The organism is Bordetella genomosp. 7 (assembly GCF_002261265.1).
GTDB lineage: Bacteria > Pseudomonadota > Gammaproteobacteria > Burkholderiales > Burkholderiaceae_B > Bordetella_A.
Genome location: NZ_NEVK01000008.1, coordinates 681,293 through 778,384 on the forward strand (window position 1 = coordinate 681,293; position 97,092 = coordinate 778,384).

Genomic DNA, 97,092 nt, shown 5'->3' on the forward strand with positions numbered 1-97,092 from the left:
CCAGCAATTCGCCATGGCGCATCACGCCGACCCGGTCGCACATCTGCCGGATCACCGGCAGGTCGTGGCTGATGAACAGCATGGTCAGGCCCAGTTGCTCTTGAAGGTCTTTGAGCAGATTGAGAATCTGCGCCTGGATCGAAACGTCGAGCGCCGAAGTGGGTTCATCGCAGATCAGGAAACGCGGGCGCGTGGCCAGGGCGCGCGCGATGCAGATACGCTGGCGCTGGCCGCCCGAGAACTCGTGCGGATATCGTTGCGCGGCGGCCGCGCCCAGCCCGACGATGTCGAGCAGGTCGGTCACGATCTGGCGCGTTTCGCTTTCGCTGGCCGCCAGCCTGTGAAAGCGGATGGGCTCGGCCACGATGTCCAGCACGCGCATGCGCGGATTGAGCGACGAGAATGGGTCCTGGAACACCATCTGGATCTGGCGCCTGAAGGCGTTCAGGCGCTTTTCGTCTTTCAGGCCGGTAAGGTTGGTGCCGTTGAAGGCCACCGAACCGCTGCTGGGCGTATACAGGCCCGCGATCAGGCGGGCGACGGTGGACTTGCCCGAACCCGATTCGCCTACCAGGCCGAAAACCTCGCCCTGGGCGATGGACAGGTTGACGCCTTTAACCGCGTCCAGCGTACGGCGGTTGCGGGCGAGGAACGCATTCTTCAGCACGAAGCGCATGCCCAGGTCTTGCGTCTGCACCAGAGGCCCGGCGGCGTCCTGGCCGAAATCGCGTCGCTGGCCCAGCCAGTGCGTCGTGATGTCCAGCGGCCTGGCGGGCGTTTTCACGTCTTCGATATAGGTCACCAGCGGAAAGCGCCGCAGCTTTACGTCGGGGCGCGGCACGGCCGAGATCAGGCTGCGCGTATAGGGATGGTCGGGGTCGCCGAGAATTTTGCCGGTGGGCCCCTGCTCGACCAGCTTGCCTCGGTACAGCACCGCCACGCGGTCGGTCACGTCGGCGATCACGCCCATGTCGTGCGTGATGATGATCATCCCCACCTGCTTTTCTTTGCAGAGCTTGCGCAGCAGCTCGAGAATCTGCGCCTGGATGGAAACATCGAGCGCCGTGGTGGGCTCGTCTGCAATGATGACCTCGGGCTCGCAGCACAGCGCCAGCGCAATGACGACACGCTGCCGCATGCCGCCCGAGAACTGGTGCGGATACTGCTTGACGCGCAGTTCCGGTTCGTCGATGCCCACCTGGCGCAACAGTTCTACGGCGCGCTGCCGGGCTTGCGCCTCGTTCAGGTCCAGGTGCACCAGCATCGTTTCCACCAGCTGGTTTTCTACTGTCTGCAAGGGGTCCAGCGATGTCAGTGGATCCTGGAAGATCATGCCGATGCGGCGTCCGCGGACCTTGCGCTTTTCCCATTCGGGCAGCGCGTCGATGCGCTTGCCGTCCAGGTGGACTTCGCCGCCGGCTAGCCGCCCCGGGAACTCCAGCAAGCCCATGACGGCGTTGCCTATCGTGGATTTGCCGGCGCCCGATTCGCCTACGACGCCCAGGATCTCGCCGCGATCGAGCGATAGCGTGACGCCGTCCACCGCGACCAGGCTGCCGCGGCGGCTGGCGAATTCGATGCGCATTTTTTCAATGTCGAGCAATGCCATGGCGCGTCCCTCAGCGCAGCTTGGGGTTGAGCGCGTCGCGCAGCCAGTCGCCCAGCAGGTTCACAGACAGCACCAGCGCGACCAGGGCGATGCCCGGGAAAATCGAAATCCACCACATGCCCGAGAACAGGTAGCTGTTGCCGATGCGGATCAGCGTGCCCAGCGAAGGCGCGGTGGGCGGCACGCCCACGCCCAGGAAGGACAGTGTGGCTTCGGTGATGATGGCAATGGCCAGGTGGATGGTGGCGATCACCAGCACCGGGCCCATGACGTTGGGCAGGATGTGTCGCCGCAGTATGGTGAACGGCCTGATGCCGATCAGCTTGGCGGCCTGCACGTATTCTTTGTTGCGTTCCACCAGCGTGGAGCCGCGCACGGTGCGCGCGTACTGCACCCAGCCGGAAATGCCGATCGCGAAGATCAGCACATACAGGGCCAGGTCGTCGTGCATATCGCGCGGCAGCAGGCCGCGCGCGATGCCGTCGATCAGCAGCGCCACCAGAATCGCCGGAAACGACAGCTGCACATCGGCAATGCGCATGATGACGCTGTCGACGCGCCCGCCTACATAGCCGCTGATCAGCCCCAGCGATACGCCCAGCAGCATCGAGAACAGCACGGACGCGAACCCCACGAACAACGATACGCGCGAGCCGTACAGAATGGCCGACAGTATGTCGCGGCCCTGGTCATCCGTGCCGAGCAGGAAGTCGGCATTGCCGTCGACGTGCCACACCGGCGGCGTGTTGGCATCCATGATGTTCAACGACGCCAGATCGAAGGGGTTGTGGGGCGCCACGATGGGGGCGCACAGGGCGCCGGCCAGCATGACCAGCGTGACGATGGCCGAGATCACCGCGCTGGGTGTGCGCCGGAAGCTGTACCAAAGGTCGCTGTCGGCCGCGCGCGCGAACCACGGAGCTATGCGGGCAGTCATAAGAAATCCTTCACTTGCTCTGCACGCGCAGGCGCGGGTCGACCACCACATACAGGATGTCGACGATAAGGTTGATCACAACGAAAAAGAATGCGGTCAGCACAAGGTATGCAGCCATGACCGGAATATCGACGGTGCTGATGGCCTGGATGAACAGCAGGCCCATGCCGGGCCACTGGAACACGGTTTCGGTGATGATCGCAAACGCGATGATCGAGCCCAGCTGCAGGCCGGTAATGGTGATGACGGGCACCAGCGTGTTCTTCAAGGCATGCCGGAAATTGATCAGCCTTTCGGGCAGGCCGCGGGCGCGGGCAAACTTGATGAAATCGGACCGCAGGATTTCCAGCATTTCGGCGCGCACCAGGCGCATGATCAGGGTCATCTGGAAAAGCGCCAGCGTGATCGCCGGCAAGATCAGCGCCGCAAGTCCGGATGGTGTGAGCAGCCCGGTGGTCCAGCCGCCGATGGAAATGACTTCGCCCCGCCCGAAACTGGGCAGCCAGCGCAGCTGCACGCTGAACACCAGGATCAACAGGATGCCGATCAGAAAGGTGGGCAGAGAAATGCCGGCCAGCGACAACGCCATGAAGGCGCGCGACAGTACGCCACGACGCTTCAGGGCCGTATAAATGCCCATTGGAATGCCGAATGCCAGCGCCATCAGCGCCGATACAAACGACAGTTCCAGCGTGGCGGGCAGGCGCTGCTTGATCAAGTCGCTGACGGGCTGGCGCTGGCGGTACGACACGCCGAAATTGCCTTCGGCCGCGTTGCGCACGAAGCGCGCGTACTGCACGATGAACGGGTCGTTGAGCCCCAGGCTCTCGCGCAGCTGGGCGCGCTGCGCTTCGGTTGTATCCTGCCCCACCATACTGACGATGGGGTCGCCCACATAGCGGAACATGCCGAATGCGATCAGCGCGACGGTCAGCATGACCAGCACCGATTGCAGCAGGCGTTGCCCGATGAATCCAAGCATGGTTCAGTATCCTGGTGGAGGCCCGGCCACCATGCGGGCCGGACATGATTGCGTCAGCCGTGCATGCCCGCGCCCGGAGCCGCGCGGGCATGCAACGGATGAGGATCAGACGGCACGCGGCGACACCGGACTTGCCGGCCCGCCGGGGTGAACGTCATGAAAGGAAGCGCGCAGCGCTTCCTGCTCCGGGATGCGCAGCCGCATCAGGGCATGACAACGTGGCGCAGGTCCAGCACGTCATCGGCGCGCTGCACGACTTGCAGGTTGTCTTTGATGCCCCACGACATGGGTTGCTGGTGCAATGGCAGGTAGCCGTAGTCGTTGCGTACGATCTCGAAGGCTTCCTTGATCATCGCGTTGCGCTTGGCCTGGTCGGTTTCCACGCCGATCTTCGCGGTAAGTTCGTCGACCTTCGGATTGCAATAGCCGCCCAGGTTGAACTGCCCCGCTGCGGTCTTGCTGTCGCGGCACGCGGCCAGATTCAACAGCACGTTGTGCGCGTCGGTCGAGCTTGGCGTCCAGCCCAGCATGTACATGCTGGTGTCGTTGCCCGCCTGCAGCAGGATCTTGCCGAAGTACTTGGACTTGGTCTGCGCCAGCAGATTGATCTTGATGCCTACGCGCGCCAGCATGCCCGCAACCGCCTGGCAGATCTTCTCGTCATTGACATAGCGGTCGTTGGGGCAGTCGAGCGTCACGGTAAAGCCGTCGGGATAGCCTGCGTCGGCCAGCAGCTTCTTGGCGCGGGCGGGGTCGGGCTTGTAGGGCGTGCCGTAGGAATCGTCATAGCCGTTGACCGAGGTGGCAACCAGCGAACCCAGCGGCTTGGCCGCGTCGCGCATGATCTTCTTGTTGATGGCCTCGATGTCCACCGCCAGCACCACGGCCTCGCGCACGCGGGCGTCCTTGAACGGATTCTTGCCCTTGATGTTCGAAAACAGCAGTTCGTCGCGATGCTGGTCCATGCCGATGAAAATGGCGCGCGCTTCGGGCTCGGTAAGCGGCTTTACGCCGGGCGCGTCTTCCAGGCGCTGCCAGTCCTGCACCGGCACCGGCTGCACGATGTCCATCTCGCCCGAGATCAGCGCCGCCACGCGGGTGGCTTCCTGCGAGATGGGCTGGAACACGACTTCATCGACATTGGTCTTGATGTTCTTGTCCCAGTATCCGTCGAAACGCTTGAGCACGGTTTTGACATCGGGCTGCCGCTCGGCCAGCATGAACGGGCCGGTGCCGTTGGCATGCAGATTGGCGTAGTTGCCCTGGTTGTCGCCCTTGACGTTGGTGGCCTCGGTGGTGTTGTTCTTCTCTGACCATGATTTGCTCATGATGTACAGGAAAGTCCACTCGCGCGGCAGAATGGGGTTGGGCGTCGGCGTGGTGACTTCGATGGTGTGGTCGTCGATTTTCTTGATATCGGACGCCTTGGCGCCATAGCCCTTCATGTCCGACCCGGGCGTCAGGCTGCGCTTCCACGAGAAGATCACATCGTCGGCCGTAAAGGGCGATCCGTCATGGAACTTCACGCCCTTGCGCAGCTTGAACACCCATTTGGTGGGCTCGGTGTTTTCCCAGCTTTCTGCCAGCAGCGGCGTCAGCTTCATGTCGCCGTCGTAGCCCGCCAGCGTTTCGTAGATATTGCCCTGGAAGCCCAGCGTGAACGTCTCGTTCAGGGCCATGGGGTCCATGGACGTGGCATCGCCCTGGTAGGCCCAGCGCAGCGTCTTGGCGTGCGCCGTGCCAACCAGCATGACACCGCATACCGCCAATGCCAGCGCCGATTTCTTGATGAATGGTGTGATACGCATAGCCCTTCTTGCTCCGTGTAGTGCGCGGGATCGCGCGACAGAAGTGACAGGGCCCCCGCCCCTTTTCTTTTGGACCAGGCCGGGGGCTCGGCGTGCTGCTTACGACAATGCGAGGTGTTGCGGCTGACGGCGCGTGATCGCGCGCGCTTGTGCGAGCGCGGGGGTAGCGGTCATTGCAGCGGACTTCGGATTCACGATTGGCCGACCTCGGTAATTCTCGTTGGGGCGGATGACCGTCCCAATGTAGATCGAATCTTATAGAGGCAGTGATTTAAGCGTCAATCGTTTTGACTTGGGGTTAGTACTTGGTTGCGGGCGGTGAAAAACACTGCCGGAAAGCAATGTAGGACGCGTCTTACGAACCTTGGGCGCCGGCGGCAGGCTGGCCTTCAGGCACATCGTCGGCCAGGATACGGGCCAGTTCGGCGACCACATGCTTGCGCCGCTCGTCGTCTTCGTAGCCCTTGGCCAGGGCCGACCATTGCGGACGGCTGCGGGCTTCGCGCAGGGGCTCGGGCAGGCGGCCCGACCGCCACTGGGCGTCGGCCGGCTGGCCCAGGCGCAGCGGATCGCGCGCAGCGTGGCCGCGGCGTTCCAGGGCATGGACGAGCTGACGTTGCCGCAGGGCAAGCAGGCGCAGCACCGCGTCATCGACCGTGATCTCGCGGTAGCCGCGCAACCTGCCCAGGATGCGCCCCCCGAAGCGCTCTACCCCTTGCCATAACCCGCCCGCGGCTGCGCCGATCAGCATGCCGGTGCCCAGGCTCAGCCCGGCGCTGAACAGGTCGACCGCCGCGCCCGCCATGGCGCCGGCGGCCATGCCGGTGCCCAGCTGTATGCCCATGTCTTTCAGGGCCTGTGGATGGAACAGGTCCATGCCCCAGCGCGTGCCTTCGAGCGGCAGTGTGTCGTCTGCATAATCGCTGCGGCGGAAGTTATACAGCGCGAGCAGCGCATCGACGCAGGCCTGCTCGCGCTTGCGGACCTGGTCGCGCAGCGTGGCGGCGTGGGCCTGCAGCGCCGCGTCGTCGGCGGGGCTTGCCAGCCGAAGCGCGGCCACATCGACCAGCAGGTCGGCGGCCAGCACCCAGGCGGCCAGGCTGCGTTCCCGGCGCTGGCGCGCCAGTTCATCGGCAAGGCGGTTCAGCGTGGCCGCATGGCGATCCAGCAGCACGGCGAGCTTGGCGTACAACTGCCGGTCGCCGTCCAGCGGCGGCGCCACGGTGTCGAATTCCAGGGCCGCATGCAGGCCGAGCCGCGCCATGGCGTCGCGCCATTCATCGGCCCGGTGGCCGGGCGTGTTGACGAAATTCAGAACCGGCAGCAGCGGCCGTCCGCAGGCGGCCAGCAGCGCGAGTTCGTCGCGGTGCTTGCTCAACACGGGATCGCGCGCGTCGATGACGTACAGTGCGGCATCGCACTCGAGCATCTTGGCCAGCACACGCGCTTCTTGTTCGTAGCGGCGATGCGCCTCGGGCGAATCCAGGAAGCGGCGTATGCGCGCCGGCCCGTCGCTGCGCGTGCCAGGCTCGTCCAGGCGTTCCAGGTATTCGAGCAGCGCGATGCTGTCTTCCATGCCGGGTGTGTCGAACCATTCGAGCGCGGGCCTGCCATCGAGCTGCAGCCGCGCGCCTTCAACGTGGCGGGTGGTGCCGGGGCTGTCGGCGACTTCTCCGAACCTGCCGTCTCGCGTCAGCGTGCGCAACAGCGAGGTTTTGCCGGTGTTCGTGTGCCCGACGACGGCGACTCGGAGCATGGCGTCAGTCATGGCCTGTCTCCAGCCAGCGCAACGGTTCGTCAGTGTCGCGCACGATGGCTTGCGATGTCATGCCCGAGGCGGCCAGGCGATCGCGCCACACGTCCAGGCGCGCTTGGACGGCCGGCGGCAATGCGCTGGCGGCGGTGTACAGCCAGACTCGCGTCTGCCCGGCTTTTCCGGACAGCGCGGCGATAAGGTTGAGCGTGCCGCGGTCGGGAGTCTGGCGGGCGTCGCAGGCGATCAGCAGCCGCCGCGCGCCCGCGTGCGCCAACGCGTCAAGCAGGCGGTTGCGCTGTTCGCGGCTATCGAGATTGCCCGCGTCCTGCACGCCGGGCGGCAAGCCGACGGGCGGCCATGGAACGTCGGCCGGCAGTTCCAGCCCCACCAGCACCGGCATGTCTGCCAGATTGCCGATATTGCCGGCGGCCACGCGCGGCTGATGCAGCGGATCGGCCGGACGGTCGATACCGGTGGACTGCACGGGCGGCACCAGACGGTCTCGCAGGGCGGCGTAGCCGGGCAGCGCGGCGTCGATGCGCAGGCCGCGCCGGGCCTGGCGCAGGCGCAGCAGGCACAGCGTGCAGGCCACCAGGCGCGGCAATACGCCATAGATGGCAATCACGCCAATCAACCATATCGACCATTGCGCCTGCGCCACGGCGGGCAACACCTGGGTGTTGTCGCTGGCGCGCACGACATCGGCCGAGGGCATGGCAAAGCCAAACTGCGCCGGCAGCCAGCCCAATGCCCGCGTCAGGAAAATAAAGGCGTCGGGCTGCAGCAGCGTGGTGGCCCATACGAACCGATAGCTTGCGGTAGACAACAGCGCCAGCAGGGTGATCAGGGCCGCGGCCAGCGCGGCCAGCCACAGCCCATGGCTGATGGCGCCGAACAGCCAGCGCCGGGCCCCCGCCCGGCCAAGCAGGTTCAGCAGCGCCTGGGGCACCAGCGCGGCGTCCGGGCCGCGCGCCAGCTTGCGGGTGGCCCACAGCCACAGCCGGCCCAGCCCGGTGGCGCCGCCGGGCGGCAGCAGGAACGAGGCCAGCCACAGCACCAGGGTCAGCAGATGGATGCCCAGCAACGCCCCCAGGGCCCACAGTACATTGACGGGACGGCTTCCATCGCCGAGCGCGCCGGCCGCCGAGGCCACGCCCGCGATGACGGCGGCCGCCAGCAGGCCCAGCAGGCTGTATACCGCCCCTTGCCGCCAGCGTGCTGCCAGGCCGTCGTGCCCTTCGCGCTGCGCCAGCAGGCGCGCCCGCATCAGGATGCGGGTTTCAAGCGTGCCGGGCGCGTTGCGGGCCTGCCGCACCGCGTCGGCGTCTTCCAGCGGGCCCCAGTGTTCTTCGCGCAGGCGGATGATCTCTGCCAGCCAGTGGGCCCGCCACGCCTGGGCTTGCCTGGACACCGGCGCGGCGCCAGGTGCTGGGGTCGCCATTCAGCCGGCGTGACGCGAATCGGCGGGCGGCGTGCCGAACCAGTCCTGCAGCTTGCGGCTGGCCTGCTGCTTGACGTCGTCGTTGATGTAGAAGGCCACCGTGGCCAGCGCCGCAGTCATGACGCTGAGGTCGTCGGTATAGCCCACCAGGGGGGCCAGGTCCGGAATGGCGTCCAGCGGCAGCACGAAGTAGCCCAGGGCGCCATAAATGACACGCCGCGCCCATTTGGGCGTGCCCGGGTTCTGTACGGCGTAGTACAGCCAGAGGGCTTTTTCCACGACCTGACGGCCTGCGGCCGACGCATGGCGTGTCGCCTTGCGCCAGAAGCGGTTGTCGGAATAGGCCTGTTCGTGGAAGGGAGTGGCTATTGGCATGGTACGTCGGGCGCAACGCCCGGTATGTCACGGTCAATGGCCCATTGTAGACCCCCCGGGGCCGGATGCGGGACTAGCGTCCGGGCCGGTGGGCAGCGCGGTACTGCCCCGGGGTGGCCCCCACGGCGTGCGCAAAGGCTCGGCTCAGGTGGCTGGCGTTACCGAAGCCGCATGCCTGGGCAATGCCGGCCAGGTCGTCGCTGCTGGTGGCCAGCAGCAGGCGGGCGCGGGCCAGGCGGCGGCCCAGCACCCATGAGTGCGGCGGCTCGCCGAACGAGGCATGGAACATGCGCGCGAAATGATAGGTGGACAGCGCCGCCACACCCGCCAGCACGTCCAGCGTCAGGGGCTCGGCCAGGTGGCTATCGATGTAGTCGCGCACGCGGCGCCGCACCGCCGGGGCCAAGCCGCCGCGGGCAGCCGTGGCGCTGGCGGCCCGCCCGGTGTTCTGGTCCAGCAGGTGATGCAGCACGCTTTCGGCGGCGCTGCTGGCTGCCAGCCGCTGTGCCGGCACGTTCCAGTCGGTGGCAAGCAGCGCACGGCAGGCCTGCGCGAGCGACGGGTCGCGTATGTAGGTGCGATCGTGCAGTTCGAGTTCGCGCGGCTCGCGGTCCAGCCGCATCACTGCCTCGCGCGCCAGCCGCTGCGGCGCTATGTACAGGTGCAGGAAGCGCACCTCTTCGTTCATGCTCCAGCGTGAATGGTGCTGGTCGGGCAGCACGCAGAACTTGCCCGCGCCGCCGTGGCGGTCGCGGTGCCCCAGCCGGAAACAGGTGTCGCCGCCCTGCAAATACAGCGAAAGCGTGTGGTGCCCGGGCGCGTCGTAGTCGATGAGGGCCCGGCCGGCGCGCTGGTCGCGGTTCCATTGGGCCGCCGCCAGGCCGGCGCCCAGCGAGGCGGCGCGCACGAGCTGCACCCGCGCGTTGCGCAGCGTGTGGAACAGGGCGAAGTCGGCGGGCGCCGAGGCGGTCTGGCTCATGGCGTCTTTATCGTACGCCAGCTTGGCGCGTGTGTGCGCGCGCCCGCGCGCCGCTTCTTCAAAAACCGCAAGAACCGGCAATCGCGCCGTGGCGCTCGCGTCTAGACTGCGCACGAGGCCGGCCATTTTTACTGCCGCAAAGCTATCGTGAACCTGTTTCTCTACCTGCTTACCGTACTGATCTGGGGCAGCACCTGGATCGCCATCAAGCTGCAGCTGGGCGTGGTGGCCATACCCGTGTCGGTGTTCTACCGGTTCGCGCTGGCCTCGGTGCTGATGCTGGCCGGGCTGATCCTGCTGGGGCGGCTGCAGCGCCTGGACCGGCGCGGCCACCTGCTGTGCCTGGGGCAAGGTCTGTGCCTGTTCTGCCTGAACTTCCTGTGTTTCTATAGCGCCACCGTATGGATCTCCAGCGGCCTGGTGTCCGTGGTGTTTTCGGCGTCGACGATCTGGAACGCGCTGAACGCGCGCCTGTGGTTCGGCACCCGCATCACGTCGCGCGTGGTGCTGGGCGGCGTATTCGGCCTGGCGGGCCTGCTGTTGCTGTTCTGGCCGGAAGTGGCCGGCCAGCAGGCCAGCCACGAAACCCTGCTGGGCCTGGGGCTGGCGTTGCTGGGCACACTGTGCTTTTCCACCGGCAACATGCTGTCGTCGGCGCAGCAGCGTGCGGGAATCGGCCCTCTTACGGGCAATGCCTACAGTATGTTGTACGGGTCGCTGGTGCTGCTGGCCGGTTGTGTCATCACGGGCCAGCCTTTCGATTTCGACCCGTCGCCCACGTATGTAGGCGCCCTGCTGTACCTGTCGCTGTTCGGTTCTATCGTGGCGTTCACCGCCTACCTGACCCTGGTCGGGCGCCTGGGCCCTGCACGCGCCGGCTATTGCACCGTGCTGTTCCCGGTGGTGGCGCTGAGCATTTCCAGCGTGGCCGAAGGCTACCAGTGGACGCTCGCGGCAGCGGCCGGGCTGGCGCTGGTCATGTTGGGCAACGTGCTGGTGTTTGCGCGGGCAGGCGCCAGGCGGGGCGCGGCCACCGCCGCGATGCCGCGCCCGCGTTGAGCATGGCACTGCCGCCGGGGCCACGGGCGCCGGCGCCCGAACCGGCGCGCTACACTTGCCGCCGGTTACCCGAGACCCCGCCATGCCCTTCGTGCCCGCCGAAATCAGCCATGTATTCGCCGCCGTGCTGGTGGTTACCAGCTTTCTTACGTCGGCCCTGACCGCGGCGATGGGACTGGGCGGTGGCGTTGCCATGCTGGCGGTGCTGAGCCTGGGGTTGCCGGTGACCAGCGTCCTGCCTGTGCACGGCGTCGTGCAAATGGGTTCGAACGGTGGGCGCGTCATCATCCAGCGCCGCCACTTGGTGCTGCCGGTGCTGCTGTGGTTTTCGCTGGGCAGCATCGTGGGCATTGCACTGGGCGCATCGGTGGTGGTGAATATTCCCGACGCATTGGCCAAGTGGCTGCTGGCCTTGTTCATCCTATGGTCGGTATACCGCAAAAAGCCTGACGCCCGGGCGCAACGCCACGGCAAGCCTTATTTTGTCGTGGGCGGCGCGATTTCCAGCTTCGGCTCGATGCTGGTGGGCGCCACCGGCCCGTTCGTGGCCGCGTTGCTGGCTGGCACCGGCCTGGTCAAGCAGCCCCTGGTCGCCACGCATGCGGCGTGCATGGTGATCCAGCATGGCCTGAAGATCCTGGCATTCGGTACGCTGGGCTTTGCCTATGCCCAGTGGGCGCCGCTGATCGCCGCCATGATCGCCAGCGGCGTGGCCGGAACCTGGGTGGGCACGCGCCTGCTCGACAACCTGCCTGAATCCACCTTCCGGCTGGGCTTCAAGATCGTGATGACAGTGGTCAGCGTGCACATGATCTGGCAGACGCTGTAGGCGCGCTTTGCCCAGCGGGCGGAGTGGCCTGCTCCGTTGTCGTATACGCCGCAAGTGGCGGCTGGCGGGGATCTGTACCTGATGCGGGCTTGGTATAGTGACCCTTCTCTCATGATTGCGGCGGGGCGGTCCACGATGGCTTACGATCCGGGTATTCAGGAGTACGTTGAGCGCGCGCGCGGGGCATTGGGCAATATGGCCGACCTGGGTGCGCTGACGCTGACGCAACGGCGCCTGCGAGCCGATCGCGCCGCCGCGTTGGTCAACGAACCTTACCCCGCGTGGCTGGAAGTCAGCGATACATATATCGTATTGCCGGGCCGAGAATTGCTTGTGCGGGTGTATCGCCCCCGCTCGCAGCTGCCGCTGCCGGCAATCGTATTCCTGCATGGCGGTAGTTTCATGGCGGGCAGTCCGCAGGGGCACGACTTCATCACCGCCAGCCTGGCATGCAATACCGGCGCCCAGGTGATCAGCGTGCACTATCGGCGCGCGCCCGAAAACCCATATCCCGCACCCACTGAAGATTCCTACGAAGCCTTGTGCTGGGCGGCTCGCGAAGCCGACCTGCTGGGTATCGACCCTCACCGCATCGCGGTAGCAGGCGATAGCGCGGGCGGCAATCTCGCGGCGGCGTGCGCCTTGTTGGCGCGTGACCGCAACGGCCCCAGGCTGCGGATGCAAGCCCTGGTTTATCCGACGCTGGACGCCGATTTCGATACCCCCAGCTATCTGAACAATACCAACGACGCCTTTCTTACCCGCGACGCAATGAAGGCGTCGTTTGCAGCTTTCCTGCCGTCGGCAGGGGCGTACACCGATGGCTACGCCCTGCCGATGCGCGCAGCCAGCCATGCCGCGCTTGCGCCGGCCTACTTGCTGCTGGCTGACCACGACCCACTGCTGGACGATGGCATCCGCTATGCAGAGAAATTACGTGCGGCGCACGTTCCGGTGCAGTTGCGCGTGGGCAAAGGCATGATCCACGGATTCATGCGCGCGCGCCGGTTCAGCGACGCGGTAGAAGCCGAGTTTCAGCTGCTGTGCGCCGCCCTGCGCAGCGCGCTGGATCTGCCCGAGCCTCCAGGGCGCTGGTAACGCGCGAGCGCCGGGCGCCGGGCGCTTGGCGCGTGTGGGTGTGCCGCCGCACCGGCCCCCGGGGAATGCTGCCCGGTGAATTTTCAATCGAGTCGTAGACGGCCCAGTTCCGGCGAGATGCGGTCTGCAAACGCCAGCATCGCTTCGGCGACTTCGGTGATCTTCTGTTCGTTCATGGTGTAGCTGAAATTCGCCGCAGTCAGCACCAGGGCCAGCGGGCCTTGCTGCGAGAAGATCGGAACGGCGATCTGCGTCAGCCCGCTGCGCCGGTTCCCCTGGTCGAGCGCAAAGCCGCGGGCTCGCGTGGCGAGCATGCGTTCCCGATATTCCTCGAAACTGGGCCGACGGAACCATTCAGTATGTTCGAACTCTTGCTCGATGAACTCGTCCTGGGCGCCTGAGAACGCAGCCATGACCAGGCCCGACGCGCCGGAAAATCGGCGAGAGCGGCGGCCTACGCTGAAGTAGCTGTCGACCCGGAAACCGCCGCCCACGAAATCCAGCAGCACCAGGTCATAGCTTTTCTCGACCTTTGCCAAGGCCACGGTGACGCCGACGCGCTCAGCCAGTGAGAACATTTCGGGCCTGATGACATCCAGCAGCCCGCTGGTGCGCAACACGCCATGCGCCAGTTCGAGCATCATGACGCCGATGCTGTAGGTCTGGTCGAGCTCGTTGTAAGCCACCATGCCTTCACGTTGGAAGGTGCGCAGAATATTGAAAGCGGTACCGCGGTGCAGGCCGGTCTGCCTGGCGACTTCGCTGGCCCGCAGGGGGCGTTGCGCGTGATGCAGGGCGCGCAATACGGCCAGTCCGGAAATAATCGCGCCTACCGGTTTGCCTACCGTGCGGCCGGATGTGTCTTCCGGCCCTGCCTCGGCGACGCGCTCCGGCAGGGTTACGCTCTCGACTTCGTGCTTTGTAGCCAAAATGAATTCATCCCTCAGGATGGCGTGTCGCGCCACGCCAAGTATTTCGTCTTTTCCAGAGAACCAGCGTACTCCAGGCGGGACTCATAATACCTTAGGCCTATCCCCCGTCGCGAGGCGAATCCGTAGGCGCGGGCGTTATCACGGGCGCAGCGGCGCCCCGGCCGTGGCGCCGCCGTCCACGGGGATCGCCGTGCCGGTAATGAAGCTCGCCTGCGGGGAACACAGGAATGCGATGGCCTCTACGACGTCCTTCTCGGTGCAGATACGCCCCATCGGGGTGGTGGCTGTAAGCTGGAACGCTCCGTGCGAGGCATCTGCCCGCAGCTTTTCCGTCAGCGGCGTCTTGAGCATGCTGGGACACACGCAGTTGACGCGGATCTGGCGGGCTGCGAGCTCCAGGGCCAATGTGCGGGCAAGGAATTGCATTGCGACCTTCGACGCGGCATAGGCTCCGTTGCCGGCCTTTGGGCGTAGCCCCGACGACGAGGACACGCCGACGATAGCGCCTCCGTGTGGTGCAAAATGCGCAAGCCCGGCCTGGGTGCAGTGCCAGAATCCCTTGGCGTTTACGTCGAATGTCAGGTCGTAGGCGGCTTCGGTCATGTCGGCAAGCGTGGCGGGCAGCAGCACCCCTGCGGTATATATCAGCGCGTCGATATGCCCATGCCGTGCCGCCCCGCCCGCGAATGCGTGATCTACGCTGGCGCGGTTCCGTACGTCAGCGGCTAGCGCCAGCGCGCGGCCGCCGGCGCTGGTCAGGGCGTGTTCAACCTGCTGCAGTTTCGTGGCGTCGACGTCGATAATCGTGGCGGCGGCGCCTTGCGCCACGAAATGGCGTGCAGCTTCCAGGCCGATGCCCGACGCACCGCCGACTACGAGCACGTGGCGCGCGTTCATAGACAGTTCCTTCAGGAAAGTTGTGCAGCCAGGCAGGTAGCCTTTTGCAGATGGAACCCGCGGTACCCGTGTGCCGCTACGTCTTCGCAGACCTTGATGTATGCGGGCATGCCGCCCACATAAGGCATGAACACGCGCGGCTTGCCGGGAATATTGGCGCCCACGTACCATGAATTGGTCGCCCGCGGGAACAGCGTGCCGTTGGCCACGTCGTTGACGTGCTGCACCCAATCATCCTCGGCCTGGGCGGTGGGTTCGATGGTAGCTATGTCGTGTTGGTCGAGATACACCAGGCAGCCGGCAATCCATTCAATGTGCTGTTCGATCGCCGTAACCATGTTGGCCTTTACCGACGGGCTGCCGGGGCCGGTAAGCACAAACAGGTTCGGAAAGCCATGTACCATCAAGCCCAGGTAGTTGGCCGGGCCAGATGCCCATTTGTCGCGCAGGCGGACGCCGTCCCGGCCGGTTATCAGTATTTCGCTGAGCGCGCCGGTCATGGCGTCAAACCCGGTGGCGAAGGCGATGATGTCCACCACATACTCGGCATCGGTGGTGCGCACGCCGCGCTCCGTGATTTCCGTGATAGGCGTGCGGCGGGCGTCCACCAGGGCCACATTGGCGCGATTAAACGTCTCGTAGTAGTCCGTGTCCACACAGAGGCGCCGGGACCCGATGGGATGATCGCGCGGCGTGAGAATCTCACGCTTGAGCGGATCTTTCACAATGGCGTGTATCTTGGCGCGCACGAATGACGCCAGCGTCTCGTTTGCTGCTTCGTTACGCATCAGGTCGGTAAATGCGCCCATCATCCGAGCGCTGCCGCCCTTTTGCCACAGTTGCTCATACACACGCAGACGCTCTTGCTCGGATAGATCAAGCGCAGACATGACCGGTATCGGCACGCGCGACATCCCGGAATTCTGCAGGCGCGCCGCCTTGCGCAGGGCGGGATAGTTCGCCTTCTGCTGCCGTTCTTCTTCAGGCGGCATGGGGTAATTGCGCGCCGGCACGCTGAAATTCGCCGTGCGCTGGAAGACGGTAACCATACTTGCGTGCGGCGCGATCTTGGGCAGCATCTGCACACCCGTCGCCCCGGTTCCGATCAGGGCGACACGCTTGCCGGCGAAATCCACGCCTGCTTTCGGCCAGCGGGCCGAATGGTGCCATTCGCCCTTGAAGCGCTCGACACCCTTGATATCCGGGATCCGCGGCGCTGACAGGTTGCCGCTCGCCATAATGCAATAACGCGCCCGAACCCACGGCCCACGATCAGTTTGCACGGTCCAGCTGCCACCCGTGGCGTCGTAGTGCATGGCCGTTACCCGCGTTTCAAAACGGATATGGGGCCGCAGTTCAAACCGGTCGGCGACGTGGTTAAGGTAGGCCAATATCTCCGGCTGTTCGGCGTAGCGGTGGGACCAGCACCATTCTTGTTGGAGTTCGTCGGAGAACGAGTAGGAATAGTCCAGGCTTTCGACATCGCATCGGGCGCCGGGATAACGGTTCCAGTACCAGGTGCCGCCTACGCCGTCAGCAGCTTCGATACATCTGACGCGCAGCCCGAGGGCCCGCATCCGGTAGATGGCGTAAAGGCCGCCGAACCCCGCACCCACGACTAGAACGTCGACAGATTCGTGCGGAGCTGAACCGGTGGGCATAACCGGGTGGTCGTGGGGCATGTCTTCTCCTGATATCAGGGTCGCGTTCCGACTGATGGCTCCCACACATGGCGCGGAGTATTGGACGCCGGAACGCCTGGATGACGTTCCGGTAATGGTAGTTGACACATCTAGTGTTTGCAATAGATTCTTATCGTTCGCGATAGAAAACAGATGGCCAGCGCTTCTTGGGCGGTGGTGCCGATATTTCCCGCACAGTCGGCGTGGTCCCTCGTGAAGACCGGAAAAATACTCGATTACGCAGTTGAATACGTCTTATATAGAAGACAAATATTCTCTTTGCATATATGTTGTTCTTTTGTATAGTGGGCTCACGGCCTCAATTACGTCGCGCACAAGGCGGATGGGGTTGCCTGCCACCCTGAGGAGGGAATCAAAATGAAAATCCTAACCAGCCTGTCAGTAGGTATCTGGTCAGCGTTGCTGTTGCTCAGTCCCGCCGCACACGCCAGCGACTTTCCTACGCGCCCTGTCACCTTCATCGTGGGATACGCGCCGGGCGGCGGCACCGACATCGTGGCGCGCAGTGTTGCAGACGTGCTGTCACGCAAATGGGGCCAGCAAGTCATCGTCAGGAACCGCCCGGGGGGTACCGGCGTACTGGGCATCAGAGATCTGAAAAGCGCACCGCCCGACGGCTATACCTTGGGCATCTGGACCGATTCCGATATCGGCAATGCGGCAGTTCGGGACGATCTGGATTACGACCTGGTAAAAGACTTCGACCACATCAGCCAACTGGCGGCAGGCGGCACCGTGCTGGTGGTGAACCCCAAGGTGCCAGCGACCACATTCAGTGAGTTCGTGTCATACGCCAAGCAGCACCCGAGCAAATTGAACTTCGCAGTGGTGTCGGGCGGGGGCATGCACCTGGACAGTCTGCGCATCGAACGAGCGGCGGGGATCAAGAATGCCATCATCGGCTACCCGGGCACCGGCCCCGCCCTTACCGATGTGGTGGCCGGCCACAGCGATGTGCTGGTGCTCCCGCTGGGCGCGGCCCTGCCGTTTATCAAAAGCAGCGGGGTGCGCGTTCTCGCGGTAGGGTCGGCCCAACGCTGGCCGGGTCTACCAGACGTACAGACGTTATCCGAAGGCATCCCGGGCCTGGAGAGCACATTCTTCTACGGGGTGGTTGCGCCCAAGGGTATGCCCGAGTCACTCAAGGCCGAAATCAATGCCGCAGTGCAAGAGGCGCTGAAAGATCCCGCGTTGGGAACGAAGTTCGAGTCGATGGGATTCATTCCCACCGGGAACTCGCCCAGTGAGTTTACGCAGGTGATAGCCACAAAGCTGAACGCATCGCGGATTGCCGCCGAACAAACGGGGCTGAAACAAAGCCTGCAGCAGCAGAAGAAATAGGCCGCGGCCCGCGACGAAGCAGTGGTGCCGGTGAAAGGAATCGAACCCTCGACCTTCTCATTACAAGTGAGCTGCTCTACCAACTGAGCTACACCGGCGGATGCGCCGCCGGAAGAACCCGGCGGGCGAAAGGACAGTATTGTAAAGAAAAAAGCGGGCGTGCCGCGCCGCGCCGACTATTTGACGATAGTCAGGTGCGGACGCTTGGACTCGCCGTCGCCGCCATCCGAGGGGGTGTCGGGCGGCGAGTCGGCGCCGGCGCCGTGGTCGGGCGCATCGGCGCTGCTTTCGTCGCGCTGAGGCGGCTCGTAGGGCTGGACTTCGAAGCCCATGCCGGCGCCGGTTTCGCGTGCATAGATGGCGCTGACCGCGGACACCGGCACCGACACGTTTTCGGTAACGCCGCTGAAGCGGGCCTGGAATTCGATGAATTCGTTGCCCAGCACCAGCTTGTTGGTGGCCAGCGTGCCCACGTTGAGCGTGATCTGGCCGTCGCGTACATGGGCTAGCGGCACCAGCGTGTGCTCGTCGACCTGCACGGTGATGTACGGCGTGTAGCCGTTATCGGTGCACCATTCGTGCAGTGCTCGCAGCAGATACGGTTTGGTGGAAGTTTCACCCATATGCACAACCTTTGGCGCTTAGCGACGCATGACTTTTTCGGACGGCGTGAGCGCTTCGATGTACGCAGGACGCGAGAAGATGCGTTCGGCATACTTTTGCAGCGGTGCGGCGTTCTTGGGCAGCTCGATGCCGTAGTGGTCCAGGCGCCACAGCAGCGGGGCCACGGCGACGTCCAGCATGGAGAACTCTTCGCCCAGCATGTACTTGTTCTTCAAGAGCAGCGGGGCCAGCTGGGCCAGGCGGTCGCGGATGCTCTGGCGCGCGGTGGCGAGCTTCTTTTCGTCGGGCTTGGCGCTGCGGTCTTCCAGCGTGGAGACGTGGACGAAAAGCTCTTTTTCGAAGTTGTACAGGAACAGGCGGGTGCGCGCACGCATCACCGGGTCGGCGGGCATCAATTGCGGATGCGGGAAGCGCTCATCGATGTATTCGTTGATGATGTTCGACTCGTACAGTACGAGATCGCGCTCGACCAGGATGGGCACCTGACCGTACGGATTCATTACCGAGATATCTTCCGGCTTGTTGTACAGGTCGATATCGCGGATTTCGAAGTCCATGCCTTTTTCGAACAACACAAAGCGGCAGCGTTGCGAAAAGGGGCAGGTGGTTCCGGAATAGAGCACCATCATGGCGGTAAGTCCTTGTATGAAAAGCGAAAGGCCAGCGCTGCTAATCTAGCAAACGCTGGCCCCGATTGCCAGGGTGGAACAGACGTGCCGCCCTATCGGGTTGGTGTTGCCGCCCCGGGGGGCGGCAACCTGGCAGGGCGGATTAATCAGCGCACGTGTTTCCAGAAAGAGGCGTTCAGGCGCCAGGCGACGACCAGGAACAGGCCCAGGAACAGCAACACCCACACGCCCAGTTGCTTGCGGAACTGTTGCTGGGGCTCTGCCATCCAGGCCAGGAACGCCGTGAGGTCGGCTACGTCGTTGTCGTAGGCGGCAGCCTGCGCCGGGTCGAGGCTCTTGAACTTGGCTTCGACCGACGCGTGGCCGCGGTAGTTGGCGACCGGTTCGGCCTTGACGGTGGCATAGCCCTGGGCGTCGTAGGTGGTGGTGACGCGTTCCCAGCTGCGGGCGCCATCTTTTTCGACCTGGTGCATGGCCACGGTGGTGAGTTCACGCGGGCCCTGGTCTTGCCACATTACGTGCGGCATGCCGACGCTGGGGAACACAAGGTTGTTCCAGCCCGTGGGAACGGCCGTGTCGCGGTAGAACGTGCGCAGGTACGTATAGATGTAGTCGGCGCCCGTGGGGCCGGCGTTGATCGACTTGGCGCGCGCGATGACGGACAGGTCGGGCGGCACGGTACCGAACCAGCGCTTGGCGTCGGCCGGCTGCATGGCGATGGTCATCAGGTCGCCGACTTTCTGGCCGGTGAACAGCAGGTTGTCGCGGATCTGTTCGTCGGTCAGGCCGATGTCCTGCAGCTTGTTGTAGCGCATGGCCGATGCGCTATGACAGTTCAGGCAGTGGTTGACGAACAGCTTCGCGCCGTTTTGCAGGGCGGCGATGTCGTTGATGCGGTCGGGCGCCTTGTCCAGGGGGTAGCCGCTTTCGGCGGCGTACGTGGCCGTACATGCAAGCGTGAATGCGACGGCACCAATCAGCTTCTTGATCATGGTCATTCCGTTATGGGTACGTGGCTCAATGGGCATGGAACGTTACGCGGTCGGGGACCGGCTTGAACGTACCCAGGCGGCTCCAGACGGGCATCAGGAAGAAGAAGCCCAGATAGATCAGCGTACCGACCTGCGACATGAGGTTGTACACGTCCGTGGGCGCCTGCGTGCCCAGGAAGCCCAGCACCAGGAAGTTGACGATGAAGATGCCGTAGAGCCACTTGTGCCACGTGGGACGATAGCGGATCGACTTGACGGGCGAATGGTCGAGCCAGGGCAGGAAGAACAGGATGACCACCGCGCCGCCCATGGCCACCACGCCCCAGAACTTGGCGTCGATGACGCGCAGCAGGACGGCGGTGATGATCAGCACGCCGGGAATGGCGATGCGCAGGAAGCCCTTCAGGTTGCTCTTGACCAGCAGCGCGATGGCGCCGATGACTGCGGCGCCGGCCAGCACCCAGGTGAACTCGGCGGTGGTGGCACGCAGCATGGAGTAGAACGGCGTGAAGTACCACACCGGCGCGATGTGCGGCGGCGTCTTGAGCGGGTCGGCCGGAATGAAGTTGTTGTATTCCAGGAAGTACCCGCCCATTTCGGGGGCGAAGAACACGATGGCCGCGAAGACGATCAGGAAGCCCGCCACGCCCACGATGTCGTGCACCGTGTAGAACGGATGGAACGGGATGCCGTCGGCGGGGTTGCCGCGCTTGTCTTTGGGGCCTTGCTTGATTTCGACGCCGTCGGGGTTGTTGGAACCGACTTCGTGCAGCGCCACGATGTGCGCGACCACCAGGCCGATCAGCACCAGCGGAATGGCGATGACGTGGAAGGCAAAGAAGCGGTTGAGCGTGGCATCGGATACGACGTAGTCGCCGCGGATCCAGATGGACAGCTCGGGGCCGATGAAGGGGATGGCCGAGAACAGGTTGACGATGACCTGGGCGCCCCAGTACGACATCTGGCCCCAGGGCAGCAGGTAGCCGAAGAACGCTTCGCCCATCAGGCACAGGAAAATGGCCACGCCGAAGATCCAGACCAGTTCGCGGGGCTTGCGGTACGAGCCGTAGAACAGCCCGCGCAGCATGTGCAGGTAGACCACCACGAAGAACATGGACGCGCCGGTGGAGTGCATGTAGCGCACCAGCCAGCCCCACGGCACTTCACGCATGATGTACTCGACCGACAGGAACGCGCGTTCGGCGTCGGGCTTGTAGTGCATGACGAGGAAGATGCCGGTGACGATCTGGATCACCAGCACCAGCAGCGCCAGGGAGCCGAAAAAGTACCAGAAATTGAAATTCTTGGGTGCGTAGTACTCGGACAGGTGCGCCTTCCAGGTGGAGGTCACCGGAAAGCGCCGGTCCAGCCAGCCCAAGAGGCCTGTTGTCTCGACGGTTTTTTCGCCAGCCATCATGGCTCCTTCTAATACGAAGCGTTTTTTGCTTAGGTCGGGGGAAAGGTGACGCGGTGCGCGCGTCAGGCCTTGTTGTCTTCGTCAACCCCGACGATGATGCGGGTGTCGCTCAGGTATTGGTACGGCGGAACTTCGAGGTTGTCGGGCGCGGGCTTGTTTTTGTACACGCGACCGGCGAGGTCGAAGGTGGAGCCGTGGCAGGGGCAGAAGAAGCCGCCTTCCCAGGACGCCGGCAGGCCAGGGCCGGGGCCGGCTTCGAAGTCAGCGGTGGGCGAGCAGCCCAGATGGGTGCAGATGCCCACGCAAACGAACAGGTCGGGCTTGCGCGACCGGAATTCGTTCTTGGCGTATTCGGGGGTATAGCCGGGGCGGTCGGAATTGGGATCGGCCACGTAGGGGTCCTGTTCCTTGATGCCCGCCAGCTGTTCTTCCGAGCGACGCATGATCCAGACCGGTTTGCCGCGCCATTCGACCGTGCGCATCTGGCCGGGGGCCAGGTCGGCGACCTCGACTTCGACCGGGGCCCCGGCGGCACGCGCCTTTTCAGATGGGGCGAAGGTGCTAACAAACGGAACGGCGGTCGCCACACCGGCGACACCGCCTACCGCACAGGCGGTGGTTACCCAGAAACGGCGCGAAGGATCTGGCGGGAGGTTGGGATCAACCGCACCGTCTTCGTCATGCACCAGCGTATCCTGACTCATCTTCCTATCCTTGTTGATGCGCCCGCACTCCCGTAGCATCAGGCTTGCTGCATCCGATTTGCGGAGATATGTAACAACATAGCAACCGCGTATTATAGCGCCCTGCCCATCATTGACGAACGACGTAAGGAGCACTCATGAGCAAAGCATCAGGTTTCCTCAAGGAATTCCGCGATTTCGCTGTCAAAGGCAACGCTATGGATCTCGCGGTTGGCGTGATCATCGGCGCGGCGTTCGGCAAGATCGTGGATTCGGTTGTGAAAGACCTCATCATGCCCGTGGTGAACTTCATTCTGGGCGGTTCGGTCGATTTTTCCAACAAGTTCCTGGTGCTGTCCATGCCCGACGGCTATACGGGCCCCATGACCTACGCCGACCTTACCGCGGCCGGCGCGACGGTGCTGGCATGGGGTAATTTCCTTACCATTCTTATCAATTTCATCCTTCTGGCGTTGGTGGTGTTCATCATCGTCAAGGCCGTGAACTCGGCCCGCCGCAAGGAAGAAGCGGCGCCGGCGGCGCCCGCGGCCCCGCCCGAAGACCTGGTGGTGCTGCGCGAAATCCGCGACCTGCTCAGGAAGTAACCGGGGCCGGCGCGCGCGGCGCGGGCCCTATACCGGGTTGTCGATGTCGACGAATTCGACGCGTATGCCGAATTGCCGAGCGATGGCTTCGCCCAGGGCCCGCACGCCATAGCGTTCGGTGGCGTGGTGGCCGGCACCGATGAAGGCCGTGCCGGTTTCCCGGGCCAGGTGCACGGTGGGCTCGGATGCTTCGCCCGTAATGTAGGCGTCTGCGCCGGCGTGGACGGCATCGTCCAGCATGCCCTGGGCGGCGCCGGTGCACCAGGCGATGCGCTTGAGCGCCCGGTCCGGCTCGCCAATGACCAGCGGCGCGCGCCCCAGGCGCTGTTGCACGCGCTGCGACAGCGCCTGCAGGTCCGGCAGGCCCGGCGCGGTGCCCAGCCAGATCAGGTTGTCCGGGCCGCAGGTCAGCGGCGCGCCGGTGGTGTCGCAATCGGGCATCAGGCCAAGCACGCGCGCCAGCTGCGCGTTGTTGCCCCACTGGGGATGCGCGTCCAGCGGCAGGTGGTAGGCGAAAAGATTCAGGTCGTGGTGCAGCGCCAGCGCCAGCCGGGTGCGCCGGGGGCCGCGCACGCGCGGATCTTCGTTCTTCCAGAACCAGCCGTGGTGCACCAGCACGGCATCGGCGCCGCGTTGGATGGCTGCGCGCAGCAGGGCCTCGGACGCGGTAACGCCGGTGATAATGTGGCCTACGCGTGGCTTGCCTTCTACTTGCAGGCCGTTGGGACAGTAATCCTTGAATCGCGAGGCTTGCAGCGAGGCGTCAAGCCAGTCCGCCAGCTCGCGGGTGTCGATTGTTTTCATTGCCTACCTTGTCAGGATCATGCGTCGCTATTGGCTGATATTTGCTCAGACCGTCACGGTGTGTCTGGCCATTTTATTCGTGGTGACCACGTTGCGCCCCGACTGGCTGCGGCTTTCGGAGCCGGCCACGCCTGCGCCCGCCGCGCCGCCGCGCACGCAGGCCCTGCCCGGTGCGGCATCTTATGCGGCGGCCGTCGCGAAAGCGGCGCCCGCGGTTGTCAACGTGTTCACGTCCAAGCACGTCAATGTTCCACTGGTGCCGTTGCCGGACGACCCGATGCTGCGGCAGTTGTTCGGCCAGGTGCCGGGCCTGAGCCGGCGCGAATCATCCACGAGCCTGGGTTCGGGCGTGATCGTCAGCGACCAGGGCTACGTGCTGACCAACTATCACGTGGTCGAGGCGGCCGATGCCATCGAAGTGGCGCTGGCCGATGGGCGGCGCGGCGCGGCAAGACTGGTGGGGGCCGATCCGGATACCGACCTGGCCGTCCTGAAGCTGGACTTGCGGCCGCTGCCCGTGGCCGCCTTGGGCCCCGACCGCAGCCTGCGAGTGGGCGATGTGGTCCTGGCCATAGGCAATCCGTTCGGCGTGGGCCAGACCACCACCCAGGGCATCGTTTCGGCGCTGGGGCGCAACGGCCTGGGCATCAATACCTACGAGAACTTCATACAGACCGACGCGGCGATCAACCCGGGCAATTCCGGCGGTGCGCTGATCGATGCCGACGGGAACCTGGTGGGCATCAATACGGCGATTTATTCGGAATCGGGCGGATCGCTGGGTATCGGGTTCGCGATTCCCATCGACGCGGCGCGCAAAGTCATGGACGACATCATCAAGACCGGCTCGGTGCGCCGCGGCTGGCTGGGCGTCGAGCCGCAGGACATCACTCCTGAACTGGCGCGGGCCTTCGGCTTGCCCGCCGATACGCAAGGTGTGGTGATCGCAGGCGTGTTGCGCGACGGCCCCGCCGGCAAGGCGGGCCTGCGCGTGGGCGACATCGTGCAGCGGGTCAATGGCACGCCGGTACGCGATACGGTGGCAATGCTGAGGCTGATCGCCAGCCTGACGCCCGGCGAGAAGGCCACCTTGGAACTGCTGCGTGGCGGCCGGAAGCGCGAGCTGGATGTGGCGGTGGGCACACGCCCGGTACGGCCCCGCTAGCGTTGGCGGCCTGCCGCGCCCCGCGTGCTTGCGGGGCCCGCGCCTTGGGCGATGAGCCGCACCACGGCCAGTACTTTCTTGCGCGCATCGACCGGCAGGGTTTCGACCAGGGCCTGCAGTTCGGCACTGTAGCCATCGGCGTTGTCGTGGGGCGCCGGGCGAGCGGCCAGCGCGGCGACGTTGACGCCGTCGGCCAGCCACGGCACCGTGGTGCCGAGTGCGGCGGCCAGGCGTTGCAGCGTATGGCGGGTGGGCGCATAGGTGTCATCGCGCGTCAGGATGCGATGAATGGACGATTGCGGCACCCCCGAGATGCGCGCGAGCTGGTTCTGGCTTTTGATGCCACGCCCCTGCATTTGGGCGCGCAGGCGCTGTGCGAGTGTCATGCCGGAAAATGTACCGACCGCCATGACGGGCCGGCAAGGCCGGCGCCGCAGGTTTATTGCGTTTGATCACGGTCCGGCGCGAAGCCGGCCCGGGTATCAGCGCGACTGGGTAAGGTCGGCCGCCGTGTCTTCGGAATCGTCTTCGGTGTTGCGGGGGGTGACCATGCGCGCGCAGATGAGCCCGACTTCATACAGCAGGCAAAGCGGCACGGCCAGCATGAACTGGCTGACGACGTCGGGCGGCGTGACAATGGCGGCGATGACGAACGCGCCCACCACGACATAGCCCCGCGCGGCGCGCAGTTTCTGCAGTTCGACGATGCCTGTCTTGACCAGCAGCACCACCGCGACCGGCACTTCGAATGTAATGCCGAACGCCATGAACATGGTCATGACGAAGCTGAGATAGGCTTCGATGTCGGGCGCGGGCGTGATGGATTGCGGCGCGAAGGTCGCAATGAAATGGAACACCGTGCGAAAAACGAAGAAGTAGCAGAACGCCATGCCCAGCATGAACAGCAACGTGCTGGATACGATTAGCGGCATGGCCAGGCGTTTTTCGTGCCGGTACAGGCCTGGCGCCACGAAGGCCCAGGCCTGGTATAGCACCACCGGCAGCGCTACGACGAAGGCGGCCATCAGGGTGACTTTTACCGGCACCATGAAGGGCGTGATGACGCCGGTGGCGATCATGCGCGTGCCTTCGGGCAGAGATGCCAGCATGGGCTGGGCCAGCACGTCGTAGATGGCCGACGCGCCGGGGTAGATGAACAGCACCACGAAGACGGCAATGACCGCCAGGACGGCCTTCATGAGGCGGCTGCGCAGTTCGACCAGGTGCGAGATGAAGGTTTCTTGTGGCTGTTCCTGGTCCAGCCCGTCTTGCTTGGCTTGCTGGGTCACGGCGTGGTACCGGTTTTCGGTTGGTCGGCAGGGGCCGGGCTGCCCGCTGCAGGGTCTGGGAGCCGGTCGGGGGCAGAGCTTGGCGCGGGTGCCGCGGTGTCGACCGCCGCGGTGCCGACCGCCGCGGTGTCGACCGCCGCGGGCGAGGCCGGGGGTTCGCCGGCCACCGCTTGCCTGGCTTCGCGGGCTGTGTCGTTCAGGCCGCTGCGCAGCGAACTCTCGGTGTCGCGCAGCGAGCTTTGCATGCTGTCGGCGGCTTCGTCCATTTCAGACTTGAACTTGCGCAGTTCGTCGAGTTCGATTTCGCGCTGGATGTCGCTTTTGACGTCGCTGACGTAACGTTGCGCGCGGCCGAGCAGGTGCCCTACGGTGCGCGCAACCTTCGGCAGCCGTTCGGGCCCGATGACGATCAGCGCAATGACGCCGATCACCATCAGTTCAGTGAAACTGACATCAAACATGCGACATCTGCTCGCTCAAGAGGACAGGGAAGCCGGCCCGCGGGGCCTGGCTTCCGGGGTACAGGGGATGCAGGGAGATCAGGAGTTGGTCTTTTCTTTGGCCTGCACGTCGATCGTGTCGTCGGCGGCCTTCTGCTGCGTGACCTGCTCTGCCGGTTTGTCGGTGTTGGCGTCTTTCATGCCTTCTTTGAAGCCTTTGACGGCGCCGCCGAGATCGCTGCCGATGTTGCGCAGCTTTTTGGTGCCGAATACGAGGGCAACGATGACCAGGACGATCAACCAATGCCAGATGCTGAAGCTACCCATGATGACGGTTCTCCGTGATTATGCGTTGGGAGCCATGCGCCCTTTCCAGGGTCGCTGACCGCCTATGATATGGAAATGCAGGTGGGGGACTTCCTGGCCGCCATCGACGCCGGAATTGGCCATGAGGCGGAACCCCCCTTCCGGGCCCGGACGGCAGCCGTTGTCGGCTGCCAGGCGCGTAGCCAGGGTAACCATTCTACCCAACCAGCCGGCGTCGTCGGGGCCGATGTCCTGCAGGGATACGACGTGGCGCCGCGGGATGAGCAGCAAGTGCACGGGGGCGGCGGGGTTGATGTCGTGGAAGGCCACGAACTCGTCGTCTTCGTGGACCTTCTTGGAAGGGATCTCGCCGCGGGCGATTTTGCAGAAGATACAGTTGTCGCTCATAGGATTCCGTGCTCAGGAGGCGGGGCGCCGTGCTTTTTCTTCAAGGCCTGACAAGCCTTCGCGGCGCGCCAGTTCGGCCAGCACGTCTTCGGGCCGCAGGTTGTAGTGAGTCAGGGTGACCAGGCAATGAAACCAGAGGTCGGCGGTTTCATTGACGATGCGATCGGGCAGGCCGTCTTTGGCGGCCATGACCAGTTCCGTGGCCTCTTCGCCGATTTTTTTCAGGAAGGCGTCGGGCCCCTTGGCCAGCAGCTTGGCCGTATAAGAGGTTTGCGGATCGCCGCCGCGGTCGGGGCGGCGGGATTCCAGGGTGTCGGCGATGCGCGCCAGCACGTCGGTGGACAGGGAGCTGGTCATTTGTAGATCTGTTCCGGATCTTTCAGGACTGGGTCGACGGTGACCCACGCGGCGCTGTCGACGGGGCCTTCCAGCCTGCGGAAGAAGCAGCTGGCGCGCCCGGTGTGGCAGGCGATGCCGCCTTCTTGGTGCACCTTGAGCAGGATGACGTCGCCATCGCAGTCCAGGCGCAGATCGTGCACGGCCTGGACGTGTCCGGATTCCTCGCCTTTGCGCCACAGGCGCTGGCGCGAACGCGACCAGTACACGGCGCGAGCCGTGGCCGCGGTTTCGGCCAGGGCTTCGCGGTTCATCCAGGCCACCATCAGAATCTGCCCGCTTTGGGCGTCCTGGGCGATGGCGGGAATCAGGCCTTGCTCGTCGAAAACGACGTCGGCCATCCAGGCGGGCTCGGTATTCATGGGAACAGTCTAATCCAGTCTGACAGCAATGCCTTGCGCGGCCATGAACTCTTTGCATTCGCGCACGGTGTGCTGGCCGAAATGGAAGATGCTGGCCGCCAGCACGGCGCTGGCGCGTCCGGTGGTGACGCCGTCGGCCAGGTGCTGCAGGCTGCCCACGCCGCCGGAGGCGATGACGGGCACCGGCACGGCGTCGGCCACGGCGCGGGTGAGTTCAAGGTCGAAGCCGGACTTGGTGCCGTCGCGGTCCATGCTGGTAAGCAGGATTTCGCCGGCGCCGTAGGCGGCCATGCGGGCGGCCCATTCGACGGCGTCCAGCCCCGTGGGCTTGCGTCCGCCATGGGTGAAGACTTCCCAGCGTGCGGGCTCGCCGGGTGCAGAGACGCGCCTTGCATCGATGGCCACCACGATGCATTGCGACCCGTGGTAATCGGCGGCGCTGCGCACGAGTTCGGGGTTGGCCACGGCGGCGCTGTTGATGCTGATTTTGTCTGCGCCGGCATTGAGCAGGCGCTGGATGTCGGCCACCTGGCGCACGCCGCCGCCCACGGTCAGCGGAATGAACACCTGCGAGGCCACCTGTTCGATGATGGGCAGGATCAGGTCGCGGCCGTCGCTGGTGGCCGTGATGTCAAGGAAGGTCAGTTCATCGGCGCCCTGCTCGTCGTAGCGGCGCGCGATTTCCACCGGGTCGCCCGCGTCGGCCAGGTTTACGAAATTGACGCCCTTGACCACGCGTCCGGCGGTCACGTCCAGGCACGGGATAATGCGCCGGGTGAGCGCGCTGGGCGCGCCCTGCGCCATGGCGGAGCTGTTCATGAGCCGAGTTCGTCCGCGCGAGCCTGCGCCTGCTGGAAGTCGAGCGTGCCTTCGTAGATGCTGCGGCCCAGGATGGCGCCTTCGACGCCTTCTTCTTCGACGGCGCACAAGGCTTCGATATCCTGGATGCCGGCAATGCCCCCGGATGCGAAGACGGGGATGCGGACGTGCTGGGCCAGGCGCACGGTGGCGTCGACGTTGACGCCCGACAGCATGCCGTCGCGGCTGATGTCGGTGTAGATGATGGCCTCGCAGCCGTAGTCTTCGAACTTCTTGGCCAGGTCGAGCACGTCGTGGCGCGTGAGCTTGCTCCAGCCATCGGTGGCGATCTTGCCGTCACGCGCGTCCAGGCCCACGATGATGCTGCCGGGGAAGGCGCCGCAGGCGTCATGCAGGAAGCCCGGGTTCTTTACCGCGGCCGTGCCGATGATGACATACGAAATGCCGGCGTCGAGGTAGGCCTCGATCGTGTCCAGGTCGCGGATGCCGCCGCCGATCTGGACCGGGATCTCGTCGCCGACGGCATCGAGGATCGCCTTGATGGTGGCGTCGTTTTTGGGCTTGCCCGCCACGGCGCCATTCAGGTCGACCAGATGCAGGCGGCGCGCGCCCAGGTCGAGCCAGTGTGTGGCCATGGCGGCGGGGTCTTCAGAGAATACCGTTGCCTCGTCGAGGTCTCCCTGGCGCAGGCGTACGCAGCGCCCGTCTTTGAGATCGATGGCGGGGATCAGCAGCATGGTGGATATCGAGCGTTGAAAAATTGGTTGAAAGGGCCGGCCGAAGCTCGTACGGAGCGGCTATGGGTTCCAGTCTACAAAATTGCGGTACAGCCGCAAACCGTGGGCCGCGCTTTTCTCGGGATGGAACTGCACGGCGAAAATGTTCTCGGCGGCCACGGCGCACGTAAATGTAACGCCGTAGTCGGACTCGCCGACCGTCAGCGCGGGATCGGCGGGCGCGGCATAGTAACTGTGCACGAAATAGAAATGCGTATGGTCGGGGATGCCCGCCCATAGCGCATGAGAGCGCGTCTGGCGGACCTGGTTCCACCCCATGTGCGGCACCTTGAGCCGTTCGGCCGCGTCGGGCCCGGCGGTGGCGCCGGCGTACTGCGGCCCGGCAAAGCGGCGCACCGTGCCCGGAAACAGGGCCAGGCACGGGGTCTGGCCTTCTTCGCTGGACTCGAACAGCATTTGTTCGCCCACGCATACGCCCAGCAGGGGCTTGGCGCGGGCTGCGCGCACCACGGCTTCGCGCAGGCCCGATTCGTTCAGGGTGCGCATGCAGTCGGCCATGGCGCCCTGGCCGGGAAAAACGACGCGGTCGGCGGCATCGATGTCGGCCGCGCGGTTGCAGATACGGATGTCGGCGTCGGGCGCGGCGTAGCGCAGCGCCCGCGCCACGGAATGGAAGTTGCCCATTCCGTAGTCGACGATGGCAATGGTAGTCACAGTGTGTGCCTGGCGGATGGGTAGGCTGGCGCCGAGGGAAATACCTTAGAGGACGCCCTTGGTGGACGGCACCGTGGCGCCCATGCGGGGGTCGACTTCGAGCGCCATGCGCAGGGCGCGCCCGAAGGCCTTGAACACGGTTTCGCACTGGTGGTGCGCATTGAAGCCGCGCAGGTTGTCGATGTGCAGCGTGACGAGGGCGTGATTGACGAACCCCTGGAAGAATTCGCGGGTAAGGTCGACGTCGAAGTCGCCGATGCGCGCGCGGGTGAACGGAATGTGATATTCCAGCCCGGGCCGTCCGGAGAAGTCGATGACCACGCGCGACAGGGCTTCGTCCAGCGGCACGTAGGCGTGCCCATAGCGGCGCAGGCCCGCCTTGGTGCCCACCGCCTTGGCCACGGCCATGCCCAGGGTGATGCCGACGTCTTCGACGGTGTGGTGCGCATCGATGTGCAGATCGCCGTCGGCCTTGATGTCGAGATCGATAAGCCCGTGCCTGGCGATCTGGTCGAGCATGTGGTCGAGGAACGGCACGCCGGTGTCGAGCGATTGCTTGCCGGTGCCGTCGAGATTGACGGCCACGCGGATGCGCGTTTCGTTGGTGTTGCGGGTAATTTCGGCGGTACGCATAAAGGGGCGAGCCTAAATTTAGCTGAGGATATCTTGCAGGGCGTCGAGCACTGCGCGGTTTTCGTCCGGGGTGCCGACCGAGATGCGCAGGCAGTCGGCCAGCAGCGGGTGGGCGTCCGAAAAGTTCTTTACCAGTATTTTGCGCGTTTTCAGGGCAAGATGCACGGCGTTGCCGCCCGGCTTGCCGGAAAAGCGCGCAAGTACGAAGTTGCCGGCGCTGGGGTAGGCGGTGACGTTCGGCAGCGCGGCCAGGCCTGACGCCAGGGCGGCGCGGCCGGCCCGCAGGTGCGCAGCCTGCTCGTCCAGCACCGCCTTGTGGCGCAGCACGGTGCGCAGCGCCGCCTGGGTCAGTACATTGATGTTGTAGGGCGGCCGGACCTTGTCGATTTGAGAGATCCAGGCGGGGTCGCCGGCCAGGTAGCCGAACCGCAGGCCGGCCAGCCCGATCTTGGAAACGGTGCGCAGCACCACGGCCTGCGGCAAGTGCGGCAGGCGGGGCATCCAGGTGTGGCCCGCGAAGGCCTGGTACGCCTCGTCCAGCACGACCAGGCCGGGAGCGGCATCCACGATGGCCTGCACCGCGGCGTCGGGCCACAGGCCCCCGGTGGGGTTGTTGGGCAGGGCCAGGAACACCACCTTGGGGCGGTGCTGGTCGATGGCCCGCAGCATGGCGGGCAGGTCCAGCTGCAGGTCGGCCGTCAGGGGCACGCCGACGAAGCGCGCATGGTCAAAACGGGCGGCCATGTCGAAGTAGACGAACGACGGCCAGGGCGACAGCACCGTGTCGCCGGGCTGGCAACAGGACTGCACGATCAGGTGGATGAGCTCGTCCGAGCCGTTGCCGAACAGCAGGCCCGACTGCGCGGGGATGTCGAACGCCTGGCGCAGCGCGAGCGTCAGCTCGCCGTTGTCCGCCGCGGGATACCGATTGAGCGCGGTGTCGCGCAACGCGCGGGCAATATCGTCGCGCACCGCATCCGGCAACGGATAAGGGCATTCCATGGCGTCGAGCTTGATGCCCTGGGACGCCGACGGCACGGGGTACGCCGTCATGGCGCGGATGTCCGGCCGGACGGTCGCGGCGATGCGCTTATCCAGGGCATCGCCCGTGGCGGGCCGCAGGCCGGCGTCGCGCGCGCCCGGCCCGGGCGCGGCGGCCGTGCGGGCGCCGTTCACGGCGGGTCGAGCCGGTACTGCGCGCTGGCCGCGTGCGCGTGCAGGCCTTCGCCCAGCGCAAGTTCGGCGGCGATGCGGCCCAGGGTTTGCGCGCCCTGCCGCGATACCTGGATCAGGCTCGACCGCTTCTGGAAGTCATAAACACCCAGCGGCGACGAAAAACGCGCGGTGCGCGACGTGGGCAGCACGTGGTTGGGGCCCGCGCAGTAGTCGCCCAGCGATTCGGAGCTAAACCGGCCCATGAAGATCGCGCCTGCGTGCCGGATGCGGGCTGTCCAGTATTCGGGCTGTTCGGTAGAGATTTCCAGGTGTTCGGGGGCGATATCGTTGGCAATCGCGCAGGCTTCTTCCAGGTCGCGCACCAGGATCAGGGCGCCGCGGTTGGCCAGGCTGACGCGCAGGATATCGGCCCGCGGCATGGTGGGCAGCAGGCGGGCGATGGACGCCTCGACCTCATCGATGAAGGCGGCATCCGGGCATAACAGTATGGATTGGGCCAGTTCGTCGTGTTCGGCCTGCGAGAACAGGTCCATGGCGATCCAGTCGGCCGGTGTCTTGCCGTCGCAGATGACCAGGATCTCGCTGGGGCCGGCGATCATGTCGATGCCCACGGTGCCGAACACGCGGCGCTTGGCCGCGGCCACGTAGGCGTTGCCCGGCCCGACGATCTTGTCGACCGCGGGAACGGTGGCGGTGCCATAGGCCAGTGCGCCGACGGCCTGCGCGCCCCCTATGGCGAACGCGCGGTCAACGCCGGCGATGGCGGCCGCGGCCAGCACGATGGGGTTGCGCGCGCCGTCGGGCGTGGGGGTGACCATGACGAGTTCGCCGACGCCGGCGACTTTGGCCGGAATCGCGTTCATCAGCACCGACGAGGGATAGGCCGCCTTGCCGCCCGGCACGTACAGGCCCACGCGGTCCAGCGGGGTGACTTGCTGGCCCAGCAGGTTGCCTTCGGGGTCGGTGTAGGTCCAGGTCTCGGCACGCTGGCGCTCGTGATAGGCGCGCACGCGGTCGGCGGCCGCTTCCAGCGCATTGCGCTGCGCGGCCGGCAGTGCCGCCAGGGCTGCGTGCCATTCCGATCTGGGAATTTCCAGTTCGGCGGCGGTGGCGGCGGCCACGCGGTCAAAGCGCTGGGTGTATTCCAGCAGCGCGGCATCGCCACGGCCGCGCACGTCGGCCAGGATGCCGGCGGCGGCGCGGTCGATGGATTCGTCTTCGGAGGCTTCGAAGGCCAGCAGTCTGGACAGCGCGGAGGAAAAATCCGGCTGGCGGGAATCAAGGCGGTTGATCAGGGCGGCCATGGCGTTACGGAAAAACAGGAAGATGCGTCCGGGGCGGCGCTGTTGCGGGCAGCCGCCACCGCGGGCAAAACCATAGTGTAGCGGGCGCCGGGGCAGGCGCCGCCGTGTCAGCCGGCCGCCCCTGCCTGTGCGGCGCGCCGGAATGTGTCGAGTAAAGGCTGCAGCCGGTCGCCGCGTGTCTTGAGAGAGGCCTGGTTGACGATCAGGCGCGACGAGATCGGCATGATGTCTTCCACGGCGACCAGGTCATTGGCGCGCAGGGTTCCGCCCGTTGACACCAGGTCGACGATACAGTCTGCAAGACCGACCAGCGGCGCGAGCTCCATCGAGCCGTACAGCTTGATGATGTCGACGTACACGCCCTTGGCGGCGAAATGTTCGCGCGCCGCGCGCACATACTTGGTGGCCACGCGCAGCCGGGCTCCCTGGTGCACGGCCGCTTCGTAGTCAAAGCCCTTGCGAACCGCCACGCACAGGCGGCACTTGGCGATGTCGAGATCGATGGGCTGGTACAGGCTGCCCGGGTATTGCGCCGCGTGTTCGTGCAGCACGTCTTTGCCGGCGATGCCGAGGTCGGCGGCGCCGTACTGCACATAGGTGGGTACGTCGGAGGCGCGCACGATGATCAGGCGCAGGCCGGGGTCGCTGGTGGGCAGGATCAGCTTGCGGGAGCTTTCGGGATTCTCGGCCACGTGCACGCCCGCCTGGGCCAGCAGCGGCAGGGTTTCTTCGAAAATGCGGCCCTTGGACAGTGCAAGGGTGATGGGGGCGGCGGAGAGGGAGCTCATGCGGATTCCTTGCCGCTCAGGCGCTGGATATCGGCGCCCAGGGCGCGCAGCTTGACTTCCATTTTGTCGTAGCCGCGGTCGAGGTGGTAAATGCGGTCGATGACGGTCTGGCCGTCGGCGGCCAGGCCGGCAATGACCAGGCTGGCCGATGCCCGCAGGTCGGTGGCCATGACGGCCGCGCCCGAAAGGCGAGGCACGCCGCGCACGACGGCCGTATGGCCGTCGATGTCGATGTCGGCGCCCATGCGGCGCAGTTCCTGCACGTGCATGTAGCGGTTCTCGAAGATGGTTTCCACGATGACGGACGCGCCGTCGGCGACCGTGTCGAGCGCCATCAGCTGGGCCTGCATGTCGGTGGCGAAGCCGGGGTATTCGTGGGTGCGGAAATCAACGGGGCGGGGCCGGCCCTGCATGGCGCCGCGCACCCAGTCGGGCCCGGTTTCAATGGTAAGCCCCGCATCGATGAGCTTGTCGAGCGTGGCGCCCATGATGGCCGGGTCGGCGTTGCGCAGGGTGATGTCGCCGCCGGCGGCGCCCACTGCGCACAGGAACGTGCCGGCCTCGATGCGGTCGGAGATGACGCGGTGCTCGGCGCCATGCAGGCGGTCCACGCCGTCGATGACGATGCGATCGGTGCCGTGGCCCTGGATGCGGGCGCCCATCTTGATGAGCAGCTCGGCCAGGTCGACGACTTCGGGTTCGCGCGCGGCGTTTTCGAGCACGGTCTGGCCTTCGGCCAGCACCGCGGCCATCAGCAGGTTCTCGGTGCCGGTGACGGTAACCATGTCGGTGCGGATCGAGGCGCCCTTCAGGCGTTTGGCACGCGCGACCACGAAGCCGTGTTCGATGCTGATTTCGGCGCCCAGCGCCGCCATGCCCCGGATGTGCTGGTCGACGGGGCGCTGGCCGATGCTGCACCCGCCCGGCAGGCTGACGCGGGCCTGTCCGAAGCGTGCCAGCAGCGGGCCTAGCACCAGGATGGACGCGCGCATGGTCTTGACGAGTTCATACGGCGCTTCCAGATTGTCGACCTGGTTGGCCTGCAGCGTGACGATGCCGTCGGCGCCGCGTTCGGCCCGCACGCCCATGCGGGCCAGCAGGCGCAGCATGGTGGATGTATCGTTCAGGTCGGGTACGTTGGCCAGCACCACGGGGTCGGCCGACAGCAGCCCCGCGCATAGTATGGGCAACGCCGAATTCTTGGCGCCCGAGATCGTGACTTCGCCGTGCAGCGGCGAGCCGCCAGTGATGCGTAGTTTGTCCATGGTTTCAGCTGCCTGCCTGGGCGTATTCGTCGGGCGTAAGGGTACGCATGGACAATGCATGGATTTCAGCCTTCATGCGGTCGCCCAGCGCGGCATAGACCATCTGGTGCCGCGCGATGAGGCGCTTGCCTTCGAAGGCGGGGCTGACGATGACCGCATCGAAGTGCGAGCCGTCGCCCTGCACGTCCAGGTGTTCGCAAGGCAGACCGTCGGCGATATATTGGCGGACCTGCTCGGGGGTAGGTAGCATGGACGTCAGTTCCTGAGTTTGTAGCCGCTGGCCAGCAGGCGCAGCGTGACGAACGAAAGCACGATGAACACCCCGGATACCACTGCCAGGCTGCGCCATGGCGACACGTCCGATATGGCGAAAAAGCCGTAGCGGAAGCCGTCGATAGTGTAGAAGATGGGGTTCCAGTGCGATACCGCCTGCCAGAACGGCGGCAGCGTATGAATGGAATAGAACACGCCTGACAGAAAAGTGGCCGGCATGATCAGGAAATTCTGGAACACGGCCAGGTGGTCGAATTTTTCGGACCACAGGCCGGCTATCAGGCCCAGCGCCCCCATGATGCCGCAGGCCAGCATGGCGAACACCACGACCCATCCCGGGTGGGCGGGCGGCAAGGACGTAAAGCACACGGCAACCAGCCATACACAGGCGCCCACCGCCAGCCCGCGCGCGACCGCCGCCAGCAAGTAGGCCGAGAATATTTCGCGGTGCGACAGGGGCGGCAGCAGCACGAACACCAGGTTGCCGGTGATGCGGCTCTGGATCAGCGATGAAGACGGGTTGGCGAAGGCATTCTGCAGCATGCTCATCATCATCAGCCCGGGGATCAGGAACGACGTGTATGGCACCGATCCGTACACCATGACGCGACCTTCGAGCACCTGGGCGAATACCAGCAGGTAAAGCAAGGCGGTGACCACCGGCGCGGCAATGGTCTGGAAGGCGACTTTCCAGAAGCGCAGCAGCTCTTTGCGCAGCAGCGTCGGAAACCCCGAGCCGGTGTCCAGGCGGGGTTGCAGCAGCGGCTTGGCGGCGGGGGTAAGCGGCGCCGTCACGTTGCGGCCTCTTCGGGAGCGAGTTCGGCCACGGCGCTGTCGTCGTGGCGCATGATGCGCACGAATGCGTCTTCGAGGTCGACGCCGCCCACCCGCGCCAGCAGCGCCTGGGTGGTGTCCAGCGCCACGATGCGCCCGCCCTTGAGCATGGCGATGCGGCCGCACAGCGCTTCGGCTTCTTCCAGGTAATGGGTGGTCAGCATGATGGTGTGCCCGGCCTTGTTCAGCCGTGAAATGAATTCCCAAAGCGTGCGGCGCAGGTCGACGTCAACGCCCGCGGTGGGTTCGTCCAGCACAATGACGGGAGGCCGGTGCACCAGCGCCTGGGCGACCAGTACGCGGCGTTTCATGCCGCCCGACAGGGCGCGCATGTTGGCGTCGGCCTTGTCGGCCAGCCCCAGGTTGAACAGGATTTCGTCGATCCAGTCGTCGTTCTTGCGCAGGCCGAAATAACCCGACTGGATGCGCAGCGTCTCGCGCACGGAAAAAAACGGGTCGTAGACCAGTTCCTGGGGCACTACCCCCAGGGCCCGGCGGGCAGCCTTGTATTCGGTGGTGACGTCGTAGCCGCACACGCTGGCGCGCCCGCTGGTGGCGCGCGCCAGGCCGGCCAGGATGGAGATCAGGGTGGTTTTGCCGGCGCCGTTGGGGCCCAGCAGCCCGAAGAACTCACCCGGCTCGATGGTAAGGCTGACATCGTTCAAGGCCTGGAAGCCGGGGCCGGCGTGATGTCCAAGCAGCCTTTTCCAGCCGGGCGAGCGCGGAGAATAGATCTTGGATACGTGGTCGAGGCTAACGGCAGACATGGCGGCGGCACAGCTCTGGCTAGAGCGAATCGCCCATTATAAATGGGGCCGGCGGCGGCCTGTGCCCGCGCCGGCCGTCGCCAGGGGTTACTGGTTGCGCTGGTTCAGCGCGGTGATCAAGCCGTCGATGCCGGACTGGTTGATCTGCTGGGCGAACTGGTTGCGATAGTTCTGGATCAGCCAGATGCCTTCGACGTTAAGGTCGTAGATGCGCCAGCCTGCCTTGGGGTCTTTTTCGAGCCGATAGTCCACGCCCACCGGCTGCCCGTTGGCCTGGGTGATCAGGCTGCGCACCACCACGTCGTCGGCGTTGGGGTCGCCGCGAAACGGCAGCAGCTTGATGTTGGTGGCGTTCGTCACGTTGGTGAGCGCGCCGCTGTAGGTGCGGATGAGCGTGCCGCGGAATGCGTCGGCCAGCGCATTTTGCTGCTCGGGCGTGGCCTGGCGCCAGTAGCGGCCGGCGGCCAGCTGGGTGGTTTTGCGGAAGTTGACGTACGGCAGTATGTACTTGTCGACCGCTGCGTTGACCCGGGCCAGGTCGCCCGAGCGCAGCTGGCTGTCGGCTTTGAGCGCGGCCAGGGCTTCGTTGGCGGCATCCAGCACGAATTTGTCCGGGGCGCCGTGCGGATCGGGCGTGTCGGCGTGGGCGACAGCGGCCGTCAGGGCCAGCATGCCGGACAGAAACAGGCGTTGCAGCAAAGCAAAGGCAGAAAACCGCATGGGTACTCCTGGTTGGCTGCGCGCCCGTTACGGCTTGGGCGCGGGAGCGGCCGATCCGGCCGGAACCGCCGCGGAGTCATCCGCGGCGTCGTCGCTGTAGTCGGGCACACTGTAGTCGGGCACGTTGGCCTCGCTCGAGGCTGTGCCGCGCACCATGGCGGCCCGGCGCTGCAGGTAGGCGTCTCGCACGAAGCTGTACGGGTCCAGCGCGACGCGGTCTACCGTATCGGTGGTGTCGAGCAGGCTCGCGCGGGTGTCGACCACCTTCAGGCCCCACAGCGAATTGCGGACCGGTACGTTTTCGATGGAGCCTACGCTGGTGTAGGTATACATGCCGCCCTGCCAGTCGCCCACCAGGCCGACGCCGTCGCGCACGCTGCTGGGGCCGAAGAAGGGCAATACCAGGTACGGCCCCTGGCCCAGCCCCCAAACGCCCAGGGTCGTGCCGAAGTCGTTGGGGATCTTGCGCGCGCCATTGGCCGACGCCACGTCGAAGCAGCCCCCCACGCCCATGGTGGTGTTGAACAGGAACCGGCCCAGCGAGTTGACGAAATCGTGTCCGCGGCCCTGGAGGAAGCTGTTGGTGGCGCCCCACAGGTCGCCCACGTTACTGAAAATATTGTGGATGCAGCTGCGCACTGGCTGCGGCGTGACATACGTGTAGGCCTGCGCCACGGGCTTGAGCACGGCGCGGTCGACCGTATCGTTGAACTTGTACACGCCGCGGTTGAAGCCTTCCCAGGGATCGCGAGGATCGGGGTTGCCGGGGGCGGCACAGCCAGCGGTCAGGGCACATACGGCCAGGGCGGAGGCAACGCGGACGTAATTGGACATGGTCATGATCGGAAAAGGCCCCGTACAAGGTTCGGGTCGGTTTTCGGCGTGCCGCCGGGCATGTCCGGCGGCGCAGAGCGGCAATTATCTATGGCCTGGGCCGAAAATGCTTCAATTTTCGGGCTTCGAGCCTTGTTTCTCGGCCGTGCCATACAGGAACTGGCTGATCAGTTGCTCCAGCACGACAGCGCTTTGCGTGTAGCGGATCTTGCCGCCGTCGGCCAGGTTTTCTTCTTCGGCGCCCGGCGACAGGCCCACGTACTGTTCGCCCAGCAGGCCGGAGGTCAGGATAGAAGCGGACGAATCTTTCGGGAATTCGTAGCCTTCTTCGAGGTTGAGCGTCACCACCGCCTGGAACACCTTGTCGTCGAAGCTGATGTTGCCGACACGGCCCACCACCACGCCGGCGCTCTTGACCGGGGCGCGGGCCTTCAGGCCGCCGATATTGTCAAAATTGGCAGTAAGGGTATAGGTGGGCGCAAATGAGAAGCTGCTGAGGTTACCCGCGCGCAACGCCAGGAAAACCAGCGCCGCCGCGCCCAGCAGCACAAACAGCCCAACCCAGAAATCGGTTTTTTCGCGTGACATGATGAATCCGTATCAATTGCCAAACATCAGGGCGGTAAGTAGGAAATCGAGCCCCAGCACGGCCAGGGAACCCATGACGACAGTACGGGTGGTGGCCCGCGCCACGCCCTCGGGGGTGGGCCGGGCCTGCCAGCCTTCATACAGTGCCACCAGGGTGACGGTAACGCCGAAAACCAGGCTCTTGAGCACGCCGTTGGCCACGTCGTCCCAGACGTCGACGCCGCTTTGCATCTGCGACCAGAATGCCCCGGCGTCCACGCCGATGAGCAGCACGCCCACCACCCAGCCGCCCAGGATGCCCACCATGGAGAACACCGCGGCCAGTACGGGCATGGCGATAATGCCGCCCCAGAACCGCGGCACCAGTACGCGCCGCATCGGGTCGACGGCCATGACTTCCATCGCGGCCAGTTGCTCGCCCGCCTTCATCAGGCCGATTTCAGCGGTGAGCGAAGTGCCGGCCCGCCCGGCGAACAGCAGGGCAGTGACCACCGGGCCGAGCTCGCGCACCAGCGACAGCGCCACCAGCAGCCCCAGGGCTTCTTCAGAACCGTAACGGTTCAGCGTGTAGTACCCCTGCAGCCCCAGCACAAAGCCGACAAACATGCCGGATACGACGATGATCAGCAATGAATAGTTGCCGATGAAATGCACTTGCTGCGATACCAGGCGGGGACGCGACACCGCGATACCGCTGCGCGCCAGCAGGGCGCCCAGGAATCGCGTGAAGAACCCGATGCCTTCGACCTGCGCGCGCACCCGGCGACCCAGCGCGCTGACGGCTTGTAGTGGCCCCATCATGGTTTGCGCCCTTCTTGTTTGGCCAGCCAGGCCTGGAAGGCCGGCGTGTCGGGGTACTGGAACGCCACCGGGCCGTCGGGCTCGCCGCGCAGAAACTGCCTGACGTAGGGGTCCGTAGAGCTTGACAGCGTCTGGGGCGTGCCGGCTGCCACCAGACGCCCCCGACCGACCAGATAGACTTGGTCGGCGATGGCGAAAGATTCCTGCACATCATGCGTGATAAGCACCGATGCGCACTGCAGGCGGTCGGACAGGTCGCGGATCAGGCGCGCGGTGATGCCCATGGAAATGGGGTCGAGCCCGGCGAACGGCTCGTCGTACAGGATGAGTTCGGGTTCGAGCACGACGGCGCGCGCCAGCGCCACGCGCCGCGCCATGCCGCCAGAGATTTCCGCCACGCGCAGGTGCGCGGCCGCCCGCAGGCCCACCGCGTCGAGCTTGTCGAGCACCCGGGCGGTGAGCTCGGGTTCGGCAAGGCGGGTGTGCTCGCGCAGGGGAAACGCCACGTTTTCGAAGACGTTCAGGTCCGTAAACAGGGCGCCTTGCTGAAAAAGCACGCCCATGCGCTTGCGCAGGGCCTGTACGCCCGCCGTGCCGGCCTGCCCGATATCGGTGCCGAACACGCGCACCCGGCCGCGCAGCGCTTTCAGTTGGCCCGTGGCCGCGCGCAGCAAAGTGGTCTTGCCCGAGCCCGACCCCCCCATGACGGCCACCACCTGCCCCGGCTTGACGGCCATGTCGATGTCTTGCAATACCGTGAAGTCGCCATAGCCAAGCGCGACCCCATCGAGTGACAGGGCAAGGTCCGGACTGCTGGGAGTAAGTTCGGGCATAGGCAATGGAAAGTGGGGCCCGGGCGGCGTGGGCGCCCCGGCGTCGCAAACATTGTAACGTGGCCTTGCGCGGGCGGTTCAGGCCGGCATCTGCCCGGCTACTGGAGCGTTATGTTGCCCTGTTTGATGACTTTTGCCCATTTTTCGGTTTCGCTGGCTATAAACGCCGCGAATTCCGCGGGCGTGCCGCCGCCGGCCTGGCTGCCCGTGTCGGCGATGGCTTTCCGCACTTCCGGGTCTTGCAAGATCCGGTTGAATTCGGCGTTGAGCCGGTCGATGATGGGCGCTGGCGTGCCGGCGGGGGCGACGATGCCCTGCCAGTTATACGACTCGAAGCCCGGCAGCCCGGATTCGGCCATGGTGGGTACGTCGGGCAGCACGTCCAGGCGCTTGCTCGCCGTAACGGCAATGGGGTGTATCTTTTTGCCGTGGATGGCGGGCAGCGCCGAATAGCCCATTTCGAACATCATTGAGATGTGGCCGCCCATCAGGTCGGTGGCGGCCAGGCTGCCGCCCTTGTAAGGCACGTGCACGATGTCGATGCCGGCCTGTTCGCGGAACATTTCGCCCGACAGGTGGTGGGCGCCGCCCACGCCCGACGAGCCGAACGTCAGTTTGCCGGGCTCTTTCTTGGCCAGATCCACCAATTCTTGCAGGTTCTTGACGGGCAGCGAGTTGTTGACGCTGAGCACCAGCGGGCTGTTCTCGATCAGTATCACCGGCGCCAGGTCTTGGCGCGCATCGTAGGGAATCGAGGGCATCAGGGTGGGGTTGACCGCCATGGGCGCCAGATTGCCGGTGCCGATGGTGTAGCCGTCGGGTGCGGCCTTGGCGATCAGGTTGGTGCCGACGACGCCCCCTGCTCCGGCCTTGTTCTCGACGACTACCGTCTGCTTCAGAGAATCGGCCAGCTTGCGGGCCAGCAACCGCACGCGGGTGTCGGCAAAGCCGCCGGGGGCGTACGGCACGATCAGGGTAATGGGCTTGGACGGCCAGCCGGCGGTGTCCTGGGCCGGGGCGGGCAGGCTTGCGGCCAGGGCGGTGGCAGCCAGCACGCTGGCCAGAAGCGGACGAAATGCTCGCATGCGCGGTACTCCTGTTGATGTTGCGCGTTTTGCGGCAATTATGCCCGTTCGGGCCGTGGCGCGGGCCGGTCGGCCCGCCGGCCTGGCGCCTCAGCGCCCGCTAGAACCGATATCCCACGCCCACGGTGGCGACCCAGGGGTCGATACGCGCGGTGCCGATGCGTTGCCCGTTGAGCTTGACCTTGGACGAGATGTCGATATAGCGCAGGTCGGCGTTGAGGAACCAGCGGTCGTTCAGCTTGATGTCCATGCCGACCTGCCCCGCCAGGCCCCAGGAATCGCCCAGTTTCAGGTCCGAACCATCCAGGGCGCCGCGCGCCTTCGTATCGAAGAAGTGGGTGTAGTTCACACCGATACCCACGTACGGTTGCACCTGGCTGTCGGGCAGAAAGTGCCATTGCAGGCTCAAGGTGGGTGGCAGGTGCTTGGTGGTGGCGATCTTGCCCAGCCCGGCGCTGCCGTCGATATCGTGCTGGAAGGGCCACGCGCCGAGCAGTTCGACGCCTATGTTGCGGGTGGCCATGTAAGTCACGCTGAAGCTGGGCCGCACGCTGTTGCCGACATCGAGCTTGACGCTGCCGTCCAGCACGGTGCCGTTGACGGACTTGGGGCGCACCTGCGTGGCGCCGACCTTCAGCAACCAATCGCCCGCTTCATGGGCTTGCGTCGGGGCGCCGATCAGGGTGGCGGCGCACAGCGCCGCGGCCAGGGGGATACGTATTGACATGAAACTCTCCGTAAGTCTGCCGTTGGTTCCGGCAGCGGGAAGGTTCTCAGGCCGGCGCCAGACGCGGCTTGATCCATGTCAGTAGTAGGGTTATTCGGGGCGCGTCGTTGCGAAAGGGAAACGGCCGGCAAAAACAAGGGCCTGGCGCACGGTTGCGCGCCAGGCCCATCAGGTTCGCTGCCCGCTCAGCGAGGCAGTTCGCTGGCGCCCATCAGGTATTCATCGACGGCGCGAGCGCATTGCCGGCCCTCGCGAATGGCCCAGACCACCAGCGACTGGCCCCGCCGCATGTCGCCGGCGGCGAAGACCTTGTCGACGCTGGTGCGGTAGTCATCGGTATTGGCTCGCACGTTGCCCCGCCCGTCGCGGTCGACGCCAAAGGCGTCCAGCACGTTCTGCACGGGCGACACGAACCCCATGGCCAGCAGCACCAGGTCGGCCTTGATCTCGAATTCCGAACCTTCGACCTCGCGCATCTTCATCTGGCCGGTGGCTTCGTCCTTGAACCATTCGACCCGGGCGCCCACCAGCGCTTCGACCTTGCCGTTGCTGCCCTTGAGCAGCTTGGTGGTGACTGCCCAGTCGCGCTCGCAGCCTTCTTCGTGCGAAGACGAGGTGCGCAGCTTCAGGGGCCAGTACGGCCACACCAGCGGCTTGTCTTCGGATTCGGGCGGCTGGGGCATCAGCTCGAACTGGGTAACCGAAGCGGCGCCGTGGCGGTTGCTGGTGCCCACGCAGTCCGAGCCGGTGTCGCCGCCGCCGATCACGACCACATGCTTGCCCTTGGCCAGTGTCTGGTTGGTCAGGCGGTCGCCGGCCACGGCCTTGTTCTGCTGGCGCAGGAAGTCCATGGCGAAATACACGCCCTCGAGTTCGCGGCCGGGTACCGGCAGGTCGCGCGGGGTTTCCGCGCCGCCGCTCATGACCACGGCGTCGAACTCGGCCAGCAAGGCATCGGGCGTGCGCACCGTCAAGCCATCGGCCACGGGGTCCGACGGGTTGCCGACATAGGTAGATGGCAGGAACTCCACGCCCTCGGCTTCCATCTGGGCAATGCGGCGGTCGATAAGCGATTTTTCCAGCTTGAAGTCGGGGATGCCGTAGCGCATCAGGCCGCCGATGCGGTCGCTCTTGTCCAACACCGTAACCGAATGGCCGGCGCGCGCCAGCTGCTGCGCGCACGCCAGGCCGGCTGGCCCCGAGCCCACCACGGCCACTTTCTTGCCAGTCTTGCGCACCGGCACCTGCGGCACGACCCAGCCCTCGGCCCACCCCTTGTCGATGATGGCGTGCTCAATGGACTTGATGCCGACCGCGTCGCTGTTGATGTTGAGCGTACAGGCGGCCTCGCAGGGCGCCGGGCAGATCCGGCCGGTAAATTCCGGGAAGTTGTTGGTGGAATGCAGGACGTCCAGCGCGCGCCGCCATTCCTGCCGGTACACCAGGTCGTTCCAGTCGGGGATGATGTTGTTGACCGGGCATCCGTTGTTGCAGAACGGAATGCCGCAGTCCATGCACCGGGCGGCCTGCTGCCGGGACTGTTCGTCGTTCAGGCGCACCACGAACTCGCGCCAGTGCTTCAGGCGCTTCTGCGGGGCTTCGGCGGCTTCCTTGAGCCGCTGGAATTCCATAAAACCAGTGATTTTTCCCATGGTAGATCCTCAGGCGGCCAGTTGTTCCGGGCTGGCCGCACGCCACATTTCGCCCAGTGCGCGGCGGTATTCGGTGGGCATGACCTTGATGAATTTGCCGCGCGAGGCTTCCCAGTCGCCCAGGATTTCGCGGGCGCGGAAGCTGCCGGTATAGCGGAAGTGGTCTTCGATGAGCCGGCGCAGGATGGCTTCGTCGGTATCGCGCTCGCCGCCGCGCTGGACGCTGTGCCAGTGCTCGCGGTCGTTCTGCGCCAGTTGCTCGGCGTGCGGCGCAACAGGTTCGAGCTCGACCATGGCCAGGTTGCAGCGTTGCCTGAAGCTGCGGTCCGGGTCCCATACGTAGGCGACGCCGCCCGACATGCCGGCGGCGAAGTTGCGGCCGGTGCTGCCCAGCACCACCACGGTGCCGCCGGTCATGTATTCGCAACCGTGGTCGCCGGTGCCTTCGACCACGGCGGCCGCCCCCGAGTTGCGCACCGCAAAACGCTCGCCGGCCACGCCGTTGAAGAACGCTTCGCCCGCCAGCGCGCCATACAGCACGGTGTTGCCGACGATGATGTGGTCGGGCCCGAACCCGCGGAAGTCATTGGGCGAGCGCACGATGATGCGGCCGCCCGACAGGCCCTTGCCGACGTAGTCGTTGCCTTCGCCTACCAGGTCCAGTGTGATGCCGTGCGCCAGGAAGGCGCCGAAGCTCTGGCCGGCCGTGCCGTTGCACTGGATGTGGATGGTGTCGTCGGGCAGGCCTTCGTGGCCGTAGCGCGCCGCGACGGCGCCCGACAGCATCGCGCCGACGGTGCGGTTGCGGTTGCGCACGGGCGTGATGAACGAGACCTTTTCGCCGCGTTCGAGCGCGGGCTTGCTGCGTTCGATAAACAGATGGTCCAGCGCGCCGGCCAGGCCGTGGTCTTGCGCTTCGGTCTGGCGTCGTTCGGTGTCGATCTGCGGTTGGTAGAACACGCGCGAGAAATCCAGGCCCCGGGCCTTCCAGTGTTCGACGCTTTCGCGCACGTCCAGCAGGTCGGCGCGGCCGATCAGGTCGTCGAACTTGCGGATGCCCAGCTGGGCCATGATTTCGCGCACTTCTTCGGCGATGAAGAAGAAAAAGTTCACCACGTGCTCGGGCTTGCCCTGGAACTTGCGGCGCAGCACCGGATCCTGAGTGGCCACGCCCACCGGGCAGGTGTTCAGGTGGCACTTGCGCATCATGATGCAGCCTTCTACCACCAGCGGCGCGGTTGCAAAGCCGAACTCGTCGGCGCCAAGCAGCGCCGCGATCACGACGTCGCGGCCGGTTTTCATCTGTCCATCGGCCTGCACGCGGATGCGGCTGCGCAGGCGGTTGAGCACCAGGGTCTGCTGCGTTTCGGCCAGGCCCAGTTCCCAGGGCGTGCCTACATGCTTGATCGACGACACGGGCGATGCACCGGTGCCGCCGTCGTGGCCGGCGATCACGACATGGTCGGCCTTGGCCTTGGCCACGCCGGCCGCCACGGTGCCCACCCCCACTTCGGACACGAGCTTGACCGAGATCGACGCCTTGCTGTTGACGTTTTTCAGATCGTGAATAAGCTGCGCCAGGTCTTCGATGGAATAGATGTCGTGGTGCGGCGGCGGCGAGATCAGGCCCACGCCCGGCACCGAATAGCGCAGCTTGGCGATGTAGTCCGATACCTTGTGGCCAGGCAGCTGGCCGCCTTCGCCGGGCTTGGCGCCCTGCGCCATCTTGATCTGGATCTGGTCGGCGCTTGCCAGGTATTCGGCCGTGACGCCGAAGCGGCCCGAGGCGACCTGCTTGATGCGCGAACGCAGCGAGTCGCCGGCCTTCAGCGGCACATCGGATTCGATGCGGTCTGCGCCCAGGATGGACGCCAGGGTGTCGCCATCTTTGATGGTGCTTTTGTGTTCGCGCATTTCGGCGCGGTAGCGCAATTCGTCTTCGCCGCCTTCGCCGGTATTCGACTTGCCGCCGATGCGGTTCATGGCCACCGCCAGCACGGTGTGGGCTTCGGTGGAAATGGAGCCCAGCGACATGGCGCCGGTAGCGAAGCGCTTGACGATTTCCTTGGCCGGCTCGACTTCGTCCAGCGCAATGGCGCGCGTGGGGTCGAAGCGGAACTGGAACAGCCCGCGCAGCGTCATGTGGCGGCGGCTCTGGTCGTTGATGATCTGCGCGTACTCTTTGTACGTGCGATAGTTATTGGCGCGCGAGGCGTGCTGCAGCTTGGCGATGGAGTCGGGCGTCCACATGTGCTCTTCGCCGCGCACCCGGAAAGCGTATTCGCCGCCTGCGTCCAGGTCGTTGGCCAGCACGGGGTCGGTGCTGAACGCGGCACGGTGCAGGCGCAGCGCTTCTTCGGCCACCTCGAAAATGCCGATGCCTTCGACGTTGGAAGCCGTGCCGGTAAAGTACTTGTCGACCAGCGCTTTCTGCAGGCCGACAGCTTCGAAGATCTGCGCACCGGTATACGACATGTAGGTCGAGATGCCCATTTTGGACATGACCTTGTTCAGCCCCTTGCCGATGGCCTTGATGAAGTTCTTGGTCGCCTTTTCGGGGTCGGGCATGCGCGACAGCGAGTCCAGCGCCAGGTACGGGTGGATGGCTTCGGCGCCGTATCCGCCCAGCAGCGCAAAATGATGGACTTCCCGGGCCGAGCCCGTTTCCACGACCAGGCCGGTGGCCGTGCGCAGGCCGGCGCGGATCAGGTGCTGGTGTACGGCCGAAGTGGCCAGCAGCGCCGGGATGGCCACGCGTTCGGAATCGACCAGGCGGTCGGACACAATAAGAATGTTGTACCCGCTTTGCACCGCGTCGACGGCGCGGGCGCACAGCGCCGCCACGCGGGCTTCGATACCTTCGGAGCCCCAGGCAACCGGGTAGGTGATGTCGAGTTCGTAGCTGCGGAACTTCTTGCCGGTAACCTGCTCGATGTCGCGAATCTGCGCCATCGCGGCGAAATCCAGCACGGGCTGCGAGACTTCCAGGCGCAGCGGCGGGTTGACGTTGTTGATGTCCAGCAGGTTGGGCTTGGGCCCGATGAACGACACCAGCGACATCACCATCTGTTCGCGGATGGGGTCGATGGGCGGGTTGGTTACCTGGGCGAACAGCTGGCGGAAGTAGCTGTAGAACGGCTTGGCGCGGTTTGACAATACGGCCAGGGGCGCGTCGTTGCCCATCGAGCCCACCACTTCTTCGCCAGAGGCGGCCATGGGTTCCAGAATGTACTTGTAGTCTTCCTGGGTCCAGCCGAACGCCTGCTGGCGATCCAGCAGCGACACGGGCGACTGCGTGGCCGGCGTCGTCTGGCGCGGCGCGGGCAGCGATTCCAGCTTGATCTGCAGGCGCTCGATCCATTGACGGTACGGGCGGCTGTTGGCCAGCTGCAGCTTGATTTCGGCATCGTCGATGATCCTGCCCTGCTCCAGGTCGATGAGGAACATCTTGCCGGGCTGCAGGCGCCACTTCTTGACGATGCGGTTTTCGGGTATGGACAGCGTGCCGGCCTCGGACGCCAGGATGACCATGTCGTCATCGGTGATCAGGTAGCGGGCGGGACGCAGGCCGTTGCGATCCAGGGTGGCGCCGATCTGGCGGCCGTCGGTGAAGGCCACGGCGGCCGGACCGTCCCAGGGTTCCATCATGGCCGCGTGATATTCATAAAAGGCGCGGCGGCTCTCGTCCATTTGCGTGTGCTGTTCCCACGCTTCGGGAATCATCATCATCATGGCGTGGGCCAGCGAATAGCCGGAATTCACCAGCAGTTCGAGACAGTTGTCGAACGTCGCGGTGTCGGACTGCCCTTCGTAGACGATCGGGTACAGTTTTTTCAGGTCGTCGCCCAGCACGGCCGACTGCATCATGCCTTCGCGGGCGCGCAGCCAGTTGAAGTTGCCCTTGACGGTGTTGATTTCGCCGTTGTGGGCGATCATGCGGTACGGGTGGGCCAGCGGCCAGGCCGGGAAGGTGTTGGTGGAGAACCGCTGGTGCACCAGCGCCAGCGCCGAGATCGTGCGAGGGTCCGCCAGGTCGCGGTAGTAGCGGCCGACCTGGTCGGCCAGCAGCAGGCCCTTGTAGACCACGGTACGCACCGAGGCTGACGGCACGAAGTATTCCTTGCCGTGCGCCAGGCGCATGGCCTGGATGGCATGGCTGGCGGTCTTGCGGATCACATACAGCTTGCGTTCGAGTGCGTCGGGCACCATGACGTCCGCGCCGCGTCCGATGAACAGCTGGCGGATGACGGGCTCGACCGAGCGCACGGTGGGCGACATGGGCATGTCTACGTCGACGGGCACGTCGCGCCAGCCCAGCACGGTCTGGCCTTCGGCGCGCACGGCGCGCTCGAGCTCTTGTTCACAGGCCAGGCGCGAGGCGGTTTCTTTCGGCAGAAACACCATCGCCACGCCATACTCGCCGGGCGGCGGCAGGGTGATGCCCTGCTGGCTCATTTCATCGCGGTACAGCGCGTCCGGAATCTGGATAAGAATGCCCGCGCCGTCGCCCATGAGCTTGTCGGCGCCCACCGCTCCCCGGTGGTCCAGGTTCTCGAGGATCTTCAGGCCCTGTTGAATGATGGCGTGGCTCTTGCGCCCTTTGATATGGGCGACAAAGCCGACGCCGCAGGCATCGTGTTCGTGGGTGGGGCTGTACAAGCCCTGGGCCGCCGGCATGCCGATGCGGGTGGCATCGATCGGGGTTTCAACCGGGCGACAGGAAGGATCGAGAGGACGTGTAGACATGGCGCGCTCCGCAGGGGCCTGCGTGGATGTTGCAGTGCAAGAACATGACGATACTGCGGCACGCGATGGTTCGCAATGAAAATTTACGGGGTGCGTCCCTTAATAAAAATGGAGAATTCGATGATCATTAAATATGGGGCCGGATTAAAATTCTTTAAAAATCAACGATATTTCAGATGGCGAATGCAGCCAGGCTCGGCATGCGGGCCGTATCGGGTGGGCAAAAGGGTGTTGCGTCACCAAATAAATGTGGTGGCGCCGCGACTTGGTGTTGCCGATAGGCGGGCGATGGCGGCGGTCAGGCAGTGTCGCCGGGGGTGTCGTGCGCGGCCGGGGCGGGTGTCTTGCGGGGACGGCCGCGTTGGCCCGGCGCCACGCGGCGGCTCGCCGTATGTGCCAGGCTGGCGATGAAGTCCGGCCCGCCCAATGCCCACTGGCCCGATACAGCCTGGTCGATACGTTGGCTTTGGTCCCGCGACAGGCCTTCCTGAAGGCGATGCCGGTAATTGGCCTGGCGATCGAAAGGCGTGTTGCCGCATGCCCAGTAGTCGGCGTGGTCGGATTGCCAGGGCGAAGGTGGCGTGGCGGGGGTGGTATTGCCCGTGTGACTGCCGGCCGACGACCATGGCCAGGAATCCGGATCGTGTGCGATGCCGCTGCGCACGGGGTAGGTTTCCAGCCAGACCAGCGCCGGCAATACCCATGCGCCCGGTTCCACCAGCGCCGAGCGGTAGCGGCCGGCGAACACGCGCCCGCCGCGCAGCCGGGCCGCCAGGTTGCGGCCCAGGGTCTGCATCAGGCGTGGCAGGCCTTCTTCATCGGCCGGCGTGGCCAGCAACAGGATGCGGTCGTTGGCCAGCACCCAGCCATGCACGGCGACGCGATGCCGCTGGGCAGAATCGCCCAGCCAGGAGGCAAGCTGGTTCAGTACGTCTTGCGGCGTGGGCTGCGATGGCGCGGCCAACGGCTGGACGAAGTTGGCCTGCACCAGCTGGGGCAGCCCGGGGGCGTACAAACGGGGCAGACGGGCCATAAGGGTAAAAGGCGTGCGCGGCCGAAAGAACGTTAAGGGCGATCAACTATATATAAATAGTGCCATAACCGTCGAGGGGTCAAGCCACAAGAGTGGCACGCTTGCAGGGCGGGCATGCCCACCGCGCTCATGCAGGTTAACATCGGGCGTTGAAATGCCATAGCCGCAGATATTTCTTGAACAGGAGCACGCATGAAGACCAAAGCAGCCGTCGCCTGGAAAGCCGGAGCCCCGCTGACCATCGAAGAGGTCGATCTTGAAGGCCCGCGTGCTGGCGAAGTACTGATCGAAGTCAAGGCCACGGGCATCTGCCATACCGATTACTACACCCTTTCAGGGGCCGACCCCGAAGGCATCTTTCCGGCCATCCTGGGCCACGAAGGGGCGGGCGTAGTGGTCGATGTGGGCGCCGGAGTTACGTCCCTGAAAAAGGGAGACCATGTCATTCCCCTATACACACCGGAATGCCGGCAGTGCAAGTTCTGCCTGTCCCGCAAGACCAATCTTTGCCAGGCGATCCGCGCCACCCAGGGCAAGGGGCTGATGCCCGATTCGACGTCCCGCTTTTCGCTTGGCGGCAAGCCGCTGTTTCACTACATGGGGACATCGACCTTCGCCAACCACATCGTGGTGCCGGAGATCGCCGTGGCCAAGGTGCGCGAAGACGCGCCCTTCGACAAGATCTGCTACATCGGCTGCGGCGTGACCACCGGCGTGGGCGCGGTGGTGTACACGGCCAAGGTCGAGGCGGGCGCCAACGTGGTGGTATTCGGCCTGGGCGGCATCGGCCTGAACGTGATCCAGGGCGCCAAGATGGTTGGCGCCGACAAGATCATCGGCGTGGATGTGAACCCGCAGCGCGAAGCCATGGCACGCAAGTTCGGCATGACGCACTTCGTCAACCCCAAGGAAGTCGAGAACGTCGTCGACCACATCATCCAATTGACCGACGGCGGCGCCGATTACTCGTTCGAGTGCATCGGCAATACCGAAGTCATGCGCCAGGCCCTGGAATGCTGTCACAAAGGGTGGGGCCAGTCCGTGATCATCGGCGTGGCCGAGGCCGGCGCCGAAATCAGCACGCGCCCCTTCCAGCTGGTCACGGGCCGTGAATGGAAGGGCTCGGCCTTCGGTGGCGCCAGGGGCCGCACCGACGTGCCCAAGATTGTCGACTGGTACATGGAAGGCAAGATCAACATCGACGACCTGATCACCCACACGTTGCCGCTTGAGCGCATCAACGAGGGCTTCGACCTGATGAAGCGCGGCGAGTCGATTCGCTCGGTGGTGCTTTACTAAGGCGGCGCCGCCGCCCTGCCCGGCGTCTGCCCGGCAGGGCGGCCACGGTTTACAAGAGGTACTACATGGCAGAACTGGAACTGATTTCGCAGCATCGTTGTTTCGGTGGGTGGCAACGCTACTACCGGCATGCGTCGGCGCAGATCGGCCTGCCGATGCGGTTCTCGGTGTTCCTGCCCGCCCAGGCCGAGCAGGAGCGGGTGCCGGTGCTGTTCTACCTGGCCGGGCTGACCTGCACCGAAGAAACGTTCATGATCAAGGGCGGCGCCCAGCGGCTGGCCGCCGAGCACGGATTCATGCTGGTCGCGCCGGACACCAGCCCGCGTGGCGCGGGCATTCCCGGCGAAGACCAGGACTGGGACTTCGGCACCGGCGCGGGGTTTTACCTGGACGCCACCGCAGAGCCCTGGCGCACCCATTACCGCATGGAAAGCTATGTGGCCGACGAGCTGTACGGCATCGTGACCGCCCAACTGCCTGGCGACGCCGGGCGCACGGGTATTTTCGGCCACTCGATGGGCGGCCACGGCGCCTTGGTGCTGGCGTTGCGCCATCCGGATAAATTCAGATCGGTATCCGCGTTCGCGCCCATCGCCGCGCCCACGCGTTGCCCCTGGGGGCGCAAGGCTTTCGGCGGCTACCTGGGGCCGGACACCCAGGCCTGGAAACAGTACGACGCCAGCGAACTCATGGCCCGAGCCGAACGCCCGCTCTTTCCGCAGGGCATTTTGATCGACCAGGGGCTGGCCGACTCGTTCCTGGCCGAGCAGCTGTATCCGGAAGCCTTCGAGCTGGCCTGCCAGAAGGCTGGCCAGCCGCTGACGCTGCGCCGCCATGCCGACTACGACCATGGCTACTACTTTATATCCACGTTTATGCAGGACCATCTGCGTTTTCACGCCGACCAACTTATATAGGGCACGGCGGCCCCAGGCCGCTCGACCCGCCGGGACTCCCACGTGATCAACGGCTTTGCCCCTTTTGTCTGGATGGCCCTGGCGGCGCTGCTGGTGTCGGTGCCGGGCATGGTGCTGTTGTTCGGGCGGGGCGGCCCGCGGGACGCCCATGGACGGCGCATGTTCCGCCTGCGCCCGGTTCGGCGGCTGTTTGGCGCATTGCTGCTCGCATTGGCGGTCGTGTCGGCCCTGCTGGCGCTGACGCTGACGCAGTTTCTGCGGCTGACTACCGACACGCCGGTGGCGCGGGTGCAGATCCACGAGCAGGCCCCAGGCCGGTTTCTGCTTACCGCGCATGCGCCGCCGGATGCCGCCGCGCGCGAATACCCGCTGGCCGGCGACCAGTGGCAGATCGATGGCAAGGTGGTGCGCTGGCGCCTGCCCGCGCTGCTGGCCGGCGTGCCGCCCCTGTATGCGTTCGACCGGATCTCGGGGCGCTACCGCGACATTGAACGCGAACGCAGCGAGCCGCGCACCGTACACGCACTGCACGACTGGCCCGTACCGGACCTGGCCGCGCTGAAGCGCGTGTTTCCCAACTGGCTGCCCTTCATTGACGTCGAATACGGCAGCGCGGCCTATATGCCCATGATAGACGGCGCGCGCTACCAGGTCTTCATGGACCCACGCGGCGCGATTGTCATCCGGCCCGACGGGCAGGCTACCGAAGATGCCCTGCGGCAGGCCGGGTGGTAGCCTGCCCGCCCGCGCCCGGCCCGTTGCGGCGTTGCGCGCTATTCGTCGTCGAAATCGCCCGCGCCCAATTTGATCGTGCCGTCGGCCGGCACCCATTGGGTTTTCTTGGCCAGCGTCCGGATCTGGTCTTCGGCGGCATCGAAGGCCCGCAGTAATTCGCTGCCGGTGCCGTCGGTTGCCCCAAAATAGCGCCTCAGGGCGTCTCCGGAAATTTCAAAGGGGCGAGTCACCCCGTCAGTTTCCAGTTCAAATACCACATCGTCACCCTGCACCCGGGCATTGGTGGCTTTGGCAAATGCACTCATGCGACCTCCTGACATAGGCGGGGAACCAGGCCCCGGGCCCTGTGCCCGGCAAACCGCGTGCCGCCCCACGCATTCCTTCCTGGGCGCGGAGCGCACGGCGAGCGTCCGGACGGGATCGAGCCTTGCTGGCCGGTACCATAGCCGCTTGGCTTGCAGAGGATGAATTTATTGGGGACGCACCAGATCGGCCCGAAACAGCCGGAACTCTGATGTATGTCAGCTGTCCAATTAGCACTCACAACACGAGAGTGCTAACATCAAATCCTTGTATAGTCGCCCGTCAATTTCCTGGAGACCGCCAACATGAAACAACCCAGCAGTTCGTTGGCCCTGTCCGGCAACGCCCTGGCGTTGGCCATCGCCAATCCAGGCTCGCTTGGCACTATCGAAGCCTATATCTCGGCCGTCAATCGCCTGCCGGTGCTGACGGCCGAACGCGAAACCGAACTGGGCCGCCGCCTGCGCGACCACGACGATCTGGATGCCGCCCGCGAGCTGGTGCTGTCGCACCTGCGGCTGGTCGTTTCGGTGGCGCGCCAATACCTGGGCTATGGCCTGCCCCACGCCGACCTCATCCAGGAAGGCAACGTGGGCCTGATGAAGGCCGTCAAGCGTTTCGACCCCGAGCGCGGGGTGCGCCTGGTGTCGTTCGCCGTGCACTGGATCAAGGCCGAAATCCACGAGTTCATCATCCGCAACTGGCGCATGGTGAAGGTGGCAACCACCAAGGCCCAGCGCAAGCTGTTTTTCAACCTGCGCAGCATGCGCCCCGATGGCCAGACACTCGACCCCGAACAGGTCGACCGCATCGCCGAAGAATTGAACGTGCGGCGCGAAGATGTCAGCGAAATGGAAGTCCGTCTGTCCGGGCGCGATCTGTCGCTTGAAAAGCAAGACGACGACGAAGAAGGCTACGCTCCCATCTCGTATCTGTCGGACGAAGGCCGCCAGGAACCCACGCGCGTGCTCGATCGCCGCGAACACGACGAACTGCAGGGCGCCGGCCTGGCGCATGCATTGCAAGCGCTTGATGCGCGCTCGCGACGCATCATCGAAGCGCGCTGGCTGCAAGACGACGGTGGCACGACGCTGCAAGAGCTGGCCGACGAATTCGGCGTGTCGGCCGAGCGCATCCGCCAGATTGAATCCGCGGCCTTGAAAAAGATGCGCGGCGCGCTGGCGCCCGCCTGATCTTCCTTGCGCCGCGCGAAGATACAAGTTGATTCAAATTCGCGCGGCGTGATCTTCCATGGCGGGAACCTTAAGCCTCCCGGCAAGCCTAAATGCATGTAGACCGCGTTACCGGTTTCCGGTTTGGCAGTCTTGCGTCCGTTTCGGCTTCTCCTCTTTCCCCTCCCCATGAAACGGATGCTTGTCAGGGGCACCTCGCATATCGGTGCCCCTTTTTTTTGCGCGCAAACCGCGCGTATCCGATATGCCGGCGTGGCTGCCGTTTATGCCAGGTTGAGCGCTGCCCGGCGCAATTGCTGCCAGGCGCCTGGGTCCAGGCGCCGCACGCCCGTGGCGAGCGAGCCGTCGCGATACAGCTTCAGCCACCGGTAGCCGGGGGGCGCGTCGTCCAGCACGTGCTGCCCTTCGCGTATGGCGAACTGGAAACACGTGGACGGGCTGGCCAGCATGCGCAGATGGTGCCGGCGCCGATCAAAGGCCTGGTGAACGTGCCCCCACAACAGTACGCGCGTGCGAGGCAATGCGGCCAGGCGCTGAAAAAGCTCGGCGGCATTGTCCACCATCATGGTGTCGTGCCACTTGCTGTCCATCTGCACGGGATTGTGATGCAGCGCCACCAGGATGTGGCGGTCGCCCGCCAGCGCGACCGCGCGCTCGAGTAAATCGAACTGCGCGTCATCGATATGCCCCGCATCGGAGCCCGACACCGTGGAATCAAGCAGAATGATGCGCCAGGCGCCTATGTCGGTGACGGGCTGGGTCCACAGCCCCAGGCTGTGGCGCAGCGTGAGCGGATTGTCGTGGTTGCCGGGCAGGCAGCGTACCGGCCAGTCGTTCTGTTCGAGCAGTTCTCGCAGGCGCTGGTACGAGGCGGGGGAACCATCCTGAGACAGGTCGCCGGTGGCCAGCAGCAGGTCGGGCCGGTGCCCGTTGGCGCGCACCAGGTCCAGCACCGCGCGCAGGCTGGCGTCGGTGTTGACCTGGCACATGATGCTGTCTGGCTCGGCCAGCAGATGGGTGTCAGTAATCTGCACCAATAAGGTAGGCGCGTCGGCGCGGCCGGCGCTGGAAGTCGAGGCCGGCAAAAGGCTCTCCCCTGCGTGTTCGGAACGTCAGTACCTTACCCAAAAAGCATGGGCGTCGGGTACGGCTGGCCTGGCGAGGCGTAACGAAACGTGGAAGCCGCGCAGGCTGCACGGATAAAAAACGCTATTCTTGCGATACCTCATGTATGTGCATTTTCCGACGCGTTCATGGATATCGGTCTGATCGTATTCGGCCTGTCCGGCCTGTTGACGCTGGTGTGTTTTATGCCGCCGCTGGCCGGTCGCGTCAAGCTTCCCTATTCAGTCCTGCTGGCCATCGTGGGCTGTCTGCTGGGCGTCCTGGTGCATGTGCACGGGTGGGCGCCGCCCATGCTGGGCGATCTGCTGGATACGATCGAATACTTCGAGATTTCGTCGGAAACCTTCCTGATGGTGTTCCTGCCGGTGCTGCTGTTCGAAACCGCGCTGGCCATGAACGTACGGCGGCTGCTCGACGACATCGGGCCTATCTTGATGATGGCCGTCGTGGCCGTGGTGGTGTGCACGGTGGTGGTGGGTTTTGCGGTCAGCGCCGTGTCGTCGCACGGGCTGGTCGTCTGCCTGCTGCTGGGCGCCATCGTCGCCACCACCGATCCGGTTGCCGTGGTGGGCATCTTCCGCGAGGTAGGCGCGCCCCGGCGCCTGACCACGCTGGTCGAAGGCGAAAGCCTGTTCAACGACGCCGCTTCCATCGCGCTGTATTCCGTGCTGCTGGCCGTGCTGGGCGGCCAGGGCACACTGAGCGTAAGCGGGGTATTCAACGACTTTGTCTATCACTTCGTGGGCGGCGGGCTGGCGGGTTTTGTGATGGGCCGCGGCGCGTGCTTCCTGTTTGCATGGCTGCGGGGGTTTCCCACGGCCGAGATCACGCTGACACTGACGCTGGCCTACCTGTCATTCTTTATCTCTGAGCACTATCTGGGCGTGTCGGGCGTGGTGGCTACGGTCATTGCCGGGTTGGTGGTGGGGTCCACGGGGCGTACCCGCATGTCGCCCATTACCTTCGAACACCTGGCGAGCTCCTGGGGGCAATTCGGCTTCTGGGCCAACTCGCTGATCTTCCTGTTTGCGGCCATGCTGGTGCCCAAGTTGATGGCGGCGGCCGAACCGGAAGAACTGCTGATGGTGGCCGTCGTGTTTGTGGTGACGCTGGCGGCGCGCGCCATTGTGGTGTTCGGGCTGTTGCCTTTGCTGGGGCTCACGCCGCTGGGCACCAAAGTCAGCACGCCGTACAAGACGGTGATGCTGTGGGGGGGATTGCGGGGCGCGGTGTCGCTGGCCTTGGCCCTGGCGGTCACCGAGCAGGACGCAGTGCCGGAAGCCGCGCGCCAGTTCATCGCCGTGGTGACAACGGGCTATGTATTGTCGACCTTGTTCATCAACGGCATGACCCTGCGTCCGCTGATCCGCGTGCTGGGCCTGAATCAGCTGTCGCCCATCGAGCGCGCCATCCGCAACCAGGCGCTGGTGGTGGCGCTGGAAGATCTGCAGGGCAAGACCTCGGAACTGGCCAAGACCGACCACATCAGCCCCGAGGTCGGCGAGCGCATCCACGCGGTGTTCGATGCCAGCCTTACCAGCGTGCACGACGGGCAGATCGCCCAGATGACCGACGAGCAGCGCGTGGCCGTGGGGCTGACCATCATGGCGCAGCGCGAGCAAGAGCTGTTTTTCGACATTCTCAAGGCGCAGATCGTTGACTGGCGCATGGCCGAGGCCTTGCTGGCGCGCTCCGAGCGCCTGGAAGATGCGGTGCGCAATCGGGGCCTGGCGGGCTTTCAGCAGGGTATCGAGGCCGACATCCGGTATTCCAGGGGGTTTCGCCTGGCGTTGCGCATGCACTATATGTTCGGGCTTCAGGGCTGGCTGGCGCACGAATTGGCGCTGCGCTTTGCCAATCTGATGACCAAGCGTTCGGTGGCGCAGCGCCTGATCGTCTTTGCGCGCGAGCAGATCGGGCCATTGCTCGGCCAGGCGGCTGCCGATCAGATTATTGCCACGCACCAGCGGCGCCTGGACCTGATCGAACATGCGCTGCAGGCACTGAACCTGCAATACCCGTCGTACGCGCTGTGGCTGCAGGAAAGCTACCTGGGCCGCACGGCGCGCGAACTCGAGCGCATCCGTTATCAAGACATGCTCGACCAATCGCTGATCAGCGGCGAAGTCTACGCAGACCTGATGAAGCAGTTGAAGGACCGCTGGCGGCATATCGAGCGGCATCCGCCCCTGGATATGGAGCTGGGGGCGGCGGAGCTGATTACCCGTGTGCCGCTGTTCGAAGGGTTGAGCCCCGATTCGTTGCGCGCCATCAGCCGGTTGCTGCGCCCGCGCCTGGCGCTACCCGACCAGCCGGTGTTGACACATGGGCGGCATGGGCAGGAAATGTGTTTCGTTGCATCCGGCGCCGTGTCCGTGCATTTGCCCGATGGCACTACGGTAGAGCTGGGTAGCGGCGAATTCATCGGCGAGCTGGCCCTGCTGGGAAAGCAGCAGGTCAATCCGGACGTGCACTCGCTGGGATACAGCAAGCTGCTGATGCTGTCGTTGCGCGATTTCGAGGCGTTGCTGGCACGGGATGCCGACCTGCGCGAACGCATCCAGGCCGTGGCCAGGCAACGCTTGCGCGCCATTGAAGTATGGGAGCAGTTTTCGCGGGGCGGCGCGGCCGCGCCGCCCGGTCCGGCGGGCGAACTGCCCGGGCCCGCGCCGGCGGATGCCTGAACGCAAAGGCGCGCCCGGCCCGGCAGGCGCCGGGCGGCGCGCGTGATGATGCTCAGGGCGACTTGATATCGAGCACCTTGATGGTCATCACGACCACGGCGCCGGGCGGCACCACGCCGGGAACGCCGTCTTGGCCGTAGACCTGGTCGCCCGGTATGTGTACGCGGGCCGAGCCGCCCACCCCCAGCTTCTTTACTATGGCCTGGAACAGGGGCGGCAGATCGCCCACCGCGCTGCTGGCCTTTTCGGCGTCGGCCAGCACTTCGCCCGTGCCCAGTGCTTCGGTAAGCTCGAACAGCACCTGGCTTCGCGCGTGCGCCGTTGGCGGCTTGCCGGGGTCGATAACCCGGTAGACCGCTCCTTCGGATGTCTTGACCGCGCCTTTTTCCTTGGCGGCTTTTTCGAGCAGGCCGGCGCTTTCTTTTTGGTTCTTCGACAGCATGGCCTTGCCGAGCGACTGGTCGATGCGGGCCAGTTCCGCTGCGATCGCATCTTGCGCAAGCTGCAGGCGGTTGTGGATCTTGTCGTGGAACCCCTGGGTGAACGCGCGCACGTCCAGTTTCATGCCGACCGAGCGGAATTTTTCGGTTTCTTGCGGCACGCTGTCTCCGTACCAGGCGCCCACCGCATAGCTTGCCTTGACGTCCTGGGAGGCGCCTTTGCCCATTACAAAGGCGGGGCCTGCCGTGGCGGCCTTGGGGGTCGCCTCGGCCTGCGGATCGGCAAGCCTGCCTTTCAGGGCGGCGAGTTCGGCCGCGGCCCGGTCTCGTTCAGCCGCCAGGGCGGCGCTTTTCTGTTGGTGCGCGCGTTCGCTGTCGGCCAGCGAAGCGACCTGCGCCCGCAGTGTGGCGAGTTCGGCCGCCGCGGTACCGACCGCCGCGGCACCGACCGCCGCGGTGTCGACCGCCGCGCCATCGGCATGGCTTGCGGGCTGCGCCTGCAATTGTTCGATGCGTTGCGCCAGCAGGGCATTTTGGCGTAGCGCTTCGTCCAGCTGCTGTATCAGTTTGGCGGATTGGGCGGTGTCGCACTGAGGCGGCGTGGCCTCGCACGTTTCGGGCGGCGTGGCTAAGGTATGGACGGGCAGGCTGGTTGCGGCGCCGTCCACGATCTGTTCGGTGATGAGCCTGTCCAGCAACTGCAGGCCGGCCGACGGCTGCGGCTGGGCTGCGGCCCGGCCGGCGCCAGCCAGCCATAGTGCGCAGCAGAACGCGGCGCCAAGATGCTTGTTCATAGCGTGCTCAGGGCGTCAACGCGATTCATCATGTTGGAGTAAACGGCGTTCTTGATGCGTACGCAAACCAGCGAAAGCGCCTTGTTGATTTCGGTAAGCATGACTTCGGAAGAACTGCCGTCGACCAGGGGCTCGTTGTCTTTATAGACGCCGTAGCCGTCGTTGATGGTCTGGAACTGCTGTCGGTAGAGTTCGTAGGCAGCCGGATCAAGCTTTCGCAGTGCCGCGAATTCCTGGTAACACCGTTCTTCGCGCGCGGTCTTGTCGGCCTTTTGCGTGGTGACGGCAGACGGGCCGGCGCCACAGGCTGAAAGCAGCATGGCCATCGACAGAACGGCCATGGCAGCAGGAGTTATGCGCATAAATTCCTCGTACCTGACTTGAATGTTGCTGAAGTGCGGGCATTGTCGAGGCTTTCATTGCGCGGGCGTTGCCGCTATTTCTGAAACGCGAAAAGGTTTGATGCCGGACAGACAACCGTGCGAAGCCGGCTTGCACGCGGCGTGAGCCGGATCAGGTGGTTTCGCGCTGCACCAGCTCAAAGCCCAGGTCTACGTGCCGTTGAGCCAGGGGTTGCCCGTCGAGCTGTTGCAGCAACAACGAGGCGGCCGTCAGGCCGATTTCATAGCGCGGGGTGGCAATGGTGGATAGCGGCGGAGTCGTCCAGGCAGTGCCGGCGAAATCATGAAAACCCACGATGCCCATGGACCGCGGCACCGCCACGCCGCGCCGGGCGCACTGGAATACAGCGCCCTGGGCAAGATCGTCGTTGCAGAAGAACAGCCCGTCGCAATCCGGATGGCGGTCGAGGATACGGTCCAGCAGTTCGGCGCCCAGCGCAATGGATGACTTCTGCGGCGTCATGAGTTCAAGTGCCGGATCGTGCAGCCCGGCTTCGCGCAATGCATGGCGCGCGCCGTCGCAGCGCCGCAGCGAGCGCGGGTCGAGCTGCGCGCCCACGATGCCGATGCGGCGATACCCGCGTTCGAGCAGATGGCGGCATGCGGCCAGGCCGGAATCGAACTGCGAGAAGCCCACGCTGAGCTCGGCCGAATCGGAAGGCAGGGTTTCAATCGTGTGCACCGTCGGCATGCCGGCGGTGCGCAACAACTGCCATACCCCGGGCGTATGGTCGACGCCGGTCAGGATGACGCCGTCGGGAGAATGCTGCAAATAAGTGCGCAGCTGCGCTTCTTCCGAGTCCAGCGAATAGCCCGTAACCCCCACCAGCAGGTGGTAGCCCTGGGCGTCCAGGGTTTCTTTGATGCCGGTGATGATGTCCAGGAACACCACGTTCGTCAGCGACGGCACAAGCGCCACCACAATGCGGGAACGGGACGACGCCAGCGCGCTGGCTGCATGGTTGGGCACGTAGCCCAGCTCGTGGCAGATCTGCAGCACCCGTTCGCGTACCGCCGGCGCCACCTTGTGGGGCGCGCGCAAGGCGCGCGACACCGTAATGGCGCTGACCCCCGCGTGCCGCGCCACCTGCTGCATGGTGACCCGGCCGCCGCGGGTGCTGCGGGGCTTGCGTGCCGACATGTGAATATCCGTTTACAGAAAGGGCGTAGTCTGCCCCAAGGGGTTTACAGTGGCCAGATGTTAGCGCTAACATCGCACGCTGTTTGAAAAAAATCAACTGGAGACAAATCATGAAGCCTGCTCCCCAGCAGCGCCCGCCCCAAGGCGCCCGCGGATGGCCGGCACGCGCGGCCGATGCCTGCAGCCGGCTTCAGACCTGGCTGATGGTGGCCTGTCTGGCAGTCATGGTGGTGCTGCTGTTCGGCAACGTTGCGCTGCGCTACCTGTTCAATTCCGGCATCAACGCATCCGACGAATTGTCGCGGCTGGCGTTCGTGTGGCTGATCTTCCTGGGGGCGGTGCTGGCGATGCGTGATCACCAGCACATCGGCGTCACCATGCTGGTGCAGCGCTTCGGCCGGCGCGCGCGCAGGCTGGTCCATGTCGTGTGCCAGTTGCTGACGCTGTGGGTGTTGTGGCTGATGGCCGAAGGCGGCTGGGCGCAGACGCTCATCGGCACCGGAACGCGCCTGCCGGTAACCGGCCTGCCCCTGGCCGTGTTCGATGCAGCCGTGCTGTATGCGGCCGTGGCCATGGGCCTGCTGGTCATCGTAGACCTGGTCCGCGTGCTTGCGGGCGGCGATCCGCCGCTGGATGCCGCCGCCGAAGATACGACCGTGTAAGCGCCACCTCGACTTCTATTCCATACATCATGATTCTCACCCTATTCCTGGTGGTGCTGCTGGGGCTGATCGCCCTGGGCATGCCGATCGCGTTCGCGTTGCTGCTCAGCGCGGTCGCCTTGATGTTTCAGTTGAACTTCTTCGATTCGCAGATCATTGCGCAGAACATGCTTTCGGGCGCCAACAGTTTCACGCTGATGGCCGTGCCCCTGTTCATGCTGGCGGGCGAAATCATGAACGCCGGCGGTATATCGCGCCGCATCGTGCATCTGGCCAGCATGTTCGTCGGCCATATCCGTGGCGGGTTGGGCTATGTGGCCATTTTCGCCAGCGTGTTGCTGGCCGCGCTGTCGGGCTCGGCCGTGGCCGATGCCGCCGCGCTGGGCACGCTGCTGATCCCCATGCTGCGCAACCAGGGCTACAGCGCCGAACAGGCCTCGGGGCTGATCGCGGCGGGCGGCATCGTGGCGCCCATCATTCCCCCGTCGATTTCCTTCATTATTTTCGGCGTGGCAACCAACGTCTCCATCACCAAGCTGTTCTTCGCCGGCATCGCGCCCGGGCTGATGATGGGGCTGACCCTGGTGGCGGTCTGGAGCTGGGTGGCGCGCCGCCAGGGCGCGTTGGCGCCCGCCCCCAGGCAACCCTGGGGCGTGCGGTTGCGGGCCCTGCGCGAGGCGATATGGGCGCTGATGCTGCCTGTCATCATCATCGGCGGGTTGCGAGGCGGCATATTCACGCCCACCGAAGCGGCCGTGGTGGCGGCGGTGTACGCATTGCTGGTCAGCCTGTTCGTCTATCGCGAGATCACGGTGCGCGACCTGGGCCCCCTGTTTGCCAGCGCTGCGCGCACCACGGCAGTGGTGATGTTCCTGGTGGCCGCCGCGATGGTGTCGTCGTACATGATCACGCTGGCCGACATGCCGCAGGACCTGATCAATCTGCTGGCGCCCGTACTCGACCAGCCCAAGCTGCTGATGTTCTGCCTGATGGTGCTGCTGACCCTGGTGGGCACCGTCATGGACCTGACGCCCACTATCCTGATCCTGGCGCCCGTGCTGATGCCGGTGATCACCAAGGCCGGCATCGACCCGATCTACTTCGGCGTCATGTTTGTCATGGTGGGTTGCGTGGGCCTCCTGACCCCGCCGGTAGGCACGGTGTTGAACGTGGTCTGCGGCGTGGCGCGCATCAATATGGAGACCATCTGCAAAGGTGTCTGGCGTTATGTGGCCGCGTACACGGCCTTGATTATGATTTTGGTGATCTTCCCGGAGCTGATCACCGTACCCGCGCGCTGGCTGTACTGAACGGCACTGACCGCTGCCGGCGCAATTCAGCAAACCAAGGAGGAGCACATGTTCAAGACTTTCAAACACACTTTGTTGTCCCTGGCCGTGGCGGTATCGTGCACGGCGGCCGGGGCGGCCGCGGCGCAGGATATCAAGCCGCGGCTGATCCGCTTCGGCTACGGCCTGAATGACGACAGCGTGCAGGGCCGCGCGGCGCGCTTCCTGGCCGAAGAAGTGACCAAGCTCAGCGACGGAAAAATGAAGATGCGCACGTTCGGCTCGGCCAGCCTGGGGTCCGACGAGCAAATGCAGAACGCGCTGGTCGGCGGGGTACAGGAAATGATGGTCGGCTCCACCGCGCCGCTGGCCACCATGGTGAAGGAATTCGGCGTGTTCGACCTGCCGTTCCTGTTCAACAGCGACAAGGAGGCCGACGCCGTGCTCGACGGCCCGCTGGGCCAGCGCCTGCTGGAAATGCTGGAAGCCAAGGGCCTGGTGGGCCTGGTGTACTGGGAGAACGGCTTTCGCAACCTGACCAATTCCAAGCACCCCGTGGTCAAGGCCGAAGACCTGCAAGGCATCAAGCTGCGCGTGATGCAGAACCAGGTGGCCCTGGGCGTGTTCAATGCCCTGGGCGCCAACGCCGTGCCCATGCCGTTCTCTGAACTGTTTACCGCGCTGGAAACCCGCACGGTCGACGGTCAGGAGAACCCGGTTACCACCATCCAGAGCAGCAAGTTCTACGAGGTACAACCCTTCCTGACCATCACGCGGCATGTGTACACGCCGTGGGTGGTGCTGGCATCGAAAAAGTGGTGGGATACGCTGACGCCGGACGAACAGGAACTCATCCGCAAGGCCGCCGCCGCATCGCGTGACTTCGAACGCAAAGACAGCCGTGCCGATTCCGAAAAGGCCATGGCGACGCTCAAGCAGAACGGCATGAAGATCAACGTGGTGTCCGAGGCCGAAGTGGCGCGCATGCGCGAGAAAGTGCAGCCGGTGGTCGACAAGTACACGCAGGAACTCGGCCCCGAGCTGGTCAAGGAACTGCAGGACGAAATCCAGAAGGCGCGCGGCCAGTAACTGCAGAGCGTTCCAGCGCCGGGCCCGCGTGGGCCCGGCATCGCATCCCCTGTTGCATCGTAGCGATAAGCCATGTCCCAAACGCCTCGTAGACTGCGCAGCCAGAAATGGTTCGACGACCCTTCCCACGCCGACATGACCGCCATTTATGTCGAGCGTTACCTCAACTCCGGCATTACGCGCGCTGAGCTGCAGTCGGGGCGGCCTATCATCGGCATCGCCCAGACCGGCAACGACCTGGCGCCCTGCAACCGCCACCATCTGCAGCTGGCCGAACGCGTCAAGGCCGGCATACGCGACGCGGGCGGCATCCCCATGGAATTTCCCGTTCATCCGCTGGCCGAGCAGGGGCGGCGGCCCACGGCCGCGCTGGACCGCAACCTGGCCTATCTGGGCCTGGTCGAGATCCTGCACGGCTATCCGCTGGATGGCGTGGTGCTGACCACGGGGTGCGACAAGACCACGCCCGCCTGCCTGATGGCCGCCGCCACGGTAGACATTCCCGCCATCGTGTTGTCCGGCGGGCCCATGCTCGACGGCTGGCACGACGGCCAGCGCGTGGGTTCGGGCACCGTCATCTGGCACGCGCGCAACCTGATGGCGGCGGGCAAGATCGACTATGAAGGCTTCATGCAACTGGCCACGGCGTCCTCGCCGTCGGTGGGGCATTGCAACACCATGGGCACGGCGCTGTCGATGAACTCGCTGGCCGAGGCCCTGGGCATGTCGCTGCCGGGGTGCGCCAGCATACCCGCGCCATATCGCGAGCGCGGACAGATGGCCTATGCCACCGGCATGCGCATCTGCGACCTGGTGCGCGAGGACGTACGGCCCACGCACATTCTTACGCGCGAAGCTTTTGAAAACGCCATCGTGGTGGCATCGGCTCTTGGGGCGTCCAGTAACTGCCCGCCGCACCTGATCGCCATTGCACGCCACGCGGGCGTGGACCTGACGCTGGACGACTGGCAGCGCCTGGGCGAAGACGTGCCGCTGCTGGTGAACTGCGTACCGGCCGGAGAATACCTGGGCGAAGGCTTTCACCGCGCGGGCGGCGTGCCGGCCGTGCTGCACGAATTGCAGAAGGCCGGCCGGCTGCACGATGGCTGCAGGACGGTCTCGGGCCGCACCATGGGCGACATCGCCGCGGCCTCGGCCACGAACAACCGAGATGTGATCCGCAGTTGCGACGCGCCGCTGCGGCACCGCGCCGGCTTCATCGTGCTGTCGGGCAATTTCTTCGACAGCGCGATCATGAAAATGTCGGTGGTGGGCGAGGCATTCCAGCGTTCGTATCTGGAAACCCCGGGCGATGAGAACGCGTTCGAGGCCCGCGCCATCGTTTTTGACGGCCCCGAGGACTACCACGCCCGTATCGACGACCCGTCGTTGAATATCGACGAGCACTGTATCCTGGTCATCCGCGGCTGCGGCACCGTGGGATACCCTGGCAGCGCCGAAGTGGTGAACATGGCGCCGCCGTCGCGTCTTATCAAGGCCGGGGTCGACTCCCTGCCTTGCCTGGGCGACGGCCGCCAGAGCGGGACGTCGGGCAGCCCGTCCATCCTGAACATGTCGCCCGAGGCTGCCGTGGGCGGCGGCCTGAGCCTACTGCAGACGGGCGATCGCCTGCGTGTGGACCTGAACCAGCGGTCGGTGACCCTGATGGTCAGCGACGAAGAACTGGCCCGGCGCAAGGCCAGCGCCCAGCCGGCTCCGATACCGCCCTCTCAGACGCCGTGGCAGGAAATCTATCGCCAGTTCGTGGGGCAGTTGTCTACCGGAGGCTGCCTGGAGCCGGCCACGCTGTATCTAAAGGTTGTTGAAACCCGCGGCGACCCGCGGCATTCGCACTAGGCTCGCACACGGTTTCCCTGGGAGTGAACTGCTAGATTTCTCCCAGGGCGCGGCGTTGCATGATGTCTTCCAGGATGACCAGCGACGCTTCCACTGTGAATTCGCCGGCCACGATGCGCTGCACGGCCTCATCGACGGGAATGTGGGTGATTTCCATGACCTCGCCATCCTGGTTGGCCGGTTGCGCGCCTTCGGGCAGCACGCAGGTGCTGGTCAGCAGGTCTTCCACCTGATAGCCCTCGGGCAGCCGGCGGTGCATGCGCAATATGGTTCGCAGCGGCGAGCGCTGCGCCAGGAGCCCGGCCGCCAGGCCGGCCTCTTCGGCGCATTCGCGCAGCAGCGCCCGGTCGAGGTCTTCGCCGCTGCTTGCCAGCCCGCCCACGAGTGTGTCCCACATGCCGGGGTCGGTGGATTTGCTGAGCGCGCGCCGGGCCACCCACAGCCGGCCATCCGGCGTCCAGGCGTTCAGGTGTACCGCCCGGGTCAGCACGCCCAGCGGCCGCACGGCGGCGCGTTCGATCGCGCCCAGTTTCTCGTCGCCGGCAGTCACGTCCAGCAATTCGTTGCGCCAGCCGCGCAGGCAGTCGGCGTCGCGCAGGGCCAGCGCCACTTCGGCCAGCAGGGCGTCCAGTCGGGGCCCTGCCGTCAGGCCGGACCCGATGCGCAGCGCGTCGGCCTGCACTTGCACCTGGTCGAGCGGCCTTAGCGCATCGCAGGCTGCGTGGGTGGCCCAGCCGCAGCAGCGGTCGGCCACGTACAGGGGCGATGCCAATTCCGGCGGATGTTCTTGCACGCGCTCGGCCAATTGGGCGTAGAGCGCAGCCACGCGGGCGGGTGCGTCGGGGGGCGGAGGGGTCAACATTCCGGCGATTTTAGTGCAGCGCCCCGTTCCGGGCGGCGCAAAGTGGGGGCATCGCGCCCAGGTTCAAGAGCGCCAAATTACATTAAATTGCGCGTCCGCTATAATTCTGCGGTTTCTTTGTGATTCGAGTGGGGTAGACCGGCCGCAGGCCGGGTTTGCGCCTGCCGTCTAATAAATTGCGTGTATTCCGTCATCGCCGGCAGGCGGCCACGGAAACGCTCGCGCCGTGTTTCGAGGTAAGCATGAAGAAGTGGAGAGGGATACTGGGCGCCTGTGCATTGCTTGCGAGCAGTGTCGCCAACGCGCAGGTACAAGACATGCCCGGCGGCCCGAAAGTCAATCAGCTCAACCTGCACGAAGGCGTGACCCAGATCGCGCACGAGATCATGTGGCTGCATTGGCTGCTGTTGATCATCTGTGGCGTGATCTTCCTTGGCGTGTTCGGGGTCATGTTCTATTCCATCTGGGCGCACCGGAAGTCGCGCGGGCACAAGGCCGCCACCTTCCACGAGCACCTGGGCGTGGAAGTCGCCTGGACCGTCATCCCCTTCATCATCGTCATTGCCATGGCGCTGCCGGCCACCAAGACCGTGGTCGCCATGAAAGACACTTCCAGCGCCGACCTGACCGTGAAGGTCACCGGCTACCAATGGAAATGGGGCTACGAATACATCGACGGCCCGGCCGCCGGCGTCAGCTTCCTGTCCACCCTTTCCACGCCCCGCGCGCAGATCGAAGGCCGCGAGCCCAAGGGTGAGTTCTACCTGATGGAAGTCGACAACAACCTGGTCGTGCCGGTCGACAAGAAGGTTCGCATCGTGCTCACCGCCGCGGACGTCATCCACTCGTGGATGATCCCCGACTTCGGCGTCAAGCAGGACGCGATCCCCGGTTTCCTGCGCGATGCCTGGTTCCGTGCCGAAAAAGTCGGCACCTACCGTGGCCAGTGCGCCGAGCTCTGTGGCCGAGACCACGCCTTCATGCCCATCGTGGTCGAAGTCAAGTCGCAGGAAGACTACGACAAGTGGGCCGAAGAGCAGAAGAAAAAGCTCGCGGCAAATGCCGACGATCCCACCAAGGAATGGACCCAGGAAGAGCTGGTCGCCCGTGGCGAAAAGGTCTACGCCGCCAACTGCGTGGCTTGCCACCAGGCCAACGGCAAGGGCGTGCCGGGATCTTTCCCTCCGCTTGACGGCGACAAAACGGTGCTGGGCCCGCAGGGTCCCCAGATCGACGTCGTGCTGCACGGCCGGCCCGGTACGGCCATGGCCGCCTTCGGCCCGCAGCTCAACGACGTAGAAATCGCCTCGGTCATCACTTATACGCGCCATGCCTGGAGCAATGCAGGCAAGGGCGAAGACCCCGTGGTACAGCCCAAGGATGTCGTGGCGGCGCGCTGATCGCGCCAGCCCCATCCCCTGTTAGCAGAACCCGTCACGAGACATCTGCCGGCCTCCTGGACCGAGGCCGGCAATTAGCAGGAAGGAGTCCATAATGAGCAGCGCCACTGTAGACCACGTGTCGCCTGGCCACGGCCACGGTCACGAGCACGATGATCACCACGCCGCGCCCACCGGTTGGCGTCGTTGGCTATTTGCCACCAACCACAAAGACATCGGGACGATGTATCTCATCTTCTCGTTCGTCATGCTTCTTGAAGGCGGCTTGCTGGCCCTGCTGCTGCGCACCGAGCTCTTCGAGCCGGGCCTGCAGTTCTTCCGCCCCGAACTGTTCAACCAGTTCACCACCATGCACGGCCTCATCATGGTGTTCGGCGCGATCATGCCGTCGTTCGTGGGCTTCGCCAACTGGATGATCCCGATGCAGATCGGCGCGTCCGACATGGCCTTTGCGCGCATGAACAACTTCAGCTTCTGGCTGCTGCCCGTGGCCGCCATCATGCTGACGATTTCGTTCTTCGTGCCGGGCGGCGCCACCGCCGCGGGCTGGACGCTGTACGCTCCGCTGTCCACGCAGATGGGCCCGGGCATGGACCTGGCCATCTTCGCCGTGCACATCATGGGCGCCTCGTCCATCATGGGCGCGATCAACGTCATCGTCACCATCCTGAACATGCGCGCTCCCGGCATGACGCTGATGAAGATGCCGATGTTCTGCTGGACCTGGCTGATCACCGCCTTCCTGCTGATCGCCGTGATGCCCGTGCTGGCCGCCGCCATCACCATGCTGCTGACCGACCGCCACTTCGGCACCGGCTTCTTCAATGCGGCCGCCGGCGGCGACCCGGTGCTGTACCAGCACGTGTTCTGGTTCTTCGGGCACCCCGAGGTCTACATCATGATCCTGCCGGCCTTCGGCATCGTGTCGGCCATCGTGCCCGCGTTCTCGCGCAAGAAGCTGTTCGGCTACGCGTCCATGGTGTATGCCACCTCGGCCATCGCGGTGTTGTCGTTCATCGTGTGGGCGCACCACATGTTCACCACCGGCATGCCCGTCACCGGCCAGCTGTACTTCATGTACGCCACCATGCTGATCTCCATTCCCACCGGGGTGAAGGTGTTCAACTGGGTGGCCACCATGTGGCGCGGCTCCATGACGTTCGAAACCCCCATGCTGTTCTCGGTGGGCTTCATCTTCGTGTTCACCATGGGCGGCTTCACCGGCCTGATCCTGTCGGTGGCGCCCATCGACATCCAGGTTCACGACACCTACTACGTGGTCGCGCACTTCCACTACGTGCTGGTGGCCGGCTCGCTGTTCGCGCTGTTCGCGGGCGCGTACTACTGGGTGCCCAAGTGGACGGGCCGCATGTACAACGAGAAGCTGGGCAAAGTGCACTTCTGGTCCACCCTGATCTCGTTCAACATCACGTTCTTCCCCATGCACTTCCTGGGGCTGGCCGGCATGCCGCGCCGCTACGCCGACTACGCCGCGCAGTTCACCACCTTCCACCAGATGGCCACCATCGGCGCGTTCTGGTTCGGGCTGTCGCAGCTGCTGTTCCTGTATGTCATGGTGCAGTGCTACCGTGGCAAGGGTGCGCCCGCGGCTGCCAAGCCCTGGGAAGGCGCCGAAGGCCTGGAATGGACCGTGCCGTCGCCCGCGCCGTTCCATACCTTTGAGACTCCGCCGGAAGTAAAGTAAGCGGGGATACAAAGTAAGTTAGCCATGACTCCTGAACAACGTCGCCGCAACAAGACCATCGGGCTGATACTGCTGGCAATTGTCCTTGCCGTGTTCGCCTGGACGTTCTTCCGCGGTTCGGCCATCATGGCCAAGTAGGGCACAAGCCATGACGCACGACATCCGCGACGCTTCGCGTCGCAAAATGAACTTCCTGCAGACGCTCAAGGCGGTTCTGTGGGGCATGTTCGGCGTGCGGCGCGGAGCGGGCTACGAAGAAGACGCCGGCAAGCTGAACCCCGTGCACCTCATCATCGCGGGGCTGCTTGCCGGAGCAATATTTGTGACGCTGCTGGTTTTGATCGTGCGCTGGGCCGTGGCCAGCCTGTCGTAGCAGCAAGCATTTCAACAAATCAGTACCAGGGAGAAGACCATGAGTGCAAGCCACTCGGTTCAAGGTAAAGAGGCACCGTACTACTACGTACCGGCGGATTCGGCTCACCCCGTGCGCACCGCGGTAACCCTGCTGGCCATGGCCCTGGGCGCGGCGGCGTGGTTCAACGACGTTAGCTGGGGCAAGTGGTTGCTGCTGGTGGGCGTCCTGGGCTTGTTCGTGTCGCTGTATTTTTGGTTCGGCGACGCCATCCAGGAATCCGAAGCCGGCCTGAACAGCAAGCGCATCGACCTGTCGTACCGCTGGGGCATGAGCTGGTTCATCTTTTCCGAAGTCATGTTCTTCGCCGGCTTTTTCGGCGCGTTGTGGTACATCCGCGTCATCACCACGCCGTGGCTGGGCGATCTCGACCACCGCCTGTTGCTATGGCCGGACTTCCAGGCCGTGTGGCCCAACTTCGGCCCGGCGGGCATCGTCGAAGAATTCCAGACCATGGGCCCCTTCTGGCTGCCCACCATCAATACGGCCCTGCTGCTGACCTCGGGCGTGACGCTGACCATCGCGCACCACGCCTTGCGCGCCAGCCATCGCGGCAAAGCCATTTTCTGGCTGTTTGCCACCGTGCTGCTGGGCTTCATCTTCGTGGGTTGCCAGGCGTACGAGTACCACCACGCCATCTATGACCTGAACCTGAAGTTCAGTTCCGGCGCCTATGGCTCGCTGTTTTACATGCTGACCGGCTTTCACGGGTTCCACGTCATCGTCGGCGCCACCATGCTGACGGTCATCCTCATCCGCCTGATACGCGGCCATTTCACCGCCGACAACCACTTCGGCTTTGAAGGCGCGGCCTGGTACTGGCACTTTGTGGACGTGGTGTGGCTGGGTCTGTACCTGTTCGTATACTGGTTCTGATACCGTCCGCCAAACTGCCGAATGCCCCCGACAGGGGGCATTCGCACGAATGACCGGCGCTTTTTCCTGCGCCGCTTGAACAAAAGGAACCGGCCGCTGCCGTTCCTATCTAATGCCTGTACTTTCGATCCAGCCCAGGTGATGGGCCAGCAGAACGAACAGGAACAGGGCTACCGACAGCCCGATGCGCACAGTCAGTGCATTGACCGTACGGCTGGTTGAGCCCTTGTCTTTCATCAGATAGACCAGGGCCGATGCCAGGCTGGCCAGGATGCCGACGAAAGCCAGGACGACGATGACGCGCATTGGGGTCTCCGGGTAAAACGGAATTATTGCAGACATGGCTCATTCAGTCCGCCGCACCTTGGCAGCATTGCTGCTGCTGGGGGTGGCCGTTGCCATACTTGCCTCGCTGGGTGCGTGGCAGTTGCGGCGTGCCGACGAGCGCCGGGCCCTGCTGTCCGCCATCGAGGCCGGCCGTTCCCGGCCGCCCCTGAGCCTGTCGCCCCGCACCCCGGCTGCGGATCTGCAGCCATGGCGTCCCGCGCAAGCCACCGGACGATGGCTGGACCAATACAGCGTACTCCTGCAGAACCGCAACCAGGAAGGGCGGCCCGGTTACTGGCTGGCGACGCCACTGTTGTTCGATCCCCCGGGCCACGGCGCCGTGCTGGTGCTGCGAGGCTGGCTGCCGCGCACGCCGGGGCAGTCTGTTGCGTCGCTGCCCCCCGCGCCGGCCGGCCTGCAGCGCGTCAGTGGCGAATTGGCCGCCCGCGTGCCGCGCCTGTTCGAACTCTGGTCGCTGGGCGGTTCGCGGCCGGACCAACTGCCCGGTACACTTCCTGCGGCCGACGGCGCGGTGCCGCACGTCCAGAACCTGGAATTGGCCGCCTATGCGCGCGCGACGGGCCTGGACCTGCTGCCGGCGGTGCTGATGCAAACCGGCGGCCAAGACACGCTGGTGCGCGACTGGCCACAGCCGTCGGTCGACTACAACCAGAATCAGGGCTATGCCCTGCAGTGGTTTTCGTTCGCAGGCATCGCCGCCATTGCCTGGGTAGTGGTGGCCTGGCGGGGCCTGCGCCGCCGCGCATCCCGATAATCCGCTACCCATCACCGGCATACCCCTCGTTGAATTTCAGGAAAGCAAACCCGTGCCACGCGTAACCCACTCCGCTCCTGCTCCTGCCAACAAGAAGCGCTCATTGCTGCCCCTGGTGCTGGTGTTTCTGTGCGCGCTGGCGCCCATCGTGGCCGCCTTCGTGATGTACTACAACCCGCAATGGTGGCCCGAAGAGTCCAGCAACTACGGCACGCTGCTCGATCCACAGCGTCCCATGCCCGCCGCGCAGGACCTGCAGCTCACCACCCTGGACGGCAAGCCTTTCGACCTGCAGTCGCTCAAGGGAAAATGGCTGCTGGTCAGTGTGGGCGAAGGCGCTTGCCCCGAAGCCTGCGCCCGCAAGCTTTTCATCACGCGCAACTCGCATGCCAGCCAGGGCAAGAATGTGGACCGCCTGGCGCGCGTCTGGTTTATTACCGACGATGCCGAAGTGCCCCAGAAGGTGCTCGAAGCCTATCGCGGCACCGTCATGGTGCGCGCGCGGCCCGAACAACTGGCGCGCTTTCTGCTTGCGCGCGACACGGTGCAAGGCCAGCCCGGCCTGCTCGATCCCATCTGGGTCATTGATCCGCTGGGCAACCTGATGCTGCAGTTTCCCGCCGATGCCGATGGCGTCAAGGTGCGCAAAGACATCAGCAAGCTCGTATATAACTCGCGCATCGGCTGACGCCCTGCCCGCATGTCCGTCGCCCCGCAATGGCCATAGGCCGGTATTTATATGGACCGCATCAAGCAACGCTACCGCAAGCTGGTTTTCTTCACCTGGTTTCTTACGCTCGACCTGATCATGTTCGGCGCCTTCGTGCGCCTGACCGATTCCGGCCTGGGCTGCCCGGACTGGCCGGGTTGCTACGGCAGCGTCACCCCCCTGGGCGCAATGTCCGACATCCGCCAGGCGTCCGAAGCCATGCCGTTCGGCCCCGTTACCTTGTCGAAAGCCTGGATCGAAATGATCCACCGCTACGTCGGCGCGTTTCTCGGCATGCTGATCATTGCGATCGTCGTGATGGCGTGGCGATACCGCCGCGAATTGGGCCGCTCGCCGGCGCTGGCAGTCGTCACGCTGGTGGCCGTGTGCGTGCAGGGCGCCTTCGGGGCCTGGACCGTCACGCACCGGCTGATGCCCGCGGTCGTGACCGCGCACCTGGTGTTCGGCTTGTCCGTGCTGGCCCTGATGACCTGGCTGTCGGCGCGCGAGCGTCCGCACGCGCCCCTGTCGGCCCATGCCCTGCGCTGGCGTCCGTGGCTGGTGGGCGGCACCTTGCTGCTGCTGGTGCAGATCACCCTGGGGGGCTGGGTCAGCACCAACTACGCGGCGCTGGCCTGCCTGGACTTCCCGACCTGTCACGGCCAGTGGTTCCCTGAAATGGACTTCCGTGGCGGCTTTTCGGTCATAAGGGGCCTGGGTGAATTGCCGTCGGGTGAAATGATCTCGCAGCATGCCCTGACCGCCATCCACTGGGTACACCGAAACTTCGCCTTCCTTGTGCTGGCGTACCTGGGCGTGCTGGCCTGGCGCATGCGATCCGAGCCTGCGCTACGAGGGCCGGCCACGCTGGTGCTGGCGCTGCTGGCCGCGCAGCTGTTCACCGGCCTGACCACCATTTTCTTCCAATGGCCGCTCTTGATTGCCGTGTTGCATAACGGCGGCGCGGCCGGTTTGACGCTTGCTTGCGTCGTCATGCTGGTGCGCCTGTCGACCCCCGGCGTCGCCCGGGCGGTCGCTCCGGCAGTCCAGCGCGTTTAGAATAGTGTTATGACCAGTTTTGCCGCTACACAACCCGGGCTCCTGCGCCAATACCTGGTGCTGACCAAGCCGCGCGTGACGCAATTGGCCGTTTTCTGCGCCATTATCGGTATGTTCCTGGCCGTGCCAGGCCTGCCCGACCCCGGCCGGGTGGTGTTTGCAACCATAGGCATCTGGCTGCTGGCGGCTGCCGCGTTTGCCGTCAACTGCCTGATCGAACAGGAAATCGACGCCCGCATGCTGCGCACGGCGCGGCGCGCCACCGCGCGCGGCACCATCACGGCCACGCAGGTTCTCACTTTGTCGGGCCTGCTGGGCGGCACCGGCATGGTCGTGCTGTATCACCTGGTCAATCCGCTGACCATGTGGCTTACGTTCGCTACATTCGTGGGCTACGCGGTGATCTATACCGTCATCCTCAAGCCGCGCACGCCGCAGAACATCGTTATTGGCGGCCTTTCGGGCGCCATGCCCCCCGCGCTCGGGTGGGCCGCCGCGGCCGACGCCGTGCCCGCCGAAGCCTGGCTGCTGGTGCTGATCATCTTTATCTGGACGCCGCCCCACTTCTGGGCGCTTGCGCTGTACCGCAACCACGACTACGCCAAGTCGGGGCTGCCCATGCTGCCCGTCACCCACGGCCAGCAATTCACCCGCCTGCATATCCTGCTGTACAGCCTGGCGCTGGTGGCCACCACCACGCTGCCTTACGTCGTCCGCATGAGCGGCCTGCTGTATCTGGCCAGCGCCTTGGTGCTGGGCGGCCTGTTCGTCGGATACGCCTGGCGGCTGTACCGCCAGTACAGCGACGCGTTGGCGCGTCGCCTGTTCCGCTTTTCCATCCTGTACCTGGCGCTGTTGTTTGCTGCCTTGCTGCTGGATCACTGGGTCGGCCTGCTTGCCTGACCCTCGGAGAACTCGCAACATGTCCCTGTTCAATATTTCGCGCCGTGCGCTGTTGCGCGGCGCGGCGGCAATCGGGCTAGCTGGCCTGCTGGCCGCCTGCACCGACGCGGCGCCCAGCTTCAAGGGCAACGACATCTCGGGCACCCAGTTGGGCAAGAGCCTGGCCCTGGCCGATCACAATGGGCAGCCGCGCACCCTGCAGGATTTCGACGGCAAGGTGGTCGTGGCGTTTTTCGGGTTTACGCAATGTCCCGATGTCTGCCCGACGGCGCTGGCCGAACTTTCGCAGGTCATGCAAAAGCTGGGCGATGACGCCGGGCGCGTGCAGGTGCTGATGATCACGGTCGACCCCGAGCGCGACACGGCCGACGTGCTCAAGCAATATGTAACCACCTTCGATTCGAGTTTCCTGGGTCTGACGGGCACGCCCGAGCAGATCAAGCAGGCGGCCGCCTCGTTCAAGGCCTACTACGCCAAGGTGCCCACCGAAGGCGGCAAGAACTACACCATGGACCACACCGCGGCGTTCTACCTGTTCGACGCCAAGGGCGAATCTCGCGTCCTTGCCAACAACACCATCGGCGCCGACGCCCTTGCCCACGACATCAAGGCGCTGCTGGGCTCCTGAGCGCCGCCCCGCGGTGTCAGGCACCCTGCGGCAGCCACACACCAACTTGGCGTGACGGTGTTTCCTCTGAAGGTGTCTGACTCCCGAAGGGTGTCAGACACCACACCCACGACATCAAGCGCTGCCGGGCTCCTGAGCGCCGCCCCGCGGTGTCAGGTACCCTGCGGGAGCCAGACACCAACCTTGCATGACGGTGCTTCCTCTGACGGTGTCTGACTCCCGAAGGGTGTCAGACACCACACCCACGACATCAAGGCGCTGCCGGGCTCCTGAAGCGCCGCCCCGCGGTGTCAGGCACCCTGCGGGAGCCAGGCACCAACCGTGACGGTGTTTCCTCTGAAGGTGTCTGACTCCCGAAGGGTGTCAGACACCACACCTCGCAGGCCTCGTCAATCGGCCCCGTGCGCAGTTCGCCACTCGGTATACGCCGCCAAGGCATCCGGGCTTAGCTCCGCAAGGCCGACTTCCCGCTTTTGTTGCATGATCATCAATGCATAGGGCGTTGCCAACGCCGCGGCCTGCGGGCACAGCCGCGATTCGTCGCCTTGCGACGGCAGGCGGTTGCGCCAATAATTGATGGCCTGTTCGAGCTCGGTCACGGGAATCGGCTTGTCCATCCGGTCATTGTCCCAGAATGCACAGCGGCCGTACGGCCGTTCCTTGCAAAGGGTCACTATCGCAACACGCCGATACCACGGGCAGGGTCGATCAGGTGCTATATAACGGGCCGTATCGTTGAACAAGGACGAACCATGAACAGTCCAGTAGCTTCCCCTGGCGCCGCTACCCGGCGGGGCCTGCACCCGCTGGTGGCGACGGCGGCGGTGTCCGTCATCCTGCTGTGCGCCGTGGCTGTCGCGGCCCTGCTGGGATGGTTGCCGACGCCTTGGGCCGACCCCGCCGCGTCCGCGGGCCAGGCCGCCACGTCGGAAACCCAGCCAGGCCAGCCCGCTGCGGGCGCCGCGCCGGCAAAAGTGGCTTCCGCCGCTCCGGCCGCGGGCAGCACCCCCAAGCCCGCCGCCAAACCCGCCTCCGCTGCGGCTGAATGCCATCAATGCGGCGTGGTCGAAACCATACGCCCCATCCAGGTGCCGGTACAGAACAGCGGCCATAACATCGTCGGTACCGTGGCCGGCGGCGTGGTGGGCGGCGTGGTCGGCCACCAGTTCGGCGGCGGCAGCGGCAAAGACGCCCTGACTGTGCTGGGCGCCGTGGGCGGCGCTTTGGCAGGCCATGAAATCGAGCGTAATATCAGGCAGCAGCAGACCGTGACGCACTACGAAATGACCGTGCGCATGGCCGACGGCAGCACGCGCAAATTCCATAGTTCGCAACCGTTTGCCTATGCTTCCGGTGATCACGTGCGCATCGAAAACGGCCAAATCCTGCCGCGCTAGCGTCCATCAGGGCGCCCTGGAGCCTGAATGTCCGACCCCCAATCCAAATCCAACCCCTTCGTGCTGCCTGGCTTGGGCCAGGACGGCGACATGGCCGGCAACCCATTGCTTGCCAGTATGGAAATGATGCGCCAGGCCTGGGCGGGATTGGCCGGGCCGGGCGGGCTGGCGCAGGCGCTGCCCATGACGCCTCCCATGAACCTTGAAGATCTCGAGCGCCGCATTGCCGAACTGCGCTCGGTCGAAAGCTGGCTGCGCATGAACCTGTCCATGCTCACGAGCACCATCCAGGGGCTGGAGGTGCAGCGCGCCACCATTGCCACCCTGCGGTCATTCGTAAGCGGCGCCGCCGGCGGCAATCCGTCTCCGCTCGAGGTCGCGCTGGGCTTGAAACCCGCCACGCCGGCGCAGCCGGGCGCCGCCGCCCCTGAATCCCGCAGCCAGCCGGCGGGCGGCGCCGCGGCGTCGGCCGAGCCGGCTTCCACGGCCGAGCAAGTCAGCCAGGCGGCCCAGTCGGCATCGCAGGCCTGGTGGGATCTGCTGCAGCAGCAATTCAACCAGCTTGCCGCAGCCACGGCCGCCACCATGCCCGAAGCCTCGGGCGCCGCCGCGGCGTCCGCCAGCGAACCGGCCGACCAGGCTCCGCGCAAGCGTGCTCCTCGCAAACGTGCGGCAAAGGCGGCCACCGGGCGCGCCACGGCGCCCCGCAAGTCTTGACCCTCTGCTTTCCATCGCGCGGCCGGCGTCCGCCCGCCGCTTCACCGTATCTTCGTCTCTTATGCTAAACGTCGTCATTCTCGCTGCCGGACTCGGCAAACGCATGCAGTCCGATCTTCCCAAGGTGCTGCATTCCCTTGCCGGCAAACCCATGCTGGAACACGTGCTGGACAGCGCCCGCCAGCTCGAGCCCGGCCGCATCGTGGTGGTGGTGGGGCATGGCGCCGAGCGTGTGCGCGGTGCCTATGAAGGCCGCCCCGGGCTGAGTTTCGCGCTGCAGCAGCCGCAGCAAGGCACCGGCCATGCCGTACAGCAGGCCGTTCCGCTGCTGCAAGAAGACGGCCAGGATGACGTCACCCTGGTGCTGTATGGCGACGTGCCGCTGGTACAGCCCGATACTCTGCGCCGCCTGCTGCAGGCGCGCGGGCAGGGCGCGGCCGTTCTTACCGAGATTCTCGACGACGCCACCGGCTATGGCCGCATCGTGCGCAACGAACAGGGCCAGGTGGTGCGGATTGTCGAGCACAAAGACGCCACCGAGGCCGAACGCGCCATCCGCGAAGTCAACACCGGCATCATGGCCGCGCCTACCGCTCGCCTGAAAGAATGGCTGGGCCGCATCGACAACAACAATGCCCAGGGCGAGTACTACCTTACCGACGTGATCGGCCTGGCCGTGGCCGACGGCGTTGCCGTGGGCGCCGCGCAGCCGTCCGCCGGCTGGGAGACCCTGGGCGTCAACAGCCGCGTGCAACAGGCCGAGCTCGAGCGGCGCTGGCAGCTTGAACAGGCGCGGCGACAACTCGAGGCCGGTGTCACCCTGGCCGACCCGGCGCGCTTTGACGTGCGTGGCACGCTATCGTGCGGGCGCGATGTGTTCATCGACGTGGGCTGCGTGTTCGAAGGCAAGGTCGAACTGGCCGATGGCGTGCGCGTGGGGCCGCACTGCGTGCTGCGCGACGTATCGGTGGGCGCGGGCACACACATCGACGCCTTCAGCCACATCCAGCAGGCTACCGTCGGTCGCGACGCGCGCATCGGCCCCTATGCCCGCCTGCGCCCCGGCGCCAGCCTGGGCGATCGCACACACGTGGGCAACTTCGTCGAAATCAAGAACAGCGTGCTCGACGCCGACAGCAAGGCCAACCACCTGGCCTACGTGGGCGACGCCGATATCGGCGCGCGTGTGAACGTCGGGGCCGGCACCATCACCTGCAACTACGACGGCGCCAACAAGCATCGCACCATCATCGAAGACGACGCTTTCATCGGGTCGGACACCCAGCTCGTCGCGCCCGTGCGCGTGGGCAAGGGCGCTACCCTGGGCGCGGGCACCACACTGACCCGCGATGCGCCGGCCGGCAAGCTCACGGTCTCGCGTCCCAAGCAGGCCACGATCGACGGCTGGCAGCGACCCCAGAAAAAGTCGTGAGCACAGAACCCAGGCCGGCCGCCGGCGCCTCGCCCCGCCAGGCGTTGCCCGACGGCCTGCCCACGCCACGCCGGTACTGGGCCGCCGCCACGGTGCTGGTGGGCATCAGCATGTCGGTGCTGGATACCAGCATCGCCAACGTGGCGCTGCCCACCATCGCACGCGACCTCGACGCACTGCCGTCGCAGGCGGTCTGGATCGTCAACGCGTACAACCTCGCGGTCGTGATGTTGTTGCTGCCGTTGTCGGCGCTGGCCGAACGCGTCGGCTTCAAGCGCATGTACACCATCGGCCTGGCGTTGTTTGCACTGGCTTCGCTGTCGGGGGCGCTGTCGCAATCCTTATGGCAATTGACCCTGGCGCGCGTCGCGCAAGGCGTGGGGGCGGCGACGCTCATGTGCATGTTCGGGGGCATGGTGCGCAACATTTATCCGTTGCGCCTGCTCGGACGGGGCATCAGTCTCAATGCCACCACCGTCGCCGTCATGTCAGTGGTGGGGCCCACCCTGGGGTCCATCATCCTGGAAGTCGCGCACTGGCGCTGGATCTTCGCCATCAACCTGCCCATTTGCGTGGCGGTGATGTTCGGCCTGCGCCACCTGCCGGAGGTGCCCCGCAACACCGTGCGGCTCGACTGGGTCAGCGCGCTGCTCTGCATGCTGACTTTGGGCGTATTCATTTCGGGGGTCGATACACTGGGGCAAGACTGGTTGCGCGGGTTGGCGATGATCCTGTCGGCCTGCGTGACGGGCTGGGCGCTCGTGCGGCGCGCCGGCAGGCAGCCCGCGCCGCTGGTGCCGGTAGATCTGTTGCGTATCCGCGCAGTCGGGTTCGCCGTTGCGGCATCCGCGTTCACGTTCGCTGCACAAATGGCATCTTACGTGTCGCTGCCGTTCTACTTCCAACAGATACTGGGACGGTCGTACCTTGAGGTCGGCATGTTGATGGGCGCATGGCCCGTAGGCACCGGCATCGTCGCTCCGCTGGCCGGACGCTTGTCCGACCGGTATTCGGCCGCCACCCTCAGCGGCGCAGGCGCGGCCGTCATGGCCGTGGGCTTGATCGGGCTGGTCGCCATGCCGCTGGACGCGCCCAATTCGTGGATCATGGGCGCCATGTTCGTCACCGGGCTGGGTTTCGGGTTTTTTCAAACGCCCAACAACCGGGCCATGCTGTCATCCGCGCCCCGCCAGCGCAGCGGCGCCGCCGGCGGGCTGCAGGCAACCACGCGGGTGTTCGGCCAGAGCTTCGGCACGGCGCTTGTGGCCATCGCCTTCGCGCTCAGCAGCAGATACGGCCCCACCTATGCGTTGGGCTTCGCCACCCTATGCGCCACCGCGGCAATTGCGGTCAATGCGGTACGCTTGAACAAATTGCGCGCCGGCTGATGCATCCAGGCGCCAGTTGCGGCGCTGCCGGCCGGCTTTTCCCCGCATTGCGCCAGCAGCCCGCCATCTATAATTCCGCCGAACACCATCTATAGGCATTTGCGCATGAAAATCACGGTTATCGGCACAGGTTACGTGGGCTTGGTCTCGGGCGCCTGCCTGGCCGACATGGGCAACGAAGTCATGTGCCTGGACGTCGATGCCGGCAAGATCCAGATGTTGCAGCAGGGCGGTATCCCTATCTACGAGCCCGGCCTGGAAGATCTCGTCAAGCGCAATGCCCAGGCCGGCCGGCTGCAGTTCACCAACGACATCCCGGCCAGCGTCGCCTTCGGCGACGTGCAGTTCATCGCAGTCGGCACACCCCCCGGCGAAGACGGCTCGGCCGACCTGCAACATGTACTGGAAGCGGCGCGCAACATCGCCCGCCACATGACCAGCCGAAAAGTGGTGGTGGATAAATCGACAGTGCCCGTGGGCACTGCAGACAAGGTGCGACAGGCCATCGCTGCAGTGCTGGCCGAACGCGGTGTCGACGTGCCTTTCAGCGTGGCGTCCAACCCCGAATTCCTGAAAGAAGGCGCGGCCATCAAAGACTTCATGAGCCCCGACCGCATCATCGTCGGCGCCGACGATGAATACACCATAGGCGTCATGCGCCGCCTGTATGCGCCCTTCCAGCGCACGCACGAGCGCCTGATGGTCATGGACGTGCGATCCGCCGAGCTGACCAAGTACGCCGCCAACGCCATGCTGGCCACTCGCATTTCGTTCATGAACGAAATGGCCAACCTCGCCGAGGCGCTGGGCGCCGACATCGAGCACGTGCGCCGCGGCATCGGCGCCGACCCCCGCATCGGCTATCACTTCCTGTACCCCGGCGTAGGGTACGGCGGCTCCTGCTTTCCCAAAGACGTGCAGGCGCTGGCGCGAACCGCCGCCGAGCACGGGTTGCCCATGCGCGTCGTGGCCGCCGCCGAAGCCGCCAATGATGCCCAGAAGCTGCGGCTGTCTCAAAAAATCGTGGCGCATTTTGGCGACGACCTGTCCGGCCGCACCTTTGCCCTGTGGGGCCTGTCATTCAAGCCCAACACCGACGACATGCGCGAAGCGCCCAGCCTGACCGCCATTGCCGAGCTTACGCAGCGCGGCGCGCGCGTGCGGGCCTACGACCCAATCGCCATGCCGCACTCGCGCCAGCTGCTGGCAAACAATCCCGCCGTCGAATTCGCCGACGACATGTACCAGGCGCTGGACGGGGCCGATGCTTTGCTGATCGCCACCGAATGGAAAGTGTTTCGCGCGCCCGACCTGGAACGCATGCGCGCCCTATTGAAGAACCCCGTAATCATTGATGGACGCAACCTGTATTCGCCCGCCGATATGCGCGCGCTGGGCTTTGAATACCAGGGCATCGGACGCTGATGAGAATCCTGCAGCTCAACTTCGAGAAAGGCTGGCGTGGCGGCGAACGCCAGACCCTGTATTGCATGCGTGCGTTTCGCGCCGCAGGTCACGAGGTCGAACTGTTGTGTCGTGCCGGCGGGCCGCTGCAGGCGCGCGCGGGCGAAGAAGGTTTCCTGGCCCATGGCGTGCGCAACGTGCCGGCGCAGCTGGCCTTTCTGGCTCGCGCAGGCCGAAGCTACGACATCATCCACGCGCAAACCGCCAATACCGTCACGTGGGCCGTTCTGACCAAGGCCGTGCACCGGCGCCCGGTGGCGTTTTCCCGGCGCACGTCCTTCGTCGTCAAGCCCGGCGAAGAATGGAAGACGGGCGCAAAATGGCGCCGGGTCGATTGCTTCGTCGCCATCAGCGAAATGGCCGCGGCCGAACCGCGCCGGCTGGGGCTTGACCCGGCCATCATCCGCAGCGCAGTAGAACCGCACGAGATCAACCGTGCCAACGTCGAGCGCCTTGTCGACGAACTGGGGCTGCGCGGCAAGAAGGTGCTGGCCACTTCCGCGGCGCTGATACGCGACAAAGACCCGCTGACCCTGATACGCGCGGTGGGCGAACTCGCCCGGCAACGCGATGACTTCGTGTTCGTGCATTTTGGCGCGGGCGGCGACCGGGAAGCCGAATCGCGGGCAGAAGTCCAGGCGCTGGGTCTGCAAAACGTATATCTGTTCGCGGGGTTCCGCAAAGGTATCGAAGATTTCTACAGCATCTTCGACGTCTTCGTCATGAGCTCGCAGGAAGAGGCCCTGGGCAGCAGCGTGCTGGACGCGTTTTTGCAGCACGTGCCCGTCGTGTCCACCGACGCGGGCGGCCTGAAAGAAAGCCTGGCCGACGGCCGCGGCGTGCTATGCCCGGTGGGCGACGCGCACGCCATGGCCCTGGGCATGGCGCGCTGCCTGGACGATGACGAGTTCCGCGCTGACTGCACCCGCCGCGCCTACGAATACGTGCGCACCGAGCACGACGTAACCGAAATGGGGCGACGCTACCTGGCGCAATTCGACAGACTGCTGCGCGCGCGCCAACGCTGATCTGATACGTCATCCCGCCACATCGCATCCGGTGTCTGACACCTCTGGTGTCAGACACTCCCCCGGGGCGATACGTCATCCCGCCACATGGCATTCAGTGTCTGACACCTCTGGTGTCAGACACCCCCCGGCGATACCCATCCCGCCACATAGCATTCGGTGTCAGACACCCCCCCGGGGCGATACGTCATCCCGCCAAATAGCATTCAGTGTCTGACACCTCTGGTGTCAGACACCCCCCCGACGGATACCTCATCCCGCCACATCGATCCGCGTTTCGAATTTCGCGCGGTGCACTGAAAAAAACGTCCTGACGTTGCGCACATTCGCCTGCGATGTAAACACCCGGTGCGCCAACGCATGATAGGCGGGCATATCCCGCACCTGGGCCACCACCACAAAATCCGGCCCTGGCGATACGCGGTAACACTGCAGCACCGCAGGTTCGTCTACCAGACTGCGCTCGAATGCATCCAGGCTTTCTGCCGTTTGCACATCCAACGTGATTTCCACAATGGCTGTCAGGGTGCTGCCCAGCTTCTCGGGCGCCAATATGGCCACCTGCCGCGCGATCACGCCGGCCTCGACCAGACGGCGCACCCGCCTCAGGCAAGTCGGTGCCGATGCGTGCACCCTGGCGGCGAGTTCCTGGTTGGTCAGTGAACAATCTTCCTGCAGCTCGACCAGAATGCGTCGGTCCAGATCATCGAGTTCCACCAACTCGTGGGGTTCATTCTGCATGTTTATTTCAAAAATACCGGATAAATGGAAAAAGATTTAAACACGTTTGTGTAAGAAAATCATCTGTCATTATTGGCGTAATAAAGCAATCAAATTTCATCGCGCCCAGCGCACAATGCGCCCATACCCAAATCACCGGAGATTCCCTATGTGCGGCATTGTCGGCGCCGTCGCCCAACGCGACATCACTCCCATCCTGGTCGAAGGCCTGAAGCGGCTGGAATATCGCGGATACGATTCCTGCGGCGTGGCGCTGTACGTCGACGGCCACCTGCGCCGCACCCGCAGCACGCAACGCGTGGCCGAGCTGGCCGACCAGGTTGCGCACGACAACCTGGCCGGCTTCACGGGCATCGCCCACACGCGCTGGGCCACCCATGGCGTGCCCGCCACGCACAATGCACACCCGCACTTCTCGCAACTGGGCAAAGACGAACCCCGTATCGCGCTCGTGCACAACGGCATCATCGAAAATCATGACGAACTGCGTGCCGAACTGCAGGCCGCTGGGTACGTATTCGAAAGCCAGACCGACACCGAAGTCATCGCCCACCTGGTCAACCACCTGTACAACGGCGATCTCTTCGAAGCCGTGCAGCAGGCCGTGCGCCGTCTGCAAGGCGCCTACGCCATAGCTGTTTTCTGCCGGGACGAGCCGCACCGCGTCGTGGGCGCGCGTCAAGGTTCGCCGCTGGTGGTGGGCATGGGCCAGAACGAGAACTTCCTGGCCTCCGATGCGCTGGCGCTGGCCGGCACCACTGACCAGATCATCTATCTTGAAGACGGCGATGTCGTCGACCTGCAGCTGTCGCGCGTGTGGATCACCGATATGGAAGGCAAGCCCGTCCAGCGCAAAGTGCACACCGTACACGTGCACACCGGCGCCGCCGAACTGGGCCCCTATCGGCACTACATGCAGAAAGAGATCTTCGAGCAGCCCCGCGCCGTGGGCGACACGCTGCAAGATATCGAAAGCATCACGCCGGAACTGTTCGGCGACGGAGCCCACAAGATCTTCAAAGAGATCGACTCCGTGCTGATCCTGGCGTGCGGCACCAGTTCGTACGCCGGCCTTACCGCCAAATACTGGATCGAGTCGCTCGCCAAGATTCCGGTTGCCGTCGAAATCGCCAGCGAATACCGCTACCGCGACAGCGTGCCCAACCCGCGCACTCTGGTCGTCACCATCTCGCAATCAGGCGAAACCGCCGACACGCTGGCCGCGCTCAAGCACGCGCGCTCGCTCGGCATGGAACACACCCTGACCATCTGCAACGTGGCCACCAGCGCCATGGTTCGCGAATGCAAGCTGGCCTACATCACGCGCGCCGGCGTCGAAATCGGCGTGGCGTCCACCAAGGCATTCACCACTCAGCTTACCGCGCTGTTCCTGCTGACCCTGGCACTGGCGCAAACGCGCGGCAGGCTCACCGAAGAGCAAGAAGCCGACCACCTGAAGGCCTTGCGCCACCTGCCGGCCGCCATCGGTTCGGTGCTGGCGCTGGAGCCCCAGATCATGGCCTGGGCCGACCGCTTTGCCAGCAAAGAAAACGCCCTGTTCCTGGGCCGGGGTATGCATTACCCCATCGCCCTGGAAGGCGCGCTGAAGCTCAAGGAAATCAGCTACATCCACGCCGAGGCCTATCCGGCGGGCGAGCTCAAGCATGGGCCGCTGGCGCTGGTTACGGAACAGATGCCCGTGGTCACGATCGCGCCCAAAGACTCGCTGCTGGAAAAGCTGAAGTCCAACATGCAAGAAGTGCGGGCCCGTGGCGGCGAACTGTATGTCTTTGCCGACGCAGACAGCCGCATCGCCAACAGCGAAGGCATGCACGTCATTCGCATGCCCGAGCACTACGGCGTGCTTTCCCCCATCCTGCACACCATTCCGCTGCAGCTGCTGTCATATCACACCGCCTGCGCGCGGGGCACCGACGTAGACAAGCCGCGGAACCTGGCAAAGAGCGTGACGGTGGAGTAGTAACTCGAGGTAGTGCGAGGGTAGCCGGCGCGGGCTTCGTTGCCGGCTTTTCTAGAACACAGGAGACGTCATGCGCCGCCGCACTGTGGCGTCCGCATACGCTGTGAATTGCAGCACTTGCATGCCTCATCCAGCGCGAAGGATGGATGTGACGGCAAGGCTCGCCACGCGCACGGTTTCGAGAAGGACGTTCAATTCCTTACCAGCGCGCGCCTGTGCGGAAAGACCAATCATCAGAGTGTTGATGTACTCGGTAAGTCTGGCTGCTTCTAAGGGATGTCGAGCAGCGATATATGTGCGGATGACTTCAACCGCAGCATCATGTGCAGCGCTGGCAAGAACACGCGCTTCTGCGTCGCTGCAACGGCATCCCTCCAGCACTATGCATCCAGTCGCCGCAGGGTCGCCGGCATAACGACGCGCCGCTTCCTCAAGCATTGCGGTGATGCAGTCCGCTACCGGACGGTCAGAGCGCAGAAGGCCTGTAAGCGGGATGGCTCCGTGATGAGCATACCGGTGGATGACCCGCTCATAAAGACCAGCTTTGCTTCGGAACGCCGAATAGAAACTGGGTGTGTTGATGCCCAGGGCGTCGGTCAGGTCCGACACGCTGACGGAGTCATAACCCCGGGAATGGAACAGGCGCTGAGCAGTTGCGATGGCCTCATCTACATCGAATTTACGCGGTCGACCCCGACTTCGAACTATTTTTTTAGGTTCCACTACAAAAATCCTTGACATTGCCGTCTCGTCTATTATTATAGTGACCACTACATATTTTACCTAGGGGTCAATGATGGCTGCGTTCGAAGGGAAGTCGGTGTTGGTGTTGGGAGGAAGTCGCGGAATTGGCGCGGCAATTGTGCGGCGCTTTATTGCGGATGGGGCGGACGTAACGTTCACTTATTCAGGATCGCAGGCCGCAGCCGAGGCGCTTGCTACTGAAACAGGCAGCAAGGCGGTCCAGACAGACAGCGTAGACCGGGATGCGGTCATCGCACGGGTGCGCGACAGCGGCCCACTAGACGTACTGGTGGTCAACGCCGGAATTGGAGTGTTCGGCGACGCGCTTGAACTTGATCCGGATGCCGTAGACCGTCTGCTTAAGATCAATGTGCATGCGCCTTATCACGCTTCTGTCGAGGCAGCGCGTCGTATGCCTCAAGGTGGGCGCATCATCGTTATCGGATCGGTGAACGGAGACCGGATGCCCGTGCCTGGCATGGCGGCATATGCACTCAGCAAATCGGCTCTGCAGGGGCTGGCTCGAGGCCTCGCGCGTGACTTAGGTCCGCGCGGAATTACCGTGAATGTTGTTCAGCCGGGGCCGATCGACACGGATGCCAATCCAGCCGATGGGCCGATGAAAGACCTGTTGCATGGATTCATGGCCATCAAGCGCCACGGCCAGCCAGAAGAGGTTGCGTCAATGGTGGCATGGCTGGCCGGTCCAGAAGCCGGATTCGTGACTGGGGCGATGCACACGATAGACGGTGGATTCGGAGCCTAGAGACAGACGAACAAGAACCAACTGTGCATTTCCTGTTCGATTTACCTGGTAAACCGAAAATACAAGGCTTGAGCTGTATTTTCGGTTTACAACCGATGAGTTGTAGAAAGATCACGCTGGGCTGCGCGCGACGGCATTTCTCGGGATCAACTGTCTTTCGAAACCTGGCTAAGTGGGGTTTAGCCGCCAGAAGCGGCGCTTGGGCTAAGGCACCCGGCGGTAGAGCTTGCGGTCCGCATCCAGCAGGATCGCACCGCCGCGCTGAAGGCTGCCGCCGATATGCAGTTCGGAAGTTGTCGGCAGGTGGATCAGCCAGCGGTCAGGATCGACGCGGCCATCCGGGTACACGGTGCCCGTTGTTGCGATCAATTCGGCGCCCTGGGGCAAGGGGATGTTCTCGATATGGTTGCCCTCGGCTAGCGTGCAGCTCTGGAACTCGCCCACGCCGCCATCCGGATGAGTCGCGAAAATGATCGGCTGGGCGGCATCGCATACCCAGCCCAGCAGCACGCCGTGGCCCTGGCCTTCAAGGCGGATGTTTATTGGCGTGTAGCCTGTGGTGCGGTGGGCCTCATCGGTGTGAATAGCGAGATAGCGCCTGGCTGTCAGGGTGCTTACCCCACCGATCTGCACGGGGTAGGGAAAGCGCGCCGTGCTGAAGGCGTCGGGCCGGTGCGCGATGGCAAGCTCCAGCGCGGTGCCGGCCGGCATTTCGATCGCGCCTAGAACACGGGGCTTCGTGAGTGTGAGGCGGAAGCTGGCGTCGTAGGCCGCCCGCGATTCTGCGACATGGCGCTGCAACTGATAGAAACTGACGAGCGTGTATACACCCAGAACGGCCGACGCGGCATACATCATGGTGCGCCGGGGGCTAAGCCGCTGCCGCGCTGATGCGCTCAAGCAAAGTCGCAGGGTCCAGCCCAGCCAGAATAAAGTGGCCAGGACGAAAGCCAGCCGGGTCAGAACGAATTCAAGCGAGGGCAGAGCAACCGGAATCAAGGTACGTCTCGGGCGGTTATATCAATGACTGGCACGTGGCGGGCGTAGGGATTCTGAAGCGTTGAAGCGTCGCGGCCCCGACCCGCATAGCCGGGCGGCAAGGCACAGAGCCCCGGTCGCGCCCGTCGGGTCGGGTCAGGCATCGAGCCCGTGCAATTGTACGGATGTGTTCCGGGGGTCTGCGCGCATCGCCGCCCAGCGTGCCCCTCGTCGCGCCCCGCGCCGCCACCCGCGCCGCCCCGCATTTTGCCTTCCCGGGGGCTGGCGGCGCCGAAAGTCGTTGACAGAACATCAAGCCCATCACAAAATGTCCGTACAAACTAACAAATAGAACAACGCGTGGAGGGAGACCAAGATGTTGTCGCCGCAGCAAGTTCTTGCGCTGTATCCGCCGCACTCTGGCAGCCTGTATTCGCTCTTTGAATCACGCGTAAGCGCCGTACCGGACCGCGAGTTCCTGGTATTTCGCGGCATCAGCTACCGCTATCGTGAAATGCATGCCCTGGTCGAGCGGGCTGCCGCCATGTATGCCGCCCGCGGCATTGGCCGGAGTGACCGGGTAGGCGTGATGTCGCGCAACCATGTCACCACCATCGTGAGCTTTCTGGCTCTGGCCAGGCTGGGCGCCACTATGTGTCCATTCAATCCAGATTTCCGTGAAGAGGAAGCGGGTTATGTCATCAAACACGCCGAACTGAGTGGCTTGCTTTGTTCGCCTGCGTGCCTGCTTACCGCGCGCAAGGCAGTGGCGCAAAGCCAGCGCGACGCGTGGATATTGCTCAACGAGCCCGACCCCGAGTGCGCCGAGATTCCCACCTGGAATGAAGCCCTGGACCAGGCGCCGGCCGAGCCGCCGGCCGACGGCTCATCGCCGGAGGCGACCTGTGTCTTCATTTATACGTCGGGCACGACCGGCCTGCCCAAGGCGGTCATGCATGCGCAGAGATCGGTGGTGCTTTCCGCCGAAGGGTTTGTCGGCCGCATGTATCTGCAGCCTGATGACAGGCTTTTGTGCATTTTGCCAACCTTCCACATCAATGCCTTGTTCTATTCGGTCTGCGGCGCTCTCGCGGCGGGCGCGACTGTCATTCTGGAAGAGGCATTCTCGGCATCCCGCTTCTGGCGCACCGTGAAAGAAAGCCGTGCCACCGAAGTTAACTTTGTGGCAGCCATTCCAGGCATTCTGGCCAAGAGGCCGCGCGAGGAGTTCGTGGCAGGCCACTGTCTCAGCAAGATCTGCGTGGCGCCGCTATCAAAGGAAACCGACGCCTTGTTCACAGGCACATTCGGCGTCCGGGACCTGCTGGATGGCTATGGCATGAGCGAAGCCCCGGGCATATGTATCACTCCGCTCACAGGGCCGCGTCGGCTCGGATCGGTAGGCAAGCTGTGCAGGCATCCCGATCCGGAAATGACGTTCGCCGAGCTGCGCGTCGTGGACGAGGCGGGCAATGACGTTCCGATCGGTCAAGTGGGCGAGTTCATGGTGCGTTCGCCTACGTTGATGCAAGGGTATTTTCGCGATCCGGAACAGACACAGGCGTCGTTTCGCGAAGGCGGATGGTTCATAACGGGCGACATGGGATACCGCGACGACGACGATTTCATCTGGTTCGTCGGCCGCAAGAAAGACATCATTCGCAAGCGCGGCGAGAACATTTCTGGCGCGGAGCTCGATCGCGTTGTGGGAAACCATCCGTGCGTGCAAGAGGCCGCGGCCATTGCCGTGCCTGCCGAACTGGGCGAGGACGAGATCCTGGTGGCTGTGGTGCCGCGACCGGATTCCCACATCACCGCACAGGAAATCGCCGCCTGGTGTGCGGCGCGCCTGGCCCGCATCAAGGTGCCGCGCTTTGTTGTGTTTGTAGACGAGCTGCCGCACACCGCCACGCATCGGGTGGAAAAGCACAAGCTCAAGAAAGACCCAGCTTTGCTGGCCCGCGCCATCGACCTGCAGGAGACCGTCCGTGAATGATTCCTCTGAACCGCGCGCCGCGCTCGGCCCGGACGGCGAGTATGCCGCCCACCTGGCCGAGGGACGCTTCATGCTGCAGCAATGCTGCCAATGTGAACGCCACGTGTTCTTTCCCCGCGTGTTGTGCCCGCACTGCGGCGGTTCGCAATTGCAATGGACGGCCGCGAGCGGCGGCGGCACGGTGTATTCCGCCACGGTAGTGCGCCGCAAGCCTCAACATGGCGGAGACTACAGCGTCGTGCTGGTCGACCTTGACGAGGGGCCGCGCATGATGAGCCGTGTGGAGGGGCTGGCGCCCGACGCGGTACGGATCGGAATGCGGGTTCGCGCCCGCATCGTATCCGCGCCCGACAGCGCCGACTCGGCGTGGTTCGTCGTGTTCGATCCTGTCACGGAGACCTTGCAATGAGCACTGCCAATACGCTGCGCGGATCCGCCGCTATCGTCGGGGCAAGCCTGGGCACGCCGGGCCCACGTCCCGGCTTGAGCGCCCTGGACATCATGGCCGATGCCGCCTCCGGCGCGCTGCGCGAGGCAGGGTTGACGCTGGCAGATGTCGATGGCCTGTTCGTCGGGTCCGCCTATCATTATCTGTCGACGCTCTCGGCGGCGGAATACCTGGGCATACAGCCACGTTTCTCCGACAACAACATGGTGGGAGGGTCGTCGTTTGTTGCGCACTTGCTGACGGCGGCTATGGCGCTGGCCACGGGGCAATGCAACGTTGCACTGATCTGCTACGGCAGCAACCAGGGCACCGGTTTCGGCAAACTGAAATCGATGTCCGAAGTGCAGAAGTACGAGGCGCCATATCAACCGCGCTATCCCATTTCAAGTTATGCGTTGGCCGCGGCGCGCCATATGCACCAGTACGGCACCACGCGACGCGATCTCGCCGAAGTGGCCGTCGCCGCTCGCGCCTGGGCCAGGCTCAATCCCGACGCCCAGGAGCGCGGGCCGCTGAGCGTCGATGACGTGCTTGCGGCCCGCATGATCAGTGACCCGTTGGGGCTGCTCGATTGTTGTCTGGTCACCGATGGCGGCGGGGCCCTGGTGCTGGTGCGGGCCGAGCGGGCGCGCGATTTTCCCAAGCCGCCGGTGTACGTGCTTGGCGTGGCGGCCGCACACTGGCATCGCCAGATCAGTTGCATGCCGGACCTGACCGTTACCGCTGCGGCAGAGTCGGGCCCGCGCGCGATGGCGATGGCGGGGATCACGCACCGGGACGTGGATGTGGTGGAGCTCTACGATGCGTTCACCATCAATACGCTGCTGTTTCTCGAGGACCTGGGATTCTGCGCCAAGGGTGAGGGGGGCGCCTTTGTGCAGGGTGGGGGCATCGCGCCCGGCGGCCGCCTGCCGGTCAACACCAATGGCGGCGGGCTGTCGTGCTGCCACCCGGGCATGTATGGAATCTTCTTGCTGGTGGAAGCCGTCAGGCAGTTGCGTGCCGAAGCGGGCCAGCGGCAGATAGATGGGGCGAACATCGCCCTTTGCCACGGCAACGGAGGGGTGCTTTCCAGTCAAGTCACCGCGGTTCTGGGAGGTGCGGCAACCCTGTAATGCCTATTGATAACAATACAGGAGACAGAAATGCGTTTGATGACTGCCTTGCTTGCAGGGCTGTGCGTGGCTTCAGCAGCGGGTCCGGCGTTCGCGGATACTTATCCGGATCGTCCCATCACGCTGGTAGTTCCGTATCCCCCGGGCGGAGCCACCGACCCGATCGCACGAACTTTTGCGAGTAAGCTCAATGAAGCATGGGGGGTGCCCGTCATTATCGAGAACAAGCCGGGTGCAGGCACGACGATAGGCATGCAGCACGTGGCACGGGCCAAACCCGACGGCTATACCATCATAATGGGTACGACCAGCGTCGGCACCAACCCCGCGCTATACGAAAACCTGCCCTACGACACGATCAAAGACTTCAGTTACCTGAGTCGCGCCGGCGTACTCCAGATCGTGGCTATTACCAACCCGAAGGTGCCGGTAAAAAGCCTGGCGGAACTGATCGCGTACGCCAAGAAGAACCCGGCCAAGCTTAATTACTCGTCCGCCGGCAACGGCACTATCACGCATCTCACGGCCGAATATTTCAAGGCGTCGGCCGGCGTGGATATGGTGCATGTGCCCTACAAGGGCAGTTCAGCCGCGGTTACAGCGGTGGTGTCGGGCGAGGCGGACGTGAGCTTCGATACGTATTTCACGTCGCAACCCTTCATCAAGGCTGACCGCATCGATGTGCTGGCCAGCGCCGGCCCTGCTCGCATGATTTCGATGCCGGATCTACCGACATTGGGCGAAACGTTTCCCGGGTTCACGGCGTTCTCGTGGCTGGGCTTCATGGGGCCCGCCGGGATGCCGCCCGAGATCGTGGAGAAATGGTCCGCCGAAGTGCGGCGCATTGCGGCCTTGCCCGACGTCAAAGAGCGGCTGGGCGCCGCTGGCGTCGAGGCCGGAGGAACCACGCCGCAAGAATTCGTGAACTTCGTACAGGCCGAGATTGCAAAGTGGACCAAGGTCGTGGCAGAAGGAAATATTCCCAAAGTGCAATGACCAGGCCCGGCGGCGGCCAGTGAGAGGCCGCCAGGGCCCCCTTGGCCGCAACTGAGACAAGGCCGGCTTGCCGGCCTTGGTCGACGATGCCGGGCTCATCAATGATAATGCGGCCTTATCCGCTCGGCAGAAAGGGGGCACAGGTGAGGGCGCTGGCAAGATGGTGCAGGGCAATGGCGGGCGCGTGTTGCGCGGCCTGGATGATGTGGCTGGTAAGCGCGCCGGCATTTGCCGTGGCCGAAAGGGCCTTGTCGCCGGTCAGTACCGCAAGCCCTGGTGATACCTATCGGTCGCTGGTGTCGGGCATGCAGCGCCTGGAACAGCTGTACATCGGCTACACCGCAGACAAGAGCTTCGCCAATCTTCGTGAAATCCGCTATCAGTTGAATCGGCTGCGCACGCTGCTGGACCTGAGCGAGGTGCCCGCGGCCAATCGTGTGAAGGCGGGCAACGCGGCGCTGACGTATCTTGGGGACATCGTCGCGCGTCTGCCGTCGGTCGATGAGGACTCGATCCCTGGCGCGCGCGACGGCGGAGCGCCGCTGCCAGCCCGCTGGACGGTGCCGGGCACCGATATCAAGATCGCGCGCCAGGAAGACGGCCCTAACGCAGGCGAATACCTGTTTACCGCCGGCAGCATCGCGCACCTGGCCGAATACTATCAACGGGTCAAGCACCTGCCGGTGGTTCAAGCACGGCACTATGCCTCGCTGCACGAAGAACATATCAACGCAACGGGGCCGCTGGTGCCCGATTGGCTGACGCGGCGCATCCCTGATTCGCTGAAAACCGCCTATCTGAACACCCCGGTCTGGAAAATCATCGCCATTGCCGGTGTGGTCGGCCTAATGCTGGCGCTGGTGTGGTGTTGGGCGCGGGTGGTGCGGACCCAGGGGCGTCGCGGCAGCGAACTGCGCCGCCTGGCGTGGCGTTTTTCATTGCCGGTGGCGCTGATCGCCATCTATTCGTTGGCCGAATGGTTCGTCATATCGCATATCGACCCCGCCGGGTGGTTTGCCACGGGCGAACGCCTGGTGTTTACCGCGGTGTTCTATGCCGTGGCCGCATGGGCGGCATGGGTTGGCTGCTTCCTGATGGCCGAAGCGGTCATCAGCACACCCCGCATCTCGCGCAACAGCCTGGACATACACTTGCTGCGGCTGGCGGCGCGTGTCGCGGCAATTGGCTTGGCGGGCGGTATCCTGGTGTACGGCGCCAACGAGATCGGCATCCCCGCGTTGGGCCTGATCGCGGGGATAGGGGTGGGGGGTTTTGCATTGGCGCTGGCCGCACAATCGACCATAGAAAACCTGTTCGCGGGCGTGGCGCTTTTTGCCGACCGGCCCTTTCGTATCGGCGACGTGATCAGTTTTGGCGAGCAGCGGGGCGTGGTCGAGGCCGTGGGCACCCGCTCGAGCCGGATCCGTGCGTTGGACGGGACGCTGATCACCGTGCCCAATCGCGATCTGGCCAAGACCGAGATCGTCAACTATACGCAGCGCGACAAATGCCTTTTCGTCCATACGCTGGCCTTGCGCGTGGATACGCCTGCATCACAATTGAACGAATTGCTGGAACGGCTGCGAGCTCTGATGTCGTCCGACGACATGGTCGAGAAGAAAGACGGGTGGCCACGCGTGCGCTGCGTGGGCCTGGGTATAGGCCGGATAGAAGTGGAAGTGCGCGCCCACGTGCTGACCAATGACTTTACGAAGTTCCTTGCGGTGCAGGAAGCGCTGCTGCTGCGTATCGTCGAATTGATAGACTCGATGCGCATCGAATTGGTGCCGACGCGCTTCATGATTGCGGCGCAATCGAAGTAGTCGCGGTGGCGGGATGACGACCGGCGGCCGCCGTGCCGAACCATCACCGGGCCTGATATTTGCTGGCCGTGCGGTATGTCATCACAACGAGGTGCGTCATGCCTCTTACCGCCATCGGCATTAACTGTACGCTCAAGAAGTCGCCCGCGTCGTCATCCTGTGAACTTTTGCTGAGCCAGGTCCTGGAAGAACTGCGCCGGTTGGGTGTGGTCTGTGACCTGGTCAGGGCGGTAGACATGGCCATCGCGCCCGGCGTGACATCCGACGAGGGGCCGGGCGACCAGTGGCCCGAACTGCGCCGGCGTGTTCTGGCGGCGGATATTCTGATCCTGGGAACTCCCATCTGGCTGGGCCATCCGTCCAGTGTGTGTCAGCGCGTCCTGGAACGCATGGACGCCTTCCTGGGCGAGATGGACGATGGCAACCGCATGGTTACCTATGGCAAGGTCGCCGGTGTGGCGGTGGTGGGAAACGAAGATGGCGCCCATCACGTCAGCGCGGAACTTTTCCAGGCCCTGAACGATGTCGGCTTTTCCCTGCCTGCCAGCGCGGTCACGTACTGGGTGGGCGAAGCGATGCAGAAGACGGATTTCCGGGACCTTCCTTCCACGCCCCGCAAGACCGCACAAACCACTCGCGAACTGGCGCTGAATTGCATGCACCTTGCGCAGTTGTTGCGCACTTCGCCCTATCCGCCGCGATGAGCCCGCGCGCTGTCCGGGCGGAATACCTGGCCAAGTCTATATGCTGAGCGTGCCTGACGCTGTACGCCTGCCCGTGCAAACCGTTGCTGCCGTGGGCCTTGCCTATGCCAGCATGGTCTGGCTGAACTTGCCAGAAATTGCCTGGGCCGCCTTTTCTGCGCTCTTCGTGCTGCGCACCAGCGTTGAAGGCACGGTAGGCGAAGCGTGGGGGCGCGTGCTGGGGGCGCTGATAGGCGTCGTGCTTGGGGTGGGCTGCGTGCTGGCGTGCCGGCTGCTGGACCTTCCTGTTGTGCTGGGCGCGGTGGCCGGAGTGGGCGTGGCCGCCTATCTGTCGATGCGCTGGCAGGCGTTGAGTTATAGCCTGGTTACTGTTACCGCGGTTACTGTGGAACCCGCGGCCGATGTGCTGGCTGGGGCCCTGGATAAAACCGTGGCCGTTGGCGTCGGGATTGCCTGCGGTGTACTGGCGGCCGTGGTGGTGCTGCCGTTGTCGGCGCAGCACAGCGTCAGGGCCAACCTTGCCAACCTGATAGAGACTTACGGCGAGCTGTTGGTGAAGTGGGCCTCTATGCTGGAAAGCGGCAAGCAGCGCCCGCGCCTGTATGACGACAACATGATGGAGCAGGCCCGATTGCGCGCTCAGGAAATGTCTTTGCAGGCCAGGACGTTTCCGATGGACTTGTTGTATCCCAATGCCCAGCTGCGGCAGCTGCATGCGCAGATCGATCGGCTGTGGCTTACTGCGGCGCTTATCGAACGTGCGGGCGACTTGCAATTGTCCGAGCAGATCTGCAGCCGCCTGGGCCCGGCGCTGGATAAAGTGGCGGCGTCTGCCCAGGAGCAGATTGTGGGCATGGCGCAGGTTGTTCGTCGCGGCAAGCGCGCGGCGGTGCCCAGGCGTCCGGCCGCGCCGCTGATACGGCTGGACAGTGTGATTGACGACTGCGTCAAGAAAGACTCGTTCAGCGCCTCGGAAATCGAATCCATAGAGGCAATTCGATGGGCCTGGCGCGAAGTGACTCGCGAGCTCGACGCATTGGCCGATTATCTCGATCCGCCGACGAAAGCCAAGTCCCGTCCAAGGCATCAAGGGCAGGGTGTCTGACACCTTCGGAGTCAGACACCGGTAGTGACGGTAGTGCGCAATCCTGGGCGTGGTGTCTGACTCCCGCAGGGTGTCTGACACCTTCGGATTCAGACACCGGTAGCGCGCAATCCTGGGGGTGGTGTCTGACTCCCGCAGGGTGTCTGACACCTTCGGAGTCAGACACCGGTAGCGCGCAATCCTGGACGTGGTGTCTGACTCCCGCAGGGTGTCTGACACCTTCGGAGTCAGACACCGGTAGCGCGTAATCCTGGGGCTTGGTGTCTGACTCCCGCAGGGTGTCTGACACCTCCGGAGTCGGACACCGGTAGCGCGCAATCCTGGGGGTGGTGTCTGACTCCCGCAGGGTGTCTGACACCTTCGTGAAGTGACCCCCAAAAGTTGGATATCAACTTTGGGGTTATTTCATGGAGAAGTACAGTGAATCGGTCAAACTGGCGTCGGCTCAGGAGTATTGCGAGGGCAATGCCGGGATTGCGGCGGTAGCGC

Annotated in this window: 96 protein-coding genes and 1 tRNA gene (1 of these 97 running past the window's edge); 40 read left to right on the forward strand and 57 right to left on the reverse strand. The window is 64.7% G+C overall.

Annotated elements, in window-relative coordinates:
- The 8 genes from CAL19_RS19075 to CAL19_RS19110 form a co-directional block, all read right to left on the reverse strand.
- Positions 1-1,609: the 5' portion of an ABC transporter ATP-binding protein gene (locus CAL19_RS19075; RefSeq protein WP_026639271.1), read on the reverse strand. 119 nt of this gene lie to the left of the window's left edge; only the first 1,609 of its 1,728 coding nucleotides appear in the window; it begins with the start codon at positions 1,607-1,609; the stop codon falls past the left edge of the window.
- Positions 1,610-1,619: 10 nt separating this feature from the next.
- On the reverse strand, positions 1,620-2,546 hold the full coding sequence (locus tag CAL19_RS19080) for an ABC transporter permease (RefSeq protein ID WP_026639270.1): 927 nt from the start codon (positions 2,544-2,546) through the stop codon (positions 1,620-1,622).
- A gap of 10 nt (positions 2,547-2,556) precedes the next feature.
- Entirely contained in the window at positions 2,557-3,528 is a 972-nt protein-coding gene (locus tag CAL19_RS19085) for an ABC transporter permease (RefSeq protein WP_026639269.1), read from the reverse strand.
- A gap of 203 nt (positions 3,529-3,731) precedes the next feature.
- Positions 3,732-5,336 carry an ABC transporter substrate-binding protein gene (locus CAL19_RS19090; RefSeq protein WP_026639268.1) on the reverse strand — a complete coding sequence of 535 codons (1,605 nt, stop codon included), beginning with the start codon at positions 5,334-5,336 and terminating at the stop codon, positions 3,732-3,734.
- A gap of 355 nt (positions 5,337-5,691) precedes the next feature.
- Positions 5,692-7,104, reverse strand: a complete 1,413-nt coding sequence (locus CAL19_RS19095) for a GTPase/DUF3482 domain-containing protein (protein ID WP_026639267.1) — start codon at positions 7,102-7,104, stop codon at positions 5,692-5,694.
- A complete protein-coding gene (locus CAL19_RS19100) occupies positions 7,097-8,533 on the reverse strand; it encodes a DUF2868 domain-containing protein (protein WP_094797674.1) in 1,437 nt (478 codons plus the stop codon). The genes CAL19_RS19095 and CAL19_RS19100 overlap by 8 nt, the downstream gene beginning before the upstream one ends.
- The gene (locus CAL19_RS19105; protein ID WP_094797675.1) at positions 8,534-8,908 is read right to left on the reverse strand and encodes a YkvA family protein; all 375 of its coding nucleotides are present in this window, start codon (positions 8,906-8,908) and stop codon (positions 8,534-8,536) included. It lies immediately after the preceding gene.
- Positions 8,909-8,981: 73 nt separating this feature from the next.
- Positions 8,982-9,887 (reverse strand): AraC family transcriptional regulator, encoded by a 906-nt coding sequence (locus CAL19_RS19110; protein WP_026639264.1) that lies wholly within the window; start codon positions 9,885-9,887, stop codon positions 8,982-8,984.
- Between the two features lie 147 nt (positions 9,888-10,034).
- On the opposite strand from CAL19_RS19110, the gene CAL19_RS19115 reads away from it, so the two are divergent.
- From CAL19_RS19115 to CAL19_RS19125, 3 genes are all read left to right on the forward strand, one after another.
- Complete coding sequence (locus tag CAL19_RS19115) at positions 10,035-10,946, forward strand: DMT family transporter (protein ID WP_094797676.1); 912 nt, start codon at positions 10,035-10,037, stop codon at positions 10,944-10,946.
- An 82-nt stretch (positions 10,947-11,028) separates the two neighbouring features.
- Positions 11,029-11,775 (forward strand): sulfite exporter TauE/SafE family protein, encoded by a 747-nt coding sequence (locus tag CAL19_RS19120; RefSeq protein WP_026639262.1) that lies wholly within the window; start codon positions 11,029-11,031, stop codon positions 11,773-11,775.
- A 135-nt stretch (positions 11,776-11,910) separates the two neighbouring features.
- On the forward strand, positions 11,911-12,873 hold the full coding sequence (locus tag CAL19_RS19125) for an alpha/beta hydrolase (RefSeq protein ID WP_094797677.1): 963 nt from the start codon (positions 11,911-11,913) through the stop codon (positions 12,871-12,873).
- A gap of 83 nt (positions 12,874-12,956) precedes the next feature.
- Here CAL19_RS19125 and CAL19_RS19130 read toward each other — a convergent pair whose 3' ends face one another.
- From CAL19_RS19130 to CAL19_RS19140, 3 genes are all read right to left on the reverse strand, one after another.
- Entirely contained in the window at positions 12,957-13,802 is an 846-nt protein-coding gene (locus CAL19_RS19130) for an IclR family transcriptional regulator (RefSeq protein WP_141214400.1), read from the reverse strand.
- A gap of 141 nt (positions 13,803-13,943) precedes the next feature.
- On the reverse strand, positions 13,944-14,702 hold the full coding sequence (locus tag CAL19_RS19135; RefSeq protein WP_094797678.1) for an SDR family NAD(P)-dependent oxidoreductase: 759 nt from the start codon (positions 14,700-14,702) through the stop codon (positions 13,944-13,946).
- 11 nt (positions 14,703-14,713) lie between these two features.
- Complete coding sequence (locus CAL19_RS19140) at positions 14,714-16,384, reverse strand: flavin-containing monooxygenase (protein ID WP_094797679.1); 1,671 nt, start codon at positions 16,382-16,384, stop codon at positions 14,714-14,716.
- Positions 16,385-16,762: 378 nt separating this feature from the next.
- On the opposite strand from CAL19_RS19140, the gene CAL19_RS19145 reads away from it, so the two are divergent.
- Complete coding sequence (locus tag CAL19_RS19145; protein ID WP_094797680.1) at positions 16,763-17,746, forward strand: Bug family tripartite tricarboxylate transporter substrate binding protein; 984 nt, start codon at positions 16,763-16,765, stop codon at positions 17,744-17,746.
- A gap of 22 nt (positions 17,747-17,768) precedes the next feature.
- On the opposite strand, the gene CAL19_RS19150 is transcribed toward CAL19_RS19145, so the two are convergent.
- The 6 genes from CAL19_RS19150 to petA all read right to left on the reverse strand — a co-directional run bounded on the left by CAL19_RS19150 (position 17,769) and on the right by petA (position 22,112).
- A tRNA-Thr gene (locus CAL19_RS19150) sits at positions 17,769-17,844 on the reverse strand.
- 78 nt (positions 17,845-17,922) lie between these two features.
- Positions 17,923-18,369: a ClpXP protease specificity-enhancing factor gene (locus CAL19_RS19155; RefSeq protein WP_094797681.1), complete on the reverse strand. Its 447-nt coding sequence runs from the start codon at positions 18,367-18,369 to the stop codon at positions 17,923-17,925.
- A gap of 18 nt (positions 18,370-18,387) precedes the next feature.
- Positions 18,388-18,999 carry a glutathione S-transferase N-terminal domain-containing protein gene (locus CAL19_RS19160; protein WP_026639256.1) on the reverse strand — a complete coding sequence of 204 codons (612 nt, stop codon included), beginning with the start codon at positions 18,997-18,999 and terminating at the stop codon, positions 18,388-18,390.
- A gap of 146 nt (positions 19,000-19,145) precedes the next feature.
- Entirely contained in the window at positions 19,146-19,997 is an 852-nt protein-coding gene (locus CAL19_RS19165) for a cytochrome c1 (RefSeq protein ID WP_026639255.1), read from the reverse strand.
- Positions 19,998-20,016: 19 nt separating this feature from the next.
- Positions 20,017-21,405, reverse strand: coding sequence for a cytochrome b (locus CAL19_RS19170; protein WP_094797682.1), 1,389 nt, complete (start codon positions 21,403-21,405; stop codon positions 20,017-20,019).
- 65 nt (positions 21,406-21,470) lie between these two features.
- Positions 21,471-22,112, reverse strand: a complete 642-nt coding sequence (gene petA, locus CAL19_RS19175) for a ubiquinol-cytochrome c reductase iron-sulfur subunit (RefSeq protein WP_026639253.1) — start codon at positions 22,110-22,112, stop codon at positions 21,471-21,473.
- A 137-nt stretch (positions 22,113-22,249) separates the two neighbouring features.
- On the opposite strand from petA, the gene mscL reads away from it, so the two are divergent.
- A complete protein-coding gene (gene mscL / locus CAL19_RS19180; RefSeq protein WP_026639252.1) occupies positions 22,250-22,696 on the forward strand; it encodes a large conductance mechanosensitive channel protein MscL in 447 nt (148 codons plus the stop codon).
- A 27-nt stretch (positions 22,697-22,723) separates the two neighbouring features.
- Here the strand turns inward: mscL and CAL19_RS19185 are convergent, their stop codons facing one another.
- Complete coding sequence (locus CAL19_RS19185; RefSeq protein ID WP_094797683.1) at positions 22,724-23,500, reverse strand: Nif3-like dinuclear metal center hexameric protein; 777 nt, start codon at positions 23,498-23,500, stop codon at positions 22,724-22,726.
- A 19-nt stretch (positions 23,501-23,519) separates the two neighbouring features.
- Here CAL19_RS19185 and CAL19_RS19190 point away from each other — a divergent pair, with 19 nt between their 5' ends.
- A complete protein-coding gene (locus CAL19_RS19190) occupies positions 23,520-24,665 on the forward strand; it encodes a S1C family serine protease (RefSeq protein ID WP_094797684.1) in 1,146 nt (381 codons plus the stop codon).
- Here CAL19_RS19190 and CAL19_RS19195 read toward each other — a convergent pair.
- The 28 genes from CAL19_RS19195 to CAL19_RS19330 form a co-directional block, all read right to left on the reverse strand.
- Entirely contained in the window at positions 24,662-25,051 is a 390-nt protein-coding gene (locus tag CAL19_RS19195) for a helix-turn-helix domain-containing protein (RefSeq protein WP_026639249.1), read from the reverse strand. The two genes, CAL19_RS19190 and CAL19_RS19195, sit on opposite strands and share 4 nt — an antisense overlap.
- Before the next feature lie 96 nt (positions 25,052-25,147).
- Positions 25,148-25,927, reverse strand: coding sequence for a twin-arginine translocase subunit TatC (tatC, locus tag CAL19_RS19200; RefSeq protein ID WP_432759172.1), 780 nt, complete (start codon positions 25,925-25,927; stop codon positions 25,148-25,150).
- A gap of 23 nt (positions 25,928-25,950) precedes the next feature.
- Complete coding sequence (tatB, locus tag CAL19_RS19205) at positions 25,951-26,415, reverse strand: Sec-independent protein translocase protein TatB (RefSeq protein WP_094797686.1); 465 nt, start codon at positions 26,413-26,415, stop codon at positions 25,951-25,953.
- 78 nt (positions 26,416-26,493) lie between these two features.
- Positions 26,494-26,721 (reverse strand): Sec-independent protein translocase subunit TatA, encoded by a 228-nt coding sequence (gene tatA, locus CAL19_RS19210; RefSeq protein ID WP_026639246.1) that lies wholly within the window; start codon positions 26,719-26,721, stop codon positions 26,494-26,496.
- 18 nt (positions 26,722-26,739) lie between these two features.
- Positions 26,740-27,108 (reverse strand): histidine triad nucleotide-binding protein, encoded by a 369-nt coding sequence (locus CAL19_RS19215; protein ID WP_026639245.1) that lies wholly within the window; start codon positions 27,106-27,108, stop codon positions 26,740-26,742.
- Between the two features lie 12 nt (positions 27,109-27,120).
- Positions 27,121-27,465, reverse strand: coding sequence for a phosphoribosyl-ATP diphosphatase (locus CAL19_RS19220; protein WP_026639244.1), 345 nt, complete (start codon positions 27,463-27,465; stop codon positions 27,121-27,123).
- Entirely contained in the window at positions 27,462-27,866 is a 405-nt protein-coding gene (gene hisI, locus CAL19_RS19225) for a phosphoribosyl-AMP cyclohydrolase (RefSeq protein ID WP_094797687.1), read from the reverse strand. The genes CAL19_RS19220 and hisI overlap by 4 nt, the downstream gene beginning before the upstream one ends.
- A gap of 9 nt (positions 27,867-27,875) precedes the next feature.
- Entirely contained in the window at positions 27,876-28,685 is an 810-nt protein-coding gene (hisF, locus tag CAL19_RS19230; protein ID WP_094797688.1) for an imidazole glycerol phosphate synthase subunit HisF, read from the reverse strand.
- A complete protein-coding gene (gene hisA, locus CAL19_RS19235) occupies positions 28,682-29,422 on the reverse strand; it encodes a 1-(5-phosphoribosyl)-5-[(5-phosphoribosylamino)methylideneamino]imidazole-4-carboxamide isomerase (protein ID WP_026639241.1) in 741 nt (246 codons plus the stop codon). The genes hisF and hisA overlap by 4 nt, the downstream gene beginning before the upstream one ends.
- Positions 29,423-29,482: 60 nt before the next feature.
- Entirely contained in the window at positions 29,483-30,136 is a 654-nt protein-coding gene (gene hisH / locus CAL19_RS19240; protein WP_026639240.1) for an imidazole glycerol phosphate synthase subunit HisH, read from the reverse strand.
- 45 nt (positions 30,137-30,181) lie between these two features.
- Positions 30,182-30,769, reverse strand: a complete 588-nt coding sequence (hisB, locus tag CAL19_RS19245) for an imidazoleglycerol-phosphate dehydratase HisB (protein ID WP_026639239.1) — start codon at positions 30,767-30,769, stop codon at positions 30,182-30,184.
- Between the two features lie 18 nt (positions 30,770-30,787).
- The gene (gene hisC / locus CAL19_RS19250; RefSeq protein ID WP_283162366.1) at positions 30,788-31,891 is read right to left on the reverse strand and encodes a histidinol-phosphate transaminase; all 1,104 of its coding nucleotides are present in this window, start codon (positions 31,889-31,891) and stop codon (positions 30,788-30,790) included.
- Positions 31,892-31,941: 50 nt separating this feature from the next.
- The gene (hisD, locus tag CAL19_RS19255; protein ID WP_170941567.1) at positions 31,942-33,249 is read right to left on the reverse strand and encodes a histidinol dehydrogenase; all 1,308 of its coding nucleotides are present in this window, start codon (positions 33,247-33,249) and stop codon (positions 31,942-31,944) included.
- Between the two features lie 107 nt (positions 33,250-33,356).
- Positions 33,357-34,037, reverse strand: a complete 681-nt coding sequence (gene hisG / locus CAL19_RS19260) for an ATP phosphoribosyltransferase (protein WP_026639236.1) — start codon at positions 34,035-34,037, stop codon at positions 33,357-33,359.
- Positions 34,034-35,302, reverse strand: a complete 1,269-nt coding sequence (gene murA / locus CAL19_RS19265) for a UDP-N-acetylglucosamine 1-carboxyvinyltransferase (protein ID WP_094797691.1) — start codon at positions 35,300-35,302, stop codon at positions 34,034-34,036. Before murA ends, hisG begins: the two co-directional genes overlap by 4 nt.
- A 4-nt stretch (positions 35,303-35,306) precedes the next feature.
- Positions 35,307-35,552 carry a BolA family protein gene (locus CAL19_RS19270; protein ID WP_026639234.1) on the reverse strand — a complete coding sequence of 82 codons (246 nt, stop codon included), beginning with the start codon at positions 35,550-35,552 and terminating at the stop codon, positions 35,307-35,309.
- 5 nt (positions 35,553-35,557) lie between these two features.
- Positions 35,558-36,370, reverse strand: a complete 813-nt coding sequence (locus CAL19_RS19275; RefSeq protein WP_026639233.1) for an ABC transporter permease — start codon at positions 36,368-36,370, stop codon at positions 35,558-35,560.
- Entirely contained in the window at positions 36,367-37,176 is an 810-nt protein-coding gene (locus CAL19_RS19280) for an ABC transporter ATP-binding protein (protein WP_026639232.1), read from the reverse strand. The genes CAL19_RS19275 and CAL19_RS19280 overlap by 4 nt, the downstream gene beginning before the upstream one ends.
- 87 nt (positions 37,177-37,263) lie before the next feature.
- A complete protein-coding gene (locus CAL19_RS19285) occupies positions 37,264-37,896 on the reverse strand; it encodes an MlaC/ttg2D family ABC transporter substrate-binding protein (protein ID WP_094797692.1) in 633 nt (210 codons plus the stop codon).
- A 27-nt stretch (positions 37,897-37,923) separates the two neighbouring features.
- Positions 37,924-38,736 (reverse strand): MlaA family lipoprotein, encoded by an 813-nt coding sequence (locus CAL19_RS19290; protein ID WP_094797693.1) that lies wholly within the window; start codon positions 38,734-38,736, stop codon positions 37,924-37,926.
- A 105-nt stretch (positions 38,737-38,841) separates the two neighbouring features.
- Positions 38,842-39,318: an outer membrane lipid asymmetry maintenance protein MlaD gene (gene mlaD / locus CAL19_RS19295; RefSeq protein WP_026639229.1), complete on the reverse strand. Its 477-nt coding sequence runs from the start codon at positions 39,316-39,318 to the stop codon at positions 38,842-38,844.
- Positions 39,319-39,330: 12 nt separating this feature from the next.
- Positions 39,331-40,119 (reverse strand): lipid asymmetry maintenance ABC transporter permease subunit MlaE, encoded by a 789-nt coding sequence (mlaE, locus tag CAL19_RS19300; protein ID WP_038852220.1) that lies wholly within the window; start codon positions 40,117-40,119, stop codon positions 39,331-39,333.
- On the reverse strand, positions 40,116-40,952 hold the full coding sequence (locus tag CAL19_RS19305) for an ABC transporter ATP-binding protein (RefSeq protein WP_026639227.1): 837 nt from the start codon (positions 40,950-40,952) through the stop codon (positions 40,116-40,118). Before CAL19_RS19305 ends, mlaE begins: the two co-directional genes overlap by 4 nt.
- 98 nt (positions 40,953-41,050) lie before the next feature.
- Positions 41,051-42,037, reverse strand: coding sequence for a tripartite tricarboxylate transporter substrate binding protein (locus CAL19_RS19310; protein WP_094797694.1), 987 nt, complete (start codon positions 42,035-42,037; stop codon positions 41,051-41,053).
- 100 nt (positions 42,038-42,137) lie between these two features.
- Positions 42,138-42,764, reverse strand: coding sequence for an OmpW/AlkL family protein (locus tag CAL19_RS19315; RefSeq protein ID WP_094797695.1), 627 nt, complete (start codon positions 42,762-42,764; stop codon positions 42,138-42,140).
- Positions 42,765-42,949: 185 nt separating this feature from the next.
- Positions 42,950-44,416 carry a glutamate synthase subunit beta gene (locus CAL19_RS19320; protein ID WP_026639224.1) on the reverse strand — a complete coding sequence of 489 codons (1,467 nt, stop codon included), beginning with the start codon at positions 44,414-44,416 and terminating at the stop codon, positions 42,950-42,952.
- Between the two features lie 9 nt (positions 44,417-44,425).
- Positions 44,426-49,162, reverse strand: a complete 4,737-nt coding sequence (locus CAL19_RS19325) for a glutamate synthase-related protein (RefSeq protein ID WP_094797696.1) — start codon at positions 49,160-49,162, stop codon at positions 44,426-44,428.
- 298 nt (positions 49,163-49,460) lie between these two features.
- Positions 49,461-50,195 carry a hypothetical protein gene (locus CAL19_RS19330; RefSeq protein ID WP_094797697.1) on the reverse strand — a complete coding sequence of 245 codons (735 nt, stop codon included), beginning with the start codon at positions 50,193-50,195 and terminating at the stop codon, positions 49,461-49,463.
- Positions 50,196-50,387: 192 nt separating this feature from the next.
- Between CAL19_RS19330 and CAL19_RS19335 the strand changes: the two genes are divergently transcribed.
- The 3 genes from CAL19_RS19335 (at position 50,388) to CAL19_RS19345 (ending at position 53,146) form a co-directional block, all read left to right on the forward strand.
- Positions 50,388-51,494, forward strand: coding sequence for an S-(hydroxymethyl)glutathione dehydrogenase/class III alcohol dehydrogenase (locus tag CAL19_RS19335; protein WP_026639221.1), 1,107 nt, complete (start codon positions 50,388-50,390; stop codon positions 51,492-51,494).
- Positions 51,495-51,559: 65 nt separating this feature from the next.
- Positions 51,560-52,411 carry an S-formylglutathione hydrolase gene (fghA, locus tag CAL19_RS19340; RefSeq protein ID WP_094797698.1) on the forward strand — a complete coding sequence of 284 codons (852 nt, stop codon included), beginning with the start codon at positions 51,560-51,562 and terminating at the stop codon, positions 52,409-52,411.
- A 42-nt stretch (positions 52,412-52,453) separates the two neighbouring features.
- Positions 52,454-53,146, forward strand: coding sequence for a hypothetical protein (locus CAL19_RS19345; protein WP_170940393.1), 693 nt, complete (start codon positions 52,454-52,456; stop codon positions 53,144-53,146).
- A gap of 38 nt (positions 53,147-53,184) precedes the next feature.
- Here CAL19_RS19345 and CAL19_RS19350 read toward each other — a convergent pair whose 3' ends face one another.
- Positions 53,185-53,451, reverse strand: a complete 267-nt coding sequence (locus CAL19_RS19350; protein WP_026639218.1) for a DUF1488 family protein — start codon at positions 53,449-53,451, stop codon at positions 53,185-53,187.
- Positions 53,452-53,754: 303 nt separating this feature from the next.
- On the opposite strand from CAL19_RS19350, the gene rpoH reads away from it, so the two are divergent.
- Entirely contained in the window at positions 53,755-54,642 is an 888-nt protein-coding gene (gene rpoH / locus CAL19_RS19355; RefSeq protein ID WP_026639217.1) for an RNA polymerase sigma factor RpoH, read from the forward strand.
- 263 nt (positions 54,643-54,905) lie between these two features.
- Here the strand turns inward: rpoH and CAL19_RS19360 are convergent, their stop codons facing one another.
- A complete protein-coding gene (locus CAL19_RS19360) occupies positions 54,906-55,727 on the reverse strand; it encodes a phosphodiesterase (protein ID WP_026639216.1) in 822 nt (273 codons plus the stop codon).
- 168 nt (positions 55,728-55,895) lie between these two features.
- Here CAL19_RS19360 and CAL19_RS19365 point away from each other — a divergent pair, with 168 nt between their 5' ends.
- Entirely contained in the window at positions 55,896-58,451 is a 2,556-nt protein-coding gene (locus CAL19_RS19365; RefSeq protein WP_026639215.1) for a cation:proton antiporter, read from the forward strand.
- A 52-nt stretch (positions 58,452-58,503) separates the two neighbouring features.
- Here the strand turns inward: CAL19_RS19365 and CAL19_RS19370 are convergent, their stop codons facing one another.
- The 3 genes from CAL19_RS19370 to CAL19_RS19380 form a co-directional block, all read right to left on the reverse strand.
- Positions 58,504-59,685 (reverse strand): FKBP-type peptidyl-prolyl cis-trans isomerase N-terminal domain-containing protein, encoded by a 1,182-nt coding sequence (locus tag CAL19_RS19370; protein WP_094797699.1) that lies wholly within the window; start codon positions 59,683-59,685, stop codon positions 58,504-58,506.
- On the reverse strand, positions 59,682-60,047 hold the full coding sequence (locus CAL19_RS19375) for a hypothetical protein (RefSeq protein ID WP_141214401.1): 366 nt from the start codon (positions 60,045-60,047) through the stop codon (positions 59,682-59,684). The genes CAL19_RS19370 and CAL19_RS19375 overlap by 4 nt, the downstream gene beginning before the upstream one ends.
- A 151-nt stretch (positions 60,048-60,198) precedes the next feature.
- Positions 60,199-61,227, reverse strand: a complete 1,029-nt coding sequence (locus tag CAL19_RS19380; protein ID WP_026639213.1) for a LacI family DNA-binding transcriptional regulator — start codon at positions 61,225-61,227, stop codon at positions 60,199-60,201.
- 110 nt (positions 61,228-61,337) lie between these two features.
- Between CAL19_RS19380 and CAL19_RS19385 the strand changes: the two genes are divergently transcribed.
- The 4 genes from CAL19_RS19385 to CAL19_RS19400 all read left to right on the forward strand — a co-directional run bounded on the left by CAL19_RS19385 (position 61,338) and on the right by CAL19_RS19400 (position 66,124).
- Positions 61,338-61,889: a TRAP transporter small permease gene (locus tag CAL19_RS19385; protein WP_026639212.1), complete on the forward strand. Its 552-nt coding sequence runs from the start codon at positions 61,338-61,340 to the stop codon at positions 61,887-61,889.
- 29 nt (positions 61,890-61,918) lie between these two features.
- Positions 61,919-63,199, forward strand: a complete 1,281-nt coding sequence (locus CAL19_RS19390; RefSeq protein WP_094797700.1) for a TRAP transporter large permease — start codon at positions 61,919-61,921, stop codon at positions 63,197-63,199.
- A 48-nt stretch (positions 63,200-63,247) separates the two neighbouring features.
- Positions 63,248-64,267 carry a TRAP transporter substrate-binding protein gene (locus CAL19_RS19395; RefSeq protein ID WP_094797701.1) on the forward strand — a complete coding sequence of 340 codons (1,020 nt, stop codon included), beginning with the start codon at positions 63,248-63,250 and terminating at the stop codon, positions 64,265-64,267.
- A 72-nt stretch (positions 64,268-64,339) separates the two neighbouring features.
- Positions 64,340-66,124: an IlvD/Edd family dehydratase gene (locus tag CAL19_RS19400; protein WP_026639209.1), complete on the forward strand. Its 1,785-nt coding sequence runs from the start codon at positions 64,340-64,342 to the stop codon at positions 66,122-66,124.
- A gap of 31 nt (positions 66,125-66,155) precedes the next feature.
- Here the strand turns inward: CAL19_RS19400 and CAL19_RS19405 are convergent, their stop codons facing one another.
- Entirely contained in the window at positions 66,156-66,986 is an 831-nt protein-coding gene (locus tag CAL19_RS19405; protein ID WP_094797702.1) for an NUDIX hydrolase, read from the reverse strand.
- A gap of 242 nt (positions 66,987-67,228) precedes the next feature.
- On the opposite strand from CAL19_RS19405, the gene coxB reads away from it, so the two are divergent.
- From coxB to CAL19_RS19425, 5 genes are all read left to right on the forward strand, one after another.
- On the forward strand, positions 67,229-68,386 hold the full coding sequence (gene coxB / locus CAL19_RS19410) for a cytochrome c oxidase subunit II (RefSeq protein ID WP_026639207.1): 1,158 nt from the start codon (positions 67,229-67,231) through the stop codon (positions 68,384-68,386).
- A 94-nt stretch (positions 68,387-68,480) separates the two neighbouring features.
- Positions 68,481-70,091, forward strand: coding sequence for a cytochrome c oxidase subunit I (gene ctaD, locus CAL19_RS19415; RefSeq protein ID WP_094797703.1), 1,611 nt, complete (start codon positions 68,481-68,483; stop codon positions 70,089-70,091).
- A gap of 24 nt (positions 70,092-70,115) precedes the next feature.
- Complete coding sequence (locus CAL19_RS19770; RefSeq protein ID WP_026639928.1) at positions 70,116-70,229, forward strand: cytochrome oxidase small assembly protein; 114 nt, start codon at positions 70,116-70,118, stop codon at positions 70,227-70,229.
- 10 nt (positions 70,230-70,239) lie between these two features.
- Positions 70,240-70,464, forward strand: a complete 225-nt coding sequence (locus tag CAL19_RS19420; protein ID WP_026639929.1) for a DUF2970 domain-containing protein — start codon at positions 70,240-70,242, stop codon at positions 70,462-70,464.
- 39 nt (positions 70,465-70,503) lie between these two features.
- Positions 70,504-71,379: a cytochrome c oxidase subunit 3 gene (locus CAL19_RS19425; RefSeq protein WP_094797704.1), complete on the forward strand. Its 876-nt coding sequence runs from the start codon at positions 70,504-70,506 to the stop codon at positions 71,377-71,379.
- Between the two features lie 105 nt (positions 71,380-71,484).
- Here CAL19_RS19425 and CAL19_RS19430 read toward each other — a convergent pair whose 3' ends face one another.
- The gene (locus CAL19_RS19430; RefSeq protein ID WP_026639931.1) at positions 71,485-71,685 is read right to left on the reverse strand and encodes a twin transmembrane helix small protein; all 201 of its coding nucleotides are present in this window, start codon (positions 71,683-71,685) and stop codon (positions 71,485-71,487) included.
- Positions 71,686-71,719: 34 nt separating this feature from the next.
- Between CAL19_RS19430 and CAL19_RS19435 the strand changes: the two genes are divergently transcribed.
- The 5 genes from CAL19_RS19435 to CAL19_RS19455 all read left to right on the forward strand — a co-directional run bounded on the left by CAL19_RS19435 (position 71,720) and on the right by CAL19_RS19455 (position 75,780).
- Positions 71,720-72,481 carry an SURF1 family protein gene (locus CAL19_RS19435; protein ID WP_094797705.1) on the forward strand — a complete coding sequence of 254 codons (762 nt, stop codon included), beginning with the start codon at positions 71,720-71,722 and terminating at the stop codon, positions 72,479-72,481.
- A gap of 106 nt (positions 72,482-72,587) precedes the next feature.
- Entirely contained in the window at positions 72,588-73,169 is a 582-nt protein-coding gene (locus CAL19_RS19440; protein ID WP_170940399.1) for an SCO family protein, read from the forward strand.
- A gap of 51 nt (positions 73,170-73,220) precedes the next feature.
- Positions 73,221-74,249, forward strand: a complete 1,029-nt coding sequence (locus CAL19_RS19445; RefSeq protein WP_026639934.1) for a COX15/CtaA family protein — start codon at positions 73,221-73,223, stop codon at positions 74,247-74,249.
- 9 nt (positions 74,250-74,258) lie between these two features.
- Positions 74,259-75,152 (forward strand): heme o synthase, encoded by an 894-nt coding sequence (gene cyoE, locus CAL19_RS19450; protein WP_026639935.1) that lies wholly within the window; start codon positions 74,259-74,261, stop codon positions 75,150-75,152.
- A 19-nt stretch (positions 75,153-75,171) separates the two neighbouring features.
- Positions 75,172-75,780 (forward strand): SCO family protein, encoded by a 609-nt coding sequence (locus tag CAL19_RS19455; protein ID WP_026639936.1) that lies wholly within the window; start codon positions 75,172-75,174, stop codon positions 75,778-75,780.
- A 389-nt stretch (positions 75,781-76,169) separates the two neighbouring features.
- On the opposite strand, the gene CAL19_RS19460 is transcribed toward CAL19_RS19455, so the two are convergent.
- Positions 76,170-76,397, reverse strand: a complete 228-nt coding sequence (locus CAL19_RS19460; protein WP_026641101.1) for a DUF3717 domain-containing protein — start codon at positions 76,395-76,397, stop codon at positions 76,170-76,172.
- A gap of 135 nt (positions 76,398-76,532) precedes the next feature.
- On the opposite strand from CAL19_RS19460, the gene CAL19_RS19465 reads away from it, so the two are divergent.
- From CAL19_RS19465 to CAL19_RS19490, 6 genes are all read left to right on the forward strand, one after another.
- Positions 76,533-77,177: a glycine zipper 2TM domain-containing protein gene (locus CAL19_RS19465; RefSeq protein ID WP_094797707.1), complete on the forward strand. Its 645-nt coding sequence runs from the start codon at positions 76,533-76,535 to the stop codon at positions 77,175-77,177.
- A gap of 27 nt (positions 77,178-77,204) precedes the next feature.
- Complete coding sequence (locus CAL19_RS19470; protein WP_038852626.1) at positions 77,205-77,894, forward strand: PhaM family polyhydroxyalkanoate granule multifunctional regulatory protein; 690 nt, start codon at positions 77,205-77,207, stop codon at positions 77,892-77,894.
- Positions 77,895-77,955: 61 nt separating this feature from the next.
- Positions 77,956-79,326 (forward strand): bifunctional UDP-N-acetylglucosamine diphosphorylase/glucosamine-1-phosphate N-acetyltransferase GlmU, encoded by a 1,371-nt coding sequence (gene glmU / locus CAL19_RS19475; protein ID WP_026641099.1) that lies wholly within the window; start codon positions 77,956-77,958, stop codon positions 79,324-79,326.
- A complete protein-coding gene (locus CAL19_RS19480) occupies positions 79,323-80,714 on the forward strand; it encodes an MFS transporter (RefSeq protein WP_051423887.1) in 1,392 nt (463 codons plus the stop codon). Before glmU ends, CAL19_RS19480 begins: the two co-directional genes overlap by 4 nt.
- Positions 80,715-80,819: 105 nt before the next feature.
- Positions 80,820-82,139 (forward strand): UDP-glucose dehydrogenase family protein, encoded by a 1,320-nt coding sequence (locus tag CAL19_RS19485; protein WP_094797708.1) that lies wholly within the window; start codon positions 80,820-80,822, stop codon positions 82,137-82,139.
- The gene (locus tag CAL19_RS19490; protein WP_094797709.1) at positions 82,139-83,206 is read left to right on the forward strand and encodes a glycosyltransferase; all 1,068 of its coding nucleotides are present in this window, start codon (positions 82,139-82,141) and stop codon (positions 83,204-83,206) included. The genes CAL19_RS19485 and CAL19_RS19490 overlap by 1 nt, the downstream gene beginning before the upstream one ends.
- Positions 83,207-83,458: 252 nt before the next feature.
- On the opposite strand, the gene CAL19_RS19495 is transcribed toward CAL19_RS19490, so the two are convergent.
- Positions 83,459-83,947, reverse strand: a complete 489-nt coding sequence (locus CAL19_RS19495; protein ID WP_094797710.1) for an Lrp/AsnC family transcriptional regulator — start codon at positions 83,945-83,947, stop codon at positions 83,459-83,461.
- Between the two features lie 148 nt (positions 83,948-84,095).
- Here CAL19_RS19495 and glmS point away from each other — a divergent pair, with 148 nt between their 5' ends.
- Entirely contained in the window at positions 84,096-85,928 is a 1,833-nt protein-coding gene (gene glmS, locus CAL19_RS19500; RefSeq protein WP_026641094.1) for a glutamine--fructose-6-phosphate transaminase (isomerizing), read from the forward strand.
- A 126-nt stretch (positions 85,929-86,054) separates the two neighbouring features.
- On the opposite strand, the gene CAL19_RS19505 is transcribed toward glmS, so the two are convergent.
- Positions 86,055-86,651: a TetR/AcrR family transcriptional regulator gene (locus CAL19_RS19505; protein ID WP_212589913.1), complete on the reverse strand. Its 597-nt coding sequence runs from the start codon at positions 86,649-86,651 to the stop codon at positions 86,055-86,057.
- Between the two features lie 73 nt (positions 86,652-86,724).
- On the opposite strand from CAL19_RS19505, the gene bdcA reads away from it, so the two are divergent.
- The gene (gene bdcA, locus CAL19_RS19510; protein ID WP_094797711.1) at positions 86,725-87,438 is read left to right on the forward strand and encodes an SDR family oxidoreductase; all 714 of its coding nucleotides are present in this window, start codon (positions 86,725-86,727) and stop codon (positions 87,436-87,438) included.
- 204 nt (positions 87,439-87,642) lie between these two features.
- Here bdcA and CAL19_RS19515 read toward each other — a convergent pair whose 3' ends face one another.
- A complete protein-coding gene (locus CAL19_RS19515; protein WP_141214402.1) occupies positions 87,643-88,437 on the reverse strand; it encodes a hypothetical protein in 795 nt (264 codons plus the stop codon).
- A gap of 355 nt (positions 88,438-88,792) precedes the next feature.
- On the opposite strand from CAL19_RS19515, the gene CAL19_RS19520 reads away from it, so the two are divergent.
- The 7 genes from CAL19_RS19520 (at position 88,793) to CAL19_RS19550 (ending at position 96,603) form a co-directional block, all read left to right on the forward strand.
- On the forward strand, positions 88,793-90,412 hold the full coding sequence (locus tag CAL19_RS19520) for a class I adenylate-forming enzyme family protein (protein ID WP_094797713.1): 1,620 nt from the start codon (positions 88,793-88,795) through the stop codon (positions 90,410-90,412).
- A complete protein-coding gene (locus CAL19_RS19525; RefSeq protein ID WP_249276344.1) occupies positions 90,405-90,821 on the forward strand; it encodes a Zn-ribbon domain-containing OB-fold protein in 417 nt (138 codons plus the stop codon). The genes CAL19_RS19520 and CAL19_RS19525 overlap by 8 nt, the downstream gene beginning before the upstream one ends.
- Positions 90,818-91,975 (forward strand): thiolase, encoded by a 1,158-nt coding sequence (locus tag CAL19_RS19530; RefSeq protein ID WP_094797714.1) that lies wholly within the window; start codon positions 90,818-90,820, stop codon positions 91,973-91,975. Before CAL19_RS19525 ends, CAL19_RS19530 begins: the two co-directional genes overlap by 4 nt.
- A 30-nt stretch (positions 91,976-92,005) precedes the next feature.
- The gene (locus CAL19_RS19535) at positions 92,006-92,971 is read left to right on the forward strand and encodes a tripartite tricarboxylate transporter substrate binding protein (RefSeq protein ID WP_094797715.1); all 966 of its coding nucleotides are present in this window, start codon (positions 92,006-92,008) and stop codon (positions 92,969-92,971) included.
- 173 nt (positions 92,972-93,144) lie between these two features.
- A complete protein-coding gene (locus tag CAL19_RS19540) occupies positions 93,145-94,794 on the forward strand; it encodes a mechanosensitive ion channel family protein (RefSeq protein WP_170941568.1) in 1,650 nt (549 codons plus the stop codon).
- A 98-nt stretch (positions 94,795-94,892) separates the two neighbouring features.
- Complete coding sequence (locus tag CAL19_RS19545; RefSeq protein WP_026641091.1) at positions 94,893-95,498, forward strand: flavodoxin family protein; 606 nt, start codon at positions 94,893-94,895, stop codon at positions 95,496-95,498.
- 40 nt (positions 95,499-95,538) lie between these two features.
- Entirely contained in the window at positions 95,539-96,603 is a 1,065-nt protein-coding gene (locus CAL19_RS19550; RefSeq protein ID WP_081745766.1) for an FUSC family protein, read from the forward strand.
- The last annotated feature ends 489 nt before the right edge of the window (positions 96,604-97,092 follow it).

Coding starts and splice junctions, on each gene's coding strand:
- CAL19_RS19080 (WP_026639270.1), bottom strand. CDS start 2,546: ATGACTGCCCGCATAGCTCCGTGGTTCGCGCGCGCGGCCGACAGCGAC.
- CAL19_RS19085 (WP_026639269.1), bottom strand. CDS start 3,528: ATGCTTGGATTCATCGGGCAACGCCTGCTGCAATCGGTGCTGGTCATG.
- CAL19_RS19090 (WP_026639268.1), bottom strand. CDS start 5,336: ATGCGTATCACACCATTCATCAAGAAATCGGCGCTGGCATTGGCGGTA.
- CAL19_RS19095 (WP_026639267.1), bottom strand. CDS start 7,104: ATGACTGACGCCATGCTCCGAGTCGCCGTCGTCGGGCACACGAACACC.
- CAL19_RS19100 (WP_094797674.1), bottom strand. CDS start 8,533: ATGGCGACCCCAGCACCTGGCGCCGCGCCGGTGTCCAGGCAAGCCCAG.
- CAL19_RS19105 (WP_094797675.1), bottom strand. CDS start 8,908: ATGCCAATAGCCACTCCCTTCCACGAACAGGCCTATTCCGACAACCGC.
- CAL19_RS19110 (WP_026639264.1), bottom strand. CDS start 9,887: ATGAGCCAGACCGCCTCGGCGCCCGCCGACTTCGCCCTGTTCCACACG.
- CAL19_RS19120 (WP_026639262.1), top strand. CDS start 11,029: ATGCCCTTCGTGCCCGCCGAAATCAGCCATGTATTCGCCGCCGTGCTG.
- CAL19_RS19125 (WP_094797677.1), top strand. CDS start 11,911: ATGGCTTACGATCCGGGTATTCAGGAGTACGTTGAGCGCGCGCGCGGG.
- CAL19_RS19135 (WP_094797678.1), bottom strand. CDS start 14,702: ATGAACGCGCGCCACGTGCTCGTAGTCGGCGGTGCGTCGGGCATCGGC.
- CAL19_RS19140 (WP_094797679.1), bottom strand. CDS start 16,384: ATGCCCCACGACCACCCGGTTATGCCCACCGGTTCAGCTCCGCACGAA.
- CAL19_RS19145 (WP_094797680.1), top strand. CDS start 16,763: ATGAAAATCCTAACCAGCCTGTCAGTAGGTATCTGGTCAGCGTTGCTG.
- CAL19_RS19155 (WP_094797681.1), bottom strand. CDS start 18,369: ATGGGTGAAACTTCCACCAAACCGTATCTGCTGCGAGCACTGCACGAA.
- CAL19_RS19160 (WP_026639256.1), bottom strand. CDS start 18,999: ATGATGGTGCTCTATTCCGGAACCACCTGCCCCTTTTCGCAACGCTGC.
- CAL19_RS19165 (WP_026639255.1), bottom strand. CDS start 19,997: ATGACCATGATCAAGAAGCTGATTGGTGCCGTCGCATTCACGCTTGCA.
- CAL19_RS19170 (WP_094797682.1), bottom strand. CDS start 21,405: ATGGCTGGCGAAAAAACCGTCGAGACAACAGGCCTCTTGGGCTGGCTG.
- petA (WP_026639253.1), bottom strand. CDS start 22,112: ATGAGTCAGGATACGCTGGTGCATGACGAAGACGGTGCGGTTGATCCC.
- mscL (WP_026639252.1), top strand. CDS start 22,250: ATGAGCAAAGCATCAGGTTTCCTCAAGGAATTCCGCGATTTCGCTGTC.
- CAL19_RS19185 (WP_094797683.1), bottom strand. CDS start 23,500: ATGAAAACAATCGACACCCGCGAGCTGGCGGACTGGCTTGACGCCTCG.
- CAL19_RS19190 (WP_094797684.1), top strand. CDS start 23,520: ATGCGTCGCTATTGGCTGATATTTGCTCAGACCGTCACGGTGTGTCTG.
- CAL19_RS19195 (WP_026639249.1), bottom strand. CDS start 25,051: ATGACACTCGCACAGCGCCTGCGCGCCCAAATGCAGGGGCGTGGCATC.
- tatB (WP_094797686.1), bottom strand. CDS start 26,415: ATGTTTGATGTCAGTTTCACTGAACTGATGGTGATCGGCGTCATTGCG.
- tatA (WP_026639246.1), bottom strand. CDS start 26,721: ATGGGTAGCTTCAGCATCTGGCATTGGTTGATCGTCCTGGTCATCGTT.
- CAL19_RS19215 (WP_026639245.1), bottom strand. CDS start 27,108: ATGAGCGACAACTGTATCTTCTGCAAAATCGCCCGCGGCGAGATCCCT.
- CAL19_RS19220 (WP_026639244.1), bottom strand. CDS start 27,465: ATGACCAGCTCCCTGTCCACCGACGTGCTGGCGCGCATCGCCGACACC.
- hisI (WP_094797687.1), bottom strand. CDS start 27,866: ATGAATACCGAGCCCGCCTGGATGGCCGACGTCGTTTTCGACGAGCAA.
- hisF (WP_094797688.1), bottom strand. CDS start 28,685: ATGAACAGCTCCGCCATGGCGCAGGGCGCGCCCAGCGCGCTCACCCGG.
- hisA (WP_026639241.1), bottom strand. CDS start 29,422: ATGCTGCTGATCCCCGCCATCGATCTCAAAGACGGGCGCTGCGTACGC.
- hisB (WP_026639239.1), bottom strand. CDS start 30,769: ATGCGTACCGCCGAAATTACCCGCAACACCAACGAAACGCGCATCCGC.
- hisD (WP_170941567.1), bottom strand. CDS start 33,249: ATGGCCGCCCTGATCAACCGCCTTGATTCCCGCCAGCCGGATTTTTCC.
- hisG (WP_026639236.1), bottom strand. CDS start 34,037: ATGAGCTCCCTCTCCGCCGCCCCCATCACCCTTGCACTGTCCAAGGGC.
- murA (WP_094797691.1), bottom strand. CDS start 35,302: ATGGACAAACTACGCATCACTGGCGGCTCGCCGCTGCACGGCGAAGTC.
- CAL19_RS19270 (WP_026639234.1), bottom strand. CDS start 35,552: ATGCTACCTACCCCCGAGCAGGTCCGCCAATATATCGCCGACGGTCTG.
- CAL19_RS19280 (WP_026639232.1), bottom strand. CDS start 37,176: ATGTCTGCCGTTAGCCTCGACCACGTATCCAAGATCTATTCTCCGCGC.
- CAL19_RS19285 (WP_094797692.1), bottom strand. CDS start 37,896: ATGCGGTTTTCTGCCTTTGCTTTGCTGCAACGCCTGTTTCTGTCCGGC.
- CAL19_RS19290 (WP_094797693.1), bottom strand. CDS start 38,736: ATGACCATGTCCAATTACGTCCGCGTTGCCTCCGCCCTGGCCGTATGT.
- mlaD (WP_026639229.1), bottom strand. CDS start 39,318: ATGTCACGCGAAAAAACCGATTTCTGGGTTGGGCTGTTTGTGCTGCTG.
- mlaE (WP_038852220.1), bottom strand. CDS start 40,119: ATGATGGGGCCACTACAAGCCGTCAGCGCGCTGGGTCGCCGGGTGCGC.
- CAL19_RS19305 (WP_026639227.1), bottom strand. CDS start 40,952: ATGCCCGAACTTACTCCCAGCAGTCCGGACCTTGCCCTGTCACTCGAT.
- CAL19_RS19310 (WP_094797694.1), bottom strand. CDS start 42,037: ATGCGAGCATTTCGTCCGCTTCTGGCCAGCGTGCTGGCTGCCACCGCC.
- CAL19_RS19315 (WP_094797695.1), bottom strand. CDS start 42,764: ATGTCAATACGTATCCCCCTGGCCGCGGCGCTGTGCGCCGCCACCCTG.
- CAL19_RS19320 (WP_026639224.1), bottom strand. CDS start 44,416: ATGGGAAAAATCACTGGTTTTATGGAATTCCAGCGGCTCAAGGAAGCC.
- CAL19_RS19325 (WP_094797696.1), bottom strand. CDS start 49,162: ATGTCTACACGTCCTCTCGATCCTTCCTGTCGCCCGGTTGAAACCCCG.
- CAL19_RS19330 (WP_094797697.1), bottom strand. CDS start 50,195: ATGGCCCGTCTGCCCCGTTTGTACGCCCCCGGGCTGCCCCAGCTGGTG.
- CAL19_RS19335 (WP_026639221.1), top strand. CDS start 50,388: ATGAAGACCAAAGCAGCCGTCGCCTGGAAAGCCGGAGCCCCGCTGACC.
- fghA (WP_094797698.1), top strand. CDS start 51,560: ATGGCAGAACTGGAACTGATTTCGCAGCATCGTTGTTTCGGTGGGTGG.
- CAL19_RS19350 (WP_026639218.1), bottom strand. CDS start 53,451: ATGAGTGCATTTGCCAAAGCCACCAATGCCCGGGTGCAGGGTGACGAT.
- rpoH (WP_026639217.1), top strand. CDS start 53,755: ATGAAACAACCCAGCAGTTCGTTGGCCCTGTCCGGCAACGCCCTGGCG.
- CAL19_RS19365 (WP_026639215.1), top strand. CDS start 55,896: ATGGATATCGGTCTGATCGTATTCGGCCTGTCCGGCCTGTTGACGCTG.
- CAL19_RS19370 (WP_094797699.1), bottom strand. CDS start 59,685: ATGAACAAGCATCTTGGCGCCGCGTTCTGCTGCGCACTATGGCTGGCT.
- CAL19_RS19375 (WP_141214401.1), bottom strand. CDS start 60,047: ATGCGCATAACTCCTGCTGCCATGGCCGTTCTGTCGATGGCCATGCTG.
- CAL19_RS19380 (WP_026639213.1), bottom strand. CDS start 61,227: ATGTCGGCACGCAAGCCCCGCAGCACCCGCGGCGGCCGGGTCACCATG.
- CAL19_RS19385 (WP_026639212.1), top strand. CDS start 61,338: ATGAAGCCTGCTCCCCAGCAGCGCCCGCCCCAAGGCGCCCGCGGATGG.
- CAL19_RS19390 (WP_094797700.1), top strand. CDS start 61,919: ATGATTCTCACCCTATTCCTGGTGGTGCTGCTGGGGCTGATCGCCCTG.
- CAL19_RS19395 (WP_094797701.1), top strand. CDS start 63,248: ATGTTCAAGACTTTCAAACACACTTTGTTGTCCCTGGCCGTGGCGGTA.
- CAL19_RS19400 (WP_026639209.1), top strand. CDS start 64,340: ATGTCCCAAACGCCTCGTAGACTGCGCAGCCAGAAATGGTTCGACGAC.
- CAL19_RS19405 (WP_094797702.1), bottom strand. CDS start 66,986: ATGTTGACCCCTCCGCCCCCCGACGCACCCGCCCGCGTGGCTGCGCTC.
- coxB (WP_026639207.1), top strand. CDS start 67,229: ATGAAGAAGTGGAGAGGGATACTGGGCGCCTGTGCATTGCTTGCGAGC.
- ctaD (WP_094797703.1), top strand. CDS start 68,481: ATGAGCAGCGCCACTGTAGACCACGTGTCGCCTGGCCACGGCCACGGT.
- CAL19_RS19770 (WP_026639928.1), top strand. CDS start 70,116: ATGACTCCTGAACAACGTCGCCGCAACAAGACCATCGGGCTGATACTG.
- CAL19_RS19420 (WP_026639929.1), top strand. CDS start 70,240: ATGACGCACGACATCCGCGACGCTTCGCGTCGCAAAATGAACTTCCTG.
- CAL19_RS19425 (WP_094797704.1), top strand. CDS start 70,504: ATGAGTGCAAGCCACTCGGTTCAAGGTAAAGAGGCACCGTACTACTAC.
- CAL19_RS19430 (WP_026639931.1), bottom strand. CDS start 71,685: ATGCGCGTCATCGTCGTCCTGGCTTTCGTCGGCATCCTGGCCAGCCTG.
- CAL19_RS19435 (WP_094797705.1), top strand. CDS start 71,720: ATGGCTCATTCAGTCCGCCGCACCTTGGCAGCATTGCTGCTGCTGGGG.
- CAL19_RS19445 (WP_026639934.1), top strand. CDS start 73,221: ATGGACCGCATCAAGCAACGCTACCGCAAGCTGGTTTTCTTCACCTGG.
- cyoE (WP_026639935.1), top strand. CDS start 74,259: ATGACCAGTTTTGCCGCTACACAACCCGGGCTCCTGCGCCAATACCTG.
- CAL19_RS19455 (WP_026639936.1), top strand. CDS start 75,172: ATGTCCCTGTTCAATATTTCGCGCCGTGCGCTGTTGCGCGGCGCGGCG.
- CAL19_RS19460 (WP_026641101.1), bottom strand. CDS start 76,397: ATGGACAAGCCGATTCCCGTGACCGAGCTCGAACAGGCCATCAATTAT.
- CAL19_RS19465 (WP_094797707.1), top strand. CDS start 76,533: ATGAACAGTCCAGTAGCTTCCCCTGGCGCCGCTACCCGGCGGGGCCTG.
- CAL19_RS19470 (WP_038852626.1), top strand. CDS start 77,205: ATGTCCGACCCCCAATCCAAATCCAACCCCTTCGTGCTGCCTGGCTTG.
- glmU (WP_026641099.1), top strand. CDS start 77,956: ATGCTAAACGTCGTCATTCTCGCTGCCGGACTCGGCAAACGCATGCAG.
- CAL19_RS19485 (WP_094797708.1), top strand. CDS start 80,820: ATGAAAATCACGGTTATCGGCACAGGTTACGTGGGCTTGGTCTCGGGC.
- CAL19_RS19490 (WP_094797709.1), top strand. CDS start 82,139: ATGAGAATCCTGCAGCTCAACTTCGAGAAAGGCTGGCGTGGCGGCGAA.
- CAL19_RS19495 (WP_094797710.1), bottom strand. CDS start 83,947: ATGCAGAATGAACCCCACGAGTTGGTGGAACTCGATGATCTGGACCGA.
- glmS (WP_026641094.1), top strand. CDS start 84,096: ATGTGCGGCATTGTCGGCGCCGTCGCCCAACGCGACATCACTCCCATC.
- bdcA (WP_094797711.1), top strand. CDS start 86,725: ATGGCTGCGTTCGAAGGGAAGTCGGTGTTGGTGTTGGGAGGAAGTCGC.
- CAL19_RS19520 (WP_094797713.1), top strand. CDS start 88,793: ATGTTGTCGCCGCAGCAAGTTCTTGCGCTGTATCCGCCGCACTCTGGC.
- CAL19_RS19530 (WP_094797714.1), top strand. CDS start 90,818: ATGAGCACTGCCAATACGCTGCGCGGATCCGCCGCTATCGTCGGGGCA.
- CAL19_RS19535 (WP_094797715.1), top strand. CDS start 92,006: ATGCGTTTGATGACTGCCTTGCTTGCAGGGCTGTGCGTGGCTTCAGCA.
- CAL19_RS19540 (WP_170941568.1), top strand. CDS start 93,145: ATGGCGGGCGCGTGTTGCGCGGCCTGGATGATGTGGCTGGTAAGCGCG.
- CAL19_RS19545 (WP_026641091.1), top strand. CDS start 94,893: ATGCCTCTTACCGCCATCGGCATTAACTGTACGCTCAAGAAGTCGCCC.
- CAL19_RS19550 (WP_081745766.1), top strand. CDS start 95,539: ATGCTGAGCGTGCCTGACGCTGTACGCCTGCCCGTGCAAACCGTTGCT.